The organism is Myroides sp. ZB35 (assembly GCF_001865835.1).
In the GTDB taxonomy this organism is placed as follows: Bacteria; Bacteroidota; Bacteroidia; order Flavobacteriales; family Flavobacteriaceae; genus Flavobacterium; species Flavobacterium odoratimimum.
The window spans coordinates 515,001-630,343 of record NZ_CP017769.1 but is presented as its reverse complement, the minus strand read 5'-3'; the positions used below and the strand labels follow the sequence as shown (position 1 = coordinate 630,343).

Sequence of the window (115,343 nt, the reverse complement as noted above, 5' to 3'; positions counted from 1 at the left end):
GTTAGGTGCTCATTATGATCATATCGGAATAGAAAAGTCTGTAGATGGGGATTCTATTGCAAATGGAGCGAATGATAATGCTGCTGGTACAGCTATCCTGTTAGAGTTAGCGCGTAACTTGAAGTTGCAAAATAATAAGCGTACAGTACTTGTGGCATTCTTCACAGGAGAAGAGAAGGGACTATGGGGATCTAAGCATCTAGCAGAGCGTTTAAAGAAAGAAAATGTGAATGTGGTATCTATGCTTAATTTTGAAATGTTAGGGCTGCCAATGAAGAGAGATTATATGACTTATCTTACAGGATATGATCTATCTACTATGGCAACTAAGTTAAACGAATTGGCAGGGAAGCCTATTGTAGGTAAATTAGAAAAGGCTGAGGAGTTTAATTTGTTTAAGCGTTCTGATAATTATCCTTTCTATCAAATGTTTAAAGTACCATGTCAAACATTTAGTTCTTTTGACTTTGAAAATTATGAATATTACCACCATGTAAAGGATGAAGCTCATTTAATGGATTTAAATTTTATGACTTCTTTTACACAAGATATAATACCGGTTGTGAACAAACTTGTTAATTTAGCTCCGGGAGAAATAAGAATGTATTAAAATGAAAAATGTAATTGTTACAGGGACAAGTAGAGGTATTGGACTAGAGTGCGTACAATGGTTGTCAAAATTAGGTCATAATGTATTGGCTGTATCTAGAAAAATATCAGATAAACTTAGTGATTTAGATAATGTTACTTGTTTAGCTGTTGATATAACTAAAGAAGAGGACCTTCAGAAGGTAGTTGCCTTTGTACAGGATAATTGGGAGCATGTAGATATCCTGATTAATAATGCAGGGGCTATCGTGAACAAACCTTTTGAGGAGATCACACAAGAAGATTTTCAGTATGTATACAATGTGAATGTATTCGGTGCTGCTCGTCTAATGCAAGTTACTATCCCATTTATGAAAGTGAATAGTCATGTGGTGTCAGTAAGTAGTATGGGAGGAGTGCAAGGAGTATTAAAATTCGGAGGATTAGCTGCGTATAGTTCTAGTAAAGGGGCTATCACTATCTTAAGTGAGTTGCTAGCTGAAGAGTATAAGGATAAGGGGATATTCTTTAATGTAGTAGCTTTAGGAGCAGTACAGACAGAGATGTTAGAAGAGGCATTCCCTGGATATCAAGCTCCACTTATGCCAGATGAAATGGCTGAGTATATCGTGAATTTTGCGATACATGGAAATAGATTTTTTAATGGGAAGGTGTTGCAAGTGTCTACTACTACCCCTTAAATAAAAATATAATTGATAGAGAAGCTAAAGCCATATTTACCTGAACAAGCAGTTGAACCTGTATTTGAATTGATAAAACACTATCATGTGCATCTAAAGATTGTACATGAGAGAGTTACACGTCATGGAGATTATACTCGTAATCACGATGGGAAACACATTATAACGATAAATTCTAACCTGAATCCTTACCGTTTTTTGATGACCTTGATTCACGAGATAGCTCATTTAGTGGCTTATCAGAAGTATAGAGGAGGAATAAAACCGCACGGAGTAGAGTGGAAAAGCACTTTTCAATTATTAATGTTACCCTTTTTAAGAGAAGAAGTGTTTCCTAGTGCATTATTACCTTTGTTAGCAAATCATTTTAGAAACCCTTCTGCTAGTAGCGATACTGATGAGAAGCTATCTATAGCGATGAGAAGGTATGATGTGCAGGATATAAATAATAACAATTGTTTTATATATGAAATTCCTTTAGGGAGTCATTTTAAAACGTATAACGGAAAGATATTTAAGCGTGGCCCTATACGGGTAAAGCGTTTCGAGTGTTTAGAAGTTTCAACGGGCAGAATGTATACTTTTAAAGCAAATGCTGAAGTAGAGTTGTTGACCCATTATGTTGTAAATAGATAAAGATATATGAGTTCAAATTATTATGCTGTGATTATGGCAGGTGGAGTAGGGTCACGCTTTTGGCCTGTGAGTACACCAGAGTTTCCAAAACAGTTTCACGATATGTTAGGATCAGGGGATACCTTGATACAAAAGACTTTTAAACGTCTGTCTCAGGTAGTGCCTAAAGAGAATATTCTGATTTTAACACATGAGAATTATAAAGAAATTGTAAAAGAACAATTGCCTTCTGTAGAATCTGATAGTATTATCCTTGAACCAGATATGCGTAATACAGCTCCTTGTATTCTCTATGCGGCTATGAAGATTAAGAAGAAGAATCCTAATGCTGTAATGGTTGTGGCTCCTAGTGATCACTGGATAGAAGATGAGTTACAGTTCGTATCTAACTTACAACGTACCTTTGATGTATGTGAGCGAGATAAGGTATTGATGACTTTAGGTATCTTACCTACGTTCCCAAATACGGGGTATGGATATATAGAGTTTAACAAGTTAGACTCTCGTCCTATCAAAAAGGTAGTTCAGTTTAGAGAGAAGCCTGATTATGTTACAGCACGTAAATTTATTCAAAGTAGACATTTTTTGTGGAATTCGGGTATTTTTATATGGAGTGTAAGCTCTATTTTAGATGCCTTTTCAGAATTTCAACCTGCGATGACTGAGTTGTTTGATAAAGGATATGAGTTCTTAAATACAGATAAAGAAAAAGCATTTATAGAAGAGAATTATTCTAAGGCAGAAAATATCTCTATAGACTATGCTGTGATGGAGAAGGCTAATAATGTATATGTATTGCCAGCTACATTTGATTGGAACGATCTAGGTACATGGGGATCTTTATATGATAAGCTTCCTAAAGATGATAATGACAATGCAGTAGTGAATGCTACAGCGTTTTTTAATAATGCTACAAATAACATTGTTAGAACTGCGAAAGGGAAAGTAGTGGTAGTGGATGGTCTGAATGACTATATCATCGTAGATAAGGATGATATCTTACTATTATACCCTAAGAAGAAAGAACAAGAGATTAAGGTTGTGAGTCAGCAAGTGACAGATAAACTTAAGTAAGAATACAAGAAAAGAAAAAGGAGTAAAATAATCAGTTTTACTCCTTTTTTATATTATTTCTTTTCGTTTCCGATTTGTCTCATAGCTTGACGTACCATTCTGAATAATTCTGATGAGTAGACAAAGTCAACTACATCTTCATTATCTGTCTGAATGATTTCTTTATGATTACCAGACCAGGCTAATACTCCATTTTTTAAGAATACAATGTGCTCACCGATCTCTAATACAGAGTTCATATCGTGTGTATTGATTACTGTAGTAATACCATACTCATGTGTGATCTCTTGAATAAGGTTGTCTATAACGATAGCTGTCTTCGGATCAAGACCTGAGTTAGGCTCATCACAGAATAAGTATTTAGGGTTGTTAACTATTGCTCTAGCTATCGCTACCCTTTTTTGCATACCTCCTGATATCTCTGAGGGCTTTTTTGTGTTAGCATTGATTAGATTTACACGATCTATAACTTCATTTACACGATGTGCTATTTCTGCATCAGATTTATTAGTAAACATTCGAAGAGGGAAAGCTATATTCTCTTCTACGGTCATAGAGTCAAATAAGGCACTTCCTTGGAATACCATTCCTATCTCTGTTCTCAACTCTCTTTTTTCAGTATTTGTCAGGTCTGTATATATTCTGCCATCAAAACTGATGGTTCCTTCATCTGGAATGTGAATACCTAGAAGAGTTTTAAGCATTACTGTTTTACCAGATCCACTCTGCCCAATGATAAGGTTAGTTTTTCCTGTTTCGAAAGTAGTTGTAATTCCTTTCAGTACTTGTGTACCATTGAACGACTTTTGTATATTTTTTACTTCGATCATTTCTTAGTTGCTTAAAAGTAGAGAGGTTAATATATAGTTGGTTAAGATAATAGCTACACTCGTCCATACGAATGAAGTAGTACTGGCTTTACCAACTTCTAATGCACCACCTTTCATATAGTAACCAAAGTATGATGGGATGGTAGCTAATAAGAATCCAAATAAGAAGGTCTTAATAAATGCGTATGTAACGTGGAATGGAGTAAATGAATCTTGTAATCCAATGATGAATTGTTCTGATGTAACAAAGTTCCCCATCACACCACCAAACCATCCTCCGACGATTCCTAAGAACATACTGATACCGATAACGAATGGATATAACATTACTGCTACTAGCTTAGGGAACACTAGGTAGTTAAGTGAGCTAACCCCCATTACTTCTAGTGCATCGATTTGTTCTGTTACACGCATCGTACCAATACTAGAGGTAATAAATGATCCCATCTTACCTGCCATAATGATAGAGATAAAGGTAGGAGCGAACTCTAGGATTACAGATTGTCTCGTTGCGAATCCAATAAGATATTTAGGTATAAGAGGGTTGGTTAAGTTAAGAGCAGTTTGGATAGCTACTACACCACCAACGAAAAACGATAGGAATGCCACAATACCTAAAGAACCAATGATAAGATCATCTATTTCTTTAAATATAAGTACTTTCATAACCTTCCACTTTGTCATTTTGCTAAACATTTCTTTTAGCATTATAAAGTACTGTCCTATATGTGTTAATCCAGATTTGATCATAAATATTAAAATATCGGCTAAATTACCAATTACAAATGAGTTTTAAGTTTATTAAAGTAAAAAAGTGATTAGAGTAACTTTGATTTTATCTTACTCCAACGGTATTTACGTATAAAAATGCCTTGCTCTTCAGTGACTAAATACGGTTGTTTTTCTCTTTTTGCTTTGTAGTAGCCACTGATATAATCTATGAATAAGAAAGGTTTCTTCTTCTTCATTGCTAGTTTTAATGCTGCTATACTTGTTATTATTATTCCGTAGTGAAGTCTGTAGAAAGCTTCTCCTTGTTTATACCTAGCCGCTTTATTATACATTGCCCCAGTAGGTTTGAGGTGTTTCACTTTTAGCGTATCTATCGTAACGATCTTCCAGTTGTAAAATCTAGACAAGAGTTCATCTACTGTATCCCATCCCATGGCAGGTTTAAGTCCTCCTATCTGTTTAAAACAGTCTAGTCGATATGCTTTAAATGCGCCTCTAATATGGTCCTTATCTGTAAGGCTTTCGATTACCCATTCTTTGTTTTTCTCTATATAGGCAAAGCCTCCTACCATACCTATAGCTTGGTCTTGCGCAAAAGTACTTGCAATAGTAGCAAAGTAATCATTAGGTAGGATAAGATCAGCATCTAGCTTTACAATAAACTCGTATTGATCTAAGTTGTTTACCTGTTCTAAACCATAGTTAAAAGCTTGTACAACTTTACTACCAGGTAGATGTATAGCTTCAGATGCTTTGTGGATTAGTTTTATATAAGGATGATGAGCATAGTTACTTATTACAATATCTGCTGTATCATCTGTCGAATTATCGTTTACAACTATTACATCAGTAGGTAATAATGTCTGCGAAATTATACTGTCTAAAGTGAGACCGATAAAAGCCGATTCATTATAAGCAGGTATGGTAATTAGGTATTTCATGTAATAGTATTTGTGTGAATACATATTATTAAAAGCAAACTATATTCACATAAGAACTACAAATTTAAAAAAAATAGTAGTTAAGGACTTATTAGCAAGTATATTTGTAATAGACTAACAGGTAATTATACTATGCAGGATAAAATATCTACGAAACAAGCCTTTCTTTTTACTATAATCAATTATATAGGTGTATTGATAGGAGTGGTGTCTACGGTGTTAATCTATCCTCAGGACAAAGAACTGTTAGGTATTATCCGTTTTGTAGATGCATGTGCGCAGATTATGTTTCCGATTATTGTTTTAGGAAGCACACATGCATTGATTAACTTTTACCCCAAATTAAGTGAGCGTTTACAAGGCAAACTCTTTAGTTATAGTATGCTCTCTATGATTAAGCTCACGATAGGAGTAGGGATAGTATTACTATTAGGATCCTATGTCTATGATGGTGCTGAGCTGAGATATGTAGTTATGGGGTTTGTACTAGCTATTTCAATGGCTTATATAGAGCTATTTAGACGACAAGCGACTAATCTACAACGCCTTTCTTTTCCTACTTTTTTTGAAAAGATTATCCCTAAGATAGCTTTACCAACAGTGTTCTTAATAGTAGTGTATGGTAGCTTTTCGGTAGATAAGGCAGTGTGGTATTATATTGTTTCTTACTATATTATCGCCATAGTAATAGGAACTTATATATATAGACACTTTAAGTTTAATTGGCATTGGAAGTACGACGACTTATTTACTTATGTAGGAAAGAAGGAGTATTATGCATATAGCTTATTCGCCTTTGCAGGAAGCTTTGGATCTTTCTTTGCGTTTAGGGTAGACTCTTTGATGATTCCTTACTTTATCTCTTATGAAGCGAATGGTACGTATAATATTGGAGTGACCTTAGCGTCTACACTCGCTATACCAGCTACAGGAGTATTTGCACTATATGCACCTATTATATCTGATTTAATAAAGAGAGCGGAATTGCGTACACTGAATATGAAATATAAAGAAGTAGCACGTAATCTTTTCTTTATTGGTATGCTTCTTTTTAGCTGTGTTGCCGTAGGTATAGAACCTCTATTTCAGTTGTTGCCTACTTATGATAAGTTAGCCCCTTCATTGCCGATTATCTATTTACTAGGTATTAATGTGGTGATTAATATGTCTACAGGGTTTAATACAGAGATTATTTCTTATTCTAAGTATTACCGTTTTAATTTAGTGTCTATTCTTAGTTTGATGGTTCTTAATGTTGTTTTGAACTATGTATTATTAGCCTATACAGATTTAGGAATATTCGGTGTGGGACTAGCTTCACTATTGTCTCTAACGTTGTTTAATATAGCTAAGACTTACTACATTTATCAGAAGATGAAGTTATGGCCATTCGATACTAACTTCTTTAAGCTATTGTTATTGATGGTCACTTTTGTTGTTATTATATTTTCTATACCTAATAGTTCTCTCCCTCTATTAGTCTTAGTCTTAAAAGTTGGATTAGTGATTATCTTAAACTTCATTGTTCTATTAAAGACAAATTGGGTTATAGGAATAAAGTCAATGTTAGATAAGCTACTTCGCAAACTAGGTTTGTAACCTATATAAAAACAACAACGCGATATACCTTACAGGGATATACCGCGTTGCTTATAAAAAATGGATATTCTCGTTGTTTAATTTTCTGGAATAACTTTCTTCTTGATTTTAGTCAATAGGAATATCGTTGTTATAATACAAAGACTTCCTATATAGTCCATCAATTCAAAGTTGACCCCAAAATATACTACAGCTATTAAAGTAGCAGACAGAGGTTCGGCACAAGCTAATAAACTAGCTCTTTGTGGTCCAATATTCTTTATCGCCATTAAGAAGATATAGAACGGTATCAATGTACCTAAGAAGATAATGAATAATACTGCCAAATATGTATCTGTATCCCATATACCTTCTAGCTTATGTGGAGGGTGTATAATACTCATCGCTATACCTGCGATAAGCATGCTCCAACCTATAATAGCAATAGGGCTATATCTATTCAATAAATGTACAGGCATAAGTGTATATACGGCTAATGCTATAGCAGAAGCTATACCCCATATTAATGCTGTAGGAGTGATATTCAGTGTATTAATATCTCCATGTGTTACCAATAAGAATGTACCTAACATCGCCATTCCTATCGCTAAGAATTCAATAGGCTTAGGCCATTTGCTCAGTCTTAATGCTAGATAGATAGCGATGAACACAGGGCCAGTGTATTGTATTACTGTTGCTGTTGCTGCATTAGAGTGAAGTATAGTTACAAAGTAAGTGTACTGTACTGTCAGCATTCCTAATAAACTAAAAAGCATTAATTGAATGACATCTTTTTTGTCTTTCCAGATATTTACGACATCAGGATTCTTTCTGACAATCCCAAATAATAACATTAATACTCCTGAGATAAGAAGACGAACAGTAACTAACCATTCTGCGTTAAACTCTTTTTCTCTAAAAAGGAACTGAGCAAAAGCTCCAGATACTCCCCATAACATCGCTGCAAAGATTGCGGATGCAAAGCCTAAAAACTTATTGTTTAATTGCATTTTTAAAAACGTACTTCTAAGTACATTATTAGTTGAATATATTGTGATAAAAAGGATTCTTTTTACCTAAAGACTAACGCAAAATTACTGATAAATATGACTGTAAAATAGTAAAAAATACTACAGTATACGAATTGTCTACTCTGTATAAAATAGCTAGTTTTAAGAGAGGTTTATTAAGTATTTATCGAGATGTAATGCATATTCGATAAGTTATTTTTAGTTTTATAATTACAGCGATGTTCTATTTTATGCTGTATTGTATAGAAATATGCAAAGCTTAGTTATTTTTCTTCTAGTTTATTACTTTTTCTTTATTGTATAGCTTGATTATATAAAGTATAGCTAGTAGTAATGCTATAGCCGTTATGAGGTATCTTATTCCTAGTGCAGTGGGAGTGGTAATAGCTCCTGTAGATGAGATTATTAATGTGACAAAAGAGGTAAGCACATATACCAATCCGCCCATTAGACCACCTGCTGTACCTGCATTATTTGGAAACTGTAACATGGTCGTGGTAAAGAAATTATTAAATAAAGTACCAGAGCAGATATGTATAAGAAATAGAAAACCAATTAATAAAGGCAAGCTCTCTATCCATATTGTAGTAATTAATAGAACTGCAATAAGAGATAGTTGTACTAATGAAGGCTTAAGAGCTTTAGGCTTTAAGTCTAAGTGCATTCTTTTCTTTCCTATTATACCGCCGAGCATCCATGAGAATCCAAGTACTAATGTACAATAACCAATAACTACAGAACCATAGTTAAATGTGTTTTCAATTAGAAAAGGCCCTGCTATATTAAAGATCATTACGATAGAGTAGCTAAGTCCTAATATTAGGGTACCAATCATAAATCTCTTTTCACTTAGCATCATTTTATATAAGCTTAATGTATCAGATAAATTAAACTTCTTCTTCTCAGGAATACTCTCACCACTGATACACAGGTCTAAGATTAATAAAACCCCTGAATAGATAGCTAAGAAATAGAAGTTAGCATGCCAGTTAAATAGCTTCTCTAAGTATCCACCTAAGAAAGGCGCTAATATAGGACCACATGACCATACGATCGTAAAGTAGCTTAAGTAATACTGTCTCTTCGTTTCATCATAGATGTCTATAAAGATAGCGCGTGTAGCAACTACTAATGTAGAGATGGCCATCCCTTGTATAATCCTCATAATACAGATATAGAAGACGCTATCCATCTGTGTGATACTAAGATTGGTAAAGATTAATATCAGTAACGCGACTAAACGCGGTTTGTATCTTCCTATATTGTCTAAAAGACTACCTACGAATATCTGTGATATACCATAGCTTAATAGATAGCAGGTAAGGGTAAGCTGTATGTCTTGTTCTGATACAGCTAGTCCTTTAGCCATAGAAGGGAATGACGGTAAATATATATCGGTCACAAAACCAGAAAGGGGTATAGAACAAAAGGCAAGTATAGTGGCTAGCCTCTTTCTTTGTTCACTTGCTTCTCTTAACATAGATAATAATTGTTGTTTGTGGGGCAAAATTAAGTCTATGAGTGATTTTTGGAATTAAATATCTCAAAGGGATAATTGTAAAAATCAAAGATTAGGTTAGTGGTTGCTTTTATATTTTAAAGGAGTGATGCCAGCATTTTTCTTGAAGAAGTTATTGAAGTGAGAAGGTTGGTCAAATCCTAGTGTATATCCTACTTCTGCTATGTCCCAACTCGTGTTCTTTAGCAGGCTTTTTGCCTCTTCGAATAGTCTCTCTTTGATTAGCTGAGTAGTAGTCTTATTCGTAGTTGATTTAATAGATGCATTGAGATGATTGACGTGTACATTTAAGGCTTTAGCATAGTCTGAAGCTGATTTATACTGTAGCGGATAAGCTGGTGAGTCCAAGGGAAATTGCTTGTTAAGTAAATCATCGAATAGTCTATATAGTCTAGTGCTACTAGGTGTTTCTTCTAGTTGTAGATCGTCTACTTTTAGTTGTAATGCTTGATGAAGTAATAGGGCTAACAAGTTTCTGATAATCTCAAACTTTAAGGGATAATCACTCTGTGCCATGCTATACATCTGTTTAAAGTAGGTAGAGGCCAACTCTAATTGTTCTTCATCTAAGAAGATAAAAGGCTTACTCCACTCTTTAAATAAAGAGGTTTTTTTAAAGAATTCAATGGTACTGTGTTCTATCAGAAACTCTTGGTTAAATAAGCAAAAGTATCCTTCTTGTCGATTGCTCAGACATTCCCATTCGTATGGAGTAGTAGGGCATGGTAAGAATAAGGCAGGCCTGTCTATAACGAGGTGATGCTCTCCGTATTTAAACTCTCCTGCACCTATAATAAGGCAGACTTTATAATAATCTCTTCTGTTATAAGGCGTTTTAAAGTTACAGTATTTGCGCATATTAATATTAAAGTGAGATTTGCCACACTGATACTCAGCAGTATCTAAAGCATAGTATTGGTTAGTCACTCCATCTTTATAATAATCGCTAATAGTCTCTAAATCTTTACTCATAATATAATTAGAACTTTATAGAAGAGCAAAGTTACTAAAATCAAATAAAATACAATTAGTAGGGATATTGTATTTAGGAGTAGATGTAAATAAAAGAGAACCATAACTTGGTTCTCTTTTATGGTCTTTATAGAAGCACTAATTAGAAGTATGCAGTCAGCCTTACCCCCATACTTAAGTAGTTAAGAGGATGCCTTACTATATTTACTTTTAGATCTCCTTCGTCTAATACATCTTCGTTTATGATATAAGTAATCTTAGATTGACTGTGATTGAAGTCTGAGTAGGCAGTTAGTCCTAAGTTGTCAGTGATATTATAAGTAAGCGCTAAACCACTTGTAAATTGAAATACATTAGCAGGTTTATATTCTGCTAGCTGTACTTTTCCATCTTCTAGTTCAGGGATATGAACTTCGTGAGACAACACTTTTAACGAGATATTTCCATCTGCCCCTATGCTATAGCCACCTAATGCTTTTATCATCAGATCCCATCTGTCAGAGAAATGGATCGCATAGTATGGCCCTACAGAGAAAGTTAGATTACCCATAGATTCGGATAAGATTTTTCCTCTGATATTTGGGTCCTCAGGATCATTGACTTTATTCTCTGCAAAGGGAAAACTAGCTACTGTGATTTGACCTCCTAGTCCCCAGTGCCTATTGAAGAAGTAAGCTCCTTCTAGTCCTGCTTCCCAGCCGAGCTTTGCAAGAGATTTATTGTCTTCTGTTTCTATTATGCTTTCTAGCCCACTTGTGTACCCAAGTTTTATAGCCATAAAAGAAGGGTTTTCATTTCCTTCGAATTTTGATATGAGACTGAGATTATCTCCTTTGTTCCCATATATTTTATCTACGAAGAAGTAAGCTAGTTGAGTAGACAATATACCAATACCTGCTCCAGCTAATATATCGGGTGCCCAATGTCTATTATTAAGGCTACGCCCAAGACCAGTCATGGTAGCAGCACCATATCCACCTATGGAATACATAGGGTTGACTAGACCGTATTCTTTATCTAAGAAGGCAGCATTAGCAAAGGCCATTGCAGTATGACCAGACGGGAATGAGTTTTTAGAAGAACCATCAGGGCGTTCTACTTTTGCAGTATATTTTACTCCATTGACTAGAATAGCCATGATAGCCATACTAGTAGCATAGGATATAGCAGAACGCTTAAAGTCATTACGCCCTTTTACACCAGCTGCTTTTAGACCAAAGGTAGCCGCTGCAGGAGCATATTGTAATAGATCATCATATTTATACTGAAATGTGGGAACGTATCTATTGCGTATTTCTCTAATTTCTTCTTTTTTATTCCACGTTAGCCCTGAAGCTGTTAAGAGTATCGCAGGGACAAAGCTAATTTGTACAGCATCTTTCTCAAAAAAAGTCTTCTCTTTCTTAGGAGATAAACCGTAGTTAGGCGTTGTCGGTGCAGTTAGATGTTGTTTATTATTGATTAATTGCCCCCAACCTAGGGTTTGATACAATGTTAATAAACAGACGAAATAAATAGTGTTTTTCATTCTTTACTTTCTTTTTGTTTGCAAAATTACCTTTTAAGGTGTTTTTTAGAATCAAAAAGAGCTTTATTATACTGATGGCGTTAGTTTAGAAAATTTGTTATTTGTATAAGGAAGCTGGAATTATTTTTCTTCTAATAAAGAATAAGAAGAATGACTAAAAATAGACGATTGCTTCTTTTATTATTGATTTAAACTTAAATATTTCTAGTAAACTTTCGATTTAATTAAAATGACTATATGTGAACTTGTCTTTTGAGCTTATATTTTGTGAAAAATTGGCATTACTATTGATAATTATTTGATAGAGTTTTTATTGTGTTTTTAGTGAAGTAACTAAACACAACAGAAGGAGTTTATAATAGAAAGTATAGTCGAGTGTATAGTTTAGATCGGATTTTAAAATTTATAATAGCTGTAGCTACACTATTACTAATAGTTGATTTATTTGACTTTTTTAGTAATAATTTAGTTAGTTATATATGTTACAGCGCATTAGGTGTCTGTACAGCTATTCTCTTTTATACAGGAAAGTCTTGTGGAAAAGAGAGAAAGGAAAACAAATAATAGAAATATTAATAGAGGAGTATTATAAAAAAAAGAGAGCATGAAGCTCTCTCTCTAATACATATTTTATACCTGATAAGTAAAGGCATTAATGTTCATACCTGCTCCTACAGAAGCGAATAGGATAATATCCCCTTGTTCTAATTGGTGCGGGTCTAGTTGCTTATTGATAATCATATCATATAGAGTCGGTAGAGTAGCCACACTACTGTTCCCTAGTTTTTGAATATTCATAGGCATGATATGTTCTGGCATTTCCATATCGTATAACTCGAAGAAACGTTTTACGATAGCTTCATCCATTTTCTCATTAGCCTGGTGTATCATCACCTTTTTGATTTTGTTGATATCTATTCCGCTCTTATCCACACAGCTCTTCATTGCTAACGGTACATTAGTTAGTGCAAATTCATAAATCTTGCGTCCAAACATCTTGATGTACTTAGTGTTCTCGTCTAAGTCAGGATTATAAGATTTGCCATAGTGAATGAAGAAAGCCTCGTCTAGTGTATAACTAGCAGACTCTACAGATAGTATTCCTCCTTCTTCATTAGTCAGTTCTAATATAGTAGCTCCAGCACCATCTGCATAGATCATAGAGTCCCTATCGTGTAAGTCTATCACACGTGATAATGTTTCTGCTCCGATGACTAGACATCTCTTCGCCATACCTACTTTCATAAACGCATAGGCTTGTATCACACCTTGTAGCCAACCAGGGCACCCAAAAAGAACATCAAATGCTACACATGATGGATTGGCGATCTTTAGGTTGTGTTTTACCCTAGATGCTAAGCTAGGTACGATATCAGACTGCAATGTTCCGTGCTTTACATCTCCGAAGTTATGCGCAAAGATGATATAGTCTAATGTCTCTGGGTCTATACCTGCACTTTTGATAGCGTGCTCAGAGGCGATAGTACCGATATCACTGGTAGTTAATTCATGTTCTACATATCTTCTTTCTTCTATCCCTGTTATTTGTTGTAGTTTATAAGCTGTACGTTGGTTAGTATCTTTTAATGGTTGTCCTTGTTCATCTCTAAAGTCAAACTGGTCGAAATTCGTATTATCTATTACTTTAGTCGGGATATAAGATCCTGAACTTATTATTTTAATATTCATAATATCGTTTTTGGGTTAATTGTAAGGTAAACTTAGAGCTTTATATTTATTAATGATAAGTTTTTTCTCTTTTTTTTGAAGTATTCTGAAATGCTGTTTTGATTTCGTAGTACTTTTCGTGTAGGTATATAATAATAATGCCAATAAGTAATATTTATTGTGTACTATTACTTATTGGCATTAAAAGAATGTGCGCGCGATACTACTGCGTTATTTCTTGTAAAGCGTATTCTTATACTTAGTGACTTGATTGGCTGTCTCATTGTCTCCTGTAGAGGTGAAATATTTAATCACCGTATCTAAGAATTTTTCAGTCGGTTTAAAATCATAATGCATCTGTTTATTCAGCTGATCGAAAGTTTCTTCTAAGAGTGTTGGATTGGTCTTTAATTCTTTAAAGTTGATTCGATAGCCGTCAAATATATATCTTAGTCCATCTAGATTTCCTTTTAGTGGTATACTACCGTGGTCTTCTCCTTCATAGGCTACATATTGATAACTCAGTGTAGTAGGAGTATTAGTACTTAATAATTTATCAAATTCTTTAATCGAACTATAATGATCACTTAGGTGACCTTTGTTCTCGCTTTCGCCCACTTGGGTAAGGAATAGTCTTCTGTGTTTAAAGTCTTGGTTTATCCCATCAGTATATTCTCTTAGTATAACCTTATTATCCCACCATATACTTGGGTCGTGTACGATATAAGCGTTAAACATATCTGTGTAGTTCAGTAGATTGTTTAACGCAGTAATTCCTCCGAATGAGTGACCGATTAGTATTTTGTAATCCAGTGTTCTGTAGTTGGTATCTACGTAAGTAAAGACTTCTTCCTTTAAGAATTTAAAGAAGGCATCATTCCCTCCATTTTCACCTTTTATTTTCTTAGCCTGTTCTGTAGACATCTCCTCACTACTTACTTTAGTAGGAGTCAGATCTCTTGTTCTATTGGTATTAATCACTCCTACTATGATCATCTCAGGGATAGAAGGGTATGGATATCTACTTAGCTTATCTAGATAGGCTGTTAGATAATTAAAGTTACTTTCTCCATCTAGTAAGTAGATGACAGGATACTGCTGATTAGGATATTGAGCTTCATTATATCCCGCAGGTAGGTATACTTGTATCTTTCTATCTTCGTTAAGCACTTTAGATTGGATTGTATATGTTTTTCCTATTTCTATTGCTTCTTGAGCAGTGATAGGATGAGCAAATAGTAGAGCCAATGGAAATAATAATGTATAGAAAAACTTCTTCATGATATAGATAATGATTGTTTTGTGTTTGAGTACAAATATAAGTCCTTATTTATACTTGTTCTAATTTGTGAAATTATAATTCCTTTTAGAGGACAAATAATATGTAGTTATTATCTTGTGCGGATTAAAGAGACGGTTGAAAATGAATAGATTAATTATTGTTTTTGTTGCACTTATTAGTGCATTTTGTGCTTTTGGCCAAAGCGCAAAAAAACCAATAGAAGTGAAGGTGTTAGACTCCACTGTGCAGGATAATAGCCTAGCTACTATTGTAGTAATGAATAACTCCAATGATACATATTGGTTTCCGTGGGATACTTCAGAGTTAGCTTATGGGGCTAGTGTAGGAAGTACGTATGAGAACCAAGTATATGTGTTGAGACAGAGAGTGTATAACAAGGCGAATCATATCGATGAGCCGATGCTGATGAGTGGAGATTATGATTCGGATGGTTTATTAGCGAAGTGGCAAGAGAAGCTAAAAACAAAGAAAGTAACCGACTATGTGATTATCAAACCGAAAAGCTTCGTACAGTTAAGACTTCCTTTTAAATCTGAACTAGCAGTAGCTCCTACCTGGTATGCGTGTAAAGATAGTATCAGTGATGGTGGGTATAAGTACTATGTAGCCTATGTGTATAATACGAAGGCTGTAGAGCAGGTACTAAGTCCTAAGCTACTAGAAGAGGTGAAGAAATTAGGGTATAAAATCTATGAGGCTCCACTAGAGTCTAACAAGGTTCCTATCGTGAAATAATAAAAAGAGAAGTATATCCCATATACTTCTCTTTTCGTCTAAAAAACAGCTGTATAAAAACTTTATACGAATTATTGGCACTGGTAAAAGTACTTATATCTAAATCGATATTATATGATAGTTATCAGTTTGTCTAAAAACAATATCACTGTAGAGAAATTTACTTTTATTTCATGAACGCTATGATTATAAGAGGGTAGATCAGGTAAGGATATTGTCTATAAATAGCATGTGTTATGTTTAGTTAAAGAATATGAGGAAGTAGTGGTTCTTCTGTGCATTTAGTTAGCTTTTAGTCTTATAGCAGTTATGTTGCTTTTGATTCTACACTAGAAGGGATGTGTCTCCTTCTTTAGTCCGTTGTTTTGGTTAAAATAACGGACTCACTACGGACTCATAACGGACTCACTACGGACTCAAGGCGACTAAAACTGAATGAAATGTAACAGTATGCAGAAGTAAACTTAGAAGAAAATAGTGGAGGACAGAAGACTGTACTTCTCGACTATACTGACAGTTGTTTTACTCTGTACTAAAGAATAGTATATCAATAGGATAAATATACACTATCATATAGTGTAATAGGAGTAAGTCTAATCAAATATTTGATTAGTTGATGTATTAGTTATTTTTACTTTGAATAGTGAATGGTTTTGTAAGCTTTTGTAATTTAAATTTGCTTGAGAGGTTACAATTATAGTTCACAAGTTATTAAATGTTTTAGAGAAGAATTGTCTTAGTTAATAAGACAATTCTTTTTTTATGTATAGGTGAGATATTTTACTAACTGTAAAATCTAGATTATCTTTGATGTTTAAAACGGATACTGCACATGCTTGATAATAAATATACTTCCTTATACTTTACCTCATTAGTAGATATTATCAATAATACAGAACTAACTACACGTGCTAAGTACAGACTACTTAGAAATCTACTAGAGAAAATATGTAAATATGTAGTAAAGGATGAGGTGATTAGTCTTTCTAATCTATTCTCTCGTCTATCCTTTATATGTAATAAGTATAATGCGAGCCGTGTTATCCACAGTTTTAGAATGATCAGTAATGATTTGACTAAGTATGATTCGGCAGAGTTAGATCTATATCTAGAGACCTACTGGATGGATGTAAATGATTTTATCTCTTACGTATTTCAGGTGCCTGTACCTGATGCGAATAGGTCATATTACCCATTTCCTATTCAGAGGTTAGCCCTGAAGCATAATGAGTTTGAGCAGATTATTGATAAGTTGAGAGTTAATGTATTGGGGATTAAGGATAACTTACTTTTATGTGATGTAGAGAATGCAGAAGATGGACAGCCTATACGTGTACAGATTAATGAAGAAGGAGTGAATGCTTCATTTAGTTCTATAGAGAAAATATGGAAGGGAGCTACACTACACTTGATTAATATAGGAGTGGATGATCATCAAATACATCATCCGAAGATATTTATACTAGAACCAGATTACTTAATAGATGTGTCTGCTATAGCAGAATGTTTTCAAGACTATGGGACTTCTTCATTGAGCTTTATAAAGTCGAAGTTCGATGAGATACCTAATAATAAGTATCTACTCATTGGTAACTTTGCTAATGCTGTCATGGATGAGTTAGTAGGTGCAGAAGACGCGCAGACAGTAGACTTTAATACAGTCTTTGTCCACCACTTTGAGAACTATCCTTTTGAGCATACGGCTTGTCCTGATATATTAGATATAGAACAGTTTAAACAATATCGATATGACTGTGAAACTCATTTTAATACGATTAAGAGAGTATATCTTGAAGAGTTTGTACATTATGGTATTACGAATGAGGGAGATATTAACCTAGAACCAAGCTTTCTGTGTGATGTATATGGAGTGCAGGGGCGTTTAGACCTTCTGCATAGTATAAAGAAAGATAATCTAAAGACAACTATCGTGGAGCTGAAGTCTGGTGGAACGGTCTATCCTGATGACGGGGTAGGGGTGAAACCTAATCACACTGTACAGCTGTATTTATATCACCTCATGCTATCTGTGGTATATGATATACCGTATCGAGAGATAGGAAATGAGAAGTATCTGAGTGGTTTTATTTTTTATAGTAAACCAAGAACTAATAATCTTCGTAAAGATCAGATCAACCTTCGTCGAGTGCAGGCTATATGTGAGTTGAGAAATAGAATAGTACTAAATGAGCATATCTTAAAGTCAGATGATCTGGAGAAAGTAGCGCTGTTACTCCACTATGTAAAAGGCGAGAATATAGTGCGTAATCCTAATCTGAATACCAAGTTTAAGGATATGCTCTATAAGCAGATAGATATGTTTACATCTGTGCTAGAGAAGTGCTCAGAGTTAGAGCGTACCTATTTTTATTCTTTTGTCAGTTTTATCGCAAGAGAACAATACATTAGTAAGTTAGGAGCGAGTGACTACGAAGGAAGTCACGGATTGGCAAGTTTATGGATAGACAGTGCTGAGGTCAAAAAAGATAAGTATAGTATCTTATATGATTTAGAGATTATAGAGAATAAAATCTTTGAAGAAGAGAAGCAAATTATCTTTAGGCGAACATTAGTAGATGACTTTGTCAACTTTAGAAAGGGAGATGTCTGTGTATTATATCCTCGAGATCACGATACTGACACAGCAGTGAAGCATCAGATATTTAAATGTACGATACAGAGTATCACTAAAGAAACGGTAACAGTTGTATTTCGTCATAAACAGAGAGGGATTAATTACTTTAATCAATATCGCTTATGGGCGCTAGAACGCGACTCTATGGATTCTTCTTTTACGAGTATGTATAAGAGTCTATATGCGTTCATGAACGCACCGAAGAATAAGAGAGAGGTAATCCTCAATGTGCTACCTCCTAGACAAGGGATAAATTATGGGTTCTATAAGCCTACTCTTTCTGTAGAGCAGAATAGAATATTAAATAATGCGTTGTCAGCAGAAGATTACTTTGTACTAAATGGACCTCCTGGTACGGGTAAGACTTCTCATATTATTAAGGAGCTTGTAGAAGAATTATATACCAATACTAATCAGAATATATTACTTCTAGCCTATACTAATAAGGCTGTGGATGAGCTATGTGGTGCGGTGACGGATGCGCTAGAGCATGTATCTGCTATAGATAAGTTTGTGCGTATAGGTAGCCCGTTATCTAGTAGTCAGAAATATGCTGATCATCTAGTCAGCACGATTATTAAGCGAGAGAGTGAGGCGTTAGAAAAGTCAGGTAGGAGATTTACTAGAAATGTTTTGTCTAATATCATTCGTAATAATAGAGTGTTTCTGTCTACAGTAGCTACTATGTCTAGTAAGAATGATGTGTTCAAGCTAAAGAAATTTGATACGGTTATCATAGATGAAGCTTCTCAGATATTAGAACCTCAGATTATAGGGCTATTGCCTAAGTGTAAAAGGTTTATTATGATCGGTGATCACAAACAACTGCCTGCGATAGTAGTACAGAGTGATACACTGTCTAAGACAAATAATCCTCTGCTAGAACAGATAGGACTAGCGGATAGACGCAATTCATTATTCGAACGATTATATAACTTCTGTGAACTGAATAAACTTAGTTACGCACATGATACATTGACCTATCAAGGGCGTATGCATAGAGATATAGCGGCATTTCCTAATATAGCATTCTATGAAGGAAAACTAAAAGAAGCTTATACATTAGAGAATTTAACTACAGTAGCTAAAAATAGTCTGCAGAGACAAGTAGCTCCGTTAAACTTAAAGCCTGTAGATAATGATCTATTAAGTGCAATATTAGCACAGAAGAGAGTCCTCTTTGTTAATGTGGAAGAACACCATGCAGGACAACAAAAGAAAACAAGTGAGAAAGAAGCTGATTTTGTTGTTTGTCTATTGCAGAAGATAGAGCAGCTTAATCAACTAAATGGATGTAGCACAGATTTGACAAAACAGGTAGGAATTATAGCTCCGTTTAAGAATCAGATAGCACTGATTAAAAATAAGCTAGAAGGTAGTGATATTCTAAATGCTGAGGATATAGTGGTCGATACAGTAGAACGTTTTCAGGGAGGGCAGAGAGATATTATTATTTATTCGTTTACTATAAATGAAGTACTTCAGCTAGATGGGGTAGTGAGTCTTAATGATGATCAGTCAGTAGACCGTAAGTTAAATGTGGCTCTGACTCGTGCAAAAGAGCAAATGATTATCATCGGTAATGCTGAGGTGCTTAGTCATAATAGTATATATAAAGAGATGGTCACTCATATTAAAGAACAAGGAGGTTACGTCGAATACGATAGTTTATAGTTAACAACAGTGTTTATAACTATGTTGATAACCCTGTTAATAAGAATTATTTACGGAGTAAAAATGTTGATAACTCTAGAGATATATTATTCTTAATAATTACTATTTTTTTTGTAAGTGATTGTATTAGTGGTGTTTGTTGGTTGTTGAGTGTAGAGGTTATCACTGTTTATAATGTGAATAAGATGAATTATAGTTATTAACAATATTGTTGATAACTATAGAGGTGCTACCTAGTAGCTTAGGTCAAAAAGAACATAGTAGAGCATAAAAAAACGCCATCGTAATGATGGCGTTTTCTGTATAGATAAATCTGTTAAGATTAGTTCTCCATATAAACTTCGATAGGAGCACAAGAACAAATTAAGTTTCTGTCACCGTAAGCATCGTCAATACGACGTACAGTAGGCCATAATTTGTTTTCAGCTACATAAGGAAGTGGGTAAGCTGCTTTCTGTCTTGAGTATGGAAGATCCCAGTTATCAGCAGTTAATAATGCTAATGTGTGAGGAGCATTCTTAAGCTCATTCACAGGGTTTTCTATTGTAGCATTCTCAATTTCTTGACGGATAGAAGCCATTGCATCACAGAATCTATCAAGCTCTTCTTTGCTCTCACTTTCAGTAGGCTCAATCATCAATGTACCAGCTACAGGGAAAGATACAGTAGGAGCGTGGAAACCGTAATCGATAAGACGTTTAGCGATATCCGTTACCTCAATACCTTTTTCTTTAAACTCACGTACATCAACAATCATTTCGTGTGCAGCACGTCCTTTCTCTCCTGTGTAAAGGATAGCGTAGTGCTCTTCTAAACGAGACTTCATATAGTTCGCGTTTAAGATAGCTTGTTGAGTTACTTTCTTAAGACCTTCAGTTCCTAACATAGTGATGTATCCGTAAGAGATTAGACATACTAAAGCAGATCCATAAGGCGCAGCAGAAATAGCTGTGATACCTTTTTCTCCACCAACTTTAACCACAGGGTTAGTAGGTAAGAAAGGTACTAAGTGCTCAGCCACACAGATAGGTCCTACACCAGGTCCTCCACCTCCGTGAGGAATAGCGAAAGTTTTGTGTAAGTTAAGGTGACATACGTCAGCTCCGATGTTAGCTGGGTTAGTGATTGCTACCTGAGCATTCATGTTAGCACCATCCATATAAACTTGTCCTCCGTTATCGTGGATGATTTGAGTAATCTCCATGATCGCAGACTCATATACACCGTGTGTAGAAGGGTAAGTAACCATAAGACAAGATAAGTTGTCTTTATATTGTTCCGCTTTAGCTTTTAAGTCAGCTACGTCGATATTTCCTTCTGGAGTAGTTTTAGTAACCACTACTTTCATACCTGCCATAGCAGCAGAAGCAGGGTTAGTACCGTGAGCAGAAGCAGGGATAAGAGCGATATCACGTTGGAAGTCATTTCGAGAGTGGTGGTAAGCACGGATAGCCATAAGACCAGCGTACTCTCCTTGAGCTCCTGAGTTTGGTTGTAATGTAGTGCCAGCAAAACCAGTAATTACATTTAACTTCTCTTCTAATCCATGTAACATCTCTAAGTATCCTTGAGCTTGTTCTGCAGGTACGAATGGGTGAACGTTGTTCCACTGTGCGTTACTCAATGGCAACATCTCAGCAGCAGCATTCAATTTCATTGTACAAGAACCTAAAGAGATCATAGAGTGGTTAAGAGCTAAGTCTTTGCGCTCTAATTTTTTGATATAACGCATTAACTCCGTCTCAGAGTGGTAGCTGTTAAATGCAGCGTGCTCTAAGAACTTAGAAGTACGTTTTAGTTTATCTTGGTATTTAACTTCAGTGCTTAATGCAGTTACTTCTGTAGCTGTCTTACCAGTAGCTTGAGCAAATACATTAACGATAGCGTTAATATCAGCTAACTCTACAGTCTCGTTTAATGAGATAGAGATAGTGTTTGCATCGATATAGTTGAAGTTAATAGAATTTGCTTCAGCGATAGGTTTCACTTTAGCAGCATCCGCTTTCACTAAGATCGTGTCGAAGAAGTTAGCGTTAACTTGCTCGATACCTAATTTACCTAATTCAGTAGCTACAGTTACTGCTTTAGCATGGATTAAAGAAGCGATATTAGTCAACCCTTTAGGTCCGTGGTAAACAGCGTAGAAACTAGCCATAACAGCTAATAATACTTGAGCAGTACAGATATTAGATGTAGCTTTTTCACGTTTGATATGTTGCTCACGAGTTTGTAAAGCCATACGTAGAGCGAAGTTACCATCAGCATCTTTAGATACTCCGATGATACGACCTGGCATACTACGTTTATACTCTTCTTTAGTAGCGAAGAAAGCAGCGTGAGGACCTCCGAATCCTAATGGAATACCAAAGCGTTGAGTAGTACCTACTACTACGTCAGCTCCCATTTCTCCTGGAGGAGTTAATAATACTAATGACATGATATCAGCAGCTACAGCTACTTTAATGTCTTTTGCTTTTGCTTGGTTGATAAAGTCAGCGTAGTCAGCTACGATACCGTGTTTACCAGGGTATTGTAAGATCGCTCCGAAGTACTCTTCTGAGAAGTTAAACTCTTCGTGGTTACCTAGTACTAACTCTACACCAAATGGAGTAGCACGAGTCTGTAATACTGATAAAGTCTGTGGTAATATCTCTTCAGAAACGAAGAACTTCACTACGTTGTTTTTCTTTTGATCTCTTGTTCTTACGTCGAATAATAAGATCATTGCTTCTGCTGCTGCTGTAGCCTCATCTAATAATGAAGCATTAGCAATCTCCATACCTGATAACTCGATAACAGTAGTTTGGAAGTTTAATAAAGCTTCTAAACGACCTTGAGCTACTTCAGCTTGGTAAGGAGTATAAGCAGTATACCATCCTGGGTTTTCAAATACGTTACGGATAATAGCTGCAGGAACTACTGCCTCATTATATCCTAAACCGATGAAAGAACGGAATATTTTATTTTTGTTTCCTAATGCTTGAATGTGAGATAAGTACTCATACTCAGTCATTGCAGGAGCAAGGTTTAAGTCTTCTTTAAGACGGATTGCGTCTGGAAAAGTTTCGTTGATTAATTGTTCGATGCTATCAGCTTTCACTGTTTTAAGCATTTCTGCCATATCCTCAGGACGAGGACCAATGTGTCTTAATGCAAATGCGTTTGTTTTCATTTGGACAATAAATAAAAGTTGTGTTTAATCACACAAAAATAACCATTAATCTGACAATTGTATGTTTATATCGATTAATTTTGAAAAGTAAATAAGCATTACACTTGTTAGATTGATAATTAATATGGATTTGTTAAAAAACAGAACAGTTGCTCTTTATTTAAACGGAAGTGTTCACGTTTCGTTAGCGGTCTTTGCTTTAGTGCAAATGACATTTTATTTCTGTCACCTTCCATTTGATGCAGTCGTGTCTACTTTAGCTTTTACAGGAACGCTGTTTTCTTATAACTTTATTAAGTATGCTGAAGTAATCTATAGACATAAGAACCCATTTACACTACGTCTGAAAGTCATTATAGGGATAAGTATTATCGCGTTGCTGATAGGTACTGTTGCTTTCTTTATGTTGAATTGGAAAGCACAATTCGTTACTTTGAGCTTATTGGTGTTGTCAGTTCTATACGCTATACCTATAAGTAGTAACCGAAGTAATCTGCGCAATCTAGCAGGACTTAAAGTGTATATCGTATGTCTGTGTTGGGCTACTGTAACGCTCATAGTGCCAGTGATGAATGCTGATATACCAGTCAGTTGGGATATTGTAGTTAAGTTTATACAGCGTTTTATCTTAGTGTTTATTCTAATTGGGATATTTGAAGTCGTTGATTTACAGTATGACGATAAGTATTTGAAGACTTTACCTCAGATGCTAGGAATAGCTAATACCAAATGGCTATTAGGATTATTACTAATTCCTTTTTATGTTATCGAATTCTTTAAGGTAGGCTATCAGCCTATACAGGCATGGAATAATATGTTGATTGTATTATTAACGTTGTTTTTTATTGTATATGCTTCACCGAAACGAACTAAGTTCTTTACGTTATTCTGGGTGGAGAGTGTGCCTATTGTATGGTGGTTAATTGTTGTCATTCAAGGGAATGCAATTATATGGGAATAAAAAGACCAAGCATTTAGCTTAGTCTTCATTTACATATTCTAGTATATCAGCGGGTTGACAATCTAATTCTTTACAGATTGCCTCCAATGTACTGAAGCGTATGGCTTTCGCCTTATTGGTCTTGAGTATGGATAGATTACTCACGGTGATACCTACACGCTCAGCCAACTCATTAAGCGATATCTTTCGCTTAGCCATCATGACATCAAGGTTTACTATTATTGGCATATCGTGGGGTTATATGGTTAGTTCTGCATCTTCTTTTAGACGCAAATGTTGTTTCAATACTTCTACAATCATCAGCAAAATTAAAGGAATAAAGAACATTGTGAAATTAAAATCACCTTTTACAGCTTCTAGGTTATATAGAGATGCTATTCTTGATGCTTCGTAATTATCTATAAAAGCTACTAGATTGCCTAGTATTCCACATAACAATAATGCGTATGCAAGTTGCTTCAAACGAGTAATTTGTTCTAGGTTAAGATAGTTACCTTTAAAAAGTTTCTTTAAGTACCTAATCGTTTTGCTAAAGGAATAGACTAAAGCGATTGTGAATAGAAACATAATAAAGAATTTGCTAGTTGTCAGTAATATATTGGAAGTGTTGTCTTCTATTCTCAATATGCTAGTAGAATCTTCTATCTCTATGCTATCATTGTTTAATGTATTTATAAACTCTGAATTCTCTCTTTTAGGAGATTTGACAGTTATATAATGAATATTATTTTCCGTGCGACTCCCTTGTTCACGTCCTCTATTAAATGCGCCTGTGATATTCGCTGTATTAAATTCGTTAATAAAGGATAGTGCGTATATAAATATTAATAAGACTGTTAGTATTTTTAATTTCATAATACATTGATTAGATAATTAGATCTGCATCTTCTTTTAGACGCAAATGTTGTTTCAATACTTCTACAATCATCAGCAAAATTAAAGGAATAAAGAACATTGTGAAATTAAAATCAGCTTTTACAGCTTCTAGGTTATATAGAGATGCTATTCTTGATGCTTCGTAAGTAGATAGATATTCGAGTATATTCTCATAAATAGCAAGACCTAAAAGTATAGAAGCTAGTACTTTTATACGTTTAATTTGAATACGACTAACAGTTTCTCCTTTGTACAAAAACTTTAGAATAGTAAAGCTATTGTATAAGGCATAGACTATAAAGCCGATAAAAATAAATGAACTCATTATCATAACAGTTCTAAGAAATGAATAACTAAAAGGAACATCATCTACACGAATTCTACTTGTTGAATCAGTTACTGCTATCTTAGGTGAGTTATGATTAGTAGTTAATTTTGCATTGTATTCTGTACCGTTTTTGATTGTTATATAGTAAGGATTTGTTGAAATGCTTCTTGCGCTGTCATATCCTTCATTAAAACCTCTTTTCATATCTTTAAAGTGATTGTTAAAGGAAAATAAATAGGCAATGATTAATAATATAGTTAGAAATTTTAGTTTCATAAGATCAAGTTATATGGTTAGTTCAGCATTTTCTTTTAAAGTTAAATGTTGCTTTAATACTTCAACAATCAATAACAGAATTAAAGGAATAATAAATAACGAAAAATCATAGTCATACTTAACTAGGTTGAGGTTATAAATATTAGCTACTTCTTGTTGTTCTTTGTTTGAATAATAAATAAATATATTCCCTAATACAGGTAGAAGTAGTTGAAAATAAGCTAGAATTTGTAGTCGTCTTATTTGACTATTAGATGCTATATTACCATTATATAAGTTTTTAAAGAATTTTATAAATACAATAATGATAACTGGGAAAAGGAGTATAGTAAGGATACCTAACAAACCTATGAAGAAATTACTAATCCCGTTCGAATATTGTTTAGGAACTTCTACTTCAATAGTCTCTTTTATTTCACGTATTTGTATACCAGTAGTTTTTTTATCTGTTAGAGATAAATGAAGGTCAGAGGTTTCACTAGGAGTCTGTTTAACGATCAAAGTAGTATACACTTTATCATCATGACATTCTGGAGCATTATTATACCCTTGTTGAAAATCTCTAAAGTGTACACAAAGATTGGCTATATATAATACAATAAATATAACTGTAAGTAATTTCAGCTTCATAATCTAGGTTTAAAATAATACGTTTATTAATCGTTCACATAATGCTATTAAAAGCATAGCCCAATGGATTAGTAATTTTATCATCGTTAGTAATTTAGTTGGTTAATTGTCATTCAAAAGTATATTTAATTTTTTATAAAACAAATAAAATTTATTGTTATTCGATAAATACTTGTCTAAAAACGTAAAATATATCTTTTTTGGATACTTAGAGATTATAGCAGAGTTTTAAGAAAAGCTCTTTTTTAGTTGCGTCTAAAAATGTTATATTTGCAGTAATATAAAAAGACAAAGATGATACAACTAGTAAATAACATGAAAGAAAACGGGAATGTTGTTTTCGTTTTAAGTAGTGAGAACAAAGGAATTGTTGATGTTCCTGCATTCTTAAATGATTTCGTAAAAGCATTCGAAGAAGGGAAAAAAGAAGAAGACTTTGCTAAAGTGGGAAGTCAGTATTTCTTTTTCGTAAAAGAGAATGAGAACTTAGAAAAAATGCGTTTAGCTGGTAATAGCGTTCGCAAACAATTAGATAAAAAAGCTGACAACCTTACTATCGTAGGTAATGGAGCTTCTACATTAGCTTTAGTAGAAGGATTTATGTTGTCAAACTACCAATTCTTAAAGTACTTCAAAGAAGCAGAAGAAATGAAGTTCGCTTTGAGTAATGTTGAGGTAAAAGGAGATTTCACAGCTAAACAAATCAGCGACTTAAACAATACTGTAAAAGCGGTGTATTGGGCTCGTACAATGGTAAACGAACCTGTAAGCTTTTTAAATGCTACTCAATTAGCAACTGAAATAGAAGCTTTAGGTAAAGAGGCTAACTTCTCAGTGAAAGTATTAGGGCGCAAAGAAATTGAAGACTTGAAGATGGGTGGTTTATTAGCTGTTAATAAAGGGTCTATTGATCAACCTACTTTTACTATTATGGAGTACAAGCCAGCTAATCCAATCAATAAAAAGCCTATCGTATTAGTAGGTAAAGGAGTAGTGTATGATACAGGAGGTTTAAGCTTAAAACCAACTGCAGGTTCTATGGACTCTATGAAGAGTGATATGGGAGGTGCAGCATGTATGGCAGGTACTATCTATGCAGCAGCTTTAAACGACGTGAATGTTCACGTTATCGGATTAGTTCCTGCTACAGATAACCGTCCTGGAGGAAATGCTTATGCTCCTGGTGATGTGATTACTATGTTTGACGGTACAACGATCGAGGTATTAAACACAGATGCAGAAGGACGTATGATCTTAGCAGATGCTATTGCTTATGCTACTCAGTATGATCCAGAGGTTATTATTGATGCAGCTACGCTTACAGGTGCAGCTTTAGTAGTAGCTGGAGATATGGCATCTTGTATTATGGGGAATGATGAGCAGACTATCGATGCTATCATCGCTTCAGGATACAACGTACACGAGCGTTTAGCTAAGTTACCTTTCTGGGACGACTATAAAGACTTGTTGAAATCTAACGTAGCAGATATGAAGAATATCGGTGGACGTTTTGCAGGTACTATCACAGCAGGTAAGTTCTTAGAGCACTTCGCTAAAGCACCTTATGTACACATGGATATCGCAGGTCCAGCTTGGATGGATGCTCCTAGAGATTATAAAGGTAATGGTGGTACAGGAAGTGGAGTACGTACTCTAGTTGACTTCTTGACTAACTATAAAGGATAATATCTAATCAGGATATAAAGAATAAGAACGAGAGTAGTCTAACTACTCTCGTTTTTTTATACTTGTATTTATAGTTTTATCGTATTTTCGTCATCTTATAAAGAATCATAACAATGAATAACTTAGCAGAAACGACCACTTTTATACCTGTGGATAAAAGTAATATACACTTAATTCTTCCTTTGGCAGAGAAGATCTGGGAGGATACGTATCTTCATATTATCGGACAAGAACAGATAGACTATATGCTACCAATGATGTATAGTGATGAGCGTATATTAGGTGAACTAAAAGAAGGGTACCAATGGGAACTGTTAATGCAAGGTGAAGAACTGTTAGGATATACAGATTATAAACTAATGCCTGATAATAGAGTATTTCTTTCTAAACTATATACTAATGTGTATAAACAAGTAAAGGGCTTAGGGCATTTTATGTTTGAGCATGTAGTAGAGTATGCTAGACGTGAAGGCGCTACTGCGCTATATCTTACCGTAAATAAAAATAACCAACGTGCTATAGATTTCTATATCCGCAATAATATGAAGTGTATAGAGTCTAAGACTTTTGATATCGGACAGGGATATGTAATGGATGATTATATCTATCAGTTAGATTTATAATAACAAAGAAGGTTAGCCATTGGCTAACCTTCTTTGTTATAACATCAGCTCTATTACTCTATAAGTAAACTCATATTCATAAATACTTGGTTGCTCATTAGGCATAGACTTGACTACTGTTTTTACCTTAGCAGTCAGAGGTAGATCTTGAGCATTATAAGTGTACTCTATCGTAGTTAGGAGGTCGCTACTTTCTATTTTAACGATATTGTTTTGTTGATTATAGTTAGTGTACATCAGCTCATTAGCACTAAGATAGTTTGACACATTATACGCATAAGGCAAGTAAGCAAATGGGTAATTCTTTTGGTCATAAGTATAGATTGTCTTATTGCTATCTAGGTTGACTAACTTTAGATTGTTACTAGGATTATAGATAAAGTCAGTTACTTCAGGATCAGAGTACTGAGGCTTAGAAGATATCTCTATAGAGCCAGGTAGATCTAGTCTATTATACACGATCTTACTTACTCTAGACTCGTCATAGTATAAATCCTTAAACTCTGTATATTGAAGTATTTTATTGTCGTATACTAGGTCTAAGCTCATTTTATTCTCTCCATAGATGACTTTGCGTAGTAGGTTATTCTCATCTAACTCCATGGTAGCAGTGAAGGAACTACTAGGTGCTCCATTCTCTACTAAATAGGATTCCACAGAAGTCATTTGACCTAAATCATTATAATTAAAGTCATATTTAGTAATAGATACTTCAGTATTAGGTGTACTTGCGTCTACTACATTTACATTATCGATAAGGGTAGCGTTATCAACAGGAACATAGTTCTTCTCAACAACTTGGCTTACTACAGTCAGTTTCTTTATCTGATCAGAAGGTATAGGACTGGATGTACTATAACTATTCCAACTAATTACGAATAGTAACAGTGGAGTGAATAACAAACTTCTTTTCATAGTATTTTTATAATATATTACTTCATTATTGGTATATGTAATTCTTTATAGATGAATTCATACTCATATAAAAGCCTTTTGTTGTTCTTATCCTCCTTATCTATACTTGTGATTCTAGCAGTAATAGGGAATCCTTTCTTGTTATATGTGTAGTCTATAGAAGTTATAAATTTAACATTTTCAATTCTAATTACATTGTTTTGTTGAATATAATTTGTAAATATTAAGGATTCACTCCCTAAGAAACTAGATATAGTATATCCGTATGGCAGATAGCTGAAAGGATATTTTTTATTGTCATAAGTATAGTCAGTGTATTGACCATTATATATTTCTCTGTTCAAGTTTAACTTATCGTTATACTCCAAACTTATTTCAATAGCATTCGTCTGTTCTGGTGTAGTGCTAATCGTAATCTGACGTGGTAATAAGTTCGTGTTATAGTTATATGTACTAGTTCTCGTTTCTCTAAAATTACTGTTAGTAAATATAAACGAGCTTAGTAGTTTATCTGTGTACTCTAGTTTGTAAGAGCTCGTATCAGATCCTAAATCAATATTTTTAATAGTATGCTTATCCTTCATCTCTATGTATGTAGTAAAGGGATAACTAGGCATATTATTTTCTATAGCGTAACTACTAGTCGAAATTAAGACACCCTGCGTATTGTATGTAAAATCATAGTGTCTTATAAAGACCTCTGTATCTCCTTCAGTTTGATCTGTAGAAGGATTAGGATTGATAGATATAATATGCGCTTTCGGTATATGTTGTTTCTCTATTACTCGTTCTATTACTGTTATTGGTTGTCCCCAAGCAATAGGAAATATAAGTAGTAGTAGAAAGACTAAGCTGATAGACTTCATGGTTTTATCTTTTCTTGTTTTTTAAACGGATAACCTCTAGTTCTTTATAATAAAACTCATATTCACACGTCACTCTACTATCTAGAGCATTTGTTTTAGAAGTCTTTCTAACCCTTGCTGTGATAGGTAAGTTGTCTGTATTATAGGTATAGTCTATCGTAGTGATGTGTTCATCATCTTCGAACCCCACAATGTTGTTTTTAGGAGCATAAGTAGTAAAGGTCAACCAATCTATAGACATATAGTAGAACGGATTATAGTAATAAGGTTGCCCTGCTAGTATATACTGCTTATCATCATAGCTAAAAGAGAATAACTCTAGAGGATTCTTATAGGTACGTACATTCTGATTAAGGTCATAGGTGAAGTCAAGATTGATAACTTCATTAGGTTTGCTTTCATTACCTAATCTTGCATGTACAGGTAGTTGATGCTTATCATAGCTAAATGTACTAACCACCAGTTCTTTAAACTCTGGCTCATAGTGTGTAATTTGATGAAGGATATTATCTTTATAAACAGCTTTTAACTTATCGGTATCCTCGTCTAGTGAAATGGTTGTCAATTGCTTCTTAGCATTTAACACCACTCCTAAGCTAGAAGGGTTAGTCGCTTTCTCATTGATGATATTACTAGAGTAGGTGTTGATTAATTGACCATATTCATCATAAGTAAATAAGAAGTTGCGTATTTCTGTTTCTGTATTCTCTTTATCTTTATTTATTGTATTAGACTTTCCATCTGCATAAGTTTCTGTGATTAGTAAGTAACTTTTCTCTACAGCATGGTCTAATACTGTTGTTTTAAATGTTTTCCCTTTTCGTTTTGTAGTAGAGTTAAAACTACCACAATTCATTAATAGTAATAATAGTGGTGCTATTAAAAGTGTTCTTTTCATTGTTGTCTTGACTAGGCGATAAAAATACAATTATTTTTAAACACACACTTCTAGGCAATTTATTTAAACCTAGTACGGATAGCTAGTACATTTATTTGTGTCTTTATGGCATAATGTTGTTAAAGCTACTTTCTTATTCTTATTTAGTTTAAATAATTTATTATCTTCGCTTCATTAAAATTTATAAGAGATGAGTACAGATACAATAAACCCAAATTTCGATCAACATAAAGTAAAGCCTAAAGCTCCTAAAATCGAAGAATTAATCAATGAGTGTAAGTCAGTAATGATGGCTACTATCAGCGAGGACGGAACACCATTAGTAAGTACAGCTCCTTATTCTAGAGTAGGTAATGAGTTTCAGATATTAGTTTCTTTTATGGCAAAACATACAAAGAACTTACGTGATCGCAAGCAAGTATCATTCATGTTTGTAGAAGATGAGAGCGTATCTAAACAATTATATGCTAGACACCGTTTAACTTTAGGTACTCAAGCGGAGTTAATCGAGAAAGAAAACCCATTATACGAGAAAGCAATCGCTGACTTAAGAGAAAGACATGGTAAGGTAGTAGAAGTATTAGATAACTTAGAAGACTTCATCATGTTTAACTTTAAACCAGTTAAAGGTTCTTATGTGAACGGATTCGGTAGTGCATACTTCGTAGATGAGAATCTAGAAGTGATGGAACACAGAAGAGGTGCTCATGGACAACATAACGTAGATCAAAAGTAATAACTATATTTTTATTAACGGAAGAAGCCTTTATTTCCTTATTGGAGTAAAGGCTTTTTTTATTGTACTATAAAATAGTAGTTTTGAAGACAGAAGATTATTTTGATTTATGACTAAAGGACAAGTACATATTCGCTGTTCTAAATGCGGAACATTTAATGTTGATACAGATAACTGTATATCGTGTGGACATGCATTGAATATGGTACAGCAACGTGAAGAAGAACGCAAGCACTTAGAACGCGAACGCATCGCTAAGGCGTTAGCTGAAGAACCTTCTGCTATAGAGAAGTTTTTACTCCGTATGACGAAGCACCCATGGCTGCTAGTACGTTTATTTTTTAAGTTAGTCTATGGCGTTTGGTTTACTGTGATGGCAGTGACGATGTTTATAGCTTGGCTAATCGGGATGATAGTAGCATGAGTGTATTGAAGCATTGGACTTTTATCACTATGCTAGTAGTGGGTGGAGTTATCTATACTGCACAGCGACTGGAGGTAGAGTTACCATCCTTTATTAATAATTATGTCAACGATATTCTCTCTATTCCCCTTACGATGGCAGTGATATTAGTCATTCTACGCCTGTGGAAAGGGAGTACATATCAGTTATCTCCCCTGATGATCACTAGTGTAGTCTTGTACTACACCTTTTATTTTGAACATTATCTTCCTCAGCACACTTCTCGTTATACTGCAGATCTATATGATATAGGCTGTTATATCTTAGGAGGTATCCTCTTTTATCTTTTACAACAATATGTGTGGAGCGCAAATAATTCCCTTCAGAAGAAAGTATCACACAAATAAATAGCATTACTTTTTTTGTTTTCATCTAGTTAATAGTCGTTTTTTTCTCTCATTTTAGAAATTTTGAACACCTTTTTTTAAGAAATTCCCCTTTTTTGGAGGTTTATGGGGATTTAGTAGAAAAAAGCTGTATGTTTTTTTTGAACAGTATTTTTTATAAGTGATTGATAATTAAATGATTGTTGTTTTTTGTGTTAAGTTTACTATTATCATAGACCTATCTTAAAGCCAGTATTCATGGGGTTTTATCGCAGATTGTTCGACAATAGTGGGACAATACACCGATAATGGTGGAGCTAAGAGGTTGTTTATCGAAGGAATCTCCTTTTATACTCCACGTATTCTTCATGTATTAGCTCTTGAGGTTGTGATAGGTTATTTTGAAGGTGGGAGTTTTAATTACAGAGAAGATTCAGGAGGATAAGGCAAAAAATGAAAAAAACGATACCTTTGTACTTCCACTGAGATAGCGTTGTCTAGAAGGTGTTATAACAATTAAAGCGCAGTATGATTACAGTATTTTATACAGATTATTATGAGAATCTATCTGAAGAGAATCTAGAGCTAACATTAGAAGAATGTATCGAGATATTCTCAGAGACGATAGACTTAGTGGATAACTTCGTCGGTATCACAGTAGGTGCACACACGATGCAGTTTCACTGTGATGAAGACCGTATCTTAGTAGAGGTGTTAAATCCTCCTACCTTAGTCAATCCGCAGATGTATGCTGACAAAACGCAATGTCTTGCCATCATTAAAGATATTTATGCAAAACAACAACTGTTCGTCTATCCACAGATGAAATTAGTAGATGTACGCAAAGAGAGTCTTGACGATGTATTAGAAAGAGAGTCTTAATAAAGAAGAATAGAAAAGCCTGCTAGACATACTAGCAGGCTTTTTTTATGAAATTGTTTTTTTGTTTTTTTGTGAAGGTGTGAAATCGTTTAGTTTTATTTTATCACTACATAGTTTGTCACATCATCTAAGTGTCTTATGCCCGTAGGGCAAGGCTGTTAACCGTTAACCGATAACTGTTGACCAATAACTATTTCTTCTGATTAGCAATAATAACTAAGGTTACAGCACCTAATACGAATAGTAGACCTATAGCAGACATCCAGTCGAAGTGCTCTGCGAAGAATAAGGTACCTACTAGTACAGCTACTACAGGCTCCATAGATCCTAAGATAGAGGTGACAGTACTACCTGCGTGCTTCACTGCTAGTACTAGACATAAGTCAGAAATGAAGGTAGCGAATACTCCTAATAGAATAAGGTTGATCCAATCACTCGTCAGGGTCACCGTCTGTATTCCTGTAGTGAAAAGACAGTAGAATAAGAAGATTAAACACCCCATTAACAATACATAGAAGGTCAATGAATCAAAGTTCATCTCTGATATTCTAGATTTATTTAAGCCTACGATATACAGTCCATAGGTGAATATCGTCAGGGCAGAGAGTACTAGACCTGTGATCAGTGAAGGTGAAGCCTCACCGTGTATACACATCATACCGACTCCCACTAGAGATAGAATAGACGCTACCAAGAGTGCGATAGACTTCTTCTCCTTATAGAACATAATCATGACAATACTGACGAATATAGGGTATAAGAAGTGTACAGTAGTGGCTAGCCCACTATCTATATACTCATACGCATCGACTAAGAATTTGGCTGTTGCGGCATACAATAACGCCAAGAAAAAGACGACTGCTAGATCTTTAATAGAAATTTTTAAGCTTGTTTTTTTGTACAAACATACTGCGCCCATGGTCACAGATGAAAATAAGAATCGATAAAATAGAATGGTCGGTATGCCTATAGCAACCACTCCTTCTGGTCGCAAGTTCGGCAGTATCAATGGTAAGGAGAACAAAGGCACCAAACCAAATGTACCCGAAGAAATCAATGCGAATAGAATTCCTTTAAGGTTTTTCATTGTTTTAAAAATCTTTTAATTAAAAATCTGCGCAAAGGTACATTTTCAAGACGGGGTATAGAAGTAGGAGGTATATTATTGCTAATCTCTTGTTTTACCTAGGATAGGACTGTTTATTTTGATAAGAGATTTGGTAGAGAAAAATTAAGATGATAACATTTTTCGTAATAATTTTAGAATAAGATAATTAAGGAATAGTGTATCTTTAACATAAAATTCGATATGAGGAATATGTTGATATTGATCTTTATACTTATTTCTGTCTTTTGTTTAGGGCAAATACCTACAGATTGGCAAGTGGATGGGTTAAAAGGAAAGGTGAAGAATATGGAAATAGTTATGAATGGGGTAGGTGAAAGTGCATGCTTTGAAGAAGTAAATGTTTATAATGAAGAGGGGTATTACCTATCTAAAAAGATGTCAGTTTTAGATGAAAAAGCACCTGATGTTGCTATGTTTTTAAATATGATGGAGAACTATGAACCATATAAAGGTAATAAAAGGATTACGATAAGCTTTTTAGGTGATAAAGTAGAGATAGCTAAGGGGACAGAAGAGTGGCAGTCAGATAGTATTCGCGTTAATATTAGTAAAGGAATTTCGTGGGGAGAAAGTAGTGAAGAAAAAGAAGTTCTGATTAATATAACTACCGAAACATTTAATGGAAAAGGGCTTTTAGTAAAAAGTTTGTATGAAGATGAATTTAGTAGTTCAACTGATTTGCCAGGTAAAAGATTAGAGACAGTTAATACGTTCAATACAGAAGGATATTTAACTAGTTTAAGAGTAAATGATTTAAATAAAAATACATCTACAGAGTTAAAAGTGGTAAATGTAGAACTAGATATTAAGGGAAATGTAACAGTACAAGAGCATTACGAGGATGATGTATTAGTGCTTAATAAAACCTTTACCTACGAATATTACGATTAATAAAAAAAGCTAAAGAAAAAGAAATGATTAAGCAGTTAATGTTGGTGCTAGCAGTGATGCTAGTAGGGTGTAAGTCAGAGGGGAGTACTACACCCTATAGTGATGCGAAGTTAGAGGGGATCAGAGGAAGAGTAAAGTCTGTAACAGAGGTTATACGACTGTCTGACTCTAATGTTGTGTCACAGAGAATAAGCCTATATGATGAGAACGGATATAAGATATCGATGGAGTCTTTAGACAATGAGTTAGATACTGAATTGTTAGAATTTAGTAGTAATGGTATTCTTAAATACGAACCGTATAATGGACAACAACGCGTATTAAAAGGATATGATTATGAAGGAGCTGTGATAAGTGAAGCGATACAGAAGTGGTCTTCTCCTGCGGCGTATACTGTAGTTACATCTTATACTAATACTCCCTCAGTGAGTAATACTATAAAAGGGGCAGTAGATAAAGAAGGAAAGATTAGCTCTATGCAGATGATAGCAAAGGATGGAGAGAGTGTACAGATAAACTCATTGTCGAAGTTTATGTATGATGATAGTGGATATCAGAATGGGTATATACAGAAAGATGTATTAGCCTCTACAGATGCTAAATATATAGTAATGAATAAGGGGTACGATAGTTTTGGGAATATTACAAAGCAGGAAGTATATGTGGAGCGAGATGTACTAGTGAGTGAGAAGGAGATTGCGTATGAATATTATGAATAGGTTGGCTGTAATTATGTAATAAAAAGTGATTAAAATTACGTGATGAGTATTTATAGAGGTTAATTATTGTGAATTTTATTGTATAATCTAGTGTTTATGGTGAAATAGGCGATTAATAGTCTTGGAAGTATGGTTAAAATGTGTAATTTGCCCATCTTAAACTAAACACTAACCAATATGAAAATCACAAACGTAATCAGTAAGACGATTGCACATAGTGTACTAGGGGTGACCTTACTGTCTAGTGCGCTAGTATTAGCACAAAAACAAGATCCTATAGTAGAAGCTATCGTAAAAGAAGGAACTACTAATTCTCAATTAAAGAAGTATGCATTTGAACTAATGGATGTCATCGGACCTCGCTTAGTTGGAACACCACAGATGATGCAAGCACATAATTGGGTTAAGGATCAGTATTCTTCTATGGGCTTCGAGGCGCGTAATGAAGAATACGGAACATGGAAAGCATGGGAGCGTGGTACTACACAGATCACGATGACTTCACCTCGTACTAAATCATTAGAGGGAATGCAACTGGCATGGAGCCCTGCTTCTAAAAAAGGAGGGGTGGACGGAGAAGTAGTGATATTAGCTGATGTAGCTTCTCAGGCTGACTTTAATGCTTGGTTACCTTCTGTTAAAGGGAAGTATGTCATGATCTCTATGCACCAACCTACAGGAAGACCAGACTACCAATGGCAGACTTTTGCTACGGAAGAGTCTTATACTAAAATGAAAGAAGAGAAAGCTGCAGCTGAGAAAGCATGGGCTACTCGTATCAAAAATACAGGATATACAGCTAAGGAATTGCCTAAAGTATTAGAAGATGCAGGAGCTGCTGGTGTGATAATGTCATACTGGACAGGTATCATGGGGTCTAATAGAATCTTTGGAGCAGAGACTAAAAAAGTGCCTACTATCGATATCGCATTAGAAGATTATGGAATGCTATATCGATTAGCAGAGAATGGTAAGAAACCTCATATCCATGTGAATGCACAGTCAAAAGACCTTGGTACTGCGAAGACATATAATACAATAGCTGAGCTTAAAGGTGGAGAGAAAGGAGATGAGTATGTAATCTTATCTGCACACTTAGACAGCTGGGATGGTGGAACAGGTGCTACGGATAACGGTACAGGTATCATTACGATGATGGAGGCTGCTCGTATCTTAAAGGCAGTACTGCCTAATCCTAAACGTACTATCCTAATCGGTAACTGGGGAAGTGAAGAGCAAGGATTAAATGGATCTCGTGCTTTCGTAGCAGATCACCCAGAACTACACAATAAGATACAAGTAGTATTCAACCAAGATAACGGTACAGGACGTGTGGCTAATATCTCTGGACAAGGGTTCTTAAATTCTTATCAATATATCACAGACTGGTTATACGCAGTGCCTGAGAAATATAAGAAAGAAATTAAAACACACTTCCCTGGTTCTCCATCAGGAGGAGGTTCAGATCACGTGTCATTTGTAAGTAAAGATATACCTGGGTTTATGATGAGTTCATTGAGCTGGGGGTATGGTAACTATACTTGGCATACAAACAGAGATACAGCTGACAAAATCGTTTATGACGACGTACAGAACAACGCTATTCTGATCGCTATCATGGCTTATAAAGCAAGCGAGGAGAAAGAGTTGGTATCTAGAGAAAAGATTGTTCTTCCATTAGACAGTAAAGGAGAACGTCAAGAGTGGCCAGAGTCAAGAGGACCTAAGCGCACAAGTAACTAAGATATAAAGAAAGAGCATTGCTGAGGTAATGCTCTTTTTTTATTGTAAAATGTTGCATAGAGTTGTTTAATTTTGAAAGATAAAAAGGTAGATATGATAAAGTTGTTTTACTATGACGCTCTTACTGATCAGGGGCAAGAAGGAGACGAGTCTAAGGTGGCTACAGAGCTAGAAGTAATCACGTGTTTTAAGAAGTTATCGACAGAAGAAGGTACTTTTATTGGAATATTTAAGGGAGAGGATGATACGCTACAGTTCGGTTGGTTACGAGATGATATGTGGATTATAGATATTCCTATAGTGAGTAAAAAAGGCTCTTATCAGAAGGAAGGGACTAGAGAAGAGTGTATAGAACTAATTAAAGAGCAATATAAGAACTTTGATTTGAGCTTCAGTCATAGTTATACATTTGAGGAGTGGTAGTGAGTTTTATATTAGTGTAAACTAGTTTTTATATTTAGTTTCTAGTATTGGTGGTTGGTTTTTGGTGACTATTTTAATAAACTATATTTTTTAATCTTAATTTTATTGTTTTCTGTTATTTGTTTACGTTAAATAATATTTTTTTGGTATAAACTTTTGTTGTTTTTATTTTACTTTGACGCCCTAAAATAATAATAACATGAAAAATATAAGTTTGGTTATCATGATGTTAGTCATGGTTTTTGTTGCTGGGTGTTCAAAAGAAGACTTAGAAGTAAACAATAAAGATGTCAGTATTCAGTACAATGGTACATCTGTAGAAACTAGAAAAGCTAAGGAGTACACTAATTTTTATTTTACTATTAGATCTAAAGTGCGTACACCTATGCAAGGGTATGTAGAAGTAGTTACTATAAATAATGAGAAGATAAAGTCGGATAGATTTTCTCTTGATATGGGAGAGCATAGAGAAGTTCTAGTGAAGAAAGAAGGAGTAGTAGTTGAAAGAGATTATGTAAAGAGCTATAAAGTGTATGCTACCCCTATCAACTTTGATGCATTTCCGAATAGGGGAATGCCTTCAAGAGACTTCTTTAATCCACCTATGTATAAATTTCCAAAGGCAGGATAGAATGTCTATAGGATGTATACATATGGGATACTTAATGTTGGTGTAGTGTTAAAGCATTGTGTCTTGTTTTGTTTGTGCAGTTTATTTGTAATAAAAAAATTGCTTTATGAATAAGATATTGATGTCTATGATCATCATGATGTTATTATTAGTAAGTTGCTCATCAGATGATAATGAACTTAAGAGTAATGATAAAGATGCTTATACAGAATATGTGAATCACTCTGTCGTACAACGTGATTCTAAAAGGTATAGCCAATTCGTATATAATGTGAAATCTGTTACGACAAACCAATTAAAGGGATATCTAGAACTAACTACTGTAGAGGGAAAAAAGTTTAAGTCAGAGGACTTTAATGTAAGTCCTGGAGGAGTAACGACAGTGACAGTGCTTGTGGAAGGACAAGTGAGTGATGTCGGATTTATCAAAGATAGAAAGTTGTATGTCAGACCTGTTATTGCATTTGTAGATCCTTTGTTGCCAATAAAATAAATTATTACTTATAACTAAAAAAAGAGCTATTTGAGATTTTCTCTAATAGCTCTTTTTGTTGAAACAAAGTATAGACTTACTTAAAGATATCTTTTATCACTTTTCCTTTACTGTATTCTAGCTTTATACCTAATAGTTCAGCCATTGTATTTGCTACATCTATTTGCTCATAACTACCTGTACTGATTGTTGTATTTTGTTTAAAGTCTGGCCCCATAGCGAAGAATTCGATATGACGACATCCTAGACAAGCATCTCCATGGTTAACAAAAGAATCTTTTACCCCATCTAAGTGACGACCATGGTCATTTGATACCATTAGTGTTGTCTTGCCTTTATAGTCAGGTTGAGATTGTAAGAAATCCCATATATCTTTAATGCTTTGATCTGTTGTTTTGATAGCTTGTATGTATTCATTCCATTTGTTAGCATGTCCATAGCTATCCACATCTTTTAAGTTAATAACAACTACATTAGGTTTGTCAGTTGTGATTACTTTTTTGAAGTTCTCGATAGTTACTTCATCTGTTCTATAACCTGTACCATTACCTGCTACTCCTGCATCTGCTTTAGGCATATATTTATTGTTCCAATCTGGGTTTTTAGTATTGTTTAGTACTTCTAATTTGTCTTTAGATACGACAACCCAAGCTTTGCTACTGTCTTTGTTCGTTTGTTTTAACCATTGTTGTAACACAGAAGGATTGGTAGGAAGTTCTTTACCGTTGTTCTTAATACTGTCATATACACCTGTGATTAGCGCTGTATGTCCTGCATTAGTATTCGTTAGTCCATTGTTTCTAAAGTTGCTGATAAAAACACCTTCTTTTAATAGAGCAATACGGTTAGGGATATGTGCTTGTGTAGTTTCTTGCCATGTCTCTGTCATTCTAGGACCGTCTATTACTAATAAAACGACATTCTCAGTTTGATACTTTTTGTTTTCTTTTTGTTCTACTTTATTGTCATCGCTAGAGCATGATACTAGTGATACACATAAGATAAGGCTTAGGATAATTCTTTTCATAATAATGTTTTTGTATGTCACAAAGTAACCTCGATTACACCTCATTATACAAGTTGTTCGCATTATGCGTTTGTGAAGCTTAGGTTATATAAACGTTTAGAAAAAAGTAGAACTGTAGGCGTTATTTAATGTAGGGTTAACGACTATTTTGTATCATTTGCTGTACAAGTTTTTAGAAGTAATTTATAAAAACTCTATCTTTAAGGATTCAATTATAAAACTATGAAGAAGTTAGGTTTGTATCTTATGATTCTTGCTCCGATGATCGGCTTTGGACAAAGCTCGAATGGGAGAATACAAGAGTTATGGAATATTATTCAGAAACAAGAAGAGAATGCTGAGGTAAAGAGCATGTTGCCCAATATACAGGAAGTAAAGAAGTTGTCAAAAAGACACAATGACTATCCTAGTATGATTAAGGCAATGTTCTATGAGGCAAGAGTGAATATCTTAGTCAGTGAAGATGATAAGTATGATGTCAATACAGTCATTAAGCAATTCGCTGAAGAAAGAAGAAATGCTAAAGGAATTAATAAGGCTATTATTGACACGTATATCGCTGAGATATTTAAGCTTTATTACACTGCGAATAAGTATAAACTTAGAGGTAGAACAACTTTAGAACAAAGTACAGCTTCTGGTATCGCATACTGGACTGCTGAAGAGTTTAAGAAAGAAATAGAAAAGTATTATCAAAGTGGTCTTGCTCTAGCTTCTAAAGAGCAAGGAGAGTCTATTGGTAATTGGGGAGATATGTTCAGCTCTAATGTATCTAACTTAGGTGTTAATAGGACTAAACTGACAGTGTATGATGCATTGCGTCTAAATTATTTAGACAACCTACAGTATAACTCATTTGATTTGTCAGATGAAGAACGTAGAACACTAGAGCAAAAGAAGGAAGAGTTAAAAGCATCTCTTCTAAAAGATGTAAAAGCTAAGAATGATCCTACGCTCTATGTGTATGTAGAGATGTATGTAGCTGCTACTATAGAATCTAGTGAGGATAGAAAAGAGAAGTTCGAAAGCTTATTAGCAGCGTATCCTAATGAGCCTCTTGTGTATGAGGGATATGCTAATTATCTAAATGGAGTAGAATTAGTAGCTCTAATAGATAAGGCTGTAAAGTTATTTCCTAATACAAAAACGGCAGAGAACTTAAGTGCACTGAAGAAGTATACAGAACGCAAACAATACACTTATAATATCAATAAGTATGTGCTAGATAAGCAGGCTATACCTGTGAGCATAGGACATCAGAATGGGGATAAGGTATATGTGCGCGTGTATAAGAACAACCAGGCTAAGAGAAGTAACAATGTACCCTTTCATAAGGGGATAGAGGCATATAACAGATTAGATAAGGAATATACTTCTATAGATACTTATGCATTGCAGTTGAGTACCTTCACTGATTATGAAATGCACAAGACTGTGGTAGCGTTACATCCATTAGAGGCAGGTAGATACTTTATAGCATTTTCTAATGTTCCTTTTGACCAAATCAAAGAAGGAGAGTCAGATGTACAAGTGAGCCTAGTTAATGTGACACCTAATATTATAGAAATAAACGAAGGGAAATTACGTGCTTATAATAGAAGAACAGGTAAGCCATTAAGCAATATTAGTATTCACATCGCTAATGAAGATGAGAAGCGAACTAATAGTAATTATTGGGAAACGGTGATAACGACAGACTCGAATGGAGAGGCTAATCTTGATTTTGCTAAATCTGATCGATATCTTTATGCTAATATAAAAGGGGAAGAGGTATATTATTCTTCTTATGTATACAATCGCTATCAGCAAGAAGAAAAAGAAGATAATGTACAGTATAAAGCGACTGTACTAACAGATAGAGGTATCTATAGACCAGGACAAGTCTTATATTTTAAATCTATAGTTTCTAAAAAGAGTAAGCTAAGTGAGCAAGTCGTAGCTAAGGCACAAGTATCTATAAAGCTATATGATCCTAATGGAAAGGAATTGACTACAAAAAAACTGATGACCAATGAGTTTGGTTCTGTGAGTGGACAGTTTGTATTACCATCTGTAGGTAGATTAGGTAATTATAGTGTTGAAGTCATATTAGGAGAGGAGACTGTAGGATGGAGTCATCTATCAGTAGAAGAGTATAAGCGTCCGAAATTTGAAGTAGAGTTCGAAAAACCTAAAGAAATCTATAAGTTAAATGAGGAGGTAATAGTAGAAGGAAATGCAAAGGCTTTCTTAGGGGCTAATATAGATAAGGCAAAAGTAGTCTATAGAGTAGAACGACAAGAGATATGGCCTTATTGGATATGTGGACCTTACTACCCAAGTAGATATCTGAATCCTGAGACAATGATTCAGGGAGAGACAATAACGGATGAGAAAGGAAAGTTTACTATCAGCTTTAAGGCGTTGCCTAAAGAAGAAAAAGAAAGTAAGCTGCCTCGTACCTTTACTTATTTTGTCTATGCAGATGTAATAGACCAGAATGGAGAAACACATAGCAGTAGTATAGATGTTGTAGTAGGAGAGAAGAATATAGAGTTAGCTGTTAATCTTCCTTTTATTTCTACAGTAAAGGATTTGAGTAAGTTTACGATTAGTACGAAGAACTTAAATGGGATAGACTATGCTTCTCAAGGGGAGTTAAGTATATTTCCTCTTTTAGCTCCTAATCCTGAGCGTATCTCTGATAATTTTGGTTTAGATAAAGGAGATTATAAGTTGTATGATTACAATGAGTTTGTCTCTCTATTCCCTCATTTAGATTACGGAGATGAGAAAGATACTGCGCAATGGGGAATAGGTAATTCTGTGTTTAGTACATCATTTAATACAGCAGATACAAAAGAGGTGGTATTTAAGGGAGCTAAACAATTGTCTTCGGGTGCGTATATCGTTAAGGGATATGTATACGAGAACGGTGAGAAGAATGAGATAGAGAAACGCTTTACATTAAGAAATGAGGAGTCAAAAGAGCCATCAAAGGTCTTAGTAGAATTAAAAGCAGAGGACAAAGTATATAAAGTAGGAGATAAGGCTAGTGTAGAGATACGTAGTGCTGAGAATAATACGTATGCATTCGTAGAAGTAAAAGCAAACGGTAAACAGGTTTATCAAAAAGTGATGAAGATCAATAAGAGAGGTTCGTCAATAGATATTCCTATTAAACAGGATTATAAGGTAGTAGATGTTTATGCCTTAGCATTAAAGCACAATATAGCAGCACAAGATGCGGCTAGTGTTGCTCTAAAAGGAGAAGAGAGTAAACTGTCTTTAGTTATTGAGTCTTTTAGAGATAAGGTAGAACCAGGAGCTAAAGAAAAGTGGTCTTTAAGAGTAAAAGGGAAGGAGAAGGAGCAAGTGGTATCTGAAATATTGGCTACTATGTATGATGCTTCTTTAGATCAGTTCGTATCACATAGTCTAAATACTACTCTTAAGGTTCCTGTACATTATTACAACAGACCTTCGTTTAGTATGTATGATTTTAGTAATATCAAAGGAATAAGTTACTTTAATTCATTAGCAAGTGAGACAGTTGATTATACTAAGTTTATAATAGATAGACCAATCGTATTTAATACTTACGGCTTAAACTTCCAACCTAAAGTTAGAATTGGTTCTGGAACAATGCGAGTGAGAGGGATGAGTAAGGTGAGTGCTACGAGTGGAGATGCAATGGCTGAAAATATTGTTGCTCTTAAACTTTCATCTCAAGAGGAGTTTAAAGAAACTGCTCCTATGATTGAGTCTAAGGACGTAAGTAGTGGTGGTAACAGTGTAGAAAAAACGGATGCCCCTGCGCCGACTATTCGTAAAAACTTACAAGAGACAGCATTCTTTTACCCTACACTAAAGACAGATGAGAATGGTGATGTGAAGTTTGAGTTCACAATGCCTGAAGCTTTGACGCAATGGAAGTTTATGGCTTTTGCTCATACTAAGGATTTGCGTAGTGACTATGCTGAAAAAGAAGTAGTAACTCAAAAAGAGTTAATGGTAGTGCCTAACTTACCTCGTTTCTTACGACAAGGAGATAAGTTAACGTTATCTACTAAAGTAGTTAATCTATCTGATACTAATAGAAAAGGTAAAGCTACTCTTCAACTGTTTAATGCTTACTCGAATGAGTTGTTGGTAGAGAAAACAGGAGAGTTCTCTGTCAATAAAGAAGAGTCAAGTGCTGTAAGTTGGGATATAGAAGTTCCGAATAGCGTAGATGTAGTATCGTGTAGAATAGTAGCTGTGTCAGATAATTATAGTGATGGAGAAGAGTCTGTACTACCAGTATTGACTAATAGAATGCTAGTAACAGAGACGATGCCTATCTATATCAAAGAAGGACAGAATAAGATATTCAAGTTTAAAGAGTATGAAGCGAATAGAAGCAATACACTGCAGAATCATAAACTGACATTAGAGTTAACGACTAATCCGATTTGGAATGCTGTGTTTGCTTTACCATACTTACAAGAATATCCTTATGATAGCTCAGAGCAAGTGTTTAGTAAAGTGTTTGCTAATGCTGTTGCAACGAAGATATTAAATGACAATCCTAAGATTAAGACTGTCTTCGATCAATGGAATGTAAAAGGAGAAATGTCTTCTAAACTAGAACAGAATCAAGAGTTGAAGAGTGTACTGTTAGCTGAGTCGCCATGGGTTAGAGAAGCAACAAGTGAGGCTGAGCAAATGAAGCGTATGGCGGTCTTGTTTGATTTGAATAAAATGCAATATGATCTTCAGTCGGATATTGATAAGTTAATCGAGCAACAAAACGAAGATGGAGGATTCTCTTGGTTTAAAGGAGGAAAATCAGACAACTATATTACACAAACTATTGTAGAAGGTTTTGGTAATCTGAAACGCATAGGTGCAATGGATGCGCCTTGGGCAAGTGATGTGAATTATATTTCGATGCTAAAGAGAGCAATAGAGTATATGGATCAGGCACAGTATAAAGATTATGAAGAGCAAGTGAAGTTTGGTGTAAAAGGTAAAGTTCCTAGCTTAGGTACACACTATTTATATGCACGTAGTTACTTTATAGGAGACTTCGGTATCAATGAAAAATACTCTCCGATGATAACAGCTATTCGTCAAAGTATCGAGAGTGAGAAACCTGCTAATAATCTTTATCAAGAGGCTATACGAGCTGTGATAGCAAAGAGATTTGGTTCTGATAAAAAGGCAGAGAGTATTGTTAAGGGGATTATGGAGACAGCAGTAGAGTCTGATGAGATGGGAATGTATTGGAAGAATAATACTGCAGGATGGTTATGGTATCAGGCGCCTATCGAAATCCAAGTAGCAATTCTAGAAGCTACCAACGAGGTAAATAAAGAGAAATACGCTAATGCGATAGAACAGATGAAAGTTTGGTTACTAAAGAATAAACAAACTACTGGATGGAGATCTACTAAAGCAACTACAAAGGCTGTATATGCCTTATTAAATACAGGTAAGTCTTGGTTAGATGCAGAGCAAGGTCTTGAAGTAAAAGTAGGAGGATATCCTATAGATACAGAAGCAAATGCTCAGGCGGGTAGTGGTTATATTAAACAGAGTTGGACTAAAGCAGAGCTGACAGCTAAAAAAGGTGTTGTAGAAGTAAATAAGACATCTCCTGGTATTGCTTATGGCGCGATGTACTGGCAGTACTTTGAAGATTTAGATGCTATTAATACAGCAGAGACAGGTATTAAGTTAACTAAAAAGCTATATATAAAAGCGAATACAGAGCAAGGTCAAGTACTACGTGAGATCACTAAAGAGTCTCCAATTAAAGTTGGTGATATAGTGACAGTACGTTTAGAGATAAGTGCAGATAGGGATATGGATTATGTTCACTTAAAAGATATGCGCGCTAGTGGGTTTGAACCTACGAATGTATTATCAGGATATAGATGGAAAGGAGAGTTCGGATACTATGAAGAGACAAGAGACGCATCTACGAATTTCTTTATATCGAGATTGAGAAAAGGAAGCTATGTATTCGAGTATGAGTTAAGAGCTAATGTAAGTGGTCAATTCTCTAATGGTATTACGACTATGCAGAGTATGTACGCACCAGAGATGAGTGCTCATAGCGAAGGCATTAGAATAGAGATTAAGAACTAGTCATACTAGACAAATAAACAGGAGGAGGTTTGCTGAGGTAAACCTCCTTTTTTATGAGGCATACTTCTTGTTGTAGGTTAAGTGTTTAAAGGTGGATGAGGTTGTAAATTTGTAATATAAAAAACAAAGAGATATGAAAACAAGAAATATTAAACAAGTAGTAAAACCACAACCAGCACACTTTGTAGGAGATGGTTTTAGAGTGCACAACTTTATTCCAAGTATGCCTAATATGAATATGCAACAGATGGATCCTTTCATCATGTTTGATTATAATTCTAAATACACATTTGGGCCTTCAGAAATCCCAAGAGGTGTAGGAGTTCACCCACATAAAGGGTTTGAGACTGTAACGATAGCATATAAAGGACGTGTAGAACATGGAGATAGTAGCGGAGGTGGAGGTATCATAGGGGAAGGTGATGTACAGTGGATGACTGCAGCGTCTGGAGTTTTACACAAAGAGTTTCATGAAACAGAATGGAGTAAAACAGGTGGTGAGTTTCAAATGGTACAGTTATGGGTGAACTTAAAGAGAGAAGATAAGAAAGGACCTGCTAAGTATCAGGCAATAGAACATGATAAAATGGCAAAATATACATTGCCTAATGGGGGAGGGGTAATCGAAGTGATAGCAGGAGACTATAATGGAACTAAAGGAACAGCTTCTACATTCTCGCCTATTCACATGTACAATTTAAAAGCAAAAGTAGGTACAAGTACTAACTTTAGCTTTCCTTCAGGGTACACTACTTTATTGTTAGTATTAGAAGGTGAAGTAAAAGTAAATGGAACAGCAGTAGCTACAGATCATGTGGCGCACATGGAGAGAGAAGGAGAAGAGTTTACGGTAGAAGTTACTAAAGATACTGTAGTCTTAGTAATCTCAGGAGAACCTTTAAATGAACCAATAGCACACTATGGACCATTCGTAATGAATACAACAGATGAGTTGGTACAAGCAGTAGATGACTTTAACTCTGGGAAGTTTGGAGATCTTGCATAATAATAAATTTCATAATAAGTAAGGTGACTATATTTTTATAGTGGTTTTGTTTTGGTGAAGGGAGAGGTATGGATTGCCTCTCCCTTTCTTTATTATAGTGGTAAATGTTAATTTATTAAATCACTATAAATGGCTATTGTATAATTTGTGCTTTAGGTTTTACATTTGTTTTTTAAAACAGAAGTATGAGAAAAATAGGGTTGACATTATTTGCATTAGCTCTTTTAGTAGTTAGTTGTAAAGAGAAAGAAGTGGAGACAGTAGTGATGGAAGAAACGAAGGTGGAGACTACACAAGTACAGACAGAGACAAAAGAATTAAGGTTGGCTGTAGATAATATGGATGCCTATATGGATTCTGAAGATAAGATGATGGTAACTTTAGGAGATGTAGATCAATTGCGTCTTCAAAAGGCAATACAAATCATCGGAAATATGAATGTCATCTATACTGATGATGAGGGAATAGACCATGATAAGACAGATGCAGCTTTCTTAAAAGAAGTAGGAGGTAAAACTTTTAAAGAAGTATGTAAAGTAGCAGAAGGATATCTTAAAGCTGATCAGCAACGCGAGTTTGACCGTATCAATGCAATATTAGGAAGTATAAAGGACCCTAAAGCGGATGCTGATGTCGAGCGTTATAATGAGGCACAACATGACCTTAAAGAAGCGAATAAAATACCTGTTACACTAGATGCTTATACTTATAGTGAAGAGTGTTTTTTATAATGAATAATGTACTTTAAAAGAAAACTCCTATTGTAACAATACAATGGGAGTTTTTGTTTTTATGGCAGTAACTTCTGTATTTGATGAAAGTGTCTATCGTTGTGATACACTACAATGCGCAAGCTATCTCCTACATTGAGCTTGTACCAATTAGAAAACATAGTTACAATCTCTCTATTGATTAGTACTTCTTTTGGCATTTGTTCTATAATATCTTTGAGAGTAATTAAGTTAGCTTCAAAAATGTTAATTACACCTGTAGATATGGTTTTATCTATTGGATTAGTGTGTTTAGGACTTTTAATAGGTTTTTGATTCTCTTTGTATACTAACATATTGGCAAAGTACTTACCTATCACTCCTGATTTAAATAGTAGCTGTTCTCTCTTTTTACCATTCATTGCACTTTTAAATTGAGGTAAGTAAAAATCAAAGTAATAGTTAAGATGTGCAATACACTGTAATATATTCCATGATTCTACTGTTGGTTTATAGTTAAGCTGTTCTGTACTAAGTCTCTTTATGTATTGCAGCTGCTCTAAATGCTTATCTGTAAGCAAGCATAATCCATCTAATACTTGTTGATTAGTCATCATTAATAATTTTATACTACAAAGGTCTAGTAAAGGATTAATCTAAATCTTGATTCAAATCAAGTTTTTTAAGTCGAGATAGAGTTTCAGCTGTCATTCGTAAGTAACGAGCAATATACTTTTGTGGAACTTCTTGAAATAGTAGAGGAGATCGTTTTAAGACTCTTTGATATCGAAGAATAGGAGAATCTGTTAGTAGGTCAATTTCTCTTTCTTGAAACTGAATAATAAGTTTCTTTATTCCTTCCATATCGTTTAGTAATCTAGTTGTTTCTTCAGAAGATAGGACAATAACTTCTGTCTGTCTGATGGCTTGTAAGTAATAGATAGTAGGCTGTTGAGTAATTAAACTGTCTAAAGCACAGATTGTACTTCCTTTATATCCGAAGCGAATAATGCGTTCCTCACTTTGGTCTAAGATATAGAGTTGTATACATCCACTAACGACATAATACAACAATGTATTTACATCACCTGCTTGAAAGAGGTAATCTCCTTTTTTAAGTGTGATATTTTTTGTCTTGTTATTAGTGAAAGGAATTTTGTTCATAGATAATATAATGTAGCTAACAGCTAAACGGTCTACAGCTATTAACTGTAAACCGTCCACCGTTAACCTATAACAATCCCGCTCTTTTTAATAAAGCATCTGGAGTAGGTTCTTGACCTCTGAATTTTTTGTATAATGTCATTGGGTGGTCAGTTCCTCCCTGAGATAATACATATTCTTTAAACTTAGTAGCTACTTCTTTATTGAAGATACCATTGTCTTTGAAGTATGCGAATGCATCAGCATCCAGTACCTCTGCCCATTTATAACTGTAGTATCCAGATGAGTAACCACCTTGGAAGATATGAGAGAATGAAGTACTCATTGCATTCTCTTTTACATCAGGATATTGTTGAGTAGAGGCAAATTGTTTTGTTTCGAAGTCTTTTAGACTCGTGATAGCAGTAGGGTCTTGCCCATGCCATCCCATATCTAATAGACCGAAGCTCAACTGACGTACTGTAGCTATTCCTTCTAAGAAGCTCGCGCTCTCTTTGATCTTTTCTACTAATTCCATAGGGATAGTCTCTCCTGTCTGATAGTGTTTAGCGAATAGCTCTAAAGCTTCTTTCTCATAACACCAGTTCTCCATCACTTGGCTTGGCAATTCTACGAAGTCCCAATACACATTAGTTCCTGATAATGATGGATAAGTTGTATTTGCTAACATGCCGTGTAGTGCATGCCCAAACTCGTGGAATAGAGTAGTCACTTCGTTAAAGGTAAGTAGCGATGGCTTAGTCGCAGTTGGCTTAGTGAAGTTACATACGATAGAGATATGTGGTCTTTCATTGATACCATCTTTGATATATTGGTTTTTGAATGAAGTCATCCATGCACCGTTTCTCTTTCCTTTACGTGGGAAGAAGTCAGTATAGAATACCGCTATGAAGTCCCCTTGTTCGTTCGTTACCTCAAATGTACGTACATCTGCATGATACTTCTCTATAGTCTGTACTTCTGTAAAAACTAATCCGTATAGCTTATTTGCTACTTGGTAAGCACCGTCTAATACATTCTCTAACTGGAAGTATGGTTTAAGTAATTCATCATCTAAGCTAAAGCGCTCTTGTTTTAACTTCTCAGAGTAGTATGAACCATCCCATTTCTCTAACACATCTACTTTGTCTGTTTTTTGAGCAAAAGCAGTTAATTCGGCAAACTCTTTATCTGCAGCAGGCTTAGCCTTTGCTAATAGCTCTTCTAAGAAAGCATTTACCTTATCAGGGCTCTGTGCCATACGCTCTTCTAATACGAAGTGAGCATGTGTAGCATATCCCAATAGATTAGCTCTCTCATGACGTAGGTTTACGATCTTTAAGACATTCGCTTCATTGTTGTGCTCATTATTTTGAAAGGCTTTTTTACCTGAAGCGATAGCCATCTCTTTACGCAACTCACGATTATCAGCATAGGTCATAAAAGGGATATAACTAGGATAGTCTAATGTGAATATCCATCCCTCTTTACCTTCTTGTTCTGCTAAAGCTCTTGCCTCTTCTATAGCGCCTTCAGGAAGACCAGCTAAGTCTTTCTCCTCAGTGATGTGCAGTTGGTATTTATGTGTTTCTGCTAATACGTTTTCTCCAAACTTTAGGGCTGTAGTAGACAGTTCTGCATCTATTGCTCTTAATCTTTCTTTTTTATCTTCTGATAACAATGCACCATTGCGGACAAAGCTTTTATAATTCTTTGTCAATAAGGTTTCTTGTTCTATAGTAAGGTTCAGTGTCTCCTTTTGCTCATAAACTGCTTTTACACGTTTAAATAACTCTTCGTTTAAAGAGATATCATTGCCTAATGCAGATAACATAGGAGCTACCTCTTGTGCTATTTTCTGCATCTCATCGTTGGTCTCTGCAGAGTTCAGGTTAAAGAAGATATTAGACAATACATCTAATTCCATCCCTGAGTAGGCTAATGCCTCTAGTGTATTCTCAAAGGTAGGTGTTGCAACGTTAGCCGTAATAGTGTCTATCTCTGCTTTTGTATCTTGTATTGCTTTTTTGAAAGCAGGTATATAGTCTTCCGTTTTAATTTGAGTAAATGGTGCTGTACCATGAACGGTGTTAAATGGATTGTTCAATGCCGACATATTTTCTAATTTATTTTTATACTATAAAAGTAAGTTTTTTTTAAATAATGGTTAGTTAATAATATTGGAATGTTTTTTGCACTAGGTGTGAATAATCACATATTAATCAATTTTTAAATTAATATGTTTGTTATAATAGATAATTAATCAATATGTTATGATGGAAATATCATCAAAGGATGTAGACATTCTGAGAAGTGAAGTAAATGAAGCTATTAGATTAGGTACATTAACGGATAAGCAACTACAAGTTATCTATGATAATAAGTTGTTTAATATGTTTGTGCCTGAATATTTAGGAGGCCTAGGAGTTAGTTTGATTGAAGCTTTACAGGTGGAAGAACAGTTGGCTAGAATAGATGGTAGTCTAGGGTGGACAGTGACCATGTGTGCTGGTGCTAATATGTTCGTAGGATATTTAGAAAGCTTTCTTGCCAAAATGATTTTCCAAGACCCTAAAGTATGTTTTGGAGGAAGTGGACAGATAGATGGTATCGCTAAGGTATCCAGAGATGGGTATATAGTGAATGGTACTTGGGATTATATCGTCGGATTACCACATTGTACTGTATTGACCTTGAACTGTCATATTGAAGAAAAAGGAGAATTGCTTTATAAGGAAGATGGTTCGCCTTATTTTAAAACGTTTTTCTTCTTTCCTAAGGAGATTAATGTTATTGAAGATTGGCAGTCTGTCGGGTTAAAAGCTACTGCGAGCCACAGCGTCAATATCAAAGACTTTAGGGTAAGTAGTAATCGTGCTTTTGAGATAGATAGTAATCATCCTGTTATCAACGAACAGATCTATCACTATCCCTTTATGTCGTTTGCATTGTTAACCTTGACTGCAAATCATTTGGGCATGCAAGAGCATTTTATGGATGAACTAAGAAAGTACTTTACAGGAGAGTTGTATAATAAATATTTTGAGTTTAAAGATGAATTGTTCTATCAATATGAAGAGAAATTCCTTGAGAGAAGAGCAGCCTTCTATCGATTAGCTCAGTCCTCTAGTGATGAGATAGCATTAAATGGGAAGTTAACAGAGCAGACTACTGCTGATATTGAGAAGATGTGCAAAGGTCTAGTCTATAAAGGACGTAATGCTGTTCTGAAAGTCGTGCCTTATTTAGGTATGGGAGCGATGAATTATACTACAGAGATGAACCGTATCATAGGAGATATTCTCACAGCGAGTCAGTTTAGTTTATTATTACCAGAAAATTTAGAATAGAGAAAAATAGAGCAATTTGAAGAGATCTCATCAGTATTACTGATGAGGTCTTTTTTGTTTAAAGTGTTTTAATGCGGTAGCTTTGTTGTTGACAAAACAACATATTATGAGACAGTATCTAAGTGATGCCGATGTGCAAATACTTAAAGACAATATAACTACAGCAGAACAATTAGGTCATCTAACAACAGAACAACTAGAAGTGCTGTATAGAAACAATTTATTCAACCTATTTGTGCCTAAACAATATAATGGATTAGAACTAGACTTTATAGATGCACTAAGGGTAGAAGAGCAATTAGCTACTATAGATGGGAGTTTAGGATGGACAGTGACGCTATGTGCAGGAGCTAATATGTTTGTAGGCTTTTTAGATCCTAATGAAAGTAATAAAGTCTTTCAAGACGCTAAGGTGTGTTTTGGAGGTAGTGGTAAGGTAAGTGGAGTAGCAAGAGAAGAAGGAGAATATTACCTTATCAATGGGACTTGGGATATCGTTACAGGACTACAGCATTGTACAGTTTTTACAGCGAATTGTCATCTTGAAGTCAATGGGGAATTGCAGTATGATGCAGAAGGAAGACCTGTGTATAAGTCATTTTTCTTTTTGCCTTCTGAAGTAACCACTAAGAACAGTTGGGATACCTTAGGACTAAGAGCTACAGGGAGTCATTCTATCGTGGCAGAAGGATTATGCGTACCTAAATCACGTAGCTTTAGTATCACGAGTGAGGCATGTACTATCGACACCCCACTTTATAAGTTTCCTTTTTATCCGTTTGCGAAGTTTACATTAGCTGTGAATCAGTTGGGAATGCAATACCACTTTCTACAAGAAGTAGAGGTATATTTTAATAAACTCAAAGGAGGTGTTTATGAACAGTTCCAAACAGAATTGTTAGTGAAGCTACAGACAGCATATCACACGCGTAGAGAAGCTTTTTATGATTTAGCATCTACTACATGGCAGAAAGTACAAGAAGGTATTGAACTGACAGAAGAAGAGTGTAATACTATAGATAAACTGTGTAAAGAAGTGGTGTATCAAGGGAGAGATGAGGTGATACAGCATTTACCTTATCTTGGGATGTACGGAGTGAATAATAGCTCTCCTATAAGTAGAATCGTCAGAGATATATTAACAGCATGCCAACACAGCCTGTTTCTTTAATTACGATTTTCAAATTACGAATTACAAATGGTTTGCCTACGGCATCAAGTATGTATATCACTTCTAATAGAAATATAATATTAGGGGGGTACTGTACATATTCAATATTAGATGCCCATGAGTATACTCATCTGTATGTGTTTTTTGAGGGTAATGTAAGATCTCATCTTTACGTTTAATTATTTCAAATTACGAATTACGCTTTGTTGACCTGAAAAATAAATGTAAATGAAGCGTTTTTTATTGAAAAGAATAACTATGAGTTGTAAATATTATTTGGCACTCTCTAGTTTAGCTTTAAGTGATATTTGGATGCTACCTATGAGTTTTAGTAATTCTTCAATATCTTTTAATAAACTGTTTTTTTCTTTAGGTGTAAAGTAATCTGTTTCTGCTAAAAGACGTATCCAGTAATGAGTTTCACGAGCTTCTTTGTAAGCAATAGATAATTTAGAAAGAAAGTCTTTTTCACTTTGCGCACCAATAGTTTCTTCAATGTTAGCACCAATAGAAGTTCCTGAACGAAGTAATTGTTTGCTTAATATGTATTCCTTCTTTTCGGTAGTTAAATGTTGGTAAACTTTAATTATTCTTACAGCGAATTTAAAACTCTTAATCTGTATAATATTGTCTTCTTTCATGCTTAATTAAGCTATAGAGGATTGTTTTATTTAAAGTATTACAACGCTCCTCGTGCTAACTGCGATTACCTACGTAATTCGTAATTAGCTCGAAGAGCGCCGTAATTCGTAATTATTTAATTGACTCTGCTGCTTTAAGCACCGCTTCTCTTAATCCATTTTTATAGTCTACCATCTTATTGCGAAGGTCCTCGTTTTGACTACCTAATATCTGTATCGCTAGAAGACCTGCATTTTTAGCACCATTAAGGGCTACTGTAGCTACAGGTACACCACCAGGCATCTGTAAGATAGATAGTACACTGTCCCATCCATCGATAGAGTTGCTAGATTTAATAGGTACTCCGATCACAGGAAGTGGAGACATAGAAGCTACCATACCAGGTAAGTGTGCTGCTCCTCCTGCTCCTGCGATGATCACATTGATACCACGCTTATGAGCATTAGAAGAGAAGTCTACTAGTTTCTCAGGTGTTCTGTGAGCAGATACGATATCCACTTCTACCTCTACACCAAATTCTTTAATAATATTGATTGCATCTTGCATTACAGGCATATCAGATGTGCTGCCCATTACTACTGCTATTTTCATAAGATTTATTTGCTGATTACTTTAATAGTTTCTTTTACTTGCTGAGCTATTTCTCTAGCTTTAACCATATCGCTATTCACGATTGTTACATGTCCCATTTTTCTAAAAGGACGAGTCTCGCGTTTACCGTAGATATGAGGAGTCACACCTTCTATCGCTAAGATATCTTCCATTCCTTCATAGTACACTTGACCCGTATAGCCTTCAGCACCTACTAAGTTTACCATGATACCAGCCACTTTGCTATCTGTATTCCCTAAAGGCAAATCTAGAATAGCACGGATGTGTTGTTCGAACTGAGAAGTATAGCTTGCCTCTATAGAGTAGTGTCCAGAGTTATGAGGACGAGGAGCCACTTCATTCACTAGTACATCGTCATCTTGCGTTTGGAACATCTCCACAGCCAATAAACCTACATGATTAAATTTTTCAGAAACTTGAAGAGCGATAGCTCTTGCCTTATCTGCTACAGCGCTATCGATACGCGCAGGACAAATCACATATTCTACTTGGTTAGCCTCTGGGTGGAACTCCATTTCTACTACAGGGTATGTTTTGATTTCTCCAGAAGCAGAACGAGCTACGATAACAGCTAATTCATTTTTAAAAGGAACCATCACTTCAGCGATACACTCTACATTAGGTAGTGCATCTAAGTCAGTAATCGTGCGAACTACTTTTACTCCATTACCATCATACCCAAACTGAGCTGACTTCCATACGAATGGCATCGTTACTTCATTAGCTGTAGCTGCTGTTTTTAGAGCTTCTATATCAGAGAATCTCTTATAAGGAGCAGTTGGGATATTATGAGTAGTATAGAAATCTTTTTGATTTCCTTTATTTTGGATTAATCGAAGTGTCTTAGGAGAAGGGAATACTTTAAGCCCTTCTTCTTCTAACTTATCTAGTGCGTCTAAGTTGACATTTTCTATTTCGATCGTTAAGACATCTACTGTTTTACCAAAGCGATAAACAGTTTCAAAATCCATTAAATCCCCTTGGAAGAACTGATGTGCTCCATACTGAGAAGGGGCATCTTTACTAGGGTCTAGTACATTGGTAGCGATGTCAAATTTACGAGTGTCATATAGGAGCATTTTACCTAATTGACCTCCTCCTAATATTCCCAAACGGAAATCAGTAGAAAAGTAATTCATTGTGTAGTTGTATTGTTATTGAGCAAAGATAATTTAAAAATATAAAAGAGTAAGTCTAAAATTCACCTCATGCCTAGTTTGGTTTTATATTTAAGGGTAAGATGTAATGAACATTGATTTTGGAAAGTGCTTATTCTATTTAAAAATGATTTTGAAGAGCTTAGTCTGGTTATCTAGAGTATGTTATTGGATGGAGGTGATATATAATATAGGTGTAAAGATTATAGGGGAAGATGTGTCTTTTTTACCTTTTTGGGAGAGGTGGTCGGCATGTGGTCGGCTAGTGATAGGCATTTGGTCGGCTTAAAAGTACCAAAAATAGCCTATCACTACCCGAGCAGATTGATATCACTTACTGATCAAGGTATATATGAATGGAGAATAGAGGAATAGTTCAAAGGGTATGAATGTATTAATGATGGATTGAGATATTTTTTATGTGGAAGTAAGAGTTTTATCCGCTATATCTAAGTATGACAAGCTATCGTAGAAGAGATAATGAGAGTTTGATAAGAATAGAATTATATTCTCGTAAGAAATAGTGTGAAAAGTTTTTTAAAGAAGTGTTATTTGTATAGTTAATAAAGGAGGTTTTTGTGATTAATTTTTAGTTAATATGTTGTTTGTTTGATGATAGTTGTAGTTTTATGGGGTATTGATTGGTTATTTTTGATTTCAGTATGGTAATAAAATATTAAATAAATATTTTTTAGTTAAAAAAATTAACTTATATTTGGTAGGTTATGAGTTGTGAATTGGCTCATTAAAATTGAAATTACGTTTTAAGTAGTGAAAATAATCTCAACGATAGAACTATAAACTTTGGTTTTAGAGTTAGATTGAATTAGTTTGTTTTAGACGTAGCGTGTAATAGCGCTACGTTTTTTGTTTTTAAAAACAAATGGCCAAAAAGTAAATTATTGAGGTTTATTTTTTGGTTATTTAGGTTAAATCCTTTGCATAGAAACGAATAAACCTGTATTCTTTTTGTATATTTGCAAATTACGAACAACTTCGACACAATGGAAATACAAGTATTGGATAAAGTGTTTGTTCCTTTTATTTCTAGGGAACAGATTGATACTAGATTGCGTGAAATCGCAGAACAAATAGAAATGGATATGAACGGAGATGTTCCTGTATTTATAGGGGTTCTAAACGGTTCGTTTATGGTTATTTCTGATTTGGTGAAGCATTATAAAGGCTCATGTGAAATGAGTTTCGTTAAAATGGCTTCATATATAGGAACTCAATCAACTAATCAAGTTAATCAGTTATTAGGACTTGATATAGATGTTACTGATAGAAGAGTAGTTATTATAGAAGATATCGTAGATACTGGGAATACACTAGTAGCGTTAAAGAAATTATTTGATCAACATAAACCTAGTGAAGTACGTATATGTACGTTATGTTTAAAACCAGAGGCTTATACGAAAGATATTCATTTAGATTATGTAGCTTTTGAGATTGAGAATAAGTTTATCGTAGGATATGGAATGGACTATGATAAGTACGGTAGAAATATACCAGAGATATACCAAATTAAAGAATAAAGATTAGACTAACAGAATAAACAATAAATAATGATTGCAATAGTTTTATTTGGAAAACCAGGTGCTGGGAAAGGTACACAGGCTGAGTTTTTAAAAGAAAAGTATAATTTAACACATATCTCTACAGGAGATGTATTCCGTTTTAACTTAAAAAACGATACTGAGCTAGGTAAACAAGCTAAAGTATATATGGATCAAGGAGAACTAGTTCCGGACAGTGTTACAATTAATATGTTGGCAGAAGAGGTGAGCAAGAATATGGATAAATCAGGATTCTTATTCGATGGTTTTCCTCGTACAATCGCTCAAGCTGAAGCATTAGAAAAACTATTGAATGAGAAAGGAATCACTTTTGCAGGAACTGTAGGTTTAGAGGCTGATGATGATGTATTAGTAGCACGTATCCTAGAGAGAGGTAAGACTAGTGGTAGAGCTGATGATCAAGATGAGGCTAAGATTCGTACACGTTATACAGAGTATAATGAGAAGACAGCTCCTCTTATCGCGTTCTACGAAGCAAAAAATAAATTCTACGCTGTAGATGGAATAGGTTCTATCGAAGAAATTACAGGACGTTTAAGCAAAGTTATAGATACTTTAATATAAGGTACTTTATAACATTCGCTAAAAAATATTACATTTGCCGCCCAATTCCTATTGTATGGTGCAATAAGGACGAAAAAAATTAAAGGAAATGACTGAAGGGAATTTTGTCGATTACGTAAAGATATATGTAGCTTCTGGTAAGGGAGGTAGAGGATCTACACACTTACACAGAGAAAAGTTTATTGAAAAAGGTGGGCCTGATGGTGGTGACGGAGGTCGCGGAGGTCACGTATACATAGTCGGAAACGAAGGCTTATGGACTTTATTTCACCTTAAATTTGCACGTCATATTAAAGCAGGTCACGGTGGTGATGGGGGAAGTTCTAGAAGTACAGGGTCAGATGGAGAAGATAGAATTATCGAGGTGCCATTAGGAACTGTAGTGAAGGACAAAGAGACAGGTGAAGTATTATTCGAGATTACTGAACACGGTGAAAAGAGAATCGTAGCCGAAGGAGGTAAAGGAGGATTAGGTAACTGGCATTTTAGATCATCTACTAACCAGACTCCTAGATATGCGCAACCTGGGTTGCCTAGTGAAGAACTAGATGTGATATTAGAATTAAAAGTATTAGCTGATGTCGGATTAGTAGGATTCCCTAATGCGGGTAAATCTACATTACTATCTGTACTTACTTCAGCTAAACCAAAGATAGCGGATTATCCGTTTACAACACTGAAGCCTAACTTAGGTATCGTGTCGTATAGAGATTTTAAATCTTTTGTGATTGCAGATATTCCTGGTATTATCGAAGGAGCTGCAGAAGGGAAAGGTTTAGGTCATTACTTCTTAAGACATATCGAGAGAAACTCTACTTTGTTATTCATGGTGCCTGCGGATGCTGATGATATTAAAAAAGAGTATGACATCTTAATAGATGAGTTAAGAAGATATAATCCAGAAATGCTGGATAAAGACCGTCTTTTAGTAGTTACTAAGTGTGATATGCTAGATGATGAGTTAAAATCTGAATTAAAAGAACAGCTAGATGCTGAATTAGATGGAGTACCATATATGTTTATCTCTTCTGTGGCTCAACAAGGGCTAATGGAGTTAAAGGATAAATTATGGGAAATGTTGAATAAATAAGATTAAATTAAGGGAATTGCCTTTAATTCCCTATTGGCAGGGTGAAGGTGAGAAAAATGTGGATGTTATTTGTTGTTATACGGCAAGTTATAAGTTAAAATTTATTTTTTTTGTATATATTTACATCAAACTGAAAATATATATTTAGAGAAATAAACAAAATATGCTAACATTAATTTTTCTCACTTTTGTACTTGCTTTCGGAGTGTTATTTCTAAAGAAGTTTGTACAAACTAAATTTGTAGCATTAATATCCCTACTTCCATTTTCAATTTTTTTATATCTATTATCTTTTTTACGTTCTGTAAAAGACGGATTTAATAGTGTCCTATTTAGCACTGAATGGATTCCTTCATTAGGTATCAATTTAGACTTTAAAATAGACGGTCTATCACTTTTGTTTGGATTATTGATTTCTGGAATTGGAACATTGGTATATTTATATGCTTCTTCTTATTTAAGAGGGCATCCTCTGTTACACCGTTTTATTTGCTACCTCACTGTTTTTATGGGAGCAATGTTAGGAGTCGTTACTTCTGACAATCTAATTACCTTGTTTATTTTTTGGGAGCTTACGAGTATAAGTTCTTTCTTCTTGATTGGTTTTAATAATGAAGAAGAAGAATCTAGAACGAGTGCATTATGGGCTTTAGCCATTACAGGGTTAGGAGGATTCTTCTTACTGTCCTTTGGTGTCATAGTAGGAACTATATCCGGAACATATTCTATACACGAGTTATTAGGACAGAGTGATGTGTTAAGAGAGAGTCCTTTCTACTTATTAATTATCATTTTCTTATTCATAGCAGCTTTTACTAAGTCTGCACAATTCCCTTTTCACTTCTGGTTACCAGGAGCGATGAAGGCTCCTACACCTGTATCAGCGTATCTACACTCTGCTACGATGGTGAAGGCAGGTGTATATTTAGTAGCTAGATTCACTCCTATACTAGGAGGTAAGATGGAGTGGAACACAATCTTACTGGTAGTAGGTGGTGTGACGATGCTATTCGGCGCTTTTCACAGTGTCTTTAGAAAAGATATGAAAGGAATATTAGCTTACTCTACTATATCTGCCTTAGGACTATTAATGTTCTTGTTAGGGATAGGTACTCAGATAGCGCTATATGCTATGGCGGTATTCGTATTAGCACACGCATTGTATAAAGCAGCTTTTTTCTTGATTACAGGTATTATAGATCACGCTTTACATACCCGTGATATTAACGAGTTGGGAGGACTGCGTAAGTATTTCCCTCTGTTAAGTGTTGCAGCTGTTGTTGCCGCATTATCATGTGCAGGTATTCCTCTGACTTTTGGGTTTATTGGGAAAGAGTTGATCTATGAGAGTGGACTTCATTATATGGATGAGACTTTAGCGATAATATTAGTAGGTGCCTTATTCTTCACAAATGTGTTTTTGACGGGCTCAGGTTTCTTAATTGGTATAAAACCTTTCTTCGGTAAAGCGACTAAGAATGTCTGTATCTCTCATCAACCTGATTGGGCACTTATAGTTCCTCCTGTAGTATTAGGATTCTTTACCTTACTATTAGGAGTATTACCAGCTATAGCGTATCACGAAATCATCATAGCGACCTTTAGTGCTATTTATGGTTCTGTAGTAGAGATGCCTCTAGCGATATGGCATGGTGTAAATACTAGCCTATTATTAAGTGGATGTACGATCGTGCTGGGTACGATAGTGTATATCATCTTTAAGAGATGGAAGAACCCACTATGTGTGGTAGAGAACTTCGAGAAAGTATCTCCTAAGAATATATTCTCTATCATCGTAGAGTTCTTTAGAGTACTAGCATACCGTTATACTTGGATCTTCCATAATGGATATCTAAGATCTTATCTAGCTGTAATCATCGTTTTCTTTGTGGGACTAGTGGGATATAAGTTGTTTGCAGATGTGCCACTACGTGTGAACACGACAGGGCTGTCTGAGTTTAGAGCTTATGAGTTAGTCGTATTCTTAATTGCGGTAGTAGCAATTGTCTTTGCAATAAATACATCATCAAGATTGACAGCGATAGCTGCTACTGGAGTAGTAGGGTATTGTATCTGTTTAATATTCGTATTCTACGGCGCGCCTGATTTAGGAATGACGCAGTTCGCTATTGATACATTGACTACAGTACTATTTATTTTGGTACTGTTTAAGTTACCTCCATTCTTAAAACTAGGTAATAGGAAGATACAGTTTAGAGATGCAGTTATTTCTATTGCATTCGGTGTTTTGATTTCTATTATTACTTTACAAGCTTTAGTATCTCCAGCAGATAAGGATATCAGTAGATATTATGCAGAAAACGTATATGTGCTAGCTAAAGGTAAGAACGTGGTGAATGTTATTCTAGTTGACTTTAGAGGGTTCGATACCATGATAGAGACGATAGTATTATCTATCGCAGCATTAGGAGTATTCAGTATGTTAAAATATAGAGAAGATGAAGAATAAGACTAAGTACGATATAAAGAAGATGGACTCAACGATATTGAGGACAGCGACTAATTATTTATTGCCTCTGTTATTATTATTCTCTCTTTTTGTATTACTGAGAGGACATTATTTATCAGGAGGAGGTTTTGTTGGAGGATTGATAGCGTCTATAGCATTTGTGTTACACGCTTTTGCTTATACGACTAGAAGAACATTGAGACTGTTTCAGATTCCGCCACGTATGTTGATACCTATAGGCTTGACAATTTCTTTTATAAGTGGTTTTTTGCCTGTGATATTGGGAAGACCTTTTATGACAGGAGTATGGTTCGCAGATAATGTAGCAGTTATAGGCTCAGTGGGGACTGCCTTGTTTTTTGATATTGGAGTCTATTTAGTGGTAGTTGGTGTTGTGCTAACTATATTATTAACTATTTCAGAAAGTGAATAAAAGAGATAAGTATGGAATTACTATTAGTATTATTAGTTGGAATCTTATATTCTGCAGGTATATACTTAATCTTGCGTAGAAGCATGGTTAAGTTACTTTTAGGGTTTATGATGCTAGGTAATGGCGCCAATATATTGATCTTCTTAATGGGAGAGTTAACCAAAGGGAAAGCACCAATCATTAACGGAGAGAGTAAGCATTTTACAGATGTATATGCAGACCCAGTGCCCCAAGCACTAATCTTGACAGCCATAGTTATTAGTTTTGGGTTGACAGCTTTTGCTATTATTCTATTGAAGAAAGTACATGAGACAACAGGAACTGATGATTTAGATTCACTTAATATCCAAGATTTAGATATATGATTTCGAACTTTATATTAGCTCCTATATTAGCACATATGCTGACGGCTATTGTACTGTTGTTCTTCTGGAAGAATGTACAGGCACAGAAGACTGTGAGTGTAATAGGTAACATCATCGGCTTCTTTGTGAGTTTGAGGTTGTTTACCCTAATATGGGAAAATGGAAATATGACTTTACAAATGGGAGGCTGGGAAGCACCATTTGGAATTACCTTCGTAGGTGATATGTTGAGCGCTACGATGGTGATGCTTACTGCTATAGTGTCATTAGCTGTAGGTATATACTCAACGGCTGCGACTAATATTAGCCGTATACGATATGGACACTTCTTTATCTATCACTTCCTAATTATGGGGTTGATGGGAGCCTTTTTGACAGGAGATATATTTAATCTTTATGTGTGGTTTGAAGTAGTGATTATTTCTTCTTTTGTTTTATTGACATTAGGAGGAAAAAAGAGACAGATGGAAGGTGCTGTGAAGTATGTAACAATGAATATGTTAGCTTCGGTAATCTTCTTAACAGCCATCGGGATTCTATATGGAATAACAGGTAGTTTGAATATTGCAGACCTACCTGAACATGTAGCAGCAGTGGAGAATAGAGGATTAGTAACAGTAACCGCATTGTTGTTCTTTGTTGGTTTTGGTATTAAGTCAGCAGTGTTCCCAATGTACTTCTGGTTGCCATCGTCTTATCATACACCACCATCAGCTATCGGTGCTGTGTTTGGAGGATTGTTGACTAAGATGGGAGTGTATTCTATGATAAGAGTATTCACAGTAGTATTCGAACCTGATGATTTTGTATTACAAGTATTTATAGTTATTGCTATTCTTACCATGATAAGTGGAGCACTAGGGGTGATCAATAAGCGTAATATTAGAAGAATATTATCTTACTTTATTGTTTGTCATATAGGGTATCTGATAGCAGGTATTGGTATCTATACAGAGCTAGCTTTTGTAGGAGTAGTGTTCTATCTAATCCACGATGTTATTGTGAAGAGTAACTTCTTTATGATGAGTGGTCTGATACAGAAAATACGTGTAACACAAGATATTTATCGATTAGGAGGGTTCTATAAGGATTACCCTAAGTTGTCTATCGTCTTTGCGATTATCCTATTCTCTCTAGCAGGTATACCACCGTTGTCTGGGTTCTGGCCAAAGATTCTTTTGTTTCAGGAGGCCTTTAAGCAGGAGAGTTATGTGTTATTAGGTACCTTGATATTTGCGAGCTTTATTACTTTATTTATTGTAGCTCGTATTTGGTCAGAAGTGTTTTGGAAAGATTTGCCAAAGCCGAATGCGGAAGAGGTAGACTATTTCGCACCGTTCCATACTAGAGGTAAAATAGCTTTAGTATTACCAGTTATTGGATTAGCTGTAGTATCTCTGTTGATTGGGTTTAATGCTTCTTTTGTATTTAAAGTAGCAGAACGTGTAGCATACGAACTAATGAATCCGTCAATCTATATAGAATCAGTAATGCATCATTTAAAATAAGCAGATTATGTTGAAGTATTTTTTACTTAATTTATTATTGACATTTGTCTGGGTTGCTTTAACAGGACAGTTAAATTATTCTAACTTCATCTTTGGAGGTGCGGCAGGATTCTTTATTTTATGGATGTTAACAAGACGATCTAAGCAAGCAGATAAGGAATACTTTTATCGTGTACCGAAGATTATGATCTTTATTCTCTATTTTATTTATGATATGATGGAGGCTAACTTACGTGTGGCGATAGATGTAATGACACCTAATTATCATACGACACCTGGTATCATTAAGTACAATCTAGATGCTAAGACAGATTTTGAGATTACGATGTTGACCAATATCATTGCCTTAACTCCAGGTACTATGGTGATCGATATTGCGGAAGATAAAAGTTATGTTTATATACATACTATGTATTTGAGAGATAAACACAAGTTTATTAAAAATATGAAAGAGAGAACAGAAACTAAACTATTAGAGATATTGCGATGACAGTAGAAGATTATTTAATATACGTAATTATGCCTATCATCAGCTTGTCTTTAATCTTCATATTTATAAGATTTTTAAAAGGACCAAGCGTGTCGGATAGAGTAGTAGCTCTAGATTTACTGATTACGGTAGGTGTAGGAGTGATCGGGGTGTTTAGCTTGATTGCTAATGACCCAATATTCTTAGATGTAGCAATGATATTGGCATTAATAGCATTCTTGAGTACAGTGGCTTTTGCCTATTATTTATTAAAGAGAAATAGAGATGATTGATATTTTAATAATGATATTAAGTACTGTAGGAGCAGTATTTGTGTTAATAGCTTCCATAGGAATAGTACGTATGCCTGATTTCTATACTAGACTGTCTATTACGATTAAGGCAGCGACTTTAGGTATCGGGTGTATTCTTACAGCGGCAGCTATACATTTTGCAGAATTTTCAACAACGACTAAAGTGTTAGCTATTATATTTTTCTTGTTTATCACTTCTCCTGTTGCAGCATTCTTGATTGCAAGAACGGCTTATATTACAGGGATAAAGCTATGGGATAAGTCTGTAGTAGATGAATTACAGAATCGATATGATAACCATAATAATATCCCTTTAGACGCTTGTAGAGAGGAAAAGTTAACAGCTGATAAACAATCACCAGACAAAGAATAATTACAACAATTGAGGAAGATTTATAGAATTAAATTTATCTTCGCATTTCTAACATACTAATTAATATGAAAAAAATCGTTTTATTTTTAACTGCATTCATATTAGCGATACCTACTACGGTAAAAGCTGATGAAGGGATGTGGTTCTTAATGTTCATAGAGCGTTTAAACCAACGCGATATGGAGAAGATGGGACTACAGTTGACATCTGAAGAAATATATAGTATCAATAATCATTCGTTGAAAGATGCTATTATACAATTTGATGGTGGATGTACAGCAGAGATTGTATCTAATCAAGGTTTGGTATTGACTAACCACCACTGTGGATATGATAAAATAGCTAAATTATCTACACCAGAAGACGATATCTTAACGAATGGATTCTGGGCAAAAGATAAAGCAAGTGAGAGAGCTGCTAAAGGTCTTTCTGTTCGTTTCTTTGTGAGAATGGACAATGTAACAAAGCGTATCTTAAGCGTTGTTAATGATAAGATGTCTGAAATCGAAAGAGAGAAAGCAATCAACCAAGAAATCGCTAAGATTCAAAAAGAAAATGATGGAGATGGAAAATATACTGTTTCTGTAAAATCATTCTTCCAAGGTAATGAATTCTACTATTTCGTATACCAAGATTATAATGATGTACGTTTAGTAGGAACTCCTCCTAACAGCATCGGTAAGTTCGGAGGTGATACTGATAACTGGGAATGGCCACGTCATACAGGTGACTTCTCTTTGTTCCGTGTTTATACGGATAAAGATGGTAATCCTGCAGAGTACTCTGCAGATAATGTACCAATGGTTCCTAAACACCACTTACCTGTATCTATCACAGGTATAAAAGAAGGTGACTTCTCTATGATATTAGGATATCCAGGTAGAACAAATAGATGGATGCCTGCACAAGGAGTAGAGCAAAACATTAAGTTCGCTTATCCAGCTTGGGTTGAAGGATCTAAGTTAGGAATGGATGTAATGAAAAAGTATATGGCTGCAAATGACGCAGTACGCCTTAACTATGCATCTAAATATGCTGGTGTAGCTAACTACTGGAAGAACCGTCAAGGTATGATTGATGCATTGACTCAACACCAGACTGTGGCGACTAAAACAAAAGCTGAAAAAGATTTCCATAAATGGGCTTCTAAAAAAGAGAACGTTGCTAAATACGGAAATGTAATAGCAGACATTAATGCATGGTATAAAGCGACTAATGAGAAGTCTCGTCATGATAATTACTTAATGACAATGTTGCGTACTTCTAATTTAGTAGCTGCGCCATATCGTTTAGCTGGAGGTATGGAAGCGTATGCTGCTGGTGATGATAAGAAACGTGCTGAGATGTTACCTGAGTTTAAAGAGTATATCAAGAGTATCTATGGTAGTACTTATGAGCCATTAGAAAGAGAAATGTTAGCTAAACAATTAGCTCTTTATGCAACTAAATCTACAGGATATGACATCGCTCCTTATGTAGCTGAAATCAACAAAGAATACAATGGTGATTTTGAAAAGTATGTAGATGAGATTTTTGAAAAGAGTGTATTTGCTAACCAAGAGGCTATTGATGCTTTCTTAGCAGATCCTAAAGGAGTGACTATTTCTCGTGACCCAATGTTTAAGTTATCTGTAGCTATTATGGATCATTATAGAGCTATGCCTGATAATGTAACTGCATTAGAAGATAAGTTCCAAAAAGCATATAGATTGTTTGTAGATGGAGTACAAAAAAGTAACCCTACAGGTAAGTACTATCCAGATGCAAACTCTACTTTACGTTTAACTTATGGTACTGTAAAAGACCTACCAAGAGGAAATAAAGTAAATGATGCTGCAGAGAACTGGTTTACTACTTTAAAAGGTACAGTTGCTAAACATAAAGTAGGTGATGAAGAGTTCGAAGCACCACAAAAACTAATCGACTTATATAATAAGAAAGATTATGGTGTGTATGCTGATAAAGCAGGACATATGCCTGTAAACTTCTTGACTAACCATGATATCACGGGAGGTAACTCAGGTTCTCCAGTATTAAATGGAAAAGGAGAATTAATCGGACTTGCGTTTGATGGTAATATCGAAGCTATGGCAGGAGACGTTATTTATGACCCTAAATTACAACGTACAATTAACGTAGATATTCGTTACGTACTATTCATTATAGATAAGTTCGCTGACGCTAAACATATTGTAGACGAGATGACTATTGTAAAATAGTTCGTTTAGTTAAAATTCACAAAACGCCTAAATTATTTAGGCGTTTTTTTTTGTGCATAAATGTTTCCTGAATTAAGTTTACATCATGAAAAAGTATGTGTTATTTATCTGTTTAATATTCTTGGTTAGTTGTGTCTCTAAGGGAGATAAGGACTTGCAGACGAAGTTGTCTTTTTACTATTGGAGAACTAACTTTCAGTTAGACTCACTAGAAAGAACTACGCTTAAAGAGTTAGAAGTGGACAAGCTTTATATTCGCTATTTTGATATTGGACTACAAGGTGATTCTCCTATACCTATACGACCTATACTGTTTAAAGACTCTATTCTTGATGTAGAGATTGTTCCTGTTGTGTATATCAAGAATGAAGTCTTAGTGAATAGTAAGGTAGATAGAGAATTGTCAAAAAAGATAATAGACTATATCAATCAGATTAATAAACACAACCATATACAGATAAGTGAGATACAATTAGACTGTGATTGGAGCTTAAAGAGTAAGGATTCTTTTTTTGAATTGATAGAGTCAATTAAGAAAGAAAGTCAGTGGAAGGTGTCATCTACGATTAGACTACACCAAGTGAAGTACGCTGCTAAGACAGGAATACCAAAAGTAGACTATGGTGTACTGATGTACTATAATATGGGGACTATCTCAGCAGATTCGTTGAACTCTATTTATGACCGTAATATAGGGAGCAAATATATAGGTGCATTGGCCGATTATCCTTTAGAACTGAAGTATGCTTTTCCTATTTATTCATGGGTAGTACATACTAGAGCTAATAAAGTAGTTCGCTTGATCAGTAGAGTTCGTACAGATGAAGTGGATAAAATAAGTGCTTTTAAAAGAATAGATGAGACTAGATATAGTGTGACAAAAGAAGGAATGTACTTTGGACAATTGTTTTTAGTTGGCGACCAGATAAAAGTAGAAACGACTACTAGTGAGCAGTTGTTAGAGATGAAAAAAGACTTAGAGAAGGCAAGTGGGAAGTGCCCCTCTGAAATTATACTATATGATTTAAATTCAAGAAATATCCCTTATTATGAAAAAGAAGTTTGGAAAAAGATTGTTGTATGCGAGTAGCTTATCACTGCTGTTAGGAGCAGGTGTGTATTCATACGGATGTGCTGATGGGTGGTGGAGTTATTCCTCTGTTTCAAGTTTTACACCAGAAGCATTTGTAGATAACTCATATAAGCCTTTGTTTTTTGCACCTTATGAGAAGTTCTATGATGGTGCATACATGTATAACGCAGGTATGTATAATGAGGATATTGTTAAGGAGTGGACACAATATTTAGGGAATACTGTACCAGCGGATGTAGTGAAGGAATGTTTAGTGTCTAATGAGTTTGAGATAGACACGATGTATACTATATATAGTGAACTGCGAAAAGGAAAGAAACGAAGTAGTATCTATGACTTAGACTTAAAGAATAAGAAAGTAGAGAACTTTATTAACTTTCTAAACTTTGCCAAAACAGTAGAACAGTATTCAGCTCAAGAGTTCGAGTATTGGAACTATGAGCAACAAGTCAAAGAGCAATTGCCAACAGACTATGCCAATAAAGTACAGAGCTTCTATGAGAAGATGGATAAGAAGGATACTTTTTTTGCTAATAGAATGTGGTTTCAGGTAATGAAAGCTAAGTTCTACTCAGCAGATAAGAGTAGTGTGATTGCTTATTTTGAATCTACAGCGAGTAGTCAACCTCAAAATACACTGTATTATAGAGCGATGTCTTATGTCGCAGGGGCGTATTATGAGCTAGCTAATTTTGCGAAGTCAAACCTACTATACGCTACTGTTTTTGATAGAGAACCTTCTATGCGTCAAGTTGCTTTGTATAACTTTAAGCCTCTTGATAAAGCGGCTATTACTAAAATAGTGGAGAATACAGAAGATAGAGATGTGAAAGCAGCGATATGGTCTATAATGGGATACTATGATGACCTAGGTGAATCTATGAAGCGTGCCTATGAGGTTAACCCGAAGAGCCCGCATATAGATTACATCTTGACGAGATGGGTGAACATGCAAGAGCAGGAAGTGAATGTATTTGCAGAAAGTAGTTTTAAATCTCGTGATGAGTATTTCAAGGCGATTAAGAAGAAGATAGATCAGAATACACTGAAGTGGATAAAGTCTGTCGCGGATAAACCACAAGAAGTAGCCAATCCAGTGTTGTGGAAGTTAGCGGCAGGGTATATGGATATCTTTCAAGGAGAGTACAAGAGTGCCACTAAGCAAATAGAGGAAGCAAGTGATTATTCTAAAAAAGGAGATAAATTATTAGCAGAGCAAATCCGATTATTTGCCTTGATTAATACTGTATCTCAAGTCAAAAAACTAGATAAGAGTACAGAAGAAAAACTATTGCCAGAACTGAAATGGGTCTATACAGACCTAGTGAAGAATGACTATAGTGATCCTTTTAGATATGAGTATGCAGCAGGTTGGATTAGACAATTTTTATCAGCTACTTATAAAGAGCAAGGCAATGCTATCATGGCAGAGATATTAAACTCTCAAGGTGTAGCTTTTTATAAGGATAAGAAACAGTCTAGTGCTATGGAGAGTTTCTTATTAAAAACGAATCATTCAGAGATAGAAAAGTTGTTCACATCTTTATATCAATATAATCTTAGTGATATCTATGAGAGTAGAGCGATTCACTTATTCTATGAAGATAAGATAGATGAAGCTATTGTAGAGATGAAGAAGGCAGAACCTATCAAGAGAAAGAATACCTATGATGATGAGTACACAGTGTTTATGTATAACACAGCTACACTTTTAGGTAATCCATTTAATGGAAAGATCAAGGATTGTAACGATTGTGATCATGCAGCTAAGCAGACTACGGTATATACGAAGTTATCATTCTTAGAGAAACTAAGAGATATGAAGGCGAATATTGCTAATGGTACAGATGTATTTAGCAATGCACTTTTAGTAGGTAATGCTTATTATAATGCTACATATTTTGGTAATGCACGCGTGTTGTATTACAACAGTATTTGGGATGAGTATGGCAGTAATAGTATCGGTATGGAGAATAAGTCTAGCATCTTGAATATGAATAATGCTAGAAAGTACTATGCGATAGCTAAGCAACATGCGACTACAAAAGAAGAAAAAGCAAAGCTAGCTTACTTCGATGCTAAGCTAGAGCGAAATGAATTCTATGTACAGACTTATCATAACAAGGATTATTATATGGGAGCATGGGGTGATGATGTCATGTTTAAGAAGTGGAATGGCTTCTCAGAATTAGCTGCTAAGTATAGTGATACAAAATATTACCAAGAAGTAATTAAAGAATGTGGTTACTTTAGAAAGTATTTAGGACTGAATTATTAAGAATGAAAAAAGCTCAAGGTCACTTGAGCTTTTTATATTTATAAAGTATCTATTTATTGATATAGATGAGTAGTACCGATGTAGTGCCTATAGAGATTACTAGTGGAAACAGTGAAATAATAATAGCAACTAAGGGCATAGTAGTACTGACAAGAGCTTTTTTAGCTCTTCGATAGGCTGCGATGCCGAAGGCAAGACCTATAAGGCTAAAAAATATAGAGATAAAATTGACAAAAGGAATCCAACAGATAAAGAATGCAATAACCGAACATACAAAGGAGATAATGTAGTAAACAAGACTCGTATCTCTGTTGTTGTTTATTTCGTAATAGGATTTATCATGTTGCATGGTATATTAGCTAAAAATTGAATGTAATATAAAGAAAAAGAATTTCATATTGTTATTTAAATTGTAATTTTACAACTAGTAGAATTGACAGTAAAAAACTTATATAATGCGTATACATTTTATCGCAATCGGAGGAAGTGCAATGCACAATTTGGCATTAGCCTTACATGCAAAAGGAGATATTGTAACAGGTAGTGATGACACTATATTTGAACCTTCTAAGTCTAGATTAGAGGCTAAGGGATTATTACCAAAAGAAGAAGGGTGGTTCCCAGAGAAGATAACAGAAGAGATAGACGTTATTATTCTAGGGATGCATGCTAAGGGGGATAACCCAGAATTGCTAAAAGCAAAAGAATTAGGACTGACTATTTATTCTTACCCTGAGTTTATCTACGAACATTCTAAAAATAAAACACGTGTAGTGATAGGTGGGTCTCATGGTAAGACTACCATTACTTCTATGATATTACATGTGATGCATTATCATAATGTAGAAGTAGATTATCTAGTAGGGGCACAGTTAGAAGGCTTCGATAGAATGGTAAACCTTACTTCAGATAATGAATTTATGTTGATAGAAGGTGATGAATACCTATCATCAGCATTAGATCTTCGTCCTAAGTTTCATATCTACCAGCCGAATATCGCCTTGTTAAGTGGTATCGCATGGGATCATATCAATGTATTCCCAACTTTTGAAAACTATGTAGAGCAGTTTAAGATTTTTATTGGAAAGTTAGTGAATGGTGGAATCTTAGTCTATAACGAAGAAGACGCTGTGGTAAACCAACTGGTAGAAGAAGCTACTAATCCGATTAGAAAGATACCTTATACTACACCTTCTTATACTATCGAGAATGAGCAGACTTACTTAGATACGAATGACGGGCCTATGCCGTTAGAGGTTTTTGGTAAGCACAACCTTAGTAATATAAGTGGAGCGAAGTGGATCTGTCAGAATATGGGGATAGATGAAGAAGATTTCTACGAAGCTATCGCATCGTTTAAAGGGGCATCTAAGAGACTAGAGAAGTTAGTAGAGACAGACCAAACAGTGATCTATAAAGACTTTGCACATTCACCGAGTAAAGTGATCGCTACAACAGAAGCTGTGAAAGCACAGTACCCTAATAAGAAAGTAATCGCATGTCTAGAACTACATACATACAGTAGTCTTAACTCGGCCTTCTTATCACAGTACGAAGGTGCGTTAGCTAAGGCAGACGAAGCAGTGGTATTCTATTCTTTAGATGCGCTTAAGATTAAGAATATGCCAGAGATCTCTCAAGAGCAGATGCAGACGGCATTTAATAGACCAGGGTTAGCTACGTATACTAACGCTGCTGATTTCAAACAATATTTAGAGCAATTAGACTTAAACAATGCTGTATTGTTATTCATGAGTTCAGGTAACTATGGTGGATTAGATATGCAAGCTTTTAGTGAGAAAGTAAAGAATAAATAGACGGCATACGTCATTATTATAATACTATTAAAGAGGTTATCAAGTACAGCTGTATTTGATAACCTTTTTTTGTTTGAATACTGACTGCTTTTTAATAGAAGCTTTATATAGAATAGCTTCATTAGGTTTAGTTTTTGTACGATAGAATAGTATAAAACAATGACTATGGAACACCAAAAGATTACGATCAAACAATGGGCAGAAGATGATAGACCTAGAGAAAAGCTAATGCTGAAGGGAAAGACTTCCTTAAGTGACGCCGAACTATTAGCGATACTCATAGGATCAGGGCATAGAGAGGAGTCTGCTGTAGAGCTGTGTAAGCGTATATTAGCGATGTATAATAATAATCTAAGTGTATTAGCGAAACAGAGTATCTCGAAGCTCACTGCGTTTAAAGGAATAGGAGAAGCGAAGGCTATTGCGATTATTGCGGCTTTAGAGATAGGGCAGAGAAGGAGATTAAGTGAGCGTATAGAAGAACCTATCATCACTACTAGCAGTGATGTGTTTGAACTGATTAATCCTATCATAGGGGATTTAGAACATGAGGAGTTTTGGGTGTTATATCTGAATAACTCTAATAAGGTGAAGTATAAAGCTCCATTGAGTAAGGGAGGAATCACCGGTACTGTAGTAGACATAAGACTGTTATTTCAGACAGCATTAGAGCAGAAGGCTGTCGGGATAATCTTAACGCATAATCACCCTAGTGGTAAGGTCAAGCCTAGTGATGCAGATATACAGATCACTAAGAAGATTAAAGAAGCAGGGCGTATTATGGACATACAGTTACTAGATCATTTGATTATTACGGAATACAGTTATTATAGCTTTGCAGATGAGAGTATTTTATAAGTAGATTTAGTTCTAAAATACCTACTTTTGTAATTCAAACAAAAGATTATAAAAAATGGGAGTAAAAAGCTTAACGAGTAAGACAGATATCTTTTTTGATTTAGATCATACCTTATGGGATTTTGAGAAGAACTCTGCTTTAGCTTTTAATGATGTTATTGAAGAATTAAAATTACCTTTTAGCACAGAGGCTTTTCTAAGCCACTATGTTGCAATCAACAATGAGTATTGGGACAAGTATAGTCTAAATCAGGTAAGTAAAGAAGAGCTTAGAATCGGGAGAATCAGAGATACCTTTGCTAAGTTAGGGTATCAGTCTACTACAGAAGAGATGTTGCTACTAGGGGATAATTATCTAAAGGCTATGCCTAATCATAATTATTTATTTGATGGTGCGATAGAAGTATTAGACTACTTACAAGACAAATATAAACTTCATATTATTACCAACGGTTTTAATGAAGTGCAAGGCAAAAAGTTAGATCGATCAGGGATATCAGGTTATTTTCAGACAGTGACTAATTCTGAAATGGCTGGAGTGAGTAAGCCAAATCCTGAGATATTTAACTATGCTTTAGATAAAGCAAAGGCAGGAGTGAAAGACTCCGTGATGATAGGTGATAACTTCTTAGCGGATATAGAAGGAGCACTAGGCGTAGGAATGGATGCAATCTACTACAGTCAATCTAAAGAAAAAGTAACCCCTCAGATCTATCACGTACAGAAATTAATAGAACTAAAAGACCTGCTATAAGCAGGTCTTTCTATTTAATAGTTGTATTTAAATTGCCATCTATTGCGCAAGAATTCTCGAGTACTATTCTCTCTATTGTTTACACCAGGTTCATAGAGTACAGTGCCTTCTAGCTCATCTGGTAGAAACTCTTGTTCTACGAAGTTATTTGTATAGTCATGTGAGTATAAGTACTCTTTGCCATACCCTAGTTCTTTCATTAGTTTAGTAGGTGCATTCCTTAAGTGTATAGGTACAGATAAGTCACCTGTTTGTTTGACGAGTTGCTGTGCTTTGCCTATCGCTAGATAGGTAGAGTTACTCTTAGGGGATGTAGCTAGATAGATAGCACATTGGCTTAATAATATTCTACTCTCAGGGTATCCTATGACAGATACGGCCTGGAAGGTATTATTTGCCATAATGAGTGCAGTCGGATTAGCATTCCCGATATCTTCTGATGCAGCTATAAGTAATCTTCGTGCGATGAACTTCACATCTTCACCACCCTCTATCATTCTTGCCAGCCAATATACAGCCCCATTAGGATCACTACCTCTGATAGACTTGATAAAAGCAGATACGATATCATAGTGCTGCTCACCAGTCTTATCATATAGTACAGTATTCTTTTGTACTACTTGCATTACGCGTTCATTGGTGATTTCTATCTCGTTATCATGAGTAGCATTGATGATAAGCTCGAAGGTGTTTAGTAGCTTACGACCATCTCCACCTGATATTCTAAATAGAGCTTCTGTCTCTGTCAGGGTTATCTTTTTCTTTTTTAAGAATAGATCTTTATTCATAGCGCGCTCTAGGAGGTGCTGTAGGTCTTCTTTTGTAAACGCATTAAGTGTGTAGACCTGACATCTAGAGAGAAGAGCAGGGATAACTTCGAAGCTCGGATTCTCTGTTGTAGCACCGATTAGCGTGACCCAGCCACGCTCTACTGCAGCTAGTAGAGAGTCTTGTTGAGATTTACTAAAGCGGTGTATCTCATCGATGAATAGGATAGGGTTCCTAGCAGTGAATAGACCACTGTTAGACTTTGCCTTCTCGATTACTTCTCTGATATCTTTAACCCCTGAGTTAATTGCGCTCAATACATAGAAGGGTCTCTCGCTTTCTTTTGCGATAATCTCTGCCAGAGTAGTTTTGCCTGTACCTGGAGGTCCCCAAAAGATTAAGGATGGGATAAACCCAACTTTTAACTGATTCGTTAAGATACCATTCTCTCCCACGAGGTGTTCTTGACTGACATAGTCACTCAGTGTATGTGGGCGTACTCGTTCTGCTAAAGGTGCTTCCATTATCGTAATTAAATCTCTTCTCACAAAAATACAATCTCTTTTTTAGATAACGATGTTTTTCAGTAATGGAATGTTTAAGGCGCAGTAGTTATTGATTAGAGCATGAATATCTGTGCATAAGCTAATGTTGATGTTTATTCTTACTTGAAGGAGAATGCGGGGAGTATAGAAGAAGTATTCTTGGACAAAGGGCTTCTCTAGTCCAGTATTCATTGCTTATTGTCCTATTATTGTCCAAGGAATTCAAATTAAGAGCCTATTTTACTAGGCTGGCGGTATGTTTTCAATATTTTGTTTTTTAAGGGGGGTTGTGTAATTGGTTGATATTTAGTCTTTTGTTTGTTTTTTTGAATAAAAAAAATGATTTGTTTTTTTACTGATTTAGGGATTATGGACTTGTTTTGGACCTTTTTTCAAAAAAAAAGAGGTAATGATATTGTTTATTGTTCTTTTTTAGACCTGAATTTGTGATTATAAATAAAAAAGTGAATTGCTTTTTTTAGATGATAGTTACTAAATAGAGATACTTTTGAGGAGGGTGATACTCGTCTCAATGCTAAAATGGTGTGAATGAAAAAACAATTCGTTATAAAATGAGTTATATTTAACCTATATAAAATTTGAGTACTATGTATAATAGCCTTTCATTACAAGGGGTGTTTATGGATAGGTTTGGTATAGGGAGTAAATATGCACCTTATATAGTAAGATGTACTTAAGGAGAAAGGAATGAATATATGAGTAAAGAGAAATTACCTCCATTATCTATTAATCTAATTTTACTACCCTTATTCGTCGTTGTACTGATATGGGGAGTGTATTGGATGGATTGGAATAATTTTTATGAGTTACACGAGTATGGCGTATTGCCGAGAACGGTAGTGGGGTTAAGGGGAATTGTGTTTAGTCCTTTTATACATGGTGGGATAAAGCATTTGTATAATAACTCTATAGCCCTCTTTGCACTGCTATTAATGTTGCAGTATTTTTATAAGAAACAAGCGTTGGTGGTACTGATCTTAGGGATTCTGCTATCAGGTTTCGGTACATGGTTGATGGGTAGAGATAGTTATCATATCGGTGCTAGTGGATTAGTCTATGTGCTAGTGAGCTTTATGTTCTTTAAGGGAGTACAGACGCGATATTATAGACTGATGGCATTATCGCTGGTTATCGTAGTGCTATATGGGGGTACGGTGTGGTATATGTTTCCCCATGTAGAGAGCGGTATTTCGTGGGAAGGACATTTGAGTGGTTTTTTGACAGGATTGATTCTTAGTTTTGTAGTTTCATCTCCTGAGCATATAGAGCAGGGGTATAAGTATGAGTGGCAAGACCCTAACTTTGATCCTCAGTCAGACCCCTTTATGAGGTGCTTCGATGAGCATGGCAACTTTATTATCATACCGAAACAAAAGAAGAGTAAAGATCCTTATAGAAAGACATTACCAGTACTGATCTCTCAGTATCAAATTAGATAACGATATAAACTATAAAAGCACCTTAGAAGGTGCTTTTATAGTTTTTGACTACGAAGTCTATTGCTGTTTCGAGTATCTCTCCCATATTTTTACAATATTTGAAAGACTTCTCGTGAGTTAATTTGTGTAAGGACATTTTTAACTCTTCTACATGTTCTGGAGTAGAGACTGTATCCTGTATCATCACGTGGATTAGTTCGTCTAGTCTCTCTTTATTACTCAGTACTCTTCTTACGATCACAGATCTCACTTCTCGTCGATACTGTTCTATCGAAGTATGTTTTAGTTTCTCTAATACCATCTTCACGATAGTATAGTTCTCTTTAAAGAACTGAGGAAGGTAGAACTTGAGGTTGCCTTCATAGTTCTGCTGATCGAAGTCGATAGCTCTGATTCTATAGACTACCTGATCGAAGTCATGAGTAGGTATAATGACGAAATTATAAGATCTCATATCACCCAGTAGACCGATCATACAGCGTTCATTAAACTTGACAAACTCTTTAGCGATCTGTGATTTTTCACTTTCAGTACATTTAGGTAGGTGATTTGTGATAAATACATCAGCAGGTATACCTAATATGTGTTCTTCTATTAAGGTGTCATTGTGTACGAGATAATTCATCGTATTCGGAGACAGCATCTCTTCTAGTTCTAATCCGTATATGCGTGAGGCATCGGCTCTCTTTACATAGAAGTTGGTGATATTGTCATTGAGTATATTTCGAACTTTCACTCGGAATGGTTTAGAATTACCAAACGAACAAAAGTCAATATGATCAATAGTTAGATACTGTAGTGTCTCGATGTCACCATCAGAGTGAAGTAAGGTATATATCTTAGTAAGGCTAGCTTCTATCTCTTTATACTCGAACTCTGGATAATATACACGTAACCACAGTGTATCATTACCGTTGCTGTCCTCGATATTGATATAACCACTGAATCGCAATAAGTCATCATAGATCACACTAGTTTTAGTAGTGCGCTTATACTTGGTTAAGTATGCCATGAACTCATCGCTAACAGGGTAGTTAGGCTTCTTTAATAATACCTTTACGTCTTTCAAATCTTATCTTCTTTGTCTGATTGTTTCGTATAAAAATGCTCCACACGCTACAGATACGTTTAGTGAATCTATTGTGCTAAACATCGGTAACTTTGCTTTCTCGTCTATGATTTTAAGTACAGATGGGTTGATACCTTTATCTTCACTTCCCATAATGATGGCTACAGGCACATTTAGGTCTACATCATAGATTTCTTTTTCTGCTTTCTCTGTTGCACCTAGTGTTATTACACCAGACCCTTGTAGATAGAATACAGCGTCCTTAATATGGTCTACTTTACAGATAGGAATATTAAATACAGCACCCGCAGATGTTTTTACTGTATCTCCGTTTACCGGAGCAGCTCCATTCTTAGATATAATGATACCATCTGCACCACAGCATACAGCTGTACGTATAATAGCACCGAAGTTACGAGCATCTGATATCTGGTCAAGGATGACGAAAAGAGGTTTCTCTTTTTTCTCTAATACACCTTCTACTAGTACTTCTAATGAAGTAAAAGAGATAGGGGAGATATTCGCTACAGCTCCTTGATGGTTTTTATTAGTTAGTTTATTTAGTTTCTCGATTGGTACATAAGAGAAGTTTACGTTGTTCTTCTTTAGTGTCTTAAGAAGAGAACTCATTAACTCTCCAGAAGCTTCTTTCTGTATGAATACCTTATCTATATCTTTTCCTGCTTCTATGGCTTCGATGATTGCACGAATACCAAATATCTGATTGTCCTGTTCCATGGGGCAAAGTTACTTAATAATATAATTTAAAAAACGTGCAAAGATAGATTTTAAGTATTTGGATTTAATGGTATTTATAAAAATATTAGATAGTATATATTATAATGTATAATAAGAGGTGTGCTGTTGTGTCATAAAGCTGTAAAGAGGAATGTTTTTTGTGGTGATGTATAAAAGGGAGAAGAGTGCTAAGGTTTATTTTTTTTGGTGTTGTTGAATAGTGAAAGAGAAGATTGGGCACAAATGCTGGATTACTAAAAAGGGAGAGAAATAATGTTGATAACTTTTGAATAACTATCGTATAAAGAGAAAAAAAGAGGTAAAAGGAGAATTGTTGATAAAAAAAATTAATTATGTTGAAAATTAATGCTTTGAGGTTTGAATAAATAAAAAATAGTTATACATTTGCAACCCCGTATATAGTGCGGAATAATATATTGTAGAAATTATTAATAAACATTATGCCAACAATTCAACAATTAGTAAGAACAGGGAGAACCCAATTGACTAAGAAGAGTAAATCGGTTGCTTTGGATTCTTGTCCTCAAAGAAGAGGAGTTTGTACGCGTGTTTATACTACTACACCTAAAAAACCAAACTCTGCAATGCGTAAAGTTGCAAGGGTACGTTTAACAAATGGTAATGAAGTAAACGCATACATCCCAGGAGAAGGACACAATTTACAAGAGCACTCGATAGTATTAGTTAGAGGTGGAAGGGTAAAAGATTTGCCAGGTGTTAGATACCACATCGTACGTGGAGCTTTGGATACTGCTGGAGTAAACGGTAGAACTCAAAGAAGATCTAAATACGGAGCAAAACGTCCTAAAGACAAAAAATAATCGTTTAAACGTTTAAGAAGAAGACATGAGAAAAAGACAGGCGAAAAAGAGACCTCTTTTACCAGATCCAAAATTTAATGATCAATTAGTTACGCGTTTTGTAAACAACTTAATGTGGGACGGTAAGAAATCAACAGCTTTTAAAGTATTCTATGATGCTTTAGAGATCGTTGAGGAGAAAAAACAAGATGAAGAAAAATCTTCATTAGAAATTTGGAAAGATGCATTAACTAATGTTATGCCACACGTAGAAGTTCGTTCTCGTCGTGTAGGTGGAGCTACATTCCAAATTCCAATGCAAATTCGTCCAGATAGAAAAATTTCTATGGCGATGAAATGGATGATTTTGTATGCGAGAAAAAGAAATGAGAAATCTATGGCTGGAAAATTAGCGTCTGAAATCTTAGCTGCTGCTAAAGAAGAAGGAGCTGCTGTTAAAAAGAGAATGGATACTCATAAAATGGCTGAAGCTAATAAAGCATTCTCTCACTTTAGATTTTAATCCATACAGAAACTATATACAATGGCAAGAGATTTAAAATATACAAGAAACATTGGTATCGCTGCACACATCGATGCTGGTAAGACAACAACTACAGAGCGTATTTTGTTCTATACAGGTAAAAACCACAAAATGGGAGAGACTCACGAAGGATCTTCTACAATGGACTGGATGGAGCAAGAGGCTGAAAGAGGTATTACTATTACATCAGCAGCTACTACATGTACTTGGAATTTCCCAACAGTTCAAGGTGCTAAAATACCTGAATCTATGGAGTACCACTTCAATATTATTGATACTCCTGGACACGTTGACTTTACTGTAGAGGTAAACCGTTCTTTACGTGTATTAGATGGATTAGTATTCTTGTTTAGTGCAGTTGATGGTGTTGAGCCTCAGTCTGAAACTAACTGGAGATTAGCTGATAATTATAAAGTTCCACGTATGGGGTTCGTTAATAAAATGGACCGTCAAGGAGCTAACTTCTTAGCAGTATGTCAACAAGTTAAAGATATGTTGAAGTCTAACGCTGTGCCAATCGTTTTACCTATTGGTGATGAGGCTGATTTCAAAGGTATCGTTGACTTAGTGAAAAACCGTGCAATCGTATGGCATGATGAGAATCATGGTTCTACTTTTGACGTTGTTGAGATCCCTGCAGAGATGGTTGACGATGTAAAACAATACAGAGGTCAATTAATCGAAGAGATTGCTGCTTATGATGAAAATCTTCTTGAGAAATTTATGGAAGATGAGGACTCAATCACAGAGGATGAAATCCACGTAGCTTTACGTGCTGCTACTCTTGATATGAGCATCATACCTATGACTTGTGGATCTTCATTCAAAAATAAAGGTGTTCAGTTCATGTTAGATGCTGTATGTCGTTACTTACCTTCTCCAATGGATAAGGAAGCTATTGAAGGTACAGATCCTGATACTGAAGAGCCAATCGTACGTAAGCCATCGGTTACTGAGCCGTTCGCTGCATTAGCATTTAAAATTGCTACTGACCCATTCGTAGGTCGTTTAGCATTCTTTAGAGCTTATTCAGGACACTTAGACGCTGGATCTTATGTATTGAATACTCGTTCTGGAAACAAAGAGCGTATTTCTCGTATCTACCAAATGCACGCTAACAAACAAAACCCAGTTGAATATATTGAGGCTGGAGATATTGGAGCTGCAGTAGGATTTAAAGATATCAAAACTGGAGATACTTTATGTGATGAGAAAAAACCTATCGTATTAGAAAGTATGATATTCCCAGACCCAGTAATCGGTATCGCTATTGAGCCAAAAACAAAAGCGGATATGGATAAAATGGGTACTGCTTTAGCTAAATTAGCTGAGGAAGATCCAACTTTTACAGTTAAAACTGACCAAGCGTCTGGACAAACTGTAATCTCTGGTATGGGTGAGTTACACTTAGACGTATTGATCGACCGTATGAAACGTGAGTTCAAAGTTGAAGTTAATCAAGGAGAGCCACAAGTTGAGTATAAAGAAGCTCTTACACGTGAAGCACAACATAGAGAAGCTTATAAAAAGCAATCTGGTGGACGTGGTAAGTTTGCTGATATCGTATTCAAAATGGGACCTGCTGATGACGTTGATGGAAAACCATTCGTTGGATTACAGTTCGTGAATGAAGTTAAAGGTGGTAACGTTCCTAAAGAATATATCCCTTCTGTAGAGAAAGGATTTAGAGAGGCGATGAAACAAGGGCCTTTAGCTGGATTCGAAATGGATTCTATGAAAGTAACTTTAACTGATGGTTCTTACCACGCGGTTGACTCGGATGCATTATCGTTCGAATTAGCTGCTAAAATGGGATACAAAGCTGCTGCTAAAGCTGCAGGTGCGATCATCTTAGAGCCTATCATGAAGTTAGAAGTATTGACTCCTGAAGAAAACATGGGTGATATCGTTGGAGATTTGAACCGTCGTCGTGGACAAATCAACAGCATGGATGATAGAGCTGGATCAAAAGTTGTTAAAGCTTCTGTTCCGTTATCAGAAATGTTCGGATATGTAACTACATTAAGAACATTATCATCTGGTAGAGCAACTTCTACAATGGAGTTCTCTCACTACTCTGAAACACCATCAAACATTTCAGAGGCAGTAATCACTAAAGCAAAAGGTAACGCTTAATTTTAGAGTAAAATGAGTCAAAAAATCAGAATAAAATTAAAATCTTACGATCATATGTTGGTTGATAAATCAGCAGAGAAAATCGTAAAAACTGTAAAAAGTACAGGAGCAGTAGTAACTGGACCTATTCCATTACCTACTCATAAAAAAATCTTTACTGTTCTTCGTTCTCCTCACGTGAACAAAAAAGCAAGAGAGCAGTTTGAGTTAAGTTCATACAAAAGATTGTTAGATATCTATTCTTCATCTTCTAAAACTATTGATGCTTTAATGAAATTAGAGTTACCAAGTGGAGTTGAAGTTGAAATCAAAGTGTGATAAATAACAAGATTCAATAAGAATATCAGAGGCTAAGTATTGGTGTTATAGTCACCAATACTTAGTTCTTTTAGAAAATAAAATAAAATTTTATAATTAATAATTAATATTTATGTCTGGGTTAATTGGTAAAAAAATCGGCATGACTAGTATTTTCGATGAGAATGGAAAAAACATTCCATGTACAGTAATCGAAATGGGTCCTAATGTCGTTACCCAAGTCAGAACCATTGAGGTTGACGGGTATGAAGCGTTACAACTTGGTTTCGATGACAAGACAGATAAACATGCTACTAAAGCTGAGTTAGGTCACTTTAAAAAAGCTGGAACATCTGCTAAGAGAAAAGTTGTTGAAATCAAAGATTTTGCTGGAGAGTATAAATTAGGTGATGTGATCACTGCAGATTTATTCATAGAAGGTGAATATGTAGATGTACAAGGTGTATCTAAAGGAAAAGGATTCCAAGGGGTTGTAAAACGTCATGGTTTTGGTGGAGTTGGTCAGGTAACTCACGGTCAAAAGAACCGTTTAAGAGCGCCAGGATCTATTGGAGCTTCTTCTTACCCATCAAGAGTATTCAAAGGAATGCGCATGGCAGGAAGAACTGGAGGAGTAAATGTAACAGTACAAAACCTTAGAGTTTTAAAAGTAGTAGCTGATAAAAATCTACTTGTGGTTAAGGGAGCAATTCCAGGACACAAAAACTCTTATGTAATCGTTCAGAAGTAATGGAAGTAAAAGTTTTAGATATCACAGGAAAAGATACTGGTAGAAAAGTTGAGCTTTTAGATTCAGTATTCGGTATAGAACCAAATAATCACGCAGTATATCTTGATGTTAAACAATATTTAGCAAATCAAAGACAAGGTACTCACAAAGCTAAAGAAAGAGCTGAGATCTCTGGAAGTACGCGTAAGATTAAAAAACAAAAAGGAACTGGTACTGCAAGAGCAGGAAGTATTAAATCGCCAGTTTTCCGTGGAGGAGGAAGAATCTTCGGGCCAAGACCAAGAAGCTACTCTTTCAAATTAAACAAAAGTTTAAAACGTTTAGCGAGAAAATCTGCTTTCTCTATCAAAGTGAAAGAATCAAATTTAATCGTAGTTGAGAACTTTAATTTCGAGGCTCCAAGCACTAAGAATTTCATCAACGTATTGAAAGGTTTAGGATTGGAAAATAAAAAATCTCTATTTGTGTTTGGTGAATCAAATAAAAATGTATATTTGTCATCACGCAATTTAGGGAAGGCTGCTGTTGTAACTAACTCTGAATTAAGCACTTACAGTATTTTGAATGCTGGAAGTTTAGTGTTAACTGAGGGTTCTGTAGCAGGAATTGTAGAAAATTTAAGTAAATAATAGGAACATGAGTGTTTTAATTAAGCCTATAATTACAGAAAAAATAACTAAAGACGGCGAAACTTTTGGCCGTTTTGGGTTTGTTGTTGATAGAAAAGCGAACAAAATTGAAATTAAAAAAGCAGTTGAGGCTGCTTATGGAGTTTCTGTTGTTAACGTGAATACTATGAACTATGCTGCAAAGCGTTCTGTTAAGTACACGAAAAGTGGAATGATCAACGCTAAAACTAATGCTTACAAGAAAGCAATAGTTGAATTGAAAGAAGGAGATAGTATAGACTTTTATTCAAATATCTAATAAATAATGTCAGTTAGAAAATTAAAACCTATTACCCCAGGTCAGCGTTTTAGAGTTGTGAATAGTTTTGACGCTATAACAACTGATAAGCCGGAGCGTAGTTTACTAGCACCGAAAAAAAAATCTGGAGGTAGAAATAGTCAAGGAAAAATGACCATGCGCTACATGGGTGGTGGTCATAAACAAAGATACCGTATAGTTGATTTTAAAAGAACTAAAGTTGGTATCCCAGCTACTGTTAAGTCAATTGAGTATGATCCAAACCGTACAGCATTCATCGCTTTGATTGCTTATGTAGATGGAGCTAAATCATACGTTATTGCACAAAGCGGTATGAAAGTTGGACAAACTGTAGTTTCAGGAGTAGATGCGTCACCAGAAGTTGGTAATGCAATGCCTTTAAGCAAAATTCCTTTAGGAACTGTTATATCTTGTATCGAATTACGTCCTGGACAAGGAGCAGTTATCGCTCGTTCAGCAGGTACTTTCGCTCAGTTAGTTGCTAGAGATGGTAAATATGCTACTATTAAAATGCCTTCTGGAGAGATCCGTTTGATTTTATTAGAATGTATGGCTACTATCGGAGCAGTGTCTAACCACGATCACCAATTAATCGTTTCTGGTAAAGCAGGTAGATCAAGATGGTTAGGTAGAAGACCTAGAACTAGACCAGTAGCAATGAACCCAGTAGATCACCCAATGGGAGGTGGAGAAGGTCGTTCGTCAGGAGGACACCCACGTTCTAGAAACGGGATGCCTGCTAAAGGGTACAGAACTCGTTCTAAAGTTAAGTCGAGTAATAAGTATATCGTTGAACGTAGAAAGAAATAAAAGATTAAGACATGGCACGTTCGTTAAAAAAAGGACCTTATGTTCACTATAAATTAGAGAAGAAAGTTCAAGTAAACGTAGAAAGTGGAAAAAATGGAGTTATCAAGACTTGGTCAAGAGCTTCAATGATTACACCTGATTTCGTTGGACAAACTATCGCAGTACATAATGGTCGTCAGTTTGTTCCTGTTTATGTAACAGAGAACATGGTAGGACATAAATTAGGGGAATTTTCACCAACAAGATCGTTCAGAGGTCACGCTGGTGCAAAGAATAAAGGTAAAAAATAATAAGAAGCTATGGGAGTTCGTAAAAGAGAAAGAGCTGAGCAAATTAAAGAAGCTAACAAGCAAGTTGCTTTTGCAAAGCTAAACAATTGCCCTACTTCTCCTAGAAAAATGCGTTTAGTAGCGGATTTAGTAAGAGGACAGAAAGTAGAAAAAGCTCTAAATATATTAAAATTCAGTTCAAAAGATGCTTCTCGTAATTTAGAGAAATTACTTTTGTCTGCAATTGCTAACTGGCAAGCGAAAAACAGCGACGCTAACATTGAAGAAGCTGGATTGATCGTTAAAGAAATCAGAGTAGATGGAGGAATGATGTTAAAAAGACTTCGTCCTGCACCTCAAGGTAGAGCACACAGAATCAGAAAACGTTCTAATCACGTAACAATCGTATTAGGATCTAATAATAACACACAAAGCAATTAATAAGCAGTATGGGACAAAAGACTAATCCAATCGGGAATCGCCTTGGTATTATCAGAGGATGGGACTCAAACTGGTATGGTGGAAATGACTACGGTGACAAAATCGCTGAAGATCACAAGATCAGAAAGTATATCCATGCTCGTTTATCAAAAGCTAGTGTATCTAAAGTAATCATCGAGAGAACTTTAAAACTTGTAACCGTTACTATCACTACTGCTAGACCTGGTATCATTATCGGAAAAGGTGGACAAGAGGTAGACAAGTTAAAAGAGGAATTGAAAAAGATTACTGATAAGGAAGTTCAAATCAATATCTTTGAAATCAAACGTCCTGAATTAGACGGATACTTAGTGGCTGCTAGTATCGCTCGTCAAATCGAAAGCAGAATTTCTTACCGTAGAGCTATCCGTATGGCTATGGCTGCAGCGATGAGAATGAATGCTGAAGGAATCAAAGTTATGATTTCTGGTCGTTTAAACGGTGCTGAAATGGCTCGTTCTGAGACTTTCAAAGAAGGAAGAATTCCGTTGTCAACTTTCAGAGCAGACATCGATTATGCACTTGCTGAAGCTCACACTACTTATGGTAGAATGGGAATTAAAGTGTGGATCATGAAAGGTGAGGTTTACGGTAAGAGAGATCTTTCTCCGTTAGCTGGAATGGATAAAAAACAATCTAAATCAGCAGGATCTCCAAAAGGTAAATCTAACCCACGCAAAAGAAAGTAATTTTTAAACTGAAGAAAAATGTTACAGCCTAAAAGAACAAAATACCGTAAGGTACAGAAAGGTAAAATGAAAGGGATTTCTCAAAGAGGGCATGAACTTTCAAATGGTATGTTTGGAATCAAATCTATGGACTCTGCATTTATCACTTCACGTCAAATCGAGGCAGCGCGTATCGCTGCTACTCGTTTCATGAAACGTGAAGGGCAGTTATGGATTAAAATTTTCCCAGACAAACCTATTACTAAAAAGCCTCTAGAGGTACGTATGGGTAAAGGAAAAGGTGCAGTAGAATACTGGGTTGCTGTGGTAAAGCCAGGAAAAATTATGTTCGAAGTTGGTGGAGTGCCAATTTCAGTAGCAAAAGAAGCGTTACGCTTAGCTGCTCAAAAACTTCCTGTAAAAACTAAATTTGTAATTGCTAGAGATTTCGAAGCATAATAAAATTTTTATCATGAAACAATCAGAAATAGTAAATCTATCTGTAGCTGAATTACAAGAGCAACTGGTACAGTTGACTAGCACATATAATAACTTAAGATCTGCTCACGCAATCTCTCCAATCGAGAATCCATTACAGTTGAGAAACGTAAGAAGAAGTATTGCAAGAGTGAATACAGAGTTAAGTAAAAGAGAGTTACAATAATTGTATTCTGCCGAAAGATGGAAAATAGAAAATTAAGAAAAGAGAGAATAGGTGTTGTTACTAGCAATAAAATGGAGAAATCTATTGTTGTGTCTGAAGTAAAGAGAGTAAAACACCCATTATATGGTAAGTTCGTGTTGAAAACGAAAAAATACGTTGCACACGACGAAACAAATGATTGCAACATTGGTGATACAGTAAAGATCATGGAGACACGTCCATTATCTAAATCAAAATGTTGGAGATTAGTTGAAATCATTGAAAGAGCGAAATAATTATGGTACAACAAGAATCTAGACTTAAAGTAGCAGATAATACGGGTGCAAAAGAAGTTTTGACTATCCGTGTTTTAGGAGGAACGAAACGTCGTTATGCCTCTGTAGGTGATAAAATTGTAGTTTCAATTAAAGAAGCAACTCCAAACGGAAGCGTGAAAAAAGGTAGCGTTTCAACTGCAGTTGTAGTTCGTACTAAAAAAGAAGTGAGAAGAGCTGACGGATCTTACATCAGATTTGACGATAACGCATGTGTATTGTTAAATGCTGCTGGGGAGATGAAAGGAACTCGTGTTTTTGGTCCGGTTGCGAGAGAACTTCGTGAAAAACAATTCATGAAAATTGTATCATTAGCACCAGAGGTGTTATAATTCGTTCTAAACATGATTAAGCTAAAGATAAAAACAGGAGATACTGTACGCGTTATCGCTGGTGACCATAAAGGTACTGAAGGTAAAGTTGTACGTGTATTACGTGAAAAGAACAAAGCTATTGTTGAAGGGGTGAATATCATTTCTAAACACGTGAAGCCAAGTGCTTCTAACCCTCAAGGTGGAATTGTTAAAAAAGAGGCTCCAATCCAAATCTCTAACTTAGCGATCGTAGATCCTAAGACGAACGAAGTTACAAGAGTAGCTATCGTGAAAAACGAGAACGGAAAAAATGTTAGAGTTTCTAAAAAATCAAATCAAGTATTATAGTTATGGCTTATATACCAAGACTTAAAGAAGAATATAAAAGCAGAGTTATCTCTGCTCTTACTGAGGAATTCGGTTATAAAAACGTAATGCAAGTTCCAAAACTTGAGAAAATCGTTGTTAGCCGTGGAGTTGGTGCTGCTGTTTCTGATAAAAAATTAGTTGATTACGCTGTTGAGGAGTTAACTAAAATTACAGGACAAAAAGCAGTAGCTACTATCTCTAAGAAAGACGTTGCTACTTTTAAATTAAGAAAAGGAATGCCAATTGGGGCAAAAGTAACGTTACGTGGAGAGAGAATGTATGAATTTTTAGATCGTTTAGTAACTTCAGCTTTACCACGTGTAAGAGACTTTTCAGGTATTAAATCTGATGGTTTTGACGGAAGAGGAAATTATAACTTAGGTGTTACTGAGCAAATCATTTTCCCTGAAATCAATATCGATAAAGTTAACAAAATCGCTGGTTTTGATATCACTTTCGTAACATCTGCTCAAACAGATAAAGAAGCGAAATCTTTACTTGCTGAATTAGGATTACCTTTTAAAAAGAATTAAGTATGGCTAAAGAATCAATGAAAGCCCGTGAGGTTAAAAGACAAGCATTAGTAGATAAATATGCTGCTAAGAGAACAGCTCTTTTAGAAGCTGGTGACTATGAAGGATTACAAAAGTTACCTAAAAATGCTTCTCCAGTTCGTTTACACAACAGATGTAAGTTAACAGGAAGACCAAGAGGGTATATGCGTCAATTCGGTATTTCTCGTGTTACATTCCGTGAAATGGCAAATAATGGATTGATACCTGGAGTAAAAAAGGCAAGTTGGTAATTAAGATTTAAAGGTAAAAACATGTATACAGATCCAATAGCAGATTTCCTTACAAGAGTTAGAAACGCTGTGAGAGCTAACCACAAAGTGGTTGAAATTCCAGCTTCAAACTTCAAAAAAGAAATCACGAAAATATTATTCGATCAAGGATATATCTTAAGCTATAAATTTGATGATAGTTCAGTTCAAGGGACAATCAAAATAGCTTTGAAATATGATAAAGACACAAAAGAGTCTGTAATTAGAGATATCCAAAGAATTAGTAAACCAGGTTTGCGTAAATACGCTTCTGCAGCAGATCTTCCTAGAATCCTTAACGGATTAGGAATCGCTATCGTTTCAACATCAAAAGGATTGATGACTGGAAAGCAAGCGAAACAATTGAATGTTGGTGGAGAAGTAGTTTGTTACGTATACTAATTTAAAAAGACTAAGAGATGTCAAGAATAGGTAAAAGTCCAATAGCAATACCTGCTGGAGTAACGGTTGACGTTAAAGAAGGAGAGATTGTTGTAAAAGGTAAATTAGGAGAGCTTTCTCAAAAGTTTGATACAGTTAGTATTAAAGTTGAAGAAGACCAAGTAATCGTTGAGCGTTCTTCTGATGATAAGATTGAAAGAGCTAAACACGGATTATACCGTAGTTTAATCAACAATATGGTTAAAGGAGTTTCAGAAGGATTTACTATCAGTTTGGAATTGGTTGGGGTAGGATACCGTGCTGCTAATCAAGGACAAAAGTTAGATTTAGCTTTAGGTTTCTCTCATAATATCGTGATGGATATTGCAAAAGAAGTTACAGTGGAAACTATATCTGAAAAAGGTAAAAATCCAATCGTTAAATTAACTTCATTTGACAAACAATTAGTTGGTCAAGTAGCAGCAAAAATCCGTTCATTCCGTAAACCAGAACCTTACAAAGGAAAAGGTATCAAGTTTGTGGGTGAAGAGTTAAGAAGAAAAGCAGGTAAATCAGCTTAAAAATTAAGACTATGTCATTAACAAAATCTGAAAGAAGACAACGTATTAAATTCAGAATTAGAAAGATCGTTAGCGGTACTGCTGCTAAGCCAAGACTTTCTGTATTCAGAAGTAATAAAGAAATCTATGCGCAAATCATAGATGACGTGAATGGAGTAACTCTAGCTGCAGCATCTTCAAGAGAAGCTGGGATAACAAGAGGAACCAATATTGAAACTGCTGCATCGGTTGGGAAACTAATTGCAGAGAAAGCTTTGAAAGCTGGTGTAGAAACTGTATCTTTCGATAGAGGAGGTTATTTATACCACGGTCGTGTTAAATCATTAGCTGAAGGCGCTAGAGAAGCTGGATTAAAATTCTAATTAGTTATGTATCAAAATTATAAAAACGTAGAATTTGTAAAACCAACTGGTCTTGATCTTAAAGATCGTTTGGTTAGTGTAAACCGTGTTACTAAAGTTACTAAAGGGGGAAGAGCTTTTGGATTCTCTGCTGTAGTAGTAGTAGGTGACGAAAACGGTGTAGTGGGTCATGGTTTGGGTAAATCAAAAGACGTTTCTGAAGCAATCGCTAAAGCAGTAGAGGATGCAAAGAAAAACTTAGTTAGAGTTCCTTTAAATGGTCATACTATTCCTCACGAACAAAAAGGAAAATTCAGTGGAGCAAGAGTATTATTGATGCCTGCATCTTTGGGTACTGGAGTAATCGCTGGAGGTTCTGTGAGATCGGTTGTAGAATCTGTTGGGATTAAAGATTTATTATCTAAATCTCAAGGATCTTCAAATCCTCACAACGTGGTGAAGGCTACTTTTGACGCTTTATTACGTTTAAGAAGTGCTTCTACAGTTGCAAAACAAAGAGGAATTTCTTTAGAAAAAGTATTTAAAGGTTAATTTGAGAGAGTTATGTCAAAAATTAAAGTAAAACAAGTAAGAAGCCAAATTAATTGTCCTCTTGTACAAAAGAGAACATTAGAGGCTTTAGGACTTCGTAAGATTGGTCAAGTGGTGGAGCATGATGCTACATCTGCAATCTTAGGAATGGTAAGTAAAGTTCAACACTTAGTTTCTGTAGAGGAGGCTAAATAATATTGTAGAGTATGAATTTAAGTAATTTACAACCAGCAAAAGGTTCAGTACACAACCAAAACAAACGTGTTGGTCGTGGTGAAGGGTCTGGTAAAGGAGGAACTTCTACAAAAGGACACAAAGGTGCTAAATCACGTTCAGGATATTCAAGAAAAATCGGATTTGAAGGAGGACAAATGCCACTTCAAAGACGTGTTCCTAAATTTGGTTTTAAAAACATCAATAGAGTAGAATATGATGTTATCAACTTAGAAAGATTACAATCTTTAGTTGATAGCGGAGTAGTAAAAGACACTGTTGATTTTGCTCTTTTAGTTGAGTTAGGATTAACTTCTAAAAATAGTTTAGTTAAGGTTTTAGGGCGTGGAGAGATAAAAGCAAAATTAAAAGTTTCTGCACACAAGTTTTCAGCATCTGCTAAAGAGGCAATCGAGGCAGCTGGTGGAGAAATTGTAACGTTATAAAATCTTAATAAACAAGATGAAGAAGTTTTTTGAAACATTAGCCAGTATTTGGAAAATTGAAGAGTTAAAGAACAAAATCTTGATAACTTTAGGGTTATTGCTTGTGTACCGTTTTGGTACACAAGTTACCCTTCCAGGTATTGACGCAACGAAATTGCAAGCTTTAACTGATCAAACTGATCAAGGTATCGGTTGGTTAATAAATGTTTTTACAGGTGGTGCATTTGCGCAAGCATCTGTATTTGCATTAGGTATTATGCCTTATATTTCTGCTTCCATAGTAGTTCAGTTGATGGGAATCGCGGTTCCTTATCTACAAAAGCTACAAAATGATGGAGAAAGCGGTAGAAAGAAGATGAACCAAATAACAAGATGGTTGACAATCGGTATTACTTTATTACAAGGACCTAGTTACATCTATAACTTGTATGTGCAATTACCACCGGATGCATTTTTGTTAGGTTTCAATTCTTTCTCATTCTTGTTTTCTTCAGTAATTATACTAGTGACCGGAACTGTTTTTGCAATGTGGTTAGGTGAAAAAATTACTGATAAAGGTATTGGAAATGGAATTTCATTATTAATTATGGTTGGTATTATTGCAAGACTTCCAATGTCTTTCATCCAAGAATTCCAATCAAGAATTACAGAAAATAATGGAGGACCTATGTTGGTGGTTATAGAAGTAATTTTATGGTTGTTAATCATCGTTGCTTGTATCTATTTAACTCTTGCTGTGAGACGTATACCGGTTCAGTATGCAAGAAGAAGTGCTTCAGGAACTTATGATCAATCTATGTTAGGCGGTAACCGTCAGTGGATTCCATTAAAGTTAAATGCATCAGGAGTTATGCCAATCATCTTCGCTCAGGCGATCATGTTTGTGCCAGCTGCAGTAGCAGGTTTGTCAACTTCGGATACTGCTAAATCAATCAGTACAACATTTCATAATGTGTTTGGTTGGGAGTATAATGCACTTTTTGCTTTATTAATCATAATTTTTACGTACTTTTACACCGCAATTACAGTACCTACTAATAAGATGGCTGATGATCTAAAGAGAAGTGGCGGTTTTATACCAGGTGTTAAACCAGGTAGTGAGACAGGTGATTTCTTAGATAGAATCATGTCTTTAATAACATTCCCAGGTTCTCTTTACTTAGCACTAATCGCAGTTTTCCCTGCAATCGTGGTAAGTTTATTAGGAGTTCAACAAGGTTGGGCAATGTTTTATGGAGGAACATCGTTATTGATTATGGTAAGTGTTGTAATCGATACAATTCAACAAGTCAATGCTTATTTACTGAACAAACAGTATGATAGCATGATGACAAGTGGTAAAAATAGAAGAGCAACAGCTTAGTTTTTATGGCAAAACAATCAGCAATAGAACAAGACGGAGCAATTATTGAAGCATTATCAAATGCTATGTTCCGTGTGGAATTAGAAAATGGACACGTAGTAATCGCCCATATCTCAGGTAAGATGCGTATGCATTATATCAAATTATTACCTGGTGACAGAGTAAAATTAGAGATGAGCCCTTACGATTTGACCAAAGCAAGAATTACTTATAGATATTAAAGAGGCTATTAAAATGAAAGTAAGAGCATCAGTTAAAAAAAGAAGTGCCGAGTGCATTATAGTACGTAGAAAAGGTAGACTTTACGTTATTAATAAAAAGAATCCTAGATTTAAACAAAGACAAGGATAATTATGGCAAGAATCGCAGGGGTAGATATACCTAAACACAAAAGAGGAATCATTGCTTTAACTTATATTTTTGGAATTGGTTCAAGTAGAGCTAAAGAAATTCTAGAAAGAGCTAAAGTTGACGAAAATAAAAAAGTTCAAGATTGGAATGACGATGAGATCGGAGCTATCCGTGAAGCTGTAGGTCAATTCACAATTGAAGGAGAATTACGTTCAGAGATTTCATTAAACATCAAACGTTTAATGGATATCGGATGCTACAGAGGTATCCGTCATAGAGCTGGTCTTCCATTAAGAGGACAAAGAACTAAGAACAACTCTAGAACAAGAAAAGGTAAAAGAAAAACTGTTGCTAACAAGAAAAAAGCAACTAAATAATAAGTAGTAATATGGCTAAAGCGAATACAAAAAAACGTAAAGTACTTGTTGAGTCAACAGGTGAAGCTCATATTAATGCGACGTTTAACAATATCATCATTTCATTAACTAACAAAAAAGGTGAAGTGATTTCTTGGTCATCAGCAGGTAAAATGGGATTCAGAGGTTCTAAAAAGAACACTCCTTACGCTGCTCAAATGGCTGCAGAAGATTGCGGTAAAGTTGCACTTGAGGCAGGATTGAAAAAAGTAAAAGTTTATGTAAAAGGACCTGGAAACGGAAGAGAATCTGCAATCAGATCTTTACATAACGGTGGAATCGAAGTAACAGAGATTATCGATATTACTCCAATGCCACACAATGGATGTCGTCCTCCAAAGAGAAGAAGAGTTTAATTTTATAGTATAACCAAAGGTAGGAATAGATTATCGGAGGAAAGTGACCTGAATTCATAATCCCTACCTTTTTTCAATTTTATTAAGAAATGGCAAGATATACTGGTCCACAAACAAAAATCGCACGTAGGTTCGGTGAAGCAATTTTCGGAGATGACAAGTCTTTAGAAAAAAGAAATTACCCTCCAGGACAACATGGTTTAGCAAGAAAAAGAGGTAAGAAATCAGAATATGCTATCCAGTTATTGGAAAAACAAAAAGCTAAATATACTTATGGTATTTTAGAAAAACAATTCAGAAACTTATACAAAAAAGCTGCTGCAGCTCGTGGAGTTACTGGTGAGGTATTAATTCAATTATGTGAGTCAAGATTAGACAACGTAGTATTCAGAATGGGAATTGCTCCATCTCGTAGAGCTGCGCGTCAAATCGTTTCTCATAGACATATTACTGTAAATGGGGAATTAGTAAATATTCCTTCATACCAATTGAAACCTGGTGATAAAGTTGCTGTTCGTGAAAAATCAAGATCTCTAGAGACTATCGAACGTTCATTATCTAATTCTAGCGCTGTTTACGAGTGGATTACTTGGAATCCTGAAACGTTAGAAGGAACATTTGTTTCTGTACCTCAAAGACTTCAAGTTCCTGAAAACATCAAAGAACAGTTAATCGTAGAGTTGTACAACAAATAATAATTGACATTCAGTCGAAACAAATATGGCAATATTTAATTTTCAAAAGCCCGATAAAGTTATCATGATTGATTCGACCGATTTTAAAGGCAAATTCGAATTTAGACCTTTAGAACCGGGATATGGATTGACAATAGGTAATGCATTAAGAAGAGTTCTTCTTTCTTCTCTTGAAGGATATGCAATTACTTCAGTTCGTATTGAAGGAGTAGATCATGAGTTTTCTACTATCGCTGGTGTAGTTGAGGATGTTACTGAAATCATTCTTAACCTAAAACAAGTTCGTTTTAAACGTCAAATTGAAGATGTTGATAATGAAACTGTTAGTATCTCTTTCTCTGGTAAAGAACAGTTGACTGCAGGTGATTTCCAGAAATTCATTTCTAGTTTCCAGATTCTGAATCCAGAATTAGTTATCTGTAATATGGATAGTAATGTAACTATTAATATGGATCTTACTATTGAGAAGGGAAGAGGTTACGTACCAGCTGAAGAGAATAGAAAACCTAATGCTCCTATTGGTACTATCTTTACTGACTCAATTTATACTCCAGTTAAGAACGTTAAGTATGCTATCGAAAACTATCGTGTTGAGCAAAAAACTGACTATGAGAAGTTAGTTTTTGATATCATTACCGATGGTTCTATTCATCCAAAAGATGCGTTAACTGAAGCTGCAAAAACATTAATACACCACTTTATGCTATTCTCAGATGAGAGAATTACTTTAGAGGCAGATGAGATTGCACAAACTGAATCGTATGATGAGGAATCTCTTCATATGAGACAGCTTCTAAAAACTAAACTAGTTGATTTAGATCTTTCAGTTAGAGCATTGAATTGTTTGAAAGCGGCTGAAGTAGATACATTAGGAGACTTAGTATCATTTAACAAAAACGACTTGATGAAATTTAGAAACTTCGGTAAGAAGTCTTTATCTGAATTAGAAGAGTTAGTAGCTGTTAAGGGACTTAATTTCGGGATGGATCTATCAAAATACAAATTAGATAAAGAATAAACTAGACTGCAAAGTCTAAATTCTAGTAAGAAATGAGACACGGAAAGAAAATAAATCACTTAGGTAGAAAAGCAGGACATAGAAACTCTATGCTTGCTAATATGGCTTGTTCTTTAATCGAGCACAAGCGTATCAATACTACTGTAGCTAAAGCTAAAGCTTTAAAGCAGTTTATTGAGCCATTAGTAACTAAAGCTAAAACTGACGATACTCATAACCGTCGTGTTGTTTTCTCTTATTTGAGAGACAAAGACGCAGTTACTGAACTATTTAGAGAAGTAGCTCAAAAAGTAGGAGATCGTCCAGGTGGATATACTCGTATTATTAAGTTAGGTAATCGTTTAGGAGATAACGCTGATATGGCTATGATTGAATTCGTTGACTTCAACGAATTATACAACGTTGCTAAGAAAGAAGCTAAAAAATCATCTACTCGTAGAGGTAAAAAGAAAGCTGCTGAAGCTCCTGCGACTGAGGCAACTTCTAATGAAGCTGAAACTAATGAATAGTATCAACAAAATTTATTTTTGTTATTTATAATATTAAGGACATTCTTTATAAGGATGTCCTTTTTTTTTTATTTTTGCTAAAAATTAATACAACACAACAATACAATGGAATATTCAGAAAGAAAGAAGGCGGTTTTAGTTTTAAAAGATGGAACTGTTTTTTTTGGTAAGTCGGTTGGTGTAGAAGGTACAGCATTCGGAGAGATTTGTTTTAACACTGGAATGACAGGTTATCAAGAAATCTTTACAGATCCTTCTTACTTCGGTCAAATCATGTTATCAACAACTGCTCATATTGGTAACTATGGGGTTAATGTTGACGAAGTTGATTCTGATGGAATTAAGATTTCTGGTTTAGTTTGTAAAAACTTTAGTTATTATCATTCACGTCCAAATTCAGAATCGGATTTATTGACTTATTTGGAAAAGGCTAATCTTATAGCTATTTCTGATGTTGATACACGTGCTCTTACCGCTCATATTAGAGACAACGGTGCTATGAATGCTATCATCTCAACAGATGGTAAATCAATTGAGGAGTTAAAAGTGATGTTAGAGAACGTTCCTTCAATGGAAGGTTTAGAGTTGTCTTCTAAAGTATCTACTAAAGAAGCTTACTACTTTGGTAATCCTGATGCGTCTCATAAAATTGCGGCAGTTGATTTTGGTATTAAAACAAATATTTTGCGTTGTTTCGAAGAGAGAGATTGTTATGTAAAGGTGTTTCCTTACAATGTTTCTTATGATGAATTAGTAGCATTTGGTGCTGATGGATATTTCCTATCTAACGGACCTGGTGATCCACAAGCTTTAGCAAAATTAGGAGTTCTTGACACGGTTAATAAAGTTATAGATTCAGGGCTTCCTGTTTTCGGTATTTGTTTAGGTCATCAATTGATTGGATTATCTCAAGGAGTTAGTACATTTAAAATGTTTAGTGGACATCGTGGAGTAAATCATCCTGTGATGAATCTAGGTTCTACTCAAGGTGAAATCACATCACAGAATCATGGTTTCGCTATTAATAAAGAGGAGTTGGCTAAACATGCTAATCTTGAGTTAACTCATGTGCATCTAAATGATGGTACTGTTGCAGGTATGAAGATGAAGAATAAGAATGTTTTCTCTGTTCAATATCATCCTGAATCAAGTCCTGGTCCACATGACTCAAGATATTTATTTGATGAGTTTGTTGAGAATATAAAAAATAATAAAGGAGCTACAGTGTAGTTCCTTTCGTTATATATAAACTTTATTTCTTATCTGTATTAAGTAAGTTCAATTAAAGTTGTAAATTTGTTTATACTAAATTTTAAGACACAATTTATGAGTACAATTATTAGTGTGCATGCACGTCAAATATTAGATTCTAGAGGGAATCCTACAGTAGAAGTAGATGTTATTACTGAAAGTGGTATGTTAGGTCGTGCTGCTGTTCCATCTGGAGCTTCTACGGGTGAGCACGAAGCAGTAGAGTTACGCGATGGTGGTAAAGCTTTCTTAGGTAAAGGAGTATTAAAAGCTGTTGATAACGTTAACAATGTAATTGCTGAGCACATCGTAGGTGTTAGTGTTTTCGAACAGAATACTATTGACCAATTGATGATTGAATTAGATGGTACTAGTAATAAAGGAAATTTAGGAGCGAATGCTATTTTAGGTGTTTCTTTAGCAGTAGCTAAAGCAGCAGCAAATGAGTTAAGAATGCCATTATATCGTTATGTAGGTGGTGTTTCTGCAAACACGCTACCAGTTCCAATGATGAATATTATTAATGGTGGGTCTCACTCTGATGCTCCTATTGCATTTCAAGAGTTTATGATCATGCCTGTAAAAGCAATTACTTTTACACATGCTATGCAAATGGGGACTGAGATATTCCATCATTTGAAGAACGTTTTACACGAGAGAGGATTAAGTACAGCAGTAGGTGACGAAGGAGGTTTTGCTCCTACTTTAAAAGGAACTGAAGATGCTCTTGATTCTATTAAATTAGCAGTTGAGAATGCAGGCTATAGATTTGGAGATGAGATTATGATCGCTTTAGATTGTGCGGCTTCTGAGTTCTATGTAGATGGTAAATATGATTATACTAAATTCGAAGGTGAATTAGGTAAAGTACGTACTTCTCAAGAGCAAGCGGATTACTTAGCTGAGTTAGTTGAGAAGTATCCAATAGTATCTATTGAAGACGGTATGTACGAAGATGATTGGGATGGTTGGAAGTATTTAACGGATAAGATTGGTGATAAAGTTCAGTTAGTAGGTGATGATTTATTTGTTACTAATGTAGCTAGACTTGAGCGTGGTGTTAATGAAGGTATTGGTAACTCTATTTTGATTAAAGTAAATCAGATAGGAACACTTACTGAGACTATAGCTGCTGTTAACATGGCTAAGAATGCTGGATTTACTTCTGTTATGTCTCACCGTTCAGGTGAAACAGAAGATAGTACTATTGCTGATTTAGCTGTTGCTCTTAATTGTGGACAAATTAAAACTGGTTCTGCGTCTAGATCTGATCGTATGGCTAAGTATAATCAATTATTAAGAATAGAGGAAGAATTAGGTGATATCGCTTATTATCCTCAGGGGAATGCTTTTAAAGTAAAAAGATAATCCTTTATAAATAAAAAGCGGTAGATATGATATCATATCTACCGCTTTTTTATTTTATAGTACATGGGCACGGTTATGCTGGTATTTTGTAAAAATAAATTATTGTGAATAATGTTTTTTTTTAACTAATCCAATGTGTTTATGATTATTTAGTATGCCTTATTTTTTCATTCGTTTTGTTAGTCTCTAAAATGAGGTTTTTTGTTCATTTTTAATGATTACTTTACGAATATGACTTGTATGTATGCATAATAATTCCTATCTTTCCTACTGAAAAATTACTAGAATATGTTTGCTAGTAGTGAGTAAAACTTATAGAAAAAATAAAATAATAACAATATGTCTAAAACAGCTTATATAGAGGTTGACGGTAAAAGACATGAGTTTCCTGTATTAGTTGGTACTGAGAATGAAGTAGCAATTGATGTATTGAAATTACGTGCTTTAACTGGAGCTATTACTTATGACCCAGGTTATAAAAATTCTGGTGCATGCAAGAGTGCAATTACATTCTTAGATGGAGAAGAAGGAATCTTGAGATACAGAGGATATTCTATTGAAGAATTAGCAGAATATTCTAATTTCTTAGAAGTTTCTTATTTGATTATCTTCGGAGAGTTACCAACTCAAGAACAATTAGAGAAATTCGAGAATGATATCAGAAAGTATTCATTAGTTAATGAAGAAATGAAGAATATCATTGATGGGTTCCCTAAGACGGCACACCCAATGGGAGTGTTAGCTTCTTTGACTAGTGCTTTAACTGCATTTAATCCTAAAGTAGTTGACGCTGATTGTTCTAAGTCATTATATGAGGCTGTATGTAAGACAATGAGTAAGTTCTTAGTAATAGCAACTTGGACTTATAGAAAAGCTAAAGGATATCCTCTAAACTATTATGATAATACTAAGAGCTATGTAGATAACTTCTTAAGATTGATGTTTGCTTTGCCAACAGAACCTTATGAAATCGATCCAATCGTAAAAAATGCAATTGATAAGTTATTTATCTTACATGCGGATCATGAGCAAAACTGTTCTACATCTACAGTGCGTATGGTAGGTTCTTCTCATGCTGGATTATTTGCATCTGTATCTGCTGGTGTTTCTGCTTTATGGGGACCATTACATGGAGGAGCTAATCAAGCTGTATTAGAAATGCTTGAAGCAATTCAGAATGATGGTGGTGATGTAGAGAAATATTTAAATAAAGCTAAAGATAAAGATGATTCTTTCCGTTTAATGGGATTCGGACACAGAGTTTATAAAAACTTTGATCCAAGAGCTAGAATTATCAAAAAAGCAGCTGATGAAGTATTAGGAAAATTAGGTGTTGATGATCCAGTTTTAGACATTGCTAAAAAATTAGAAGCAGCAGCTCTTAAAGATCCTTATTTCGTAGAAAGACACTTATATCCTAATGTTGATTTCTACTCAGGAATTATTTATAGAGCTTTAGGTATCCCTACTGAAATGTTCACAGTTATGTTTGCTATTGGACGTTTACCAGGATGGATCGCTCAGTGGAAGGAAATGAGAATTAATAAAGAGCCAATTGGAAGACCTAGACAGTTATACGTTGGTGAAGCATTAAGAACATTTGTTCCTATGAAAGATAGAAAATAATATTTATTTTATATTTGTTGAAGAGGTACCCTAATTAAGGGTGCCTTTTTTATTTTGTAAAGAATTAAGTAGAGAGTATTTTGTTATATTTGTGGAAAATCAATATTTATGCTTAAGTTAAACGTTAAGAATGAAACCTCGAGATTGCGGGCTGTGGTCCTAGGTACAGCTAATAGTATCGGACCCACACCTACAGTAGAAGAAGCTTACGACCCTAAGTCGTTAGAGCATATTAAAGCAGGTACTTATCCTGTAGAATCTGACATGATTCAAGAAATGGATGCTTTTAATAAAGTATTCGAAAAATATGATGTAAAGGTGTATAGACCTGAAATCATTGAAGACTACAATCAAATTTTTACTCGTGATATTGGATTTGTGATTGAAGATAAATTCATTAAAGCGAATATCCTACCAGATAGAGATCGTGAATTACATGCAATACAGTATGTGTTAGATCAAATTAATCCTGCATCTATAATCTCTGCTCCAGAAGAAGTACACTTTGAAGGAGGAGATGTAATGCCATGGAATGATTATATTTTTATAGGAAGCTATAAACGCCCTGATTATAAAGAATATATTACAGCAAGAACAAATCAGCTAGGTGTTGATTTTATTAAAGAATTATTCCCTAATAAAACAGTTTTATCATTTGACTTGGTGAAGTCTAGAACAGAACCACGTGATAATGCATTGCATTTAGATTGTTGTTTTCAACCAATCGGAAATGATAAAGGAATAATCTATAAAGGTGGTTTTTATGATGAGAAAGAATACTATCAATTAGTTGAAATTTTCGGTAAAGACAACTTATTTCACATTGAAAGAGAAGAAATGTATCATATGTTTTCGAATGTATTTTCTATTAGCCCAGAAGTTATTGTGTCTGAACGTAATTTCACAAGACTGAATAATTGGTTAAGAGATAATAATTTCGTTGTAGAAGAGATTCCTTATGCAGAAATTGCAAAACAAGAGGGGTTATTAAGATGTTCTACATTACCTTTGATACGTGATTAAAATATATGTTATGAATCAAACTACTAATACAATATTAATGATTCGCCCTGTGGCGTTTCGTATGAACGAACAAACTGCAGTAAATAACTATTATCAAAAAGTACTTGATAATACAACTCCTGCTACAGTTAATGCAAAAGCTCAACAAGAATTTGATGCTTTCGTAGAAAAATTAAGAGCTGTTGGAGTTAATGTTATTGTAGTAGAAGATACTGTAGATCCTGATACACCAGATAGTATTTTCCCGAACAACTGGATTTCTTTTCACGAAAGTGGAGAAGTAGTTCTTTACCCAATGTTTGCTGAGAATAGAAGACTGGAGAGAAGAGAAGATATATTTGATATCTTGGAGAAAGAAGGCTTTGTAATCGATGATGATATATGGGATTATACATCGGCAGAAGAAGATAACTTATTCTTAGAAGGTACAGGAAGTTTATTGTTAGACAGAGCTAATGAAAAGACGTATTGTGCATTGTCACCACGTGCTGATGAAGGTTTAGTTATTGAGTTTTGTGAAGATTTTGAGACAGACCCAGTAATTTTTGAAGCGTTTCAAACAGTAGATGGAGAAAGAAAACATATCTATCACACTAATGTTATGATGTGTTTAGCCGAAACATTTGCTGTAATTTGCGCAGATTGTATTGATGATAAACAAGAGAGAAAAACAGTCTTAAATAGTTTAAAGAGCACAGGAAAAGAAGTTATTACTATTACGGAAGAACAAGTTAATAATTTTGCTGGTAATATGTTACAAGTAAAAGGAGCAAACGATCAACGTTATTTAGTAATGTCAACGCAAGCTTATAATAGTTTAGACGCTAATCAAATAAAAGCAATAGAAAAGCATTGTCCAATCTTACATAGTAGCTTAGATACTATAGAAGCTTGTGGTGGTGGAAGTGCTCGTTGTATGATGGCCGAAGTGTTCTTACCTAAGAATTAGATAGATATTTATTTTGATATACTGAAAACGAAGCTATTGCTTCGTTTTTTTATTTACAAAATAATTATTTAAATTCATTTTAAATAAGATATTTTTCTATCTTTGCAATCAAGAAATCATCTAAATAAAAAACAAAAAGAATAAATGAAGCGTAATACCATATTTGTACTGAGTGCTTTTTGTGCAATTCCAGCATTTACTTTTGCTCAAGTACAAGATACTATAACGCCACCCAATGCTAATCTTGGAGAAATTGTTATCTCTGGACAGTATAGTCCACAATCTATAAATAAGGCTGTTAATAATGTGACAGTTCTGAATAGGCAACGTTTAGAAAATTTAGGGGCAGTAACATTAGCTGACGCATTAAATCAAGTGATGAATATATCTATACTACCAAATGCTGGTACAGGTAGATCTACTGTGAAGATGTTTGGTTTAGACGCCCAGTATTTTACGATACTAGTGGATAATGTACCTATGATTTCTGATGAAGGCTTTGGTAATAATACAGACCTTACTCAGATTAACTTAGATGATATTGAACAAGTAGAAATTGTAGAAGGAGCCATGGGGGTAGACTATGGAGCGAATGCAGTAACAGGAATTATAAATATCATTACTAAGAAAAATAATATTCATGATTGGAACGTAAATTTCTTTACACAAGAAGAGACTGTTGGTGATGAATATAATTTGAAGAATAAAGGAAAGCATATTCAGGGGCTAACGATAGGACATAATATAAATGATAATTTATATGCAAGTGTTAGTTATACTCATAATGATTTTAAAGGATGGTTTAATGATAGAAAAGGGTTTACTTATTATGGAGATGAAGATAAAAGGGGACACGAATGGTTACCAAAGAATCAAAATAATGTAAAGGCTCTTCTGAATTACCACCATAAGTCTTATCGTGTATTCTATAAGTTCGAATACTTTGATGAGAGAATGAAGGATTATAGTAAGACCTTCGAGGTAAACGAGGATCCTGTGTTTGAAACGATTGATCCTATTGCTAAAGACCGTATTACGAATACAAAGAGATGGTCTAACATTCTAAATACTTCTGGTAAATTTCAAGATCTTTTCCGTTTTGATTTGTCTTTTACTTATCAGAAACAAGAGAGGGAGATAGATTTTTATAGATATAGAATTAAGTATGACGAGAAATTTGATAAAAACTCATATAAAAGTGAAAGTAGAGAAGTGTTCTTTTCGAGAGGAACTTTTAGTGATTTTATTAAATGGGAAAGAGCTAGATTCCAATTAGGATATGAAGTAGCGAATAGTAAAGGGTATTCATTAATGAGCGAATCATTAGGAGAATCTCCTCAAAGCAGATCTTTAGGAAGTTATGATTTTTATGCTTCATCAGAGATTGACGTTATGCCTAATTTCATGATTCGTCCAGGATATCGTTTAATGACTTCAAATACTTTTGACAGTCAGCATGCTATGAGTTTAATGCTTAAATATGTATTGCCAAATGATTATGAGATTCGTGCTACTGTAGGTACATCTCCTCGTTTGCCTAATTATGAAGAGTTATATACGTATTTTGTAGACGTTAATCATGATTTACAAGGTAATCCAAATTTAAATCCAGAGAAAGGAAAGACGTTCTTTTTGAATATTAAAAAGGCAGTAGAATTTAGTGAAGATATTGAATTTAGTAGTAGTTTGACTGGACGTTTTTTGAATGTACAAGATAAGATTGATGTAATTCAGATTATTGATCCATCAGGACTTAAGTATAAATATCATAATGTTAATCGTTATAGAAATATAGGAGTAACTTTCTTGAATCAATTGCGTTGGAAAACATTAGATGTAGGTCTTGGTTTTACCTATTCAGGGGCTGCTCAGCAAATATATGGTGCTCCTAGTGATACAGATAAGTTCTTATATACTCCTGAAGTGACAGCTAATATTAGTTATAAGTTGCCATCTACAGGGACTATGTTCTCGTTATATTATAAATTTAATGGGGAAGAGTATCGTTATAAGATGGAGTCGGATCTTTTTGGTGAATACTATATGAAGGGAAAGCAAGAAAGCTATTCTTGGATGGATTTTAGTGTTCGTCAGCCTTTCTTTAAGAATATGTTGTTTGCAACAGTTGGGCTAAGAAATATATTTGATGTTAAAGATTTAACATCAACAACAAGTTCTGGAACAGCGCATAGCTCTTCTTCTCCTTCACAACCACTGGGATATGGAAGAAGCTTCTTTGTAAAATTACAATATAAATTAGGTTTTTAATGATGATGAGACGTTTATTACATATTAGCATATTTATCGTATCTCTTTTTATGATGATATCATGTGAAAAGGATTCTAAGAATGGTAATAGTGACACAAGGGATTTTATTGTAGCTTATGAAGAACAATCTATTAGTTATGGAGAAATCGTAGATAAGAAAGAATTAAATGTGATTTTTTCTGAACCGGCTGCCGAAGCGGGAAGTATTGAGATGAGAGTTTCTGAAGTAAATGCAAGATATGATGTAGATTATAATACTATTCCAAGTGCTAAAGCGGGTATATTAACTATTCCTTTCGCTAAAGGCGATCGAAAAGTGAATTTTGTATTTAATAACCTAATATATCCTTATGATCGTTCTGATAAGACAGTCCAGTTTGATATAGTGAAGGTTAATTATTCAATAAAAGAACCTAAGATTCAAGGATATAATGTGATGGTGGTTAGTTTTGATACAGCTATTGGAGGACTTTTAATGCCTGCTATTGGTGGACCGAGCCAACCTAAACAAGTATACGTAGATTTAGGAGGAAAGGCAATGTATCCTGTACAACGTGATTCTTGGGACTTAGCCTTTTATGCAGATAAAGAGTTTAGAGTTAAATTGAACGGATCTATTTATATGGCTACAAGTGCTTTATCAAGTACAGATATTGATAAAGTGAGAGAAAGTGATGTAACGAGTCTAAAAACTCAAGTACAGATAGGAACGTTTGACCCTGCCAATGTTGCTTATATTGATGCTCCTATTGGAGATCTTACAGCTACAGCGATTAAGGAAGTTAAGCTTAATGCAGATGATAATAAAGTTTATTTAGTAAATTTAGGTTTTAAACCTGGTACTTCTAGTGTTGCTGCGGGTTCTGTAAATGTAACTGGTGATACAAGAGGATGGAAGAAGATTAGAATACTAAGAAAAGATCAAGGTTATCTATTGCAGTATGCAGATTTAAATGATAGTACACATAAAGAAGTATATATAGAGAAGAAGCCAGCTTATAATTTTGTTTTCTTTAGTTTCGATACTAACAATATTGTTAATGTTGAACCAACTAAACAAAAGTGGGATTTAAACTTTACTGTATTTACAAATACAGTTGATCAAAACGGAGATCCTAAAGGTTCTTATGGTTATTCAGATTTTATTGTAAACAATAGATATGCGGGTGTTACTGCTTATAAAGTTACAATACCTGAAAAGGATAAAACAATGTATAAGAGTTTCTCTTTAGCCGATGTAGATAAAGGAGCACTGTCTTTAGACTTGCGTACTATAGGTGGTACATGGAGAGATGTAGCGAATGATAAAAAATTATTCACTAATATCTTTTACGTAATTAAAGATTCAAAAGGTAATTACTATAAGATGCGTGTACTAAGCTTTATGAATGAAAAAGGTGAACGTGGATACCCAAGATTTGAATATAGCCTATTAAGGTAATTAATAATATTACATAACTATTTGTTGTCGCAGGTTATGTATGTGATTCAATGTAATCATACAGTACTTCAAGTATTTGTTGTTTATTGAGTTGTTAGTTTATTTTTGTTAGAAAACCCCAAGATTGTCGCTCTTGGGGTTTTTTTATTACTTTTAAGTTTTTAATCTGTCTATGATGCCTATAGTTACACATTCTAATAAGATTCTACATCCTTTATTTTTAGTATGCCTAGCTTTGCTTCTGTGTAATGATTTTTGGTTGAAAGAAGAGTTTTCTAATGTGATAACGGGCAAACTATCAGATTTTACAGGACTATTTATCTTCCCTTTTTTTTGGTCTGCCTTTTTTCCAAAATATATTAGAGGTATTCATATAAGACAGTGTTATTGTTTATATGGTTTAAAAGTCCTTTATCTACCCCTGTGTTATCATGGCTTAATGGTTTTGGATTATCTATCGGACGGGTAGTTGATTATACTGACTACATGGCTTTAGTCAGTGTGGTGTTGTGCTATTATGTATTTAATAATATTACTATCCATAGATCATATCGCAGTGCCAAAGTAGGAGTGATTTATCTTTCTATTTTTTCTTTTATGGCAACTTCTCAGATTCCTAAAGTATCTACTTTTTATCCTATTCAGGACCAAGAGTATTATTTTAAAGGAACGAAGAGAGAACTGATTCAAAAATTAAATGAAGTTCAAGTAGAAAAAGTGCAGAAGTGGAATAATAAACTTACTCCTGTTCAAAGACCTATTGTAATTGACTCGGTTAATGATTTGATACATTATGAACTAAACGATCAATATGTACTAGGTAGATTACTAGATATAGAAGAGGAGAAGAGAGATAGTGTTTACTATCAGTCTAATTTAGTTAAGTTTGTCATCACACAAGAGAACACTAGAGCCAAAATTACTCTTCTTGAGATTATGGTTAGAGTTCAAGGGGTAGGAGATGTTGATATCACTAAACTACCATATCCTAAAAAGGAAGTCAGAGCTTTCAAAAGAAATTTGATAAGCCCCTTAAAGAAGAAATTCTAAGCCTCTCTGTATTTAGCTGGTGTAGTTTGATACATACGTTTAAAGGCAGAAGTGAAGTGTTGTACATGCTCGTATCCACAGTAGTGAGCTATTTCTTTAATAGGTATAGTTGTGTTGCGCAACAATTTATGAGCGTATTCCATTCTTAATTGATACACATATCCGAATACTGTAGTATTGTAGACCTCTTTGAAGCCTTTCTTTAGTTTATAATCATTTAATCCCACTTCTAGTGCAAGTTCTGATAAACTAAGAGGGGCTTGATAGTTTTGTTCTATGTGTTCTTTAGCTTCTGCCAGTTTTTGTTTATCAGATAGAGATATTTTTGTCAAATCCTTATTGGAATTTAAACGTATATATTGCTCGAATTGCAATAAGAGTAATTCTTTACTCTTTACATCTAAGTATAATTGTTTCATGACACCAGTTCTATTTGTGTTATAAATTTCGGTAAGAACTGCTTTTATTTCTACGTTTACTAAAGCATTGTTTTGGAATAACTGGTTGTTTGTTTTATTGATAGGAGGGATCAGACCTTCATATTGATTAATTAAGGAGTCCACATGGTCTTGAGGGAATAGTACCTCCATATATTCATTGCTGTTTTCATTTTGTTTAAAAGTACCTTGTAGTTCTTTTTGTAAATATAGGTTGTGTTGATTTTTATTAAACTTTACATTGTTGTAAGTCGAATTAAAGGCTGATCTACCATTTATACAAAAGTGCATTTCATAAAATGGTTCATCTGTATACATCTCTATAGAGATATCCTTTTTTATATTCATCATCCCGAAGATTAGAATAGAATTCTGATTATAGTACTCTGTTACTTTATTTTCTACTATATCATTGTGGATGCGTATGGTCTTACATTTATCTAGATTAGCTGTTTCTGAGTATAAAGTTTGATATCTTTTCTCTAGTAAGATCTCTTTTGTATCGATGTCCTTAATGATCATTTCCATAATAATCCGTTTTGCGTAAAGTTTATTCCTTTTTAGGTAACAACTATTTTAGTTACATGAAGGAAATTTGCACAAATATAATTATTAAGATTAATTCTAAATAACTATATTTGGTCAAAATTTATAGTATATGGAGCCAATGGATAATATTGAATTAGCAAAACAGCTTAGATGTCCTAGTGGAGATGATGGAGTTAGGGTTGGAAATAGGATGTATGCATCCAATAACAATATGATTTATAAAACTATTGACCGTTTAAACATTAAAGCAGGGATGCATATTCTAGAATTAGGATTTGGTAATGGTCGCCATTTGCCATATTTGTTTTCTAAAGAAAAAAGCTTGAGTTATGAAGGTATTGAGTTATCTGATGTCATGTTAAGTGAAGCAACAGAATTCAATAAAGAGCTAATAAAAGAAAGTAAAGTCAAATTGTCTTTAGGGAATGATACAGGAAGAATGGATTTTGAAGACAAATCTTTTGACGGTTTCTTTTCGGTTAATACTATTTATTTTTGGGAAGAGCCAAATAAGTATTTTCAAGAGATATATCGTATTTTACGTTCAGAAGGACAATTAACTTTATCGTATATTCAGAAGGACTTTGCTCTAAAACAAGCTTTCGCTACAGAAGAAGTCTTCCATTTTCATAAGACAGAGTGGCTTATTCGTTTATTGACTAATATTGGTTTCTATAATATAGAACAATGGCAGTATATGGAGAATACAACTAATAAGCTAGGACAAGCTGTTGTGCGTCCATTTGTTATTCTAAAAGCGACTAAGTTGTAAAGAGAGAAATCTTCTTATCCTTGTTTCTAATGTTTATCAGTGAGAATTATTAAATCATTCACTTATAAATATGGATAAACAGAAACAATTGATTTTAAAAGGCAATTTGTCTAATGTGATGTGGCAGATGTCTTGGCCAGCTATTATAGCGATGGTCTTATTTGGGCTAAATAACTTTTTAGACGGTGTCTTTGTTGGGCACCTGATTAATGATACAGCATTGGCAGCTGTTGGGATCGCTTTTCCTTTAGCACAGATTGGACAAGCTATCGGTAGCCTTATAGGCACGGGTGCAGGTGCCGCTATTAGTATTTGGATAGGAGCAGATGATCAGAGTAATTTGGCTAGATGTTTAGGTTCAGTTAATTTTCTTAGCATTTTATTCTCCGTGGCTTTTATGCTTCCCGCCTATATTTTTGCCGATGAACTAATCTATTTGATGGGAGGCAGAGGGGAGATAGCTATTTTAGCTTCCCAGTATTATAAGGTTATTCTATTAGGTACTTTCTTTTGGGTACATGGTTTAGCGTTGAATATGATGATTCGCGCAGAAGGAAAGATGAAGACTGCAGCTCTAATGATAGCGATAGGGTTAATAATCGATATAGTACTTAAGCCTATTTTTATATCTATATTAGGAGGTGGGGTAGTAGGTGCTGCTTGGGCTACTAATGTATCGATGATTGTTTATACTATTCTAGGTATAGGGTATTATCATTTTTCTAAATCTTCTTTTAAGACTAATGTTTGGTCATTTTTTAATGATAAGCAGATTACTAGACTTATTATTAAGCTAGGAATGCCTGCCATGATTATGATGGTGATGGTTGTCATTCAGAATATAGTCATTTTTAATGCCTTGTCTAAGTATGGTACAGATAGTGACATTACCTTCTTTACTGCTGTTAATCGTTTTTATTTATTATTGTGTACACCTATGTTCGGATTGATGCGTGCACTTCAGCCAGTAGCAGGGATGAATTATGGTGTCCAGAATTATGTTCGTACTAAGCGATCATATGTATTATTTACTTGGACTGGAGTAGGGCTATTATTACCCTTCTGGTGTTTAGTAATGTTTTTTCCTCAGGATGTCTTATCCTTAATGATACCAAACCAATTATTTTCAATAGATCAATTGATTAATTTTCGTGTATATATGAGTGTTTTGTTGGTGTTGCCAGCTATATTCATGGGTATGGTTTGGTTTCCATCTGTAGAGAATGCGAGGCCAGCTAGTTTGGTTGCGCTTTTTAGACAGCTAGTGTTGTATGTTCCTATTATGTTAGTTGTGCCCCGTATTTTTGGGATTAATGGTATTTATTGGGCAAGTGCTTTGATCGATTGGGCTATTTTTATTGTCGTGATTTTTGTGTTAAGACGTAGTTTTAAGAGGATGGTATAAATTAATAGAAGAATAGAGACTGTTTTTTCTTGCTTGAGTAAAGAATTTAAAGGAACTAGGATAGGGATAAAAGGATTATGCGTAAATTCGCTTGCAATTTTCAAAGGAAGTTTAGTCGTCCTTTTCATTTTATAATTATACAACACAACATATATGGAATTATTAAGAGAGAGAATTTTGCAAGATGGAAGATGTTTTGAAGGAGGAATTTTAAAAGTAGACAGTTTTATCAACCATCAGATGGACCCTGTACTAATGAAATCTATTGGAGTAGAATTCGTAAGAAGATTTGCAGGAACTAATGTGAATAAAATTATGACTATTGAGGCTAGTGGGATTGCTCCAGCTATTATGACAGGATATTTATTAAATCTTCCTGTGGTATTTGCTAAGAAGAAAAAACCTAGCACAATGGAGAATATGTTACATACACAGATACACTCTTTTACTAAGGATAGAACGTATGATGTAGTTATAAGTAATGATTTTCTTCAGCCTACAGACAATGTTTTATTTGTAGATGACTTTTTAGCGTATGGTAATGCCGCTTTAGGAGTACTAGATTTAATAAAACAGTCTGGTGCTAATTTAGTAGGAATGGGATTCATTATAGAAAAAGCATTTCAAGACGGACGTAAGTTAATAGAAGAGCAAGGAGTAAGAGTAGAATCTTTAGCAATAATAGAAGATCTGTCTAACTGCACGATTACGATTAGATAATATTTTAGAATAGTTTTATATTCATATACAGCCCTGGACTATATAGTCTAGGGCTTTTTTGTTACTATATTTTAAGCCCCCTCTTCAAGAGTGCGACAAGACCTCTTCAATATTGCTTCAAGAAAGAGGTGCTCAGATAGAGCAATCTTGGAGAAATGTTGAAGCGGTGTTGAAGAAGTAGGCATAAAGGCTTGCTATTACTGGGATACAGAAGTGTTTTGGCTTTAGAAAGATAATACTGGTAATTTACTTTACTTTTTGATAGACAATTGTTTACGATGATAATTACTCAATGTGAGAATAAAAAAAGTACATCTGTTTTTCTTCGAAACAAGATAATAGCCATATAATAAGGGACTTTTCTTCTAAAAAAGCATACCTATATAAGTAGATCAACTACAAAAAAGTAGATAAAACACCTTTGGGTAGGATAAAGTAACATTTAGAAATAGACAGAAAGGGCATAAGAAGGTATATTCTCAATTATTACATATATATAATAGAGTACAATATTAAATACATTCCACCATCCAACCTTACATATATATAGTATAGAGATAGTATAAGGCTATAACCTTTAAAAAAAGACAAAAAAACTTTCGCTTGTAAAAGGTGGTATAATAATGAGTTATGAAATACTTTTTAAAAACATTGAAAAAAAGACAAAGATAAGTTTGGAAGTAAGAGAAAAGATACTACTTTTGCATCCGCATTAGAGAAGTAGTTGCTACGGTAACAATGTCTCGAAGAGCAGACGATCATAAACAAAAAGTGAAGCAAGAACGACTAAAAATAAGCTTTAAAAAATTTACAAAAATAAATTTGGATAAGTGGAAAATAAGGTAGTATCTTTGCAGTCCGCTTCAGTAAAAACGGGAGTTGAGCGAAAAAATAAAGAAAAATATTTTCTAGAAAATTTTTGCTAATTCAAAATAAGTTTTTACTTTTGCACTCGCTTTGAAAAACAAGTGAGGCTTAGAAATAAGAAGACAACGTTCATAAACATATTGGATTGACAGCATACAAATAAGAGAGTAAGGCAAATCGCAAGATTTGGAATTATACTTTTTTAATTTACGAAATTAAAAATATACGATGAAGAGTTTGATCCTGGCTCAGGATGAACGCTAGCGGCAGGCCTAACACATGCAAGTCGAGGGGTAGAAGAAGCTTGCTTTTTTGAGACCGGCGCACGGGTGAGTAACGCGTATGCAACCTACCTTATACAGGGGAATAGCCCGAAGAAATTCGGATTAATGCTCCATGGTTTATCGATATGGCATCGTATTGATAATAAAGATTTATCGGTATAAGATGGGCATGCGTATCATTAGCTAGTTGGTGTGGTAACGGCATACCAAGGCAACGATGATTAGGGGTCCTGAGAGGGAGATCCCCCACACTGGTACTGAGACACGGACCAGACTCCTACGGGAGGCAGCAGTGAGGAATATTGGTCAATGGAGGCAACTCTGAACCAGCCATGCCGCGTGCAGGATGACGGTCCTATGGATTGTAAACTGCTTTTGTACAGGAAGAAACCTCCCTACGAGTAGGGACTTGACGGTACTGTAAGAATAAGGATCGGCTAACTCCGTGCCAGCAGCCGCGGTAATACGGAGGATCCGAGCGTTATCCGGAATTATTGGGTTTAAAGGGTTCGTAGGCGGCTTTGTAAGTCAGTGGTGAAATTTCCTAGCTTAACTAGGACACTGCCATTGATACTGCAGAGCTTGAATAGTATGGAAGTAACTAGAATATGTAGTGTAGCGGTGAAATGCTTAGATATTACATGGAATACCAATTGCGAAGGCAGGTTACTACGTATTTATTGACGCTGATGAACGAAAGCGTGGGGAGCGAACAGGATTAGATACCCTGGTAGTCCACGCCGTAAACGATGGATACTAGCTGTTCGGTTTTCGGACTGAGTGGCTAAGCGAAAGTGATAAGTATCCCACCTGGGGAGTACGTTCGCAAGAATGAAACTCAAAGGAATTGACGGGGGCCCGCACAAGCGGTGGAGCATGTGGTTTAATTCGATGATACGCGAGGAACCTTACCAGGGCTTAAATGTAGATTGACAGATTTGGAAACAGATTTTTCTTCGGACAATTTACAAGGTGCTGCATGGTTGTCGTCAGCTCGTGCCGTGAGGTGTCAGGTTAAGTCCTATAACGAGCGCAACCCCTATTGTTAGTTACCATCGCGTAGTGGCGGGGACTCTAGCAAGACTGCCGGTGCAAACCGTGAGGAAGGTGGGGATGACGTCAAATCATCACGGCCCTTACGTCCTGGGCTACACACGTGCTACAATGGCAAGTACAGAAAGCAGCTACCTGGCAACAGGATGCGAATCTCCAAAGCTTGTCTCAGTTCGGATTGGAGTCTGCAACTCGACTCTATGAAGCTGGAATCGCTAGTAATCGGATATCAGCCATGATCCGGTGAATACGTTCCCGGGCCTTGTACACACCGCCCGTCAAGCCATGGAAGCTGGGGGTACCTGAAGTCGGTGACCGCAAGGAGCTGCCTAGGGTAAAACTAGTAACTAGGGCTAAGTCGTAACAAGGTAGCCGTACCGGAAGGTGCGGCTGGAACACCTCCTTTCTAGAGAATAATTATAGAAGTATGATACTTTACTCTCGCTGTTAATACCAAAAAAAGAATAAAAGAATTAAGTAATACAGAGTCTCGTAGCTCAGCTGGTTAGAGTACTACACTGATAATGTAGGGGTCGGCAGTTCGAGTCTGCCCGGGACTACTAATTTACTAATTCGATAAGGAAATACTAGAGGTTAAACTAACCGCCCAAAAGTTACTGTTAACTGTAAGCTGTTAACCAAACACTAGATACGGGGGATTAGCTCAGCTGGCTAGAGCGCCTGCCTTGCACGCAGGAGGTCATCGGTTCGACTCCGATATTCTCCACTACGGCATAAAATCAAAACTGGTTTAATTATCAGTGGCGATTCGCCACAAGTTCATTGACATATTGATAAAACTTAACTAACAAAACAGTTAGAAAGAATAAAAAAGATATAGAAATATATAGAAAGTACGATTCGAAAGAATTGTAAGCACATAAGCAAAATAAGGGCGTATGGGGAATGCCTAGGCTCTCAGAGGCGAAGAAGGACGTGATAAGCTGCGAAAAGCTACGGGGATTGGCACACACGAATTGATCCGTAGATATCCGAATGGGGCAACCCAGTATGTTGAAGACATACTATCCAATATGGAGGCGAACCCGCTGAACTGAAACATCTAAGTAGGCGGAGGAGAAGAAAACAAAAGTGATTCCGTAAGTAGTGGCGAGCGAACGCGGAATAGCCCAAACCAAAGTTGTTACGGCAATTTTGGGGTTGTAGGACCACGAGATTTCTTGCGGATTTAATTAGAATTACCTGGAAAGGTAAACCGAAGAGGGTGATAGTCCCGTATAAGTAAGAGAAGATAAGAATAGTGGTATCCTGAGTAGGTCGGGGCACGTGAAACCTTGATTGAAACTGGCGGGACCATCCGCTAAGGCTAAATACTCCTG

General features: G+C 35.1%; 115 protein-coding genes, 2 tRNA genes and 2 rRNA genes (2 of these 119 cut by a window edge). 90 read left to right on the top strand and 29 right to left on the bottom strand.

Features of this window, described 5'->3' with window-relative positions; genetic code table 11:
• The 4 genes in view from BK054_RS02905 to BK054_RS02890 are tightly spaced (at most 12 nt apart) and all read left to right on the top strand, a layout consistent with a single transcriptional unit that may run on beyond the window.
• Nucleotides 1-610, top strand: the 3' portion of a protein-coding gene (locus BK054_RS02905) for a M20/M25/M40 family metallo-hydrolase (protein ID WP_006266919.1). Its footprint begins 323 nt before the window's first position; the window shows 610 of its 933 coding nt (coding positions 324-933); its start codon lies off the left edge, out of view; its stop codon occupies nucleotides 608-610.
• Nucleotide 611: 1 nt separating this feature from the next.
• A complete protein-coding gene (locus BK054_RS02900) occupies nucleotides 612-1,289 on the top strand; it encodes an SDR family NAD(P)-dependent oxidoreductase (RefSeq protein ID WP_006266920.1) in 678 nt (225 codons plus the stop codon).
• Nucleotides 1,290-1,301: 12 nt separating this feature from the next.
• Complete coding sequence (locus tag BK054_RS02895) at nucleotides 1,302-1,925, top strand: SprT-like domain-containing protein (RefSeq protein WP_006259577.1); 624 nt, start codon at nucleotides 1,302-1,304, stop codon at nucleotides 1,923-1,925.
• A gap of 6 nt (nucleotides 1,926-1,931) precedes the next feature.
• Nucleotides 1,932-2,999 carry a mannose-1-phosphate guanylyltransferase gene (locus BK054_RS02890; RefSeq protein WP_006259576.1) on the top strand — a complete coding sequence of 356 codons (1,068 nt, stop codon included), beginning with the start codon at nucleotides 1,932-1,934 and terminating at the stop codon, nucleotides 2,997-2,999.
• 53 nt (nucleotides 3,000-3,052) lie between these two features.
• On the opposite strand, the gene BK054_RS02885 is transcribed toward BK054_RS02890, so the two are convergent.
• The 3 genes from BK054_RS02885 to BK054_RS02875 form a co-directional block, all read right to left on the bottom strand.
• Nucleotides 3,053-3,829, bottom strand: coding sequence for an ABC transporter ATP-binding protein (locus BK054_RS02885; protein ID WP_006266923.1), 777 nt, complete (start codon nucleotides 3,827-3,829; stop codon nucleotides 3,053-3,055).
• Between the two features lie 3 nt (nucleotides 3,830-3,832).
• On the bottom strand, nucleotides 3,833-4,579 hold the full coding sequence (locus tag BK054_RS02880; RefSeq protein ID WP_006259573.1) for an MlaE family ABC transporter permease: 747 nt from the start codon (nucleotides 4,577-4,579) through the stop codon (nucleotides 3,833-3,835).
• A gap of 68 nt (nucleotides 4,580-4,647) precedes the next feature.
• Nucleotides 4,648-5,502, bottom strand: a complete 855-nt coding sequence (locus BK054_RS02875; protein WP_006266924.1) for a glycosyltransferase family 2 protein — start codon at nucleotides 5,500-5,502, stop codon at nucleotides 4,648-4,650.
• Between the two features lie 132 nt (nucleotides 5,503-5,634).
• Between BK054_RS02875 and BK054_RS02870 the strand changes: the two genes are divergently transcribed.
• The gene (locus BK054_RS02870) at nucleotides 5,635-7,101 is read left to right on the top strand and encodes a lipopolysaccharide biosynthesis protein (protein WP_006266925.1); all 1,467 of its coding nucleotides are present in this window, start codon (nucleotides 5,635-5,637) and stop codon (nucleotides 7,099-7,101) included.
• A 77-nt stretch (nucleotides 7,102-7,178) separates the two neighbouring features.
• Here BK054_RS02870 and BK054_RS02865 read toward each other — a convergent pair whose 3' ends face one another.
• The 6 genes from BK054_RS02865 to BK054_RS02840 all read right to left on the bottom strand — a co-directional run bounded on the left by BK054_RS02865 (nucleotide 7,179) and on the right by BK054_RS02840 (nucleotide 15,079).
• Entirely contained in the window at nucleotides 7,179-8,090 is a 912-nt protein-coding gene (locus tag BK054_RS02865; protein WP_006266926.1) for a DMT family transporter, read from the bottom strand.
• A 295-nt stretch (nucleotides 8,091-8,385) separates the two neighbouring features.
• Nucleotides 8,386-9,591 carry an MFS transporter gene (locus tag BK054_RS02860; RefSeq protein ID WP_006266927.1) on the bottom strand — a complete coding sequence of 402 codons (1,206 nt, stop codon included), beginning with the start codon at nucleotides 9,589-9,591 and terminating at the stop codon, nucleotides 8,386-8,388.
• Between the two features lie 96 nt (nucleotides 9,592-9,687).
• Nucleotides 9,688-10,602, bottom strand: coding sequence for a helix-turn-helix domain-containing protein (locus BK054_RS02855; protein ID WP_006266928.1), 915 nt, complete (start codon nucleotides 10,600-10,602; stop codon nucleotides 9,688-9,690).
• A gap of 142 nt (nucleotides 10,603-10,744) precedes the next feature.
• Nucleotides 10,745-12,130 carry a phosphatase PAP2 family protein gene (locus tag BK054_RS02850; RefSeq protein WP_006266929.1) on the bottom strand — a complete coding sequence of 462 codons (1,386 nt, stop codon included), beginning with the start codon at nucleotides 12,128-12,130 and terminating at the stop codon, nucleotides 10,745-10,747.
• Nucleotides 12,131-12,760: 630 nt separating this feature from the next.
• Entirely contained in the window at nucleotides 12,761-13,819 is a 1,059-nt protein-coding gene (locus tag BK054_RS02845; RefSeq protein ID WP_006259563.1) for a 3-oxoacyl-ACP synthase III family protein, read from the bottom strand.
• Between the two features lie 210 nt (nucleotides 13,820-14,029).
• On the bottom strand, nucleotides 14,030-15,079 hold the full coding sequence (locus BK054_RS02840) for an alpha/beta hydrolase (RefSeq protein WP_006259561.1): 1,050 nt from the start codon (nucleotides 15,077-15,079) through the stop codon (nucleotides 14,030-14,032).
• A gap of 142 nt (nucleotides 15,080-15,221) precedes the next feature.
• Here BK054_RS02840 and BK054_RS02835 point away from each other — a divergent pair, with 142 nt between their 5' ends.
• Nucleotides 15,222-15,836, top strand: coding sequence for a hypothetical protein (locus BK054_RS02835; RefSeq protein ID WP_006266930.1), 615 nt, complete (start codon nucleotides 15,222-15,224; stop codon nucleotides 15,834-15,836).
• A gap of 832 nt (nucleotides 15,837-16,668) precedes the next feature.
• Nucleotides 16,669-20,145 (top strand): AAA domain-containing protein, encoded by a 3,477-nt coding sequence (locus tag BK054_RS02830; protein ID WP_006266931.1) that lies wholly within the window; start codon nucleotides 16,669-16,671, stop codon nucleotides 20,143-20,145.
• Nucleotides 20,146-20,467: 322 nt separating this feature from the next.
• Here BK054_RS02830 and gcvP read toward each other — a convergent pair whose 3' ends face one another.
• Nucleotides 20,468-23,317, bottom strand: coding sequence for an aminomethyl-transferring glycine dehydrogenase (gene gcvP / locus BK054_RS02825; RefSeq protein WP_006266932.1), 2,850 nt, complete (start codon nucleotides 23,315-23,317; stop codon nucleotides 20,468-20,470).
• 124 nt (nucleotides 23,318-23,441) lie between these two features.
• Between gcvP and BK054_RS02820 the strand changes: the two genes are divergently transcribed.
• Entirely contained in the window at nucleotides 23,442-24,278 is an 837-nt protein-coding gene (locus BK054_RS02820; RefSeq protein ID WP_006266933.1) for a hypothetical protein, read from the top strand.
• A gap of 18 nt (nucleotides 24,279-24,296) precedes the next feature.
• Here the strand turns inward: BK054_RS02820 and BK054_RS02815 are convergent, their stop codons facing one another.
• The 4 genes from BK054_RS02815 to BK054_RS02800 form a co-directional block, all read right to left on the bottom strand.
• Nucleotides 24,297-24,506 (bottom strand): helix-turn-helix domain-containing protein, encoded by a 210-nt coding sequence (locus tag BK054_RS02815; RefSeq protein ID WP_006259555.1) that lies wholly within the window; start codon nucleotides 24,504-24,506, stop codon nucleotides 24,297-24,299.
• Between the two features lie 9 nt (nucleotides 24,507-24,515).
• Nucleotides 24,516-25,133, bottom strand: coding sequence for a DUF2975 domain-containing protein (locus tag BK054_RS02810; RefSeq protein WP_006266934.1), 618 nt, complete (start codon nucleotides 25,131-25,133; stop codon nucleotides 24,516-24,518).
• 10 nt (nucleotides 25,134-25,143) lie between these two features.
• Nucleotides 25,144-25,686, bottom strand: a complete 543-nt coding sequence (locus BK054_RS02805; RefSeq protein ID WP_232234334.1) for a DUF2975 domain-containing protein — start codon at nucleotides 25,684-25,686, stop codon at nucleotides 25,144-25,146.
• A gap of 81 nt (nucleotides 25,687-25,767) precedes the next feature.
• Nucleotides 25,768-26,388, bottom strand: coding sequence for a DUF2975 domain-containing protein (locus BK054_RS02800; protein ID WP_006266936.1), 621 nt, complete (start codon nucleotides 26,386-26,388; stop codon nucleotides 25,768-25,770).
• Between the two features lie 294 nt (nucleotides 26,389-26,682).
• Here BK054_RS02800 and BK054_RS02795 point away from each other — a divergent pair, with 294 nt between their 5' ends.
• Nucleotides 26,683-28,074: a leucyl aminopeptidase family protein gene (locus BK054_RS02795; RefSeq protein ID WP_006264706.1), complete on the top strand. Its 1,392-nt coding sequence runs from the start codon at nucleotides 26,683-26,685 to the stop codon at nucleotides 28,072-28,074.
• 113 nt (nucleotides 28,075-28,187) lie between these two features.
• The gene (locus BK054_RS02790; protein ID WP_006264707.1) at nucleotides 28,188-28,697 is read left to right on the top strand and encodes a GNAT family N-acetyltransferase; all 510 of its coding nucleotides are present in this window, start codon (nucleotides 28,188-28,190) and stop codon (nucleotides 28,695-28,697) included.
• A 36-nt stretch (nucleotides 28,698-28,733) separates the two neighbouring features.
• On the opposite strand, the gene BK054_RS02785 is transcribed toward BK054_RS02790, so the two are convergent.
• From BK054_RS02785 to BK054_RS02775, 3 genes are read right to left on the bottom strand one after another with little or no spacing between them, the layout of a single operon-like run.
• Entirely contained in the window at nucleotides 28,734-29,612 is an 879-nt protein-coding gene (locus BK054_RS02785; RefSeq protein ID WP_006264708.1) for a hypothetical protein, read from the bottom strand.
• 17 nt (nucleotides 29,613-29,629) lie between these two features.
• On the bottom strand, nucleotides 29,630-30,478 hold the full coding sequence (locus tag BK054_RS02780) for a hypothetical protein (protein WP_006266937.1): 849 nt from the start codon (nucleotides 30,476-30,478) through the stop codon (nucleotides 29,630-29,632).
• 4 nt (nucleotides 30,479-30,482) lie between these two features.
• Nucleotides 30,483-31,376, bottom strand: coding sequence for a hypothetical protein (locus BK054_RS02775; RefSeq protein ID WP_006266938.1), 894 nt, complete (start codon nucleotides 31,374-31,376; stop codon nucleotides 30,483-30,485).
• Nucleotides 31,377-31,566: 190 nt separating this feature from the next.
• Here BK054_RS02775 and BK054_RS02770 point away from each other — a divergent pair, with 190 nt between their 5' ends.
• From BK054_RS02770 to BK054_RS02755, 5 genes are all read left to right on the top strand, one after another.
• Nucleotides 31,567-32,112, top strand: coding sequence for a HugZ family protein (locus tag BK054_RS02770; RefSeq protein ID WP_071306892.1), 546 nt, complete (start codon nucleotides 31,567-31,569; stop codon nucleotides 32,110-32,112).
• A 109-nt stretch (nucleotides 32,113-32,221) separates the two neighbouring features.
• Nucleotides 32,222-32,536, top strand: a complete 315-nt coding sequence (locus tag BK054_RS02765; protein ID WP_006259545.1) for a hypothetical protein — start codon at nucleotides 32,222-32,224, stop codon at nucleotides 32,534-32,536.
• Nucleotides 32,533-32,922 carry a hypothetical protein gene (locus BK054_RS02760; RefSeq protein WP_006266940.1) on the top strand — a complete coding sequence of 130 codons (390 nt, stop codon included), beginning with the start codon at nucleotides 32,533-32,535 and terminating at the stop codon, nucleotides 32,920-32,922. The genes BK054_RS02765 and BK054_RS02760 overlap by 4 nt, the downstream gene beginning before the upstream one ends.
• A gap of 268 nt (nucleotides 32,923-33,190) precedes the next feature.
• On the top strand, nucleotides 33,191-33,346 hold the full coding sequence (locus BK054_RS18255) for a hypothetical protein (protein WP_156860083.1): 156 nt from the start codon (nucleotides 33,191-33,193) through the stop codon (nucleotides 33,344-33,346).
• Between the two features lie 83 nt (nucleotides 33,347-33,429).
• Nucleotides 33,430-33,783, top strand: a complete 354-nt coding sequence (locus BK054_RS02755; RefSeq protein WP_006259543.1) for a hypothetical protein — start codon at nucleotides 33,430-33,432, stop codon at nucleotides 33,781-33,783.
• 190 nt (nucleotides 33,784-33,973) lie between these two features.
• On the opposite strand, the gene BK054_RS02750 is transcribed toward BK054_RS02755, so the two are convergent.
• Nucleotides 33,974-34,870: a DMT family transporter gene (locus BK054_RS02750; protein ID WP_006266941.1), complete on the bottom strand. Its 897-nt coding sequence runs from the start codon at nucleotides 34,868-34,870 to the stop codon at nucleotides 33,974-33,976.
• Nucleotides 34,871-35,101: 231 nt separating this feature from the next.
• Between BK054_RS02750 and BK054_RS02745 the strand changes: the two genes are divergently transcribed.
• From BK054_RS02745 to BK054_RS02720, 6 genes are all read left to right on the top strand, one after another.
• The gene (locus BK054_RS02745) at nucleotides 35,102-35,803 is read left to right on the top strand and encodes a hypothetical protein (RefSeq protein WP_232234333.1); all 702 of its coding nucleotides are present in this window, start codon (nucleotides 35,102-35,104) and stop codon (nucleotides 35,801-35,803) included.
• 23 nt (nucleotides 35,804-35,826) lie between these two features.
• Complete coding sequence (locus tag BK054_RS02740; RefSeq protein WP_006264715.1) at nucleotides 35,827-36,522, top strand: hypothetical protein; 696 nt, start codon at nucleotides 35,827-35,829, stop codon at nucleotides 36,520-36,522.
• A 177-nt stretch (nucleotides 36,523-36,699) separates the two neighbouring features.
• Complete coding sequence (locus tag BK054_RS02735) at nucleotides 36,700-38,265, top strand: M20/M25/M40 family metallo-hydrolase (protein WP_006259538.1); 1,566 nt, start codon at nucleotides 36,700-36,702, stop codon at nucleotides 38,263-38,265.
• Between the two features lie 93 nt (nucleotides 38,266-38,358).
• Nucleotides 38,359-38,688 (top strand): hypothetical protein, encoded by a 330-nt coding sequence (locus BK054_RS02730; RefSeq protein WP_006264716.1) that lies wholly within the window; start codon nucleotides 38,359-38,361, stop codon nucleotides 38,686-38,688.
• 199 nt (nucleotides 38,689-38,887) lie between these two features.
• Nucleotides 38,888-39,319, top strand: coding sequence for a hypothetical protein (locus BK054_RS02725; protein ID WP_006259536.1), 432 nt, complete (start codon nucleotides 38,888-38,890; stop codon nucleotides 39,317-39,319).
• Between the two features lie 106 nt (nucleotides 39,320-39,425).
• On the top strand, nucleotides 39,426-39,812 hold the full coding sequence (locus BK054_RS02720; protein ID WP_006259535.1) for a hypothetical protein: 387 nt from the start codon (nucleotides 39,426-39,428) through the stop codon (nucleotides 39,810-39,812).
• A 76-nt stretch (nucleotides 39,813-39,888) separates the two neighbouring features.
• Here BK054_RS02720 and BK054_RS02715 read toward each other — a convergent pair whose 3' ends face one another.
• The gene (locus tag BK054_RS02715; protein WP_006266943.1) at nucleotides 39,889-40,839 is read right to left on the bottom strand and encodes an alkaline phosphatase family protein; all 951 of its coding nucleotides are present in this window, start codon (nucleotides 40,837-40,839) and stop codon (nucleotides 39,889-39,891) included.
• A 222-nt stretch (nucleotides 40,840-41,061) separates the two neighbouring features.
• On the opposite strand from BK054_RS02715, the gene BK054_RS02710 reads away from it, so the two are divergent.
• From BK054_RS02710 to BK054_RS02700, 3 genes are all read left to right on the top strand, one after another.
• The gene (locus BK054_RS02710) at nucleotides 41,062-46,953 is read left to right on the top strand and encodes an alpha-2-macroglobulin family protein (protein WP_006266944.1); all 5,892 of its coding nucleotides are present in this window, start codon (nucleotides 41,062-41,064) and stop codon (nucleotides 46,951-46,953) included.
• 133 nt (nucleotides 46,954-47,086) lie between these two features.
• A complete protein-coding gene (locus BK054_RS02705; RefSeq protein WP_006266945.1) occupies nucleotides 47,087-47,959 on the top strand; it encodes a pirin family protein in 873 nt (290 codons plus the stop codon).
• Between the two features lie 185 nt (nucleotides 47,960-48,144).
• Nucleotides 48,145-48,690, top strand: coding sequence for a hypothetical protein (locus tag BK054_RS02700; RefSeq protein WP_006266946.1), 546 nt, complete (start codon nucleotides 48,145-48,147; stop codon nucleotides 48,688-48,690).
• A gap of 59 nt (nucleotides 48,691-48,749) precedes the next feature.
• Here BK054_RS02700 and BK054_RS02695 read toward each other — a convergent pair whose 3' ends face one another.
• From BK054_RS02695 to BK054_RS02685, 3 genes are all read right to left on the bottom strand, one after another.
• The gene (locus tag BK054_RS02695; RefSeq protein WP_006266947.1) at nucleotides 48,750-49,286 is read right to left on the bottom strand and encodes a DinB family protein; all 537 of its coding nucleotides are present in this window, start codon (nucleotides 49,284-49,286) and stop codon (nucleotides 48,750-48,752) included.
• Nucleotides 49,287-49,320: 34 nt separating this feature from the next.
• Nucleotides 49,321-49,833, bottom strand: a complete 513-nt coding sequence (locus tag BK054_RS02690; protein ID WP_051009450.1) for a Crp/Fnr family transcriptional regulator — start codon at nucleotides 49,831-49,833, stop codon at nucleotides 49,321-49,323.
• Between the two features lie 67 nt (nucleotides 49,834-49,900).
• Complete coding sequence (locus tag BK054_RS02685; RefSeq protein WP_006266949.1) at nucleotides 49,901-51,928, bottom strand: M3 family metallopeptidase; 2,028 nt, start codon at nucleotides 51,926-51,928, stop codon at nucleotides 49,901-49,903.
• 157 nt (nucleotides 51,929-52,085) lie between these two features.
• Here BK054_RS02685 and BK054_RS02680 point away from each other — a divergent pair, with 157 nt between their 5' ends.
• On the top strand, nucleotides 52,086-53,162 hold the full coding sequence (locus BK054_RS02680) for a hypothetical protein (protein ID WP_006259527.1): 1,077 nt from the start codon (nucleotides 52,086-52,088) through the stop codon (nucleotides 53,160-53,162).
• A gap of 106 nt (nucleotides 53,163-53,268) precedes the next feature.
• Complete coding sequence (locus BK054_RS02675) at nucleotides 53,269-54,333, top strand: hypothetical protein (RefSeq protein WP_006264725.1); 1,065 nt, start codon at nucleotides 53,269-53,271, stop codon at nucleotides 54,331-54,333.
• Between the two features lie 272 nt (nucleotides 54,334-54,605).
• Here the strand turns inward: BK054_RS02675 and BK054_RS02670 are convergent, their stop codons facing one another.
• From BK054_RS02670 to BK054_RS02660, 3 genes are all read right to left on the bottom strand, one after another.
• A complete protein-coding gene (locus tag BK054_RS02670; RefSeq protein ID WP_006266950.1) occupies nucleotides 54,606-54,974 on the bottom strand; it encodes a four helix bundle protein in 369 nt (122 codons plus the stop codon).
• A gap of 112 nt (nucleotides 54,975-55,086) precedes the next feature.
• On the bottom strand, nucleotides 55,087-55,566 hold the full coding sequence (gene purE, locus BK054_RS02665) for a 5-(carboxyamino)imidazole ribonucleotide mutase (RefSeq protein ID WP_006266951.1): 480 nt from the start codon (nucleotides 55,564-55,566) through the stop codon (nucleotides 55,087-55,089).
• A gap of 5 nt (nucleotides 55,567-55,571) precedes the next feature.
• Nucleotides 55,572-56,726 (bottom strand): 5-(carboxyamino)imidazole ribonucleotide synthase, encoded by a 1,155-nt coding sequence (locus BK054_RS02660; protein ID WP_006262083.1) that lies wholly within the window; start codon nucleotides 56,724-56,726, stop codon nucleotides 55,572-55,574.
• 1,022 nt (nucleotides 56,727-57,748) lie between these two features.
• Here BK054_RS02660 and hpt point away from each other — a divergent pair.
• From hpt to BK054_RS02575, 16 genes are all read left to right on the top strand, one after another.
• Nucleotides 57,749-58,282, top strand: a complete 534-nt coding sequence (gene hpt, locus BK054_RS18545; protein ID WP_006259520.1) for a hypoxanthine phosphoribosyltransferase — start codon at nucleotides 57,749-57,751, stop codon at nucleotides 58,280-58,282.
• Between the two features lie 30 nt (nucleotides 58,283-58,312).
• The gene (locus tag BK054_RS18540) at nucleotides 58,313-58,888 is read left to right on the top strand and encodes an adenylate kinase (RefSeq protein WP_006259519.1); all 576 of its coding nucleotides are present in this window, start codon (nucleotides 58,313-58,315) and stop codon (nucleotides 58,886-58,888) included.
• An 88-nt stretch (nucleotides 58,889-58,976) separates the two neighbouring features.
• Nucleotides 58,977-59,978 carry a GTPase ObgE gene (gene obgE, locus BK054_RS02640; protein WP_006266952.1) on the top strand — a complete coding sequence of 334 codons (1,002 nt, stop codon included), beginning with the start codon at nucleotides 58,977-58,979 and terminating at the stop codon, nucleotides 59,976-59,978.
• 163 nt (nucleotides 59,979-60,141) lie between these two features.
• Entirely contained in the window at nucleotides 60,142-62,448 is a 2,307-nt protein-coding gene (gene mbhE / locus BK054_RS02635; protein ID WP_006266953.1) for a hydrogen gas-evolving membrane-bound hydrogenase subunit E, read from the top strand.
• Nucleotides 62,438-62,881, top strand: coding sequence for a Na+/H+ antiporter subunit B (locus BK054_RS02630; protein WP_006259516.1), 444 nt, complete (start codon nucleotides 62,438-62,440; stop codon nucleotides 62,879-62,881). Before mbhE ends, BK054_RS02630 begins: the two co-directional genes overlap by 11 nt.
• A gap of 11 nt (nucleotides 62,882-62,892) precedes the next feature.
• The gene (locus tag BK054_RS02625) at nucleotides 62,893-63,246 is read left to right on the top strand and encodes a Na+/H+ antiporter subunit C (RefSeq protein WP_006259515.1); all 354 of its coding nucleotides are present in this window, start codon (nucleotides 62,893-62,895) and stop codon (nucleotides 63,244-63,246) included.
• Nucleotides 63,243-64,754 (top strand): proton-conducting transporter membrane subunit, encoded by a 1,512-nt coding sequence (locus tag BK054_RS02620; RefSeq protein ID WP_006264730.1) that lies wholly within the window; start codon nucleotides 63,243-63,245, stop codon nucleotides 64,752-64,754. The genes BK054_RS02625 and BK054_RS02620 overlap by 4 nt, the downstream gene beginning before the upstream one ends.
• A 7-nt stretch (nucleotides 64,755-64,761) precedes the next feature.
• Nucleotides 64,762-65,244: a Na+/H+ antiporter subunit E gene (locus tag BK054_RS02615; protein WP_006262079.1), complete on the top strand. Its 483-nt coding sequence runs from the start codon at nucleotides 64,762-64,764 to the stop codon at nucleotides 65,242-65,244.
• Nucleotides 65,241-65,516, top strand: a complete 276-nt coding sequence (locus BK054_RS02610; protein WP_006259512.1) for a cation:proton antiporter — start codon at nucleotides 65,241-65,243, stop codon at nucleotides 65,514-65,516. The genes BK054_RS02615 and BK054_RS02610 overlap by 4 nt, the downstream gene beginning before the upstream one ends.
• Nucleotides 65,509-65,910 carry a monovalent cation/H(+) antiporter subunit G gene (gene mnhG, locus BK054_RS02605; RefSeq protein WP_006259511.1) on the top strand — a complete coding sequence of 134 codons (402 nt, stop codon included), beginning with the start codon at nucleotides 65,509-65,511 and terminating at the stop codon, nucleotides 65,908-65,910. The genes BK054_RS02610 and mnhG overlap by 8 nt, the downstream gene beginning before the upstream one ends.
• 65 nt (nucleotides 65,911-65,975) lie before the next feature.
• Nucleotides 65,976-68,129: a S46 family peptidase gene (locus tag BK054_RS02600; protein WP_006259510.1), complete on the top strand. Its 2,154-nt coding sequence runs from the start codon at nucleotides 65,976-65,978 to the stop codon at nucleotides 68,127-68,129.
• 85 nt (nucleotides 68,130-68,214) lie between these two features.
• Nucleotides 68,215-69,219: a hypothetical protein gene (locus BK054_RS02595; RefSeq protein ID WP_006259509.1), complete on the top strand. Its 1,005-nt coding sequence runs from the start codon at nucleotides 68,215-68,217 to the stop codon at nucleotides 69,217-69,219.
• The gene (locus BK054_RS02590) at nucleotides 69,179-71,500 is read left to right on the top strand and encodes a hypothetical protein (protein WP_006259508.1); all 2,322 of its coding nucleotides are present in this window, start codon (nucleotides 69,179-69,181) and stop codon (nucleotides 71,498-71,500) included. Before BK054_RS02595 ends, BK054_RS02590 begins: the two co-directional genes overlap by 41 nt.
• 455 nt (nucleotides 71,501-71,955) lie before the next feature.
• The gene (locus BK054_RS02585) at nucleotides 71,956-73,317 is read left to right on the top strand and encodes a UDP-N-acetylmuramate--L-alanine ligase (protein WP_006259507.1); all 1,362 of its coding nucleotides are present in this window, start codon (nucleotides 71,956-71,958) and stop codon (nucleotides 73,315-73,317) included.
• 165 nt (nucleotides 73,318-73,482) lie between these two features.
• Nucleotides 73,483-74,175 (top strand): RadC family protein, encoded by a 693-nt coding sequence (radC, locus tag BK054_RS02580; protein ID WP_006259506.1) that lies wholly within the window; start codon nucleotides 73,483-73,485, stop codon nucleotides 74,173-74,175.
• Nucleotides 74,176-74,230: 55 nt separating this feature from the next.
• The gene (locus BK054_RS02575) at nucleotides 74,231-74,929 is read left to right on the top strand and encodes a YjjG family noncanonical pyrimidine nucleotidase (protein ID WP_006259505.1); all 699 of its coding nucleotides are present in this window, start codon (nucleotides 74,231-74,233) and stop codon (nucleotides 74,927-74,929) included.
• A gap of 14 nt (nucleotides 74,930-74,943) precedes the next feature.
• Here the strand turns inward: BK054_RS02575 and BK054_RS02570 are convergent, their stop codons facing one another.
• Nucleotides 74,944-76,221 (bottom strand): replication-associated recombination protein A, encoded by a 1,278-nt coding sequence (locus tag BK054_RS02570; RefSeq protein ID WP_036471834.1) that lies wholly within the window; start codon nucleotides 76,219-76,221, stop codon nucleotides 74,944-74,946.
• A gap of 737 nt (nucleotides 76,222-76,958) precedes the next feature.
• Here BK054_RS02570 and BK054_RS02565 point away from each other — a divergent pair.
• On the top strand, nucleotides 76,959-77,702 hold the full coding sequence (locus tag BK054_RS02565) for a rhomboid family intramembrane serine protease (protein WP_006259502.1): 744 nt from the start codon (nucleotides 76,959-76,961) through the stop codon (nucleotides 77,700-77,702).
• A gap of 22 nt (nucleotides 77,703-77,724) precedes the next feature.
• Here the strand turns inward: BK054_RS02565 and BK054_RS02560 are convergent, their stop codons facing one another.
• Both BK054_RS02560 and rlmB read right to left on the bottom strand, forming a co-directional pair.
• The gene (locus BK054_RS02560) at nucleotides 77,725-78,771 is read right to left on the bottom strand and encodes a hypothetical protein (RefSeq protein WP_006264736.1); all 1,047 of its coding nucleotides are present in this window, start codon (nucleotides 78,769-78,771) and stop codon (nucleotides 77,725-77,727) included.
• Nucleotides 78,772-78,774: 3 nt separating this feature from the next.
• Nucleotides 78,775-79,509, bottom strand: a complete 735-nt coding sequence (gene rlmB / locus BK054_RS02555; protein WP_006259500.1) for a 23S rRNA (guanosine(2251)-2'-O)-methyltransferase RlmB — start codon at nucleotides 79,507-79,509, stop codon at nucleotides 78,775-78,777.
• A 461-nt stretch (nucleotides 79,510-79,970) separates the two neighbouring features.
• On the opposite strand from rlmB, the gene rpsL reads away from it, so the two are divergent.
• From rpsL to BK054_RS02360, 40 genes are all read left to right on the top strand, one after another.
• Complete coding sequence (gene rpsL, locus BK054_RS02550) at nucleotides 79,971-80,351, top strand: 30S ribosomal protein S12 (protein WP_002987523.1); 381 nt, start codon at nucleotides 79,971-79,973, stop codon at nucleotides 80,349-80,351.
• A 25-nt stretch (nucleotides 80,352-80,376) separates the two neighbouring features.
• Nucleotides 80,377-80,853: a 30S ribosomal protein S7 gene (rpsG, locus tag BK054_RS02545; RefSeq protein WP_006259499.1), complete on the top strand. Its 477-nt coding sequence runs from the start codon at nucleotides 80,377-80,379 to the stop codon at nucleotides 80,851-80,853.
• 21 nt (nucleotides 80,854-80,874) lie between these two features.
• On the top strand, nucleotides 80,875-83,010 hold the full coding sequence (gene fusA / locus BK054_RS02540) for an elongation factor G (RefSeq protein ID WP_006259498.1): 2,136 nt from the start codon (nucleotides 80,875-80,877) through the stop codon (nucleotides 83,008-83,010).
• A gap of 12 nt (nucleotides 83,011-83,022) precedes the next feature.
• Nucleotides 83,023-83,328, top strand: a complete 306-nt coding sequence (gene rpsJ, locus BK054_RS02535) for a 30S ribosomal protein S10 (protein WP_006259497.1) — start codon at nucleotides 83,023-83,025, stop codon at nucleotides 83,326-83,328.
• A 112-nt stretch (nucleotides 83,329-83,440) separates the two neighbouring features.
• Entirely contained in the window at nucleotides 83,441-84,058 is a 618-nt protein-coding gene (gene rplC, locus BK054_RS02530; protein ID WP_006259496.1) for a 50S ribosomal protein L3, read from the top strand.
• Nucleotides 84,058-84,687, top strand: a complete 630-nt coding sequence (gene rplD, locus BK054_RS02525) for a 50S ribosomal protein L4 (protein ID WP_006259495.1) — start codon at nucleotides 84,058-84,060, stop codon at nucleotides 84,685-84,687. The genes rplC and rplD overlap by 1 nt, the downstream gene beginning before the upstream one ends.
• Nucleotides 84,688-84,694: 7 nt before the next feature.
• Complete coding sequence (gene rplW, locus BK054_RS02520; RefSeq protein ID WP_006259494.1) at nucleotides 84,695-84,985, top strand: 50S ribosomal protein L23; 291 nt, start codon at nucleotides 84,695-84,697, stop codon at nucleotides 84,983-84,985.
• Nucleotides 84,986-84,991: 6 nt separating this feature from the next.
• On the top strand, nucleotides 84,992-85,816 hold the full coding sequence (gene rplB / locus BK054_RS02515; protein WP_006259493.1) for a 50S ribosomal protein L2: 825 nt from the start codon (nucleotides 84,992-84,994) through the stop codon (nucleotides 85,814-85,816).
• 11 nt (nucleotides 85,817-85,827) lie between these two features.
• Nucleotides 85,828-86,106 (top strand): 30S ribosomal protein S19, encoded by a 279-nt coding sequence (gene rpsS, locus BK054_RS02510; RefSeq protein ID WP_006259492.1) that lies wholly within the window; start codon nucleotides 85,828-85,830, stop codon nucleotides 86,104-86,106.
• Between the two features lie 9 nt (nucleotides 86,107-86,115).
• On the top strand, nucleotides 86,116-86,526 hold the full coding sequence (gene rplV, locus BK054_RS02505; protein WP_006259491.1) for a 50S ribosomal protein L22: 411 nt from the start codon (nucleotides 86,116-86,118) through the stop codon (nucleotides 86,524-86,526).
• An 8-nt stretch (nucleotides 86,527-86,534) separates the two neighbouring features.
• Nucleotides 86,535-87,254, top strand: coding sequence for a 30S ribosomal protein S3 (rpsC, locus tag BK054_RS02500; RefSeq protein ID WP_006259490.1), 720 nt, complete (start codon nucleotides 86,535-86,537; stop codon nucleotides 87,252-87,254).
• 18 nt (nucleotides 87,255-87,272) lie between these two features.
• A complete protein-coding gene (gene rplP / locus BK054_RS02495) occupies nucleotides 87,273-87,692 on the top strand; it encodes a 50S ribosomal protein L16 (RefSeq protein ID WP_006259489.1) in 420 nt (139 codons plus the stop codon).
• 13 nt (nucleotides 87,693-87,705) lie between these two features.
• A complete protein-coding gene (gene rpmC / locus BK054_RS02490; protein ID WP_006259488.1) occupies nucleotides 87,706-87,897 on the top strand; it encodes a 50S ribosomal protein L29 in 192 nt (63 codons plus the stop codon).
• A 17-nt stretch (nucleotides 87,898-87,914) separates the two neighbouring features.
• Nucleotides 87,915-88,172, top strand: coding sequence for a 30S ribosomal protein S17 (rpsQ, locus tag BK054_RS02485; RefSeq protein ID WP_006259487.1), 258 nt, complete (start codon nucleotides 87,915-87,917; stop codon nucleotides 88,170-88,172).
• A 2-nt stretch (nucleotides 88,173-88,174) separates the two neighbouring features.
• Nucleotides 88,175-88,543 (top strand): 50S ribosomal protein L14, encoded by a 369-nt coding sequence (gene rplN / locus BK054_RS02480; protein ID WP_006259486.1) that lies wholly within the window; start codon nucleotides 88,175-88,177, stop codon nucleotides 88,541-88,543.
• A gap of 12 nt (nucleotides 88,544-88,555) precedes the next feature.
• Nucleotides 88,556-88,873 (top strand): 50S ribosomal protein L24, encoded by a 318-nt coding sequence (gene rplX, locus BK054_RS02475; protein ID WP_006259485.1) that lies wholly within the window; start codon nucleotides 88,556-88,558, stop codon nucleotides 88,871-88,873.
• Nucleotides 88,874-88,875: 2 nt separating this feature from the next.
• Complete coding sequence (rplE, locus tag BK054_RS02470; protein ID WP_006259484.1) at nucleotides 88,876-89,427, top strand: 50S ribosomal protein L5; 552 nt, start codon at nucleotides 88,876-88,878, stop codon at nucleotides 89,425-89,427.
• Between the two features lie 2 nt (nucleotides 89,428-89,429).
• Nucleotides 89,430-89,699: a 30S ribosomal protein S14 gene (gene rpsN / locus BK054_RS02465; RefSeq protein WP_006259483.1), complete on the top strand. Its 270-nt coding sequence runs from the start codon at nucleotides 89,430-89,432 to the stop codon at nucleotides 89,697-89,699.
• 21 nt (nucleotides 89,700-89,720) lie between these two features.
• Nucleotides 89,721-90,119: a 30S ribosomal protein S8 gene (rpsH, locus tag BK054_RS02460; RefSeq protein WP_006259482.1), complete on the top strand. Its 399-nt coding sequence runs from the start codon at nucleotides 89,721-89,723 to the stop codon at nucleotides 90,117-90,119.
• A 17-nt stretch (nucleotides 90,120-90,136) separates the two neighbouring features.
• Nucleotides 90,137-90,679, top strand: a complete 543-nt coding sequence (rplF, locus tag BK054_RS02455) for a 50S ribosomal protein L6 (RefSeq protein WP_006259481.1) — start codon at nucleotides 90,137-90,139, stop codon at nucleotides 90,677-90,679.
• Between the two features lie 11 nt (nucleotides 90,680-90,690).
• Nucleotides 90,691-91,041: a 50S ribosomal protein L18 gene (gene rplR, locus BK054_RS02450; RefSeq protein ID WP_006259480.1), complete on the top strand. Its 351-nt coding sequence runs from the start codon at nucleotides 90,691-90,693 to the stop codon at nucleotides 91,039-91,041.
• 6 nt (nucleotides 91,042-91,047) lie between these two features.
• Nucleotides 91,048-91,572, top strand: a complete 525-nt coding sequence (gene rpsE, locus BK054_RS02445) for a 30S ribosomal protein S5 (RefSeq protein WP_006259479.1) — start codon at nucleotides 91,048-91,050, stop codon at nucleotides 91,570-91,572.
• A gap of 12 nt (nucleotides 91,573-91,584) precedes the next feature.
• Complete coding sequence (rpmD, locus tag BK054_RS02440) at nucleotides 91,585-91,767, top strand: 50S ribosomal protein L30 (protein ID WP_006259478.1); 183 nt, start codon at nucleotides 91,585-91,587, stop codon at nucleotides 91,765-91,767.
• 11 nt (nucleotides 91,768-91,778) lie between these two features.
• Nucleotides 91,779-92,231 carry a 50S ribosomal protein L15 gene (gene rplO / locus BK054_RS02435; protein WP_006259477.1) on the top strand — a complete coding sequence of 151 codons (453 nt, stop codon included), beginning with the start codon at nucleotides 91,779-91,781 and terminating at the stop codon, nucleotides 92,229-92,231.
• A 16-nt stretch (nucleotides 92,232-92,247) separates the two neighbouring features.
• Complete coding sequence (gene secY / locus BK054_RS02430) at nucleotides 92,248-93,594, top strand: preprotein translocase subunit SecY (RefSeq protein WP_006259476.1); 1,347 nt, start codon at nucleotides 92,248-92,250, stop codon at nucleotides 93,592-93,594.
• Nucleotides 93,595-93,599: 5 nt separating this feature from the next.
• Nucleotides 93,600-93,815, top strand: a complete 216-nt coding sequence (gene infA, locus BK054_RS02425; protein ID WP_002987492.1) for a translation initiation factor IF-1 — start codon at nucleotides 93,600-93,602, stop codon at nucleotides 93,813-93,815.
• Between the two features lie 13 nt (nucleotides 93,816-93,828).
• Nucleotides 93,829-93,945, top strand: coding sequence for a type B 50S ribosomal protein L36 (gene ykgO / locus BK054_RS18080; protein WP_002987490.1), 117 nt, complete (start codon nucleotides 93,829-93,831; stop codon nucleotides 93,943-93,945).
• A gap of 2 nt (nucleotides 93,946-93,947) precedes the next feature.
• Complete coding sequence (rpsM, locus tag BK054_RS02420) at nucleotides 93,948-94,322, top strand: 30S ribosomal protein S13 (protein WP_006259474.1); 375 nt, start codon at nucleotides 93,948-93,950, stop codon at nucleotides 94,320-94,322.
• Nucleotides 94,323-94,333: 11 nt separating this feature from the next.
• Nucleotides 94,334-94,717, top strand: a complete 384-nt coding sequence (gene rpsK, locus BK054_RS02415; protein WP_006259473.1) for a 30S ribosomal protein S11 — start codon at nucleotides 94,334-94,336, stop codon at nucleotides 94,715-94,717.
• Between the two features lie 89 nt (nucleotides 94,718-94,806).
• A complete protein-coding gene (rpsD, locus tag BK054_RS02410) occupies nucleotides 94,807-95,412 on the top strand; it encodes a 30S ribosomal protein S4 (protein WP_006259472.1) in 606 nt (201 codons plus the stop codon).
• Nucleotides 95,413-95,437: 25 nt separating this feature from the next.
• Nucleotides 95,438-96,430, top strand: coding sequence for a DNA-directed RNA polymerase subunit alpha (locus BK054_RS02405; protein ID WP_006259471.1), 993 nt, complete (start codon nucleotides 95,438-95,440; stop codon nucleotides 96,428-96,430).
• 32 nt (nucleotides 96,431-96,462) lie between these two features.
• Nucleotides 96,463-96,939, top strand: coding sequence for a 50S ribosomal protein L17 (rplQ, locus tag BK054_RS02400; RefSeq protein ID WP_006259470.1), 477 nt, complete (start codon nucleotides 96,463-96,465; stop codon nucleotides 96,937-96,939).
• Between the two features lie 105 nt (nucleotides 96,940-97,044).
• Entirely contained in the window at nucleotides 97,045-98,169 is a 1,125-nt protein-coding gene (carA, locus tag BK054_RS02395) for a glutamine-hydrolyzing carbamoyl-phosphate synthase small subunit (protein ID WP_006266955.1), read from the top strand.
• Between the two features lie 96 nt (nucleotides 98,170-98,265).
• Nucleotides 98,266-99,558 carry a phosphopyruvate hydratase gene (gene eno / locus BK054_RS02390; protein WP_006259468.1) on the top strand — a complete coding sequence of 431 codons (1,293 nt, stop codon included), beginning with the start codon at nucleotides 98,266-98,268 and terminating at the stop codon, nucleotides 99,556-99,558.
• A gap of 339 nt (nucleotides 99,559-99,897) precedes the next feature.
• Nucleotides 99,898-101,184 carry a citrate synthase gene (locus BK054_RS02385; RefSeq protein WP_006266956.1) on the top strand — a complete coding sequence of 429 codons (1,287 nt, stop codon included), beginning with the start codon at nucleotides 99,898-99,900 and terminating at the stop codon, nucleotides 101,182-101,184.
• A gap of 108 nt (nucleotides 101,185-101,292) precedes the next feature.
• Nucleotides 101,293-102,207 (top strand): dimethylarginine dimethylaminohydrolase family protein, encoded by a 915-nt coding sequence (locus BK054_RS02380; protein ID WP_006259466.1) that lies wholly within the window; start codon nucleotides 101,293-101,295, stop codon nucleotides 102,205-102,207.
• A 10-nt stretch (nucleotides 102,208-102,217) separates the two neighbouring features.
• Nucleotides 102,218-103,156, top strand: a complete 939-nt coding sequence (ctlX, locus tag BK054_RS02375) for a citrulline utilization hydrolase CtlX (protein WP_006266957.1) — start codon at nucleotides 102,218-102,220, stop codon at nucleotides 103,154-103,156.
• 144 nt (nucleotides 103,157-103,300) lie between these two features.
• Nucleotides 103,301-105,424: a TonB-dependent receptor plug domain-containing protein gene (locus tag BK054_RS02370; RefSeq protein ID WP_071306891.1), complete on the top strand. Its 2,124-nt coding sequence runs from the start codon at nucleotides 103,301-103,303 to the stop codon at nucleotides 105,422-105,424.
• Complete coding sequence (locus BK054_RS02365) at nucleotides 105,424-106,866, top strand: HmuY family protein (RefSeq protein WP_006266958.1); 1,443 nt, start codon at nucleotides 105,424-105,426, stop codon at nucleotides 106,864-106,866. The genes BK054_RS02370 and BK054_RS02365 overlap by 1 nt, the downstream gene beginning before the upstream one ends.
• Before the next feature lie 381 nt (nucleotides 106,867-107,247).
• Nucleotides 107,248-107,916, top strand: a complete 669-nt coding sequence (locus BK054_RS02360) for a hypothetical protein (protein ID WP_006266959.1) — start codon at nucleotides 107,248-107,250, stop codon at nucleotides 107,914-107,916.
• On the opposite strand, the gene BK054_RS02355 is transcribed toward BK054_RS02360, so the two are convergent.
• Nucleotides 107,913-108,881: an AraC family transcriptional regulator gene (locus BK054_RS02355; protein WP_006266960.1), complete on the bottom strand. Its 969-nt coding sequence runs from the start codon at nucleotides 108,879-108,881 to the stop codon at nucleotides 107,913-107,915. The genes BK054_RS02360 and BK054_RS02355 overlap by 4 nt on opposite strands.
• A 130-nt stretch (nucleotides 108,882-109,011) precedes the next feature.
• On the opposite strand from BK054_RS02355, the gene BK054_RS02350 reads away from it, so the two are divergent.
• The 7 genes from BK054_RS02350 to BK054_RS02320 all read left to right on the top strand — a co-directional run.
• Nucleotides 109,012-109,674, top strand: coding sequence for a class I SAM-dependent methyltransferase (locus BK054_RS02350; RefSeq protein ID WP_006266961.1), 663 nt, complete (start codon nucleotides 109,012-109,014; stop codon nucleotides 109,672-109,674).
• 70 nt (nucleotides 109,675-109,744) lie between these two features.
• The gene (locus BK054_RS02345) at nucleotides 109,745-111,079 is read left to right on the top strand and encodes an MATE family efflux transporter (protein ID WP_006266962.1); all 1,335 of its coding nucleotides are present in this window, start codon (nucleotides 109,745-109,747) and stop codon (nucleotides 111,077-111,079) included.
• A gap of 153 nt (nucleotides 111,080-111,232) precedes the next feature.
• On the top strand, nucleotides 111,233-111,799 hold the full coding sequence (gene xpt, locus BK054_RS02340; protein WP_006259458.1) for a xanthine phosphoribosyltransferase: 567 nt from the start codon (nucleotides 111,233-111,235) through the stop codon (nucleotides 111,797-111,799).
• 1,092 nt (nucleotides 111,800-112,891) lie between these two features.
• Nucleotides 112,892-114,409 (top strand): 16S ribosomal RNA (locus BK054_RS02335).
• Nucleotides 114,410-114,489: 80 nt separating this feature from the next.
• A tRNA-Ile gene (locus tag BK054_RS02330) sits at nucleotides 114,490-114,563 on the top strand.
• A 93-nt stretch (nucleotides 114,564-114,656) separates the two neighbouring features.
• Nucleotides 114,657-114,730, top strand: a tRNA-Ala gene (locus tag BK054_RS02325).
• A 151-nt stretch (nucleotides 114,731-114,881) separates the two neighbouring features.
• Nucleotides 114,882-115,343: ribosomal RNA gene (locus tag BK054_RS02320) — 23S ribosomal RNA — on the top strand (it continues 2,432 nt past the right edge of the window).
• The 16S and 23S rRNA genes sit together here with 2 tRNA genes alongside, the layout of an rRNA operon.

Coding starts and splice junctions, on each gene's coding strand:
- BK054_RS02900 (WP_006266920.1), top strand. CDS start 612: ATGAAAAATGTAATTGTTACAGGGACAAGTAGAGGTATTGGACTAGAG.
- BK054_RS02890 (WP_006259576.1), top strand. CDS start 1,932: ATGAGTTCAAATTATTATGCTGTGATTATGGCAGGTGGAGTAGGGTCA.
- BK054_RS02885 (WP_006266923.1), bottom strand. CDS start 3,829: ATGATCGAAGTAAAAAATATACAAAAGTCGTTCAATGGTACACAAGTA.
- BK054_RS02880 (WP_006259573.1), bottom strand. CDS start 4,579: ATGATCAAATCTGGATTAACACATATAGGACAGTACTTTATAATGCTA.
- BK054_RS02875 (WP_006266924.1), bottom strand. CDS start 5,502: ATGAAATACCTAATTACCATACCTGCTTATAATGAATCGGCTTTTATC.
- BK054_RS02870 (WP_006266925.1), top strand. CDS start 5,635: ATGCAGGATAAAATATCTACGAAACAAGCCTTTCTTTTTACTATAATC.
- BK054_RS02865 (WP_006266926.1), bottom strand. CDS start 8,090: ATGCAATTAAACAATAAGTTTTTAGGCTTTGCATCCGCAATCTTTGCA.
- BK054_RS02860 (WP_006266927.1), bottom strand. CDS start 9,591: ATGTTAAGAGAAGCAAGTGAACAAAGAAAGAGGCTAGCCACTATACTT.
- BK054_RS02855 (WP_006266928.1), bottom strand. CDS start 10,602: ATGAGTAAAGATTTAGAGACTATTAGCGATTATTATAAAGATGGAGTG.
- BK054_RS02850 (WP_006266929.1), bottom strand. CDS start 12,130: ATGAAAAACACTATTTATTTCGTCTGTTTATTAACATTGTATCAAACC.
- BK054_RS02845 (WP_006259563.1), bottom strand. CDS start 13,819: ATGAATATTAAAATAATAAGTTCAGGATCTTATATCCCGACTAAAGTA.
- BK054_RS02840 (WP_006259561.1), bottom strand. CDS start 15,079: ATGAAGAAGTTTTTCTATACATTATTATTTCCATTGGCTCTACTATTT.
- BK054_RS02835 (WP_006266930.1), top strand. CDS start 15,222: ATGAATAGATTAATTATTGTTTTTGTTGCACTTATTAGTGCATTTTGT.
- BK054_RS02830 (WP_006266931.1), top strand. CDS start 16,669: ATGCTTGATAATAAATATACTTCCTTATACTTTACCTCATTAGTAGAT.
- gcvP (WP_006266932.1), bottom strand. CDS start 23,317: ATGAAAACAAACGCATTTGCATTAAGACACATTGGTCCTCGTCCTGAG.
- BK054_RS02820 (WP_006266933.1), top strand. CDS start 23,442: ATGGATTTGTTAAAAAACAGAACAGTTGCTCTTTATTTAAACGGAAGT.
- BK054_RS02815 (WP_006259555.1), bottom strand. CDS start 24,506: ATGCCAATAATAGTAAACCTTGATGTCATGATGGCTAAGCGAAAGATA.
- BK054_RS02810 (WP_006266934.1), bottom strand. CDS start 25,133: ATGAAATTAAAAATACTAACAGTCTTATTAATATTTATATACGCACTA.
- BK054_RS02805 (WP_232234334.1), bottom strand. CDS start 25,686: ATGAAAAGAGGTTTTAATGAAGGATATGACAGCGCAAGAAGCATTTCA.
- BK054_RS02800 (WP_006266936.1), bottom strand. CDS start 26,388: ATGAAGCTGAAATTACTTACAGTTATATTTATTGTATTATATATAGCC.
- BK054_RS02795 (WP_006264706.1), top strand. CDS start 26,683: ATGATACAACTAGTAAATAACATGAAAGAAAACGGGAATGTTGTTTTC.
- BK054_RS02790 (WP_006264707.1), top strand. CDS start 28,188: ATGAATAACTTAGCAGAAACGACCACTTTTATACCTGTGGATAAAAGT.
- BK054_RS02785 (WP_006264708.1), bottom strand. CDS start 29,612: ATGAAAAGAAGTTTGTTATTCACTCCACTGTTACTATTCGTAATTAGT.
- BK054_RS02780 (WP_006266937.1), bottom strand. CDS start 30,478: ATGAAGTCTATCAGCTTAGTCTTTCTACTACTACTTATATTTCCTATT.
- BK054_RS02775 (WP_006266938.1), bottom strand. CDS start 31,376: ATGAAAAGAACACTTTTAATAGCACCACTATTATTACTATTAATGAAT.
- BK054_RS02770 (WP_071306892.1), top strand. CDS start 31,567: ATGAGTACAGATACAATAAACCCAAATTTCGATCAACATAAAGTAAAG.
- BK054_RS02765 (WP_006259545.1), top strand. CDS start 32,222: ATGACTAAAGGACAAGTACATATTCGCTGTTCTAAATGCGGAACATTT.
- BK054_RS02760 (WP_006266940.1), top strand. CDS start 32,533: ATGAGTGTATTGAAGCATTGGACTTTTATCACTATGCTAGTAGTGGGT.
- BK054_RS02755 (WP_006259543.1), top strand. CDS start 33,430: ATGATTACAGTATTTTATACAGATTATTATGAGAATCTATCTGAAGAG.
- BK054_RS02750 (WP_006266941.1), bottom strand. CDS start 34,870: ATGAAAAACCTTAAAGGAATTCTATTCGCATTGATTTCTTCGGGTACA.
- BK054_RS02745 (WP_232234333.1), top strand. CDS start 35,102: ATGTTGATATTGATCTTTATACTTATTTCTGTCTTTTGTTTAGGGCAA.
- BK054_RS02740 (WP_006264715.1), top strand. CDS start 35,827: ATGATTAAGCAGTTAATGTTGGTGCTAGCAGTGATGCTAGTAGGGTGT.
- BK054_RS02735 (WP_006259538.1), top strand. CDS start 36,700: ATGAAAATCACAAACGTAATCAGTAAGACGATTGCACATAGTGTACTA.
- BK054_RS02730 (WP_006264716.1), top strand. CDS start 38,359: ATGATAAAGTTGTTTTACTATGACGCTCTTACTGATCAGGGGCAAGAA.
- BK054_RS02725 (WP_006259536.1), top strand. CDS start 38,888: ATGAAAAATATAAGTTTGGTTATCATGATGTTAGTCATGGTTTTTGTT.
- BK054_RS02720 (WP_006259535.1), top strand. CDS start 39,426: ATGAATAAGATATTGATGTCTATGATCATCATGATGTTATTATTAGTA.
- BK054_RS02715 (WP_006266943.1), bottom strand. CDS start 40,839: ATGAAAAGAATTATCCTAAGCCTTATCTTATGTGTATCACTAGTATCA.
- BK054_RS02710 (WP_006266944.1), top strand. CDS start 41,062: ATGAAGAAGTTAGGTTTGTATCTTATGATTCTTGCTCCGATGATCGGC.
- BK054_RS02705 (WP_006266945.1), top strand. CDS start 47,087: ATGAAAACAAGAAATATTAAACAAGTAGTAAAACCACAACCAGCACAC.
- BK054_RS02700 (WP_006266946.1), top strand. CDS start 48,145: ATGAGAAAAATAGGGTTGACATTATTTGCATTAGCTCTTTTAGTAGTT.
- BK054_RS02695 (WP_006266947.1), bottom strand. CDS start 49,286: ATGATGACTAATCAACAAGTATTAGATGGATTATGCTTGCTTACAGAT.
- BK054_RS02690 (WP_051009450.1), bottom strand. CDS start 49,833: ATGAACAAAATTCCTTTCACTAATAACAAGACAAAAAATATCACACTT.
- BK054_RS02685 (WP_006266949.1), bottom strand. CDS start 51,928: ATGTCGGCATTGAACAATCCATTTAACACCGTTCATGGTACAGCACCA.
- BK054_RS02680 (WP_006259527.1), top strand. CDS start 52,086: ATGATGGAAATATCATCAAAGGATGTAGACATTCTGAGAAGTGAAGTA.
- BK054_RS02675 (WP_006264725.1), top strand. CDS start 53,269: ATGAGACAGTATCTAAGTGATGCCGATGTGCAAATACTTAAAGACAAT.
- BK054_RS02670 (WP_006266950.1), bottom strand. CDS start 54,974: ATGAAAGAAGACAATATTATACAGATTAAGAGTTTTAAATTCGCTGTA.
- purE (WP_006266951.1), bottom strand. CDS start 55,566: ATGAAAATAGCAGTAGTAATGGGCAGCACATCTGATATGCCTGTAATG.
- BK054_RS02660 (WP_006262083.1), bottom strand. CDS start 56,726: ATGAATTACTTTTCTACTGATTTCCGTTTGGGAATATTAGGAGGAGGT.
- hpt (WP_006259520.1), top strand. CDS start 57,749: ATGGAAATACAAGTATTGGATAAAGTGTTTGTTCCTTTTATTTCTAGG.
- BK054_RS18540 (WP_006259519.1), top strand. CDS start 58,313: ATGATTGCAATAGTTTTATTTGGAAAACCAGGTGCTGGGAAAGGTACA.
- obgE (WP_006266952.1), top strand. CDS start 58,977: ATGACTGAAGGGAATTTTGTCGATTACGTAAAGATATATGTAGCTTCT.
- mbhE (WP_006266953.1), top strand. CDS start 60,142: ATGCTAACATTAATTTTTCTCACTTTTGTACTTGCTTTCGGAGTGTTA.
- BK054_RS02630 (WP_006259516.1), top strand. CDS start 62,438: ATGAAGAATAAGACTAAGTACGATATAAAGAAGATGGACTCAACGATA.
- BK054_RS02625 (WP_006259515.1), top strand. CDS start 62,893: ATGGAATTACTATTAGTATTATTAGTTGGAATCTTATATTCTGCAGGT.
- BK054_RS02620 (WP_006264730.1), top strand. CDS start 63,243: ATGATTTCGAACTTTATATTAGCTCCTATATTAGCACATATGCTGACG.
- BK054_RS02615 (WP_006262079.1), top strand. CDS start 64,762: ATGTTGAAGTATTTTTTACTTAATTTATTATTGACATTTGTCTGGGTT.
- BK054_RS02610 (WP_006259512.1), top strand. CDS start 65,241: ATGACAGTAGAAGATTATTTAATATACGTAATTATGCCTATCATCAGC.
- mnhG (WP_006259511.1), top strand. CDS start 65,509: ATGATTGATATTTTAATAATGATATTAAGTACTGTAGGAGCAGTATTT.
- BK054_RS02600 (WP_006259510.1), top strand. CDS start 65,976: ATGAAAAAAATCGTTTTATTTTTAACTGCATTCATATTAGCGATACCT.
- BK054_RS02595 (WP_006259509.1), top strand. CDS start 68,215: ATGAAAAAGTATGTGTTATTTATCTGTTTAATATTCTTGGTTAGTTGT.
- BK054_RS02590 (WP_006259508.1), top strand. CDS start 69,179: ATGAAAAAGAAGTTTGGAAAAAGATTGTTGTATGCGAGTAGCTTATCA.
- BK054_RS02585 (WP_006259507.1), top strand. CDS start 71,956: ATGCGTATACATTTTATCGCAATCGGAGGAAGTGCAATGCACAATTTG.
- radC (WP_006259506.1), top strand. CDS start 73,483: ATGGAACACCAAAAGATTACGATCAAACAATGGGCAGAAGATGATAGA.
- BK054_RS02575 (WP_006259505.1), top strand. CDS start 74,231: ATGGGAGTAAAAAGCTTAACGAGTAAGACAGATATCTTTTTTGATTTA.
- BK054_RS02570 (WP_036471834.1), bottom strand. CDS start 76,221: ATGGAAGCACCTTTAGCAGAACGAGTACGCCCACATACACTGAGTGAC.
- BK054_RS02565 (WP_006259502.1), top strand. CDS start 76,959: ATGAGTAAAGAGAAATTACCTCCATTATCTATTAATCTAATTTTACTA.
- rlmB (WP_006259500.1), bottom strand. CDS start 79,509: ATGGAACAGGACAATCAGATATTTGGTATTCGTGCAATCATCGAAGCC.
- rpsL (WP_002987523.1), top strand. CDS start 79,971: ATGCCAACAATTCAACAATTAGTAAGAACAGGGAGAACCCAATTGACT.
- rpsG (WP_006259499.1), top strand. CDS start 80,377: ATGAGAAAAAGACAGGCGAAAAAGAGACCTCTTTTACCAGATCCAAAA.
- fusA (WP_006259498.1), top strand. CDS start 80,875: ATGGCAAGAGATTTAAAATATACAAGAAACATTGGTATCGCTGCACAC.
- rpsJ (WP_006259497.1), top strand. CDS start 83,023: ATGAGTCAAAAAATCAGAATAAAATTAAAATCTTACGATCATATGTTG.
- rplC (WP_006259496.1), top strand. CDS start 83,441: ATGTCTGGGTTAATTGGTAAAAAAATCGGCATGACTAGTATTTTCGAT.
- rplD (WP_006259495.1), top strand. CDS start 84,058: ATGGAAGTAAAAGTTTTAGATATCACAGGAAAAGATACTGGTAGAAAA.
- rplW (WP_006259494.1), top strand. CDS start 84,695: ATGAGTGTTTTAATTAAGCCTATAATTACAGAAAAAATAACTAAAGAC.
- rplB (WP_006259493.1), top strand. CDS start 84,992: ATGTCAGTTAGAAAATTAAAACCTATTACCCCAGGTCAGCGTTTTAGA.
- rpsS (WP_006259492.1), top strand. CDS start 85,828: ATGGCACGTTCGTTAAAAAAAGGACCTTATGTTCACTATAAATTAGAG.
- rplV (WP_006259491.1), top strand. CDS start 86,116: ATGGGAGTTCGTAAAAGAGAAAGAGCTGAGCAAATTAAAGAAGCTAAC.
- rpsC (WP_006259490.1), top strand. CDS start 86,535: ATGGGACAAAAGACTAATCCAATCGGGAATCGCCTTGGTATTATCAGA.
- rplP (WP_006259489.1), top strand. CDS start 87,273: ATGTTACAGCCTAAAAGAACAAAATACCGTAAGGTACAGAAAGGTAAA.
- rpmC (WP_006259488.1), top strand. CDS start 87,706: ATGAAACAATCAGAAATAGTAAATCTATCTGTAGCTGAATTACAAGAG.
- rpsQ (WP_006259487.1), top strand. CDS start 87,915: ATGGAAAATAGAAAATTAAGAAAAGAGAGAATAGGTGTTGTTACTAGC.
- rplN (WP_006259486.1), top strand. CDS start 88,175: ATGGTACAACAAGAATCTAGACTTAAAGTAGCAGATAATACGGGTGCA.
- rplX (WP_006259485.1), top strand. CDS start 88,556: ATGATTAAGCTAAAGATAAAAACAGGAGATACTGTACGCGTTATCGCT.
- rplE (WP_006259484.1), top strand. CDS start 88,876: ATGGCTTATATACCAAGACTTAAAGAAGAATATAAAAGCAGAGTTATC.
- rpsN (WP_006259483.1), top strand. CDS start 89,430: ATGGCTAAAGAATCAATGAAAGCCCGTGAGGTTAAAAGACAAGCATTA.
- rpsH (WP_006259482.1), top strand. CDS start 89,721: ATGTATACAGATCCAATAGCAGATTTCCTTACAAGAGTTAGAAACGCT.
- rplF (WP_006259481.1), top strand. CDS start 90,137: ATGTCAAGAATAGGTAAAAGTCCAATAGCAATACCTGCTGGAGTAACG.
- rplR (WP_006259480.1), top strand. CDS start 90,691: ATGTCATTAACAAAATCTGAAAGAAGACAACGTATTAAATTCAGAATT.
- rpsE (WP_006259479.1), top strand. CDS start 91,048: ATGTATCAAAATTATAAAAACGTAGAATTTGTAAAACCAACTGGTCTT.
- rpmD (WP_006259478.1), top strand. CDS start 91,585: ATGTCAAAAATTAAAGTAAAACAAGTAAGAAGCCAAATTAATTGTCCT.
- rplO (WP_006259477.1), top strand. CDS start 91,779: ATGAATTTAAGTAATTTACAACCAGCAAAAGGTTCAGTACACAACCAA.
- secY (WP_006259476.1), top strand. CDS start 92,248: ATGAAGAAGTTTTTTGAAACATTAGCCAGTATTTGGAAAATTGAAGAG.
- infA (WP_002987492.1), top strand. CDS start 93,600: ATGGCAAAACAATCAGCAATAGAACAAGACGGAGCAATTATTGAAGCA.
- ykgO (WP_002987490.1), top strand. CDS start 93,829: ATGAAAGTAAGAGCATCAGTTAAAAAAAGAAGTGCCGAGTGCATTATA.
- rpsM (WP_006259474.1), top strand. CDS start 93,948: ATGGCAAGAATCGCAGGGGTAGATATACCTAAACACAAAAGAGGAATC.
- rpsK (WP_006259473.1), top strand. CDS start 94,334: ATGGCTAAAGCGAATACAAAAAAACGTAAAGTACTTGTTGAGTCAACA.
- rpsD (WP_006259472.1), top strand. CDS start 94,807: ATGGCAAGATATACTGGTCCACAAACAAAAATCGCACGTAGGTTCGGT.
- BK054_RS02405 (WP_006259471.1), top strand. CDS start 95,438: ATGGCAATATTTAATTTTCAAAAGCCCGATAAAGTTATCATGATTGAT.
- rplQ (WP_006259470.1), top strand. CDS start 96,463: ATGAGACACGGAAAGAAAATAAATCACTTAGGTAGAAAAGCAGGACAT.
- carA (WP_006266955.1), top strand. CDS start 97,045: ATGGAATATTCAGAAAGAAAGAAGGCGGTTTTAGTTTTAAAAGATGGA.
- eno (WP_006259468.1), top strand. CDS start 98,266: ATGAGTACAATTATTAGTGTGCATGCACGTCAAATATTAGATTCTAGA.
- BK054_RS02385 (WP_006266956.1), top strand. CDS start 99,898: ATGTCTAAAACAGCTTATATAGAGGTTGACGGTAAAAGACATGAGTTT.
- BK054_RS02380 (WP_006259466.1), top strand. CDS start 101,293: ATGCTTAAGTTAAACGTTAAGAATGAAACCTCGAGATTGCGGGCTGTG.
- ctlX (WP_006266957.1), top strand. CDS start 102,218: ATGAATCAAACTACTAATACAATATTAATGATTCGCCCTGTGGCGTTT.
- BK054_RS02370 (WP_071306891.1), top strand. CDS start 103,301: ATGAAGCGTAATACCATATTTGTACTGAGTGCTTTTTGTGCAATTCCA.
- BK054_RS02365 (WP_006266958.1), top strand. CDS start 105,424: ATGATGATGAGACGTTTATTACATATTAGCATATTTATCGTATCTCTT.
- BK054_RS02355 (WP_006266960.1), bottom strand. CDS start 108,881: ATGGAAATGATCATTAAGGACATCGATACAAAAGAGATCTTACTAGAG.
- BK054_RS02350 (WP_006266961.1), top strand. CDS start 109,012: ATGGAGCCAATGGATAATATTGAATTAGCAAAACAGCTTAGATGTCCT.
- BK054_RS02345 (WP_006266962.1), top strand. CDS start 109,745: ATGGATAAACAGAAACAATTGATTTTAAAAGGCAATTTGTCTAATGTG.
- xpt (WP_006259458.1), top strand. CDS start 111,233: ATGGAATTATTAAGAGAGAGAATTTTGCAAGATGGAAGATGTTTTGAA.